Origin of the sequence: Sphaerisporangium sp. NPDC005288 (assembly GCF_040607475.1) — a bacterium.
In the GTDB taxonomy this organism is placed as follows: Bacteria; Actinomycetota; Actinomycetes; order Streptosporangiales; family Streptosporangiaceae; genus Sphaerisporangium; species Sphaerisporangium rhizosphaerae.
Window position 1 is genome coordinate 1 of sequence record NZ_JBEXGT010000009.1, and the last position, 115343, is coordinate 115343.

At 73.1% G+C, this 115343-nt stretch carries 79 protein-coding genes; 32 read left to right on the forward strand and 47 right to left on the reverse strand.

Annotated elements, in window-relative coordinates:
• Together ABZU32_RS11055 and ABZU32_RS11060 are read right to left on the reverse strand one after the other, a co-directional pair.
• On the reverse strand, positions 1 to 5120 hold a 5120-nt coding region (locus tag ABZU32_RS11055), incomplete at its 3' end, for a type I polyketide synthase (RefSeq protein ID WP_354920234.1).
• Between the two features lie 153 nt (positions 5121 to 5273).
• Positions 5274 to 6827 (reverse strand): AMP-binding protein, encoded by a 1554-nt coding sequence (locus ABZU32_RS11060; protein ID WP_354920237.1) that lies wholly within the window; start codon positions 6825 to 6827, stop codon positions 5274 to 5276.
• A 41-nt stretch (positions 6828 to 6868) separates the two neighbouring features.
• On the opposite strand from ABZU32_RS11060, the gene ABZU32_RS11065 reads away from it, so the two are divergent.
• A complete protein-coding gene (locus ABZU32_RS11065; protein ID WP_354920240.1) occupies positions 6869 to 7114 on the forward strand; it encodes an acyl carrier protein in 246 nt (81 codons plus the stop codon).
• A gap of 10 nt (positions 7115 to 7124) precedes the next feature.
• On the opposite strand, the gene ABZU32_RS11070 is transcribed toward ABZU32_RS11065, so the two are convergent.
• From ABZU32_RS11070 to ABZU32_RS11100, 7 genes are all read right to left on the reverse strand, one after another.
• The gene (locus ABZU32_RS11070; RefSeq protein WP_354920243.1) at positions 7125 to 8129 is read right to left on the reverse strand and encodes an ACP S-malonyltransferase; all 1005 of its coding nucleotides are present in this window, start codon (positions 8127 to 8129) and stop codon (positions 7125 to 7127) included.
• A gap of 118 nt (positions 8130 to 8247) precedes the next feature.
• A complete protein-coding gene (locus tag ABZU32_RS11075; RefSeq protein WP_354920246.1) occupies positions 8248 to 9498 on the reverse strand; it encodes a methylaspartate mutase in 1251 nt (416 codons plus the stop codon).
• 7 nt (positions 9499 to 9505) lie between these two features.
• A complete protein-coding gene (locus ABZU32_RS11080; RefSeq protein ID WP_354853573.1) occupies positions 9506 to 10000 on the reverse strand; it encodes a cobalamin B12-binding domain-containing protein in 495 nt (164 codons plus the stop codon).
• A 1-nt stretch (position 10001) separates the two neighbouring features.
• Positions 10002 to 10946 (reverse strand): proline iminopeptidase-family hydrolase, encoded by a 945-nt coding sequence (locus ABZU32_RS11085; protein WP_354920249.1) that lies wholly within the window; start codon positions 10944 to 10946, stop codon positions 10002 to 10004.
• A 14-nt stretch (positions 10947 to 10960) separates the two neighbouring features.
• The gene (locus ABZU32_RS11090; protein WP_354920252.1) at positions 10961 to 12274 is read right to left on the reverse strand and encodes an activator-dependent family glycosyltransferase; all 1314 of its coding nucleotides are present in this window, start codon (positions 12272 to 12274) and stop codon (positions 10961 to 10963) included.
• Positions 12274 to 13485 (reverse strand): P450-derived glycosyltransferase activator, encoded by a 1212-nt coding sequence (locus tag ABZU32_RS11095; RefSeq protein ID WP_354920254.1) that lies wholly within the window; start codon positions 13483 to 13485, stop codon positions 12274 to 12276. Before ABZU32_RS11095 ends, ABZU32_RS11090 begins: the two co-directional genes overlap by 1 nt.
• Before the next feature lie 184 nt (positions 13486 to 13669).
• Entirely contained in the window at positions 13670 to 15280 is a 1611-nt protein-coding gene (locus ABZU32_RS11100; protein ID WP_354920257.1) for an MFS transporter, read from the reverse strand.
• Positions 15281 to 15338: 58 nt separating this feature from the next.
• Between ABZU32_RS11100 and ABZU32_RS11105 the strand changes: the two genes are divergently transcribed.
• Both ABZU32_RS11105 and ABZU32_RS11110 read left to right on the forward strand, forming a co-directional pair.
• A complete protein-coding gene (locus tag ABZU32_RS11105) occupies positions 15339 to 15977 on the forward strand; it encodes a TetR/AcrR family transcriptional regulator (protein WP_354853588.1) in 639 nt (212 codons plus the stop codon).
• Between the two features lie 19 nt (positions 15978 to 15996).
• Entirely contained in the window at positions 15997 to 16326 is a 330-nt protein-coding gene (locus tag ABZU32_RS11110) for a hypothetical protein (protein ID WP_354920260.1), read from the forward strand.
• Positions 16327 to 16379: 53 nt separating this feature from the next.
• Here ABZU32_RS11110 and ABZU32_RS11115 read toward each other — a convergent pair whose 3' ends face one another.
• From ABZU32_RS11115 to ABZU32_RS11125, 3 genes are all read right to left on the reverse strand, one after another.
• Positions 16380 to 19160 carry an AAA family ATPase gene (locus ABZU32_RS11115; protein ID WP_354920263.1) on the reverse strand — a complete coding sequence of 927 codons (2781 nt, stop codon included), beginning with the start codon at positions 19158 to 19160 and terminating at the stop codon, positions 16380 to 16382.
• 2030 nt (positions 19161 to 21190) lie between these two features.
• Complete coding sequence (locus tag ABZU32_RS11120; protein ID WP_354920266.1) at positions 21191 to 22903, reverse strand: cellulose binding domain-containing protein; 1713 nt, start codon at positions 22901 to 22903, stop codon at positions 21191 to 21193.
• Positions 22904 to 23235: 332 nt separating this feature from the next.
• The gene (locus tag ABZU32_RS11125) at positions 23236 to 23505 is read right to left on the reverse strand and encodes a hypothetical protein (protein WP_354920269.1); all 270 of its coding nucleotides are present in this window, start codon (positions 23503 to 23505) and stop codon (positions 23236 to 23238) included.
• Positions 23506 to 23547: 42 nt separating this feature from the next.
• Here ABZU32_RS11125 and ABZU32_RS11130 point away from each other — a divergent pair, with 42 nt between their 5' ends.
• Genes ABZU32_RS11130 through ABZU32_RS11140 form a run of 3 tightly spaced genes read left to right on the forward strand, consistent with a single transcriptional unit; the run spans position 23548 to position 25738 of the window.
• Positions 23548 to 23940 (forward strand): GntR family transcriptional regulator, encoded by a 393-nt coding sequence (locus ABZU32_RS11130; RefSeq protein ID WP_354834060.1) that lies wholly within the window; start codon positions 23548 to 23550, stop codon positions 23938 to 23940.
• Positions 23937 to 24779, forward strand: coding sequence for an ABC transporter ATP-binding protein (locus tag ABZU32_RS11135; RefSeq protein WP_354920272.1), 843 nt, complete (start codon positions 23937 to 23939; stop codon positions 24777 to 24779). The genes ABZU32_RS11130 and ABZU32_RS11135 overlap by 4 nt, the downstream gene beginning before the upstream one ends.
• A complete protein-coding gene (locus ABZU32_RS11140) occupies positions 24776 to 25738 on the forward strand; it encodes a hypothetical protein (RefSeq protein ID WP_354920275.1) in 963 nt (320 codons plus the stop codon). The genes ABZU32_RS11135 and ABZU32_RS11140 overlap by 4 nt, the downstream gene beginning before the upstream one ends.
• Positions 25739 to 25774: 36 nt before the next feature.
• Here the strand turns inward: ABZU32_RS11140 and ABZU32_RS11145 are convergent, their stop codons facing one another.
• The 3 genes from ABZU32_RS11145 to ABZU32_RS11155 all read right to left on the reverse strand — a co-directional run bounded on the left by ABZU32_RS11145 (position 25775) and on the right by ABZU32_RS11155 (position 33383).
• Positions 25775 to 27028, reverse strand: coding sequence for an adenylate/guanylate cyclase domain-containing protein (locus ABZU32_RS11145; RefSeq protein ID WP_354920278.1), 1254 nt, complete (start codon positions 27026 to 27028; stop codon positions 25775 to 25777).
• A 168-nt stretch (positions 27029 to 27196) separates the two neighbouring features.
• The gene (locus ABZU32_RS11150; RefSeq protein ID WP_354920281.1) at positions 27197 to 30733 is read right to left on the reverse strand and encodes a S8 family serine peptidase; all 3537 of its coding nucleotides are present in this window, start codon (positions 30731 to 30733) and stop codon (positions 27197 to 27199) included.
• 7 nt (positions 30734 to 30740) lie between these two features.
• The gene (locus ABZU32_RS11155) at positions 30741 to 33383 is read right to left on the reverse strand and encodes a M4 family metallopeptidase (RefSeq protein ID WP_354920284.1); all 2643 of its coding nucleotides are present in this window, start codon (positions 33381 to 33383) and stop codon (positions 30741 to 30743) included.
• A gap of 356 nt (positions 33384 to 33739) precedes the next feature.
• Here ABZU32_RS11155 and ABZU32_RS11160 point away from each other — a divergent pair, with 356 nt between their 5' ends.
• On the forward strand, positions 33740 to 36586 hold the full coding sequence (locus ABZU32_RS11160; protein ID WP_354920287.1) for a choice-of-anchor L domain-containing protein: 2847 nt from the start codon (positions 33740 to 33742) through the stop codon (positions 36584 to 36586).
• 118 nt (positions 36587 to 36704) lie between these two features.
• Here ABZU32_RS11160 and ABZU32_RS11165 read toward each other — a convergent pair whose 3' ends face one another.
• On the reverse strand, positions 36705 to 37769 hold the full coding sequence (locus tag ABZU32_RS11165) for a polyprenyl synthetase family protein (RefSeq protein ID WP_354920290.1): 1065 nt from the start codon (positions 37767 to 37769) through the stop codon (positions 36705 to 36707).
• Between the two features lie 138 nt (positions 37770 to 37907).
• On the opposite strand from ABZU32_RS11165, the gene ABZU32_RS11170 reads away from it, so the two are divergent.
• Positions 37908 to 39245, forward strand: a complete 1338-nt coding sequence (locus tag ABZU32_RS11170) for a hypothetical protein (protein ID WP_354920293.1) — start codon at positions 37908 to 37910, stop codon at positions 39243 to 39245.
• Positions 39246 to 39360: 115 nt separating this feature from the next.
• Here the strand turns inward: ABZU32_RS11170 and ABZU32_RS11175 are convergent, their stop codons facing one another.
• From ABZU32_RS11175 to ABZU32_RS11205, 7 genes are all read right to left on the reverse strand, one after another.
• Entirely contained in the window at positions 39361 to 42030 is a 2670-nt protein-coding gene (locus ABZU32_RS11175; protein WP_354920296.1) for a fumarate reductase/succinate dehydrogenase flavoprotein subunit, read from the reverse strand.
• Complete coding sequence (locus tag ABZU32_RS11180) at positions 42031 to 42786, reverse strand: ATP-binding cassette domain-containing protein (protein WP_354920298.1); 756 nt, start codon at positions 42784 to 42786, stop codon at positions 42031 to 42033.
• Positions 42787 to 42826: 40 nt separating this feature from the next.
• Positions 42827 to 43669 carry an ABC transporter permease gene (locus ABZU32_RS11185; protein WP_354920301.1) on the reverse strand — a complete coding sequence of 281 codons (843 nt, stop codon included), beginning with the start codon at positions 43667 to 43669 and terminating at the stop codon, positions 42827 to 42829.
• Positions 43666 to 45078: an ABC transporter substrate-binding protein gene (locus ABZU32_RS11190; protein WP_354920303.1), complete on the reverse strand. Its 1413-nt coding sequence runs from the start codon at positions 45076 to 45078 to the stop codon at positions 43666 to 43668. Before ABZU32_RS11190 ends, ABZU32_RS11185 begins: the two co-directional genes overlap by 4 nt.
• 11 nt (positions 45079 to 45089) lie before the next feature.
• Entirely contained in the window at positions 45090 to 45317 is a 228-nt protein-coding gene (locus tag ABZU32_RS11195) for a 4Fe-4S dicluster domain-containing protein (RefSeq protein WP_148440852.1), read from the reverse strand.
• Complete coding sequence (locus ABZU32_RS11200; RefSeq protein WP_354920306.1) at positions 45308 to 46138, reverse strand: GntR family transcriptional regulator; 831 nt, start codon at positions 46136 to 46138, stop codon at positions 45308 to 45310. The genes ABZU32_RS11195 and ABZU32_RS11200 overlap by 10 nt, the downstream gene beginning before the upstream one ends.
• A gap of 214 nt (positions 46139 to 46352) precedes the next feature.
• A complete protein-coding gene (locus ABZU32_RS11205; RefSeq protein ID WP_354834100.1) occupies positions 46353 to 46838 on the reverse strand; it encodes a GNAT family N-acetyltransferase in 486 nt (161 codons plus the stop codon).
• A 209-nt stretch (positions 46839 to 47047) separates the two neighbouring features.
• Between ABZU32_RS11205 and ABZU32_RS11210 the strand changes: the two genes are divergently transcribed.
• Both ABZU32_RS11210 and ABZU32_RS11215 read left to right on the forward strand, forming a co-directional pair.
• Positions 47048 to 47821, forward strand: a complete 774-nt coding sequence (locus ABZU32_RS11210; RefSeq protein ID WP_354920309.1) for an SDR family oxidoreductase — start codon at positions 47048 to 47050, stop codon at positions 47819 to 47821.
• Positions 47822 to 47915: 94 nt separating this feature from the next.
• Positions 47916 to 48551, forward strand: coding sequence for a phosphotransferase (locus ABZU32_RS11215; RefSeq protein ID WP_354920312.1), 636 nt, complete (start codon positions 47916 to 47918; stop codon positions 48549 to 48551).
• Positions 48552 to 48645: 94 nt separating this feature from the next.
• Here ABZU32_RS11215 and ABZU32_RS11220 read toward each other — a convergent pair whose 3' ends face one another.
• A complete protein-coding gene (locus ABZU32_RS11220; RefSeq protein WP_354920315.1) occupies positions 48646 to 51795 on the reverse strand; it encodes an AAA family ATPase in 3150 nt (1049 codons plus the stop codon).
• A 383-nt stretch (positions 51796 to 52178) separates the two neighbouring features.
• Here ABZU32_RS11220 and ABZU32_RS11225 point away from each other — a divergent pair, with 383 nt between their 5' ends.
• Complete coding sequence (locus tag ABZU32_RS11225) at positions 52179 to 53597, forward strand: amidase family protein (protein WP_354920318.1); 1419 nt, start codon at positions 52179 to 52181, stop codon at positions 53595 to 53597.
• An 88-nt stretch (positions 53598 to 53685) separates the two neighbouring features.
• Here ABZU32_RS11225 and ABZU32_RS11230 read toward each other — a convergent pair whose 3' ends face one another.
• Both ABZU32_RS11230 and ABZU32_RS11235 read right to left on the reverse strand, forming a co-directional pair.
• Positions 53686 to 54522, reverse strand: a complete 837-nt coding sequence (locus tag ABZU32_RS11230) for an alpha/beta hydrolase (RefSeq protein WP_354835428.1) — start codon at positions 54520 to 54522, stop codon at positions 53686 to 53688.
• Positions 54523 to 54876: 354 nt separating this feature from the next.
• The gene (locus ABZU32_RS11235; RefSeq protein ID WP_354920321.1) at positions 54877 to 57873 is read right to left on the reverse strand and encodes an AAA family ATPase; all 2997 of its coding nucleotides are present in this window, start codon (positions 57871 to 57873) and stop codon (positions 54877 to 54879) included.
• Positions 57874 to 58358: 485 nt separating this feature from the next.
• Between ABZU32_RS11235 and ABZU32_RS11240 the strand changes: the two genes are divergently transcribed.
• Positions 58359 to 61946: a discoidin domain-containing protein gene (locus ABZU32_RS11240; RefSeq protein ID WP_354920324.1), complete on the forward strand. Its 3588-nt coding sequence runs from the start codon at positions 58359 to 58361 to the stop codon at positions 61944 to 61946.
• A gap of 186 nt (positions 61947 to 62132) precedes the next feature.
• Complete coding sequence (locus ABZU32_RS11245) at positions 62133 to 63284, forward strand: LLM class flavin-dependent oxidoreductase (RefSeq protein ID WP_354920327.1); 1152 nt, start codon at positions 62133 to 62135, stop codon at positions 63282 to 63284.
• Between the two features lie 218 nt (positions 63285 to 63502).
• Here the strand turns inward: ABZU32_RS11245 and ABZU32_RS11250 are convergent, their stop codons facing one another.
• The 3 genes from ABZU32_RS11250 to ABZU32_RS11260 all read right to left on the reverse strand — a co-directional run bounded on the left by ABZU32_RS11250 (position 63503) and on the right by ABZU32_RS11260 (position 68227).
• Positions 63503 to 66172 (reverse strand): exo 1,3/1,4-beta-D-glucan glucohydrolase, encoded by a 2670-nt coding sequence (locus ABZU32_RS11250; RefSeq protein WP_354920330.1) that lies wholly within the window; start codon positions 66170 to 66172, stop codon positions 63503 to 63505.
• 423 nt (positions 66173 to 66595) lie between these two features.
• Complete coding sequence (locus tag ABZU32_RS11255; RefSeq protein WP_354834127.1) at positions 66596 to 67012, reverse strand: PH domain-containing protein; 417 nt, start codon at positions 67010 to 67012, stop codon at positions 66596 to 66598.
• A 9-nt stretch (positions 67013 to 67021) separates the two neighbouring features.
• Positions 67022 to 68227 carry a YhjD/YihY/BrkB family envelope integrity protein gene (locus ABZU32_RS11260; protein WP_354920333.1) on the reverse strand — a complete coding sequence of 402 codons (1206 nt, stop codon included), beginning with the start codon at positions 68225 to 68227 and terminating at the stop codon, positions 67022 to 67024.
• Between the two features lie 167 nt (positions 68228 to 68394).
• On the opposite strand from ABZU32_RS11260, the gene ABZU32_RS11265 reads away from it, so the two are divergent.
• Positions 68395 to 69099 carry a dienelactone hydrolase family protein gene (locus ABZU32_RS11265; RefSeq protein WP_354920336.1) on the forward strand — a complete coding sequence of 235 codons (705 nt, stop codon included), beginning with the start codon at positions 68395 to 68397 and terminating at the stop codon, positions 69097 to 69099.
• Between the two features lie 19 nt (positions 69100 to 69118).
• On the opposite strand, the gene ABZU32_RS11270 is transcribed toward ABZU32_RS11265, so the two are convergent.
• Both ABZU32_RS11270 and ABZU32_RS11275 read right to left on the reverse strand, forming a co-directional pair.
• Complete coding sequence (locus ABZU32_RS11270) at positions 69119 to 70771, reverse strand: catalase (RefSeq protein ID WP_354920339.1); 1653 nt, start codon at positions 70769 to 70771, stop codon at positions 69119 to 69121.
• Between the two features lie 163 nt (positions 70772 to 70934).
• Complete coding sequence (locus ABZU32_RS11275) at positions 70935 to 71477, reverse strand: isochorismatase family cysteine hydrolase (RefSeq protein ID WP_354920342.1); 543 nt, start codon at positions 71475 to 71477, stop codon at positions 70935 to 70937.
• Between the two features lie 217 nt (positions 71478 to 71694).
• Here ABZU32_RS11275 and ABZU32_RS11280 point away from each other — a divergent pair, with 217 nt between their 5' ends.
• A complete protein-coding gene (locus ABZU32_RS11280; protein WP_354920344.1) occupies positions 71695 to 71934 on the forward strand; it encodes a helix-turn-helix transcriptional regulator in 240 nt (79 codons plus the stop codon).
• Positions 71934 to 72485: a hypothetical protein gene (locus ABZU32_RS11285; RefSeq protein WP_354920347.1), complete on the forward strand. Its 552-nt coding sequence runs from the start codon at positions 71934 to 71936 to the stop codon at positions 72483 to 72485. Before ABZU32_RS11280 ends, ABZU32_RS11285 begins: the two co-directional genes overlap by 1 nt.
• Before the next feature lie 9 nt (positions 72486 to 72494).
• Here ABZU32_RS11285 and ABZU32_RS11290 read toward each other — a convergent pair whose 3' ends face one another.
• The 3 genes from ABZU32_RS11290 to ABZU32_RS11300 all read right to left on the reverse strand — a co-directional run bounded on the left by ABZU32_RS11290 (position 72495) and on the right by ABZU32_RS11300 (position 76234).
• Complete coding sequence (locus ABZU32_RS11290) at positions 72495 to 73316, reverse strand: cytochrome c oxidase assembly protein (protein WP_354920350.1); 822 nt, start codon at positions 73314 to 73316, stop codon at positions 72495 to 72497.
• A gap of 52 nt (positions 73317 to 73368) precedes the next feature.
• Complete coding sequence (locus ABZU32_RS11295) at positions 73369 to 73923, reverse strand: DUF2243 domain-containing protein (protein WP_354920353.1); 555 nt, start codon at positions 73921 to 73923, stop codon at positions 73369 to 73371.
• A 136-nt stretch (positions 73924 to 74059) separates the two neighbouring features.
• Positions 74060 to 76234, reverse strand: a complete 2175-nt coding sequence (locus tag ABZU32_RS11300) for an AarF/UbiB family protein (protein ID WP_354920356.1) — start codon at positions 76232 to 76234, stop codon at positions 74060 to 74062.
• Positions 76235 to 76468: 234 nt separating this feature from the next.
• On the opposite strand from ABZU32_RS11300, the gene ABZU32_RS11305 reads away from it, so the two are divergent.
• On the forward strand, positions 76469 to 77527 hold the full coding sequence (locus tag ABZU32_RS11305; RefSeq protein ID WP_354920359.1) for a zinc-dependent alcohol dehydrogenase family protein: 1059 nt from the start codon (positions 76469 to 76471) through the stop codon (positions 77525 to 77527).
• 520 nt (positions 77528 to 78047) lie between these two features.
• Positions 78048 to 78650 (forward strand): STAS domain-containing protein, encoded by a 603-nt coding sequence (locus tag ABZU32_RS11310; RefSeq protein ID WP_354920362.1) that lies wholly within the window; start codon positions 78048 to 78050, stop codon positions 78648 to 78650.
• 705 nt (positions 78651 to 79355) lie between these two features.
• On the opposite strand, the gene ABZU32_RS11315 is transcribed toward ABZU32_RS11310, so the two are convergent.
• Together ABZU32_RS11315 and ABZU32_RS11320 are read right to left on the reverse strand one after the other, a co-directional pair.
• Entirely contained in the window at positions 79356 to 79766 is a 411-nt protein-coding gene (locus ABZU32_RS11315; protein ID WP_354834162.1) for a hypothetical protein, read from the reverse strand.
• A 252-nt stretch (positions 79767 to 80018) separates the two neighbouring features.
• Positions 80019 to 82463, reverse strand: coding sequence for an NB-ARC domain-containing protein (locus tag ABZU32_RS11320; RefSeq protein WP_354920365.1), 2445 nt, complete (start codon positions 82461 to 82463; stop codon positions 80019 to 80021).
• Positions 82464 to 82742: 279 nt separating this feature from the next.
• On the opposite strand from ABZU32_RS11320, the gene ABZU32_RS11325 reads away from it, so the two are divergent.
• Positions 82743 to 83105, forward strand: coding sequence for a hypothetical protein (locus ABZU32_RS11325; protein WP_354920368.1), 363 nt, complete (start codon positions 82743 to 82745; stop codon positions 83103 to 83105).
• A 165-nt stretch (positions 83106 to 83270) separates the two neighbouring features.
• On the opposite strand, the gene ABZU32_RS11330 is transcribed toward ABZU32_RS11325, so the two are convergent.
• Positions 83271 to 83561, reverse strand: coding sequence for a hypothetical protein (locus tag ABZU32_RS11330; RefSeq protein ID WP_354920371.1), 291 nt, complete (start codon positions 83559 to 83561; stop codon positions 83271 to 83273).
• A gap of 29 nt (positions 83562 to 83590) precedes the next feature.
• Between ABZU32_RS11330 and ABZU32_RS11335 the strand changes: the two genes are divergently transcribed.
• From ABZU32_RS11335 to ABZU32_RS11350, 4 genes are all read left to right on the forward strand, one after another.
• Positions 83591 to 84229 (forward strand): hypothetical protein, encoded by a 639-nt coding sequence (locus tag ABZU32_RS11335; RefSeq protein ID WP_354834167.1) that lies wholly within the window; start codon positions 83591 to 83593, stop codon positions 84227 to 84229.
• A 234-nt stretch (positions 84230 to 84463) separates the two neighbouring features.
• On the forward strand, positions 84464 to 90313 hold the full coding sequence (gene pulA, locus ABZU32_RS11340; protein ID WP_354920374.1) for a pullulanase-type alpha-1,6-glucosidase: 5850 nt from the start codon (positions 84464 to 84466) through the stop codon (positions 90311 to 90313).
• Positions 90314 to 90338: 25 nt separating this feature from the next.
• A complete protein-coding gene (locus ABZU32_RS11345; protein WP_354920377.1) occupies positions 90339 to 90866 on the forward strand; it encodes an alpha-amylase family glycosyl hydrolase in 528 nt (175 codons plus the stop codon).
• A gap of 69 nt (positions 90867 to 90935) precedes the next feature.
• A complete protein-coding gene (locus ABZU32_RS11350; RefSeq protein ID WP_354920380.1) occupies positions 90936 to 92126 on the forward strand; it encodes a carbohydrate-binding module family 20 domain-containing protein in 1191 nt (396 codons plus the stop codon).
• 90 nt (positions 92127 to 92216) lie between these two features.
• Here the strand turns inward: ABZU32_RS11350 and ABZU32_RS11355 are convergent, their stop codons facing one another.
• On the reverse strand, positions 92217 to 93035 hold the full coding sequence (locus ABZU32_RS11355; RefSeq protein ID WP_354920384.1) for an alpha/beta hydrolase: 819 nt from the start codon (positions 93033 to 93035) through the stop codon (positions 92217 to 92219).
• Between the two features lie 166 nt (positions 93036 to 93201).
• Entirely contained in the window at positions 93202 to 95631 is a 2430-nt protein-coding gene (locus tag ABZU32_RS11360) for an ATP-binding protein (RefSeq protein ID WP_354920386.1), read from the reverse strand.
• A gap of 208 nt (positions 95632 to 95839) precedes the next feature.
• Between ABZU32_RS11360 and ABZU32_RS11365 the strand changes: the two genes are divergently transcribed.
• On the forward strand, positions 95840 to 96913 hold the full coding sequence (locus ABZU32_RS11365) for a hypothetical protein (RefSeq protein WP_354920389.1): 1074 nt from the start codon (positions 95840 to 95842) through the stop codon (positions 96911 to 96913).
• An 18-nt stretch (positions 96914 to 96931) separates the two neighbouring features.
• Here ABZU32_RS11365 and ABZU32_RS11370 read toward each other — a convergent pair whose 3' ends face one another.
• The 3 genes from ABZU32_RS11370 to ABZU32_RS11380 all read right to left on the reverse strand — a co-directional run bounded on the left by ABZU32_RS11370 (position 96932) and on the right by ABZU32_RS11380 (position 99290).
• Complete coding sequence (locus ABZU32_RS11370; protein WP_354920392.1) at positions 96932 to 97813, reverse strand: GNAT family N-acetyltransferase; 882 nt, start codon at positions 97811 to 97813, stop codon at positions 96932 to 96934.
• Positions 97814 to 97920: 107 nt separating this feature from the next.
• Positions 97921 to 98691: a type 1 glutamine amidotransferase gene (locus ABZU32_RS11375; protein ID WP_354920395.1), complete on the reverse strand. Its 771-nt coding sequence runs from the start codon at positions 98689 to 98691 to the stop codon at positions 97921 to 97923.
• An 11-nt stretch (positions 98692 to 98702) separates the two neighbouring features.
• Positions 98703 to 99290, reverse strand: a complete 588-nt coding sequence (locus tag ABZU32_RS11380; protein ID WP_354920398.1) for a TetR/AcrR family transcriptional regulator — start codon at positions 99288 to 99290, stop codon at positions 98703 to 98705.
• 96 nt (positions 99291 to 99386) lie between these two features.
• Here ABZU32_RS11380 and ABZU32_RS11385 point away from each other — a divergent pair, with 96 nt between their 5' ends.
• On the forward strand, positions 99387 to 99638 hold the full coding sequence (locus ABZU32_RS11385) for an aldo/keto reductase (protein ID WP_354920401.1): 252 nt from the start codon (positions 99387 to 99389) through the stop codon (positions 99636 to 99638).
• A gap of 80 nt (positions 99639 to 99718) precedes the next feature.
• Here ABZU32_RS11385 and ABZU32_RS11390 read toward each other — a convergent pair whose 3' ends face one another.
• Both ABZU32_RS11390 and ABZU32_RS11395 read right to left on the reverse strand, forming a co-directional pair.
• Positions 99719 to 100546 carry a M55 family metallopeptidase gene (locus ABZU32_RS11390; RefSeq protein WP_354920404.1) on the reverse strand — a complete coding sequence of 276 codons (828 nt, stop codon included), beginning with the start codon at positions 100544 to 100546 and terminating at the stop codon, positions 99719 to 99721.
• A 49-nt stretch (positions 100547 to 100595) separates the two neighbouring features.
• Positions 100596 to 101543, reverse strand: coding sequence for an endonuclease/exonuclease/phosphatase family protein (locus ABZU32_RS11395; protein ID WP_354920407.1), 948 nt, complete (start codon positions 101541 to 101543; stop codon positions 100596 to 100598).
• A 260-nt stretch (positions 101544 to 101803) separates the two neighbouring features.
• Here ABZU32_RS11395 and ABZU32_RS11400 point away from each other — a divergent pair, with 260 nt between their 5' ends.
• Positions 101804 to 102091 carry a Fe-S cluster assembly protein HesB gene (locus tag ABZU32_RS11400; RefSeq protein WP_354834204.1) on the forward strand — a complete coding sequence of 96 codons (288 nt, stop codon included), beginning with the start codon at positions 101804 to 101806 and terminating at the stop codon, positions 102089 to 102091.
• 422 nt (positions 102092 to 102513) lie between these two features.
• Here ABZU32_RS11400 and ABZU32_RS11405 read toward each other — a convergent pair whose 3' ends face one another.
• The gene (locus ABZU32_RS11405; RefSeq protein ID WP_354920410.1) at positions 102514 to 105429 is read right to left on the reverse strand and encodes a discoidin domain-containing protein; all 2916 of its coding nucleotides are present in this window, start codon (positions 105427 to 105429) and stop codon (positions 102514 to 102516) included.
• Positions 105430 to 105899: 470 nt separating this feature from the next.
• On the opposite strand from ABZU32_RS11405, the gene ABZU32_RS11410 reads away from it, so the two are divergent.
• From ABZU32_RS11410 to ABZU32_RS11430, 5 genes are all read left to right on the forward strand, one after another.
• Positions 105900 to 106880, forward strand: a complete 981-nt coding sequence (locus ABZU32_RS11410; RefSeq protein ID WP_354920610.1) for a LacI family DNA-binding transcriptional regulator — start codon at positions 105900 to 105902, stop codon at positions 106878 to 106880.
• Between the two features lie 234 nt (positions 106881 to 107114).
• Positions 107115 to 108488, forward strand: a complete 1374-nt coding sequence (locus ABZU32_RS11415) for an extracellular solute-binding protein (RefSeq protein WP_354920413.1) — start codon at positions 107115 to 107117, stop codon at positions 108486 to 108488.
• A 70-nt stretch (positions 108489 to 108558) separates the two neighbouring features.
• A complete protein-coding gene (locus tag ABZU32_RS11420; protein WP_354834216.1) occupies positions 108559 to 109476 on the forward strand; it encodes a sugar ABC transporter permease in 918 nt (305 codons plus the stop codon).
• A 12-nt stretch (positions 109477 to 109488) separates the two neighbouring features.
• Positions 109489 to 110499, forward strand: a complete 1011-nt coding sequence (locus ABZU32_RS11425) for a carbohydrate ABC transporter permease (protein WP_354920416.1) — start codon at positions 109489 to 109491, stop codon at positions 110497 to 110499.
• A gap of 140 nt (positions 110500 to 110639) precedes the next feature.
• On the forward strand, positions 110640 to 112202 hold the full coding sequence (locus ABZU32_RS11430) for a glycoside hydrolase family 13 protein (RefSeq protein ID WP_354920419.1): 1563 nt from the start codon (positions 110640 to 110642) through the stop codon (positions 112200 to 112202).
• 44 nt (positions 112203 to 112246) lie between these two features.
• Here ABZU32_RS11430 and ABZU32_RS11435 read toward each other — a convergent pair whose 3' ends face one another.
• A complete protein-coding gene (locus tag ABZU32_RS11435; protein ID WP_354920422.1) occupies positions 112247 to 113404 on the reverse strand; it encodes a serine hydrolase domain-containing protein in 1158 nt (385 codons plus the stop codon).
• A 70-nt stretch (positions 113405 to 113474) separates the two neighbouring features.
• Here ABZU32_RS11435 and ABZU32_RS11440 point away from each other — a divergent pair, with 70 nt between their 5' ends.
• The gene (locus tag ABZU32_RS11440) at positions 113475 to 114062 is read left to right on the forward strand and encodes a WHG domain-containing protein (RefSeq protein ID WP_354834228.1); all 588 of its coding nucleotides are present in this window, start codon (positions 113475 to 113477) and stop codon (positions 114060 to 114062) included.
• Between the two features lie 355 nt (positions 114063 to 114417).
• Here ABZU32_RS11440 and mshB read toward each other — a convergent pair whose 3' ends face one another.
• Positions 114418 to 115269, reverse strand: coding sequence for an N-acetyl-1-D-myo-inositol-2-amino-2-deoxy-alpha-D-glucopyranoside deacetylase (gene mshB / locus ABZU32_RS11445; RefSeq protein WP_354920425.1), 852 nt, complete (start codon positions 115267 to 115269; stop codon positions 114418 to 114420).
• Between the last annotated feature and the right edge of the window lie 74 nt (positions 115270 to 115343).

A 115343-nucleotide genomic window follows, 5' to 3' on the forward strand; every position in this document is an offset into this window, starting at 1 on the left:
CGGCCGGCCAGCGCGCGCAGCACCGCGGGCGGCTCGGTGTCCCGGCCGCGCAGCGCGGCGAGATCCAGCCGGCAGGCCACTGGCGCGGGGTGCCCCGCGGCCAGCGCCGCGTCGAACAGGTCCAGCCCCTCCGCGGCGGTGAGCGGTCGCATTCCTGAGGCGGCCAGACGGGCGGTCTGACGGCCGTCCAGCCGGCCGGCCATGCCGCGTTCCGTCTCCCACGCCCCCCAGGCCACCGACATCGCCGGGAGCCCGGCGACGGCCCGCCGTACGGCGAGCGCGTCCAGCGCGGCGTTGGCCGCCGCGTAGTTGCCCTGTCCGGCGGCGTCCATCAGCCCGGTCGTCGAGGAGAACAGCACGAACGCCCGCAGGTCGCGGTCGCGGGTCAGCTCGTGCAGGTGCCATGCGCCGTCCACCTTGGGCCGCAGCACCGCCGTCACCCGCTCCTCGTCGAGCGCCGGGATGGTGCCGTCGGCCAGTACTCCGGCCGCGTGCACCACGGCGGCGAGGGGACGCTGGGGCGGGACCTCGTCCAGCAGCGCGGCGAGCGCGGCGCGGTCGGCCACGTCGCAGGCGGCCACCGTCACCTCGGCGCCCAGCCCGGTCAGCTCCTCGCGCAGCTCGGCCGCGCCAGGCGCGTCGAGGCCGCGGCGACCGGTCAGCAGCAGGTGCCGTACCCCGTGCTCGGTGACCAGATGCCGGGCCAGCAGGGCGCCCAGGCCGCCGGTCCCTCCGGTGATCAGCGTGGTGCCCTCGGCCGGCCATGCCACACCGGCGTGATCCTCGGTTCGTGCGTCGGGGCGGCCGGCGTCCGGCGCCGCTTCGCCGGCGGGGTTCCCGGCGTCGAGGCGGGTCAGCCGGGGCACCCAGAGCCGGCCGGCGCGAACGGCGGCCTCGGGCTCTCCGGCGCGCAACGCGGCCGCGGCGGCCTCGTCGATCACAGAACGGTCCGGGTCCAGCTCGGGGTCCAGGTCGACCAGGACGATCCGTCCCTGGCTCTCCTCCCTGGCGGCCCGGGCCAGCCCCCAGACCGCCGCCTGCGCCACGTCCGGCGCCGCGCCGCCGATCGCGACCGCGCCTCTGGTCGCGATCACAAGGGTGTCCTCGGCGGAGGGCTCGGCGGCCAGCCAGCGCCGCACGCGCTCCAACGTGGCCACCACGCCGTGCCGTACCCGCTCCGGCGGGGATGCGGCCGCGGTGTCATCCCCGGCCGCGGTGTCGTCCAGGGTGGCGCTGTCATCCCAGGCGGCCACGTGCACCTCGGCCGCCGCGATGGCGTCCCGCGCGGCCGGCCCCTGCGCCGCGCCGTCGTCCGGCACGGCGTCGTCCTGCGCGGCCAGCGGCCGCCACTCCACCGCGTAGAGCGGGCGCGTCGCCGCCCCGCCGCCCGGGAGGTCGGCGGCGAGCGGGCGGGACTCGAGCGAGGTCACCGTGGCCAGAGGCCGGCCCGTCGCGTCGGCCAGGTCCAGCCGTACGGCTCCCGCTCCGGCGGTGTCGTCGGGGCGCAGGCGTACCCGTGCCGCGGCGGCGCCGGTGGCGTGCAGCTCGACCCCGCGCCAGGCGAACGGAACCACCGGCCGCCCGTGCTCGTGCCCGGCCTCGTCGGCCGGTCGGCCCCCGGTCGTCTCCGCGTCCACTTCGGGCAGCAGGCCCACCCGCAGCGCGGCATCCAGCAGCGCGGGGTGCGCGCCGTATCCGGTGGAGTCCACGCCCTCCGGCAGCGCGATCTCGGCGTAGAACTCCTCGCCGCGTCGCCAGGCGGCGCGCAGCGCGCGGAACGCCGGGCCGTACTCATAGCCGCGTTCGGCCAGCCGGTCGTCGAACCCGTCGACGTCCACGGGTTTCGCGTCCGGGGGCGGCCACGCGGTGAGGCCGGCGCCGTCGGCCGTGGCGGGGGCCAGAGTGCCCTGGGCGTGCCGGATCCAGCCTTCCCCGGCCGTCGAGTGGATCTCCACGGCGCGGCGGCCCCGATCGTCCGGCGCCCCCACGGCGACCTGGACGGCCATGCCGCCCGCGTCGCCTTCCCCGGTCCCCGCGGCGGGGATGACCAGCGGGGTCGTAAGGACGAGCTCGTCGAGCCGACCGCAGTCCACCTCGTCGCCGGCGCGGATCGCCAGCTCCACGAACCCGGTCCCGGGAAAGATCACGGTGCCGTTCATCGTGTGGTCGGCCAGCCAGGGCTGGGTACGCGGGGACAGCTGCCCGGTGAGGGTGACGGCGCCGTCCGGGTGGGTCACCGCGGCGGCGAGCAGCGGGTGCTCGACAGGCGCCTGACCGGCCGCCGACACGTCCCCCGCCCGGTGCGCCTCCAGCCAGAACCGGCGCCGCTGGAACGGGTAGGTGGGCAGGGCGACGGGACGGGGCGGGGTCTCGCGGTCGGCGAACCAGGCGGCCCAGTCCACGGTCACGCCGCCGGCCCAGGCTGCGCCGAGTGCGGCGCCGAAGTGCGCCACCTCGTCGCGGTCGCGGCGCAGCAGCGGCACCGCCGGGCTCGTGTGGCCGCCGTCGGCGAGGATCTCCTCGACCATGGGGGCGAGCTGTGCGTCCGGGCCGACCTCCAGGAAGCGGGTGACCCCGCGTCGCCGCATGGCCTGCACGCCGTCGGCGAAGCGGACCGGCCGGCGGACGTGCTCGACCCAGTAGCCGGGCTCGGTGACCTCTTCGCCGGCCAGGTCACCCGACAGGTTGGACACCAGCGGCAACTCCGGGCGCCGCAGCGTCAACCCGGCCACCACCTGCTCGAATTCGGCCAGCATCGGTTCCATCAACGGCGAGTGGAAGGCGTGTGACACCCGCAACGGCCGGGTCCGGTGCCCGTTCTTGCGCGCCCACTCCACCACCTGATCCACCTGGTCGGAAGCGCCGGAGACCACCACCGAACCCGGCCCGTTGACCGCGGCCACGGCCACCTGGCCGTAATCGGCCAGGACCGGCGCGACGTCCTGTTCGCCGCAGCCGATCGCCGCCATCGCACCACCGGACGGCAACCCCTGCATCAACCGGCCACGAGCAGCCACCAACCGGCACGCATCCGCCAACCCCAGAACACCGGCCACATGCGCCGCAGAGATCTCCCCCAGCGAATGCCCGGCCACAAAATCAGCCCGGACGCCGAACGACTCCAGCAACCGGTACAACGCCGTCTCCACCGCGAACAACCCCGCCTGGGCGAACACCGTCTGGTTCAGGGCGGCGGCCGTCTCGTCGGCCTGGGAGGTGGGCGCCAGGACCTCACGCAGGCCGAGCTTGGGCGACCCGCCGGACACGCCGGCCAGCTCGGCCGTCAGGAGGTCGGCCGCCTCGTCGAAGGCCCGGGCGAAGACCCCGAAGCGCGCGTACAAGCCGCGGCCCATGCCGAGCCGTTGCGCGCCCTGTCCGGAGAACACCAGGCCCAGCCGTCCGGTACGGGCCGCCTCGACGGCCACATCTGGCGGCGGCTCGCCCGCGGCCAGGCCGCGCAGCGCGGCGAGCAGGCCGTCCCGGTCGCCGGACACCAGCGCGGCCCGATGCGCCAGCGCCGCCCGGCGGGTCAGCGCCCACGCCACGTCCGCCATCTCGGCGTCGGCGCCCTCGGCGAGGAAACCGGCCAGCCGATCGGCCTGCGCGCGCAACGCCGCCTCGGACTTGGCCGACACCACCACCGGCATCACCGGGGACTGCGCGGCAGGGGCGGCCGTGCGGTCAGGGGATGAGGACTCCGCCGGGACGGCCTCGTCCGGCGCCTCCTCCAGGATGACGTGGGCGTTGGTGCCGCTGACCCCGAACGCGGAGACACCGGCGCGGCGCGGGTGGCCGTCCCGCGTCCATGGCCGGGACTCGGTCAGCAGCTCCACGGCGCCGGCGGACCAGTCCACCTCCCCGCTCGGCGCATCCACGTGCAGCGTCTTCGGGAGCGTGCCGTGCCGCATCGCCAGCACCATCTTGATGACCCCGGCGGCGCCGGACGCCGCCTGGGCGTGGCCGATGTTCGACTTCACCGACCCCAGCCACAGCGGTGATCGGCGGTCCTGGCCATAGGAGGCCAACAGCGCCTGCGCCTCGATCGGATCGCCCAGCCCGGTGCCGGATCCGTGCCCCTCCACGACGTCGACGTCCGACCGCGACAGCCCCGCCGCGGCCAGCGCGGCGGCGATCACCCGCTCCTGGGACGGACCGTTCGGCGCGGTCAGGCCGCTGCTGGCGCCGTCCTGGTTCACGGCGGAGCCGCGGATGACGGCCAGCACGGGGTGCCCGTGCCGCTGGGCGTCGGAGAGCCGTTCCAGCAGCAGCAGGCCGACCCCTTCTCCCCAGCCGACCCCGTCCGCGGCCGCGGCGAACGACTTGCAGCGGCCGTCCGGGGAGAGCACGCCCTGCCGGCCGGAGTCGACGAACAGCTCCGTGGTGGACAGCACGGTGGCGCCGCCGGCCAGCGCCAGCTCGCACTCGCCGCCGCGCAGCGCCTGCGCCGCCAGGTGCAGCGCCACCAGCGACGACGAACACGCGGTGTCCACGGTGACCGCGGGCCCCTCGAAGCCGTACAGGTAGGAGATGCGCCCGGACGCCACGCTGCGGTGGCTGCCGTGCGCGATGAATCCCTGCACGCCGCGAGGGATCCGGTCGCTCCGCGAGCCGTAGTCGCCGTACATCACTCCGACGAACACCCCGGTACGGCTGCCGCGCAGCGCCGTCGGGTCGATCCCCGCGCGCTCCACCGCCTCCCAGGTGGTCTCCAGCAGCAGCCGCTGCTGGGGGTCCATGGCGGTGGCCTCGTTGGGGCCGATGCCGAAGAACTCCGGCTCGAAGTCGGCCACATCGCGCAGGAAGCCGCCCTCGCGGGCATAGGTCTTGCCTGGTTTGCCGCGCTCCGGGTCGTAGATCGCGTCGATGTCCCAGCCGCGGTCGGCGGGCATGGGCGTGACCGCGTCCACCTCGTCGGTGACCAACCGCCACAGGTCCTCGGGCGCGGTCACCCCTCCGGGGTACCGGCAGGCCATGCCGACGATCGCGATCGGCGCCCCGCCGTCCGGGCCGACGCCCAGATCGCGCAGGCGATCCTCGGCGACGCGCAACCGCCGCCGGGATTCCCGCAGATCCGCCGTCGCTCTTTTCAGGTAATTGACAAGCTTCTCTTCGTTGTCCATTACCAACCTAGGATTAATAGGAGCGTTGAGCTCGCCAGGCTTGATGGTTCAGGAATAGTAGAAGCGTTCGCTCGCCGGGCTTGATGGTTCCACCCATTCGGCGCCGCCACCAAACTACGAAACGTTCGGAGTCCGACTAACCCCTAGCACCCCCTAAGACCAATTGTTGTCGGCCCGTATCAGTTCCCCTGCGCGCGCGGTGAGCGCCTTTCTGTCCACCTTGCGGTTGGCGTTGAGGGGAAGTTCGTCGAGGTGGTGATATCGCTTGGGCACCATGCCGTGCGGCAGCGTGCGGCGCAGCCGGTTGGCCAGCTCGACCGGCGGACGCGCCTCGCCGGTGTAGAACACCACGAGCTCCACGCCGGCCGCGCCGTCGACCCCTACCGCGGCCGCCTCGGCCACCCCGTCTCCGGCGGCCAGCAGCGCGTGCTCGATCTCCGCCGGCTCCACCCGCCAGCCCTGCACCTGCACCTGGGCGTCCCGCCGGCCCAGGTAGCACAGCTCGTCCCCTGGGAGCCGCCGCACCCGGTCGCCGGTGCGGTACCAGAGGTGCCCCTCGTGCTCCAGGAAGCGGCCCGCGCCGTCCTGCGGATCCAGGTACCCGGGGGTGAGCTGCGGCCCGGTGACGCACAGCTCCCCCTCCGCCTCCTCGGTCGGCCGGCCGTCCTCGGTGGCGAGCAGGATGCGGTGTCCGGGGTGCACGGCGCCGATCGGCACGACGCCGTTGGCCGCGACCTTCGCGGATCGTTCCGGCGACCAGCGGTGACCTGTGATGGTCACGGTCAGCTCGGTCGGCCCGTACAGGTTCTCCACCGTGGAGAACGGCGCCGCGCGGATCCAGTCCTCGACGTCCTGGCAGCGCAGCGCCTCTCCGGCGAAGAAGCTCCACCGCAGGCCCGGCAGCGTGTCCGGCCGCAGGGCGCCGAGCCTGCGGGCCAGGCTGATGCCGCTGGGCGTGGAGAACCACACGGTCACCCGGTGACGCTCCAGGAAGGCGGGCAGGTCGGCGTGGCCGCGCGGGGGCACCGGCACCGCCGCGGCCCCCGCGCCCCAGGCGCAGAACAGGTCGAAGATGGCGCAGTCGAAGGTCAGGTCGAAGGTCTGCGAGAAGGCGTCGTCGGGGCCGAAGTCGTAGCGTCCGTCCAGCACGCCGAAGTAGTGGTGCAGGTTGCCGTGGGTGAGCACCACGCCCTTGGGCCGGCCGGTCGAGCCGGAGGTGAACAGGATGTAGGCGCGGGCCTCGGGCGGCACCGCGAGCGGTTCGGCAGGCGCGTGCGCGGCCGCCACGGGAATCCCCCCTTCGCCGCCCCCCTGGGGCAGCAACGCCGCCCCGCGGTAACCGCGTTCCCGCAGCTCGGGCAGCAGGCCGGCGCCGCGCGCATCGGCGATCACGGCGGTGACGCCGGCCGCCGCGGCCATGCGCGCCGTCCGGTCGGGCGGGAAGCCGACGTGCAGCGGCACCACCGTCGCCCCGGCGTACAGCGCCGCGAGCACCCCGGCGTACGCCGTGGTCCCCTTCTCGGCGAGTACCCCTATCGGGCCCGTGACGCCGCTGTGGAGCAGTGACCCGGCCCAGGTGAGGGCGAGCTCGTGCAACTCCTCGAAGGTGACCGTGCGGTCGCCGAGGCGAAGCGCCGCACCGCGCGGCGCGGCGGCCAGTCCGCTCAGAAATCGCCCGTGGAGGTTCCGGTGAATATCTCCGCCCATTTCTTTCCCCCAGCGCGAGTTATTGAGGCATAATTAAAGGCATGTGGGACAAACAGTTTGAGGCGCTGCTGCGGCCCCGCCTTCCCTTGCTGTCTTCCGGCGATGTGCTCACCGCGGACACCGACCTCCGGGAATTCGGTCTGGATTCCATGGGCGCGGTGGAACTGTTGAGCGCACTGGAAGCCGACTACGCCGTACAGTTCGACGAGGAGGCGCTCGTCCTGGACACCTTCACCACTCCGGGGGCCTTGTGGGCGGCGCTCAGCGCGGCCCGTCCGACCCTCTGAGTCCGCCGGGTCACCCCGCCGCCGAGCCACGCTCCACACCGGCTTCTCCGCCGCGCGACGAGCGGGGCTCGGCATCGCGAGCCCCCGCGGCGAGGAGCGGCCGCTTCGGACCGACCGGCACCACCTCGAAATTCCGTGTGGTGGCCGGCACCCGGCCGAACAGGGCGTCCGGCCCGGCCACGCAGACCGTGCGCACTCCTTGGGCGCGCAACGCCTCGACCGTCCCCGGCCAGTGCATCTGCCGGACGAAGCCGTCCAGGAGCAGGTTCCGCACCTGCTGCCCGGTGGTCAGCAACGACCCGTCGTGGTCGGAGATCACCGGCAGCCGCGGCTCGGCGAACTCCAACTCGTCCAGAACCTCCTTCTCCGCGCGTTCCCGCAGCCGGGCGAAGGACGGGGAGTGCATCGGCGGCCGCATCGTGTACAGCGACAGCCCGCCCGCGGCGCGGATCGCCTTCTCCAGCTTCGGCAGATCGTCCGCCGAGAGCGTGACCATGAAGAAGTCCCTGTCCACGCGGCAGGCCACGTCCGCGACGCGGCCCCGCGCGGTCAGCTCGCCCAGCAGTTCCTCTGCCACCGCCGGATCCACCCGGACGAACGAGTGGGTGACCAGGCTCCGGTGTTCCCGGCTGAAGTAGTCCGCCACGCACCGGGCCAGCCGGGCGGTCACCCACACCGCGTCGGCGAAGCCCAGCGAGCCCACATAGGCGGCGGCCACCTTGCCCCCGAAGCTCGGCCCGGTGCACAGCCCCGGGCGGGCGGGCAGCGCCTCACGCTCGGCCCACTCGGCCAGAGCCAGGCAGGTGACCAGGAAGGCCACCTGGGCGTACTCGGAGTAGTCGCCGTCCGCGCGGCGGAACCGGTCCAGCACCGGGTAGCCGAGCGCCTCGTCGGCCTCGGCGAACAGCCGCCACGCCAGCGGCACCTCGGTGGCGAGCCGCTCGATGTCGGCGCATCCGGTCGGCCCCATCCCTGGAAAAACCATCGCGATCTCGTGGCTCAATGCGTTATCCACCAGGGCACGCTAACCGCGGCCGCCCGGACAGACCCACCCCTAGTACCCCTCATCGTGGTCCGACCGGCCCCACCATCCGCGCCCATCCCGGCGATCGTGTGCTCCAATGCGCCGGCGCTCACTCATGGCCGTCGTGCCTGCGCTGGACGTAGTGGAGCGCGTCCAGCAGTTCGGCCGAGCCCACCGGGCGGGAGCGGCGCCGCGCCACCAGCCCATCCAGCGGCAGCGCGCCGACGTCCGCCCAGCGCAGCGCCCCGTCGCCGTCGATGTGGCTGCGCGCCGCGCCCCGGTTGTCCGGGTGCACGCAGTAGGGGATGTCCAGGTAACCCAGCTTGAATGCGCGCAACAGCGCCCGGCCCACGTCCGGGTGCAGCTCCAGCGTGGCCTCGACCAGCCGCCGCGCCTCGGCGTACACCTGCGAGTCGGTACGGCTCGGCGGCGGCACGGCGGGCCGCGCCGCGCGCGCCACCGTGCCGGCCAGCTCCAGCGCGGCCACGTTCTCCTCGATCGTGGGGATGCGCTGGGACTCCGCCTCGGTTTTGACGATGAGCCGCTCCGCTCCGGTGCGCACGGCCAGCTCGGCGGCGCCGGTCAGCAGCGACGCGGCGCCACGCGGAGTCTCGGGGTAGACCCCCATGTACGCGTAGACGACCACGTGCCGGCGCACGCCGGCGAGGAACTCCTCGGCCAGCGCGCGCAACGCGAGCACCGCCTCGATGTCCTGCTCCAGGCTGGTCTGCTGGGCGTAGCTCAGCGAGATGTCCCGCAGACCGTGGGCCTGGAAGAACAGCCCCTCCAGAACGCTGATCGCGACGAGCTGGCCGGGCGGGCAGAGCTGGCCCAGCAGGCAGCCGCCGAAGGTCTCCAGGTGCGGTTCCCGCCCCGCCGCCCGCCCACGGGTGGCCAGCAGCTCGCAGCCGCGGGCCCAGTGGTCGACCGCCTGGTTCAGCGGGATCCGGCTGTAGGGCAGGCAGTAGGAGACCGGGCCGCCCTCGGTGGCGTCCAGGCCGACGTCCAGCAACGCCTCGAAGATCCTCCCGGGGTTGGCCGAACCGTGCCGCACCTGCACCGGGAAGGTGGTGTCCCGCACCCCGCGCAGCAACTCCTGGTTGGTCGCGAGGCCATGGCTGACCAGGGGGTACCCGTTGAGCGCGGCGCCGGAGACCAGCGCCGCGGCCGCCGAGTGCAGGTCGCCCACCCGGGTGTAGCTGTCCACGGTGATCGTCCCGGCCGTGGCCGCCCGGGCGCGTTTCGTCGCGAGCAGGCCGGCGCGCATGGTCGCCACGTCGCCGAACCCCATCCGGGGCTGCACCACCAGCTCGCCACTCGCGGCGGTGTCGGCCACGAAATCGCCGAATGCCGCGGCCATCGCGCGCTCAGCCTAACTGGAGCGGCGCCCGCGCCGCGGCGTCGTCCGCCGACCAGGCCACCGCGGCGGCCAGGGCCCTGAACTCCTCGAGGTCCTCCGGACCGCGATCGAAGACCCGGTCACACCCGGCGGCGGTGAGCTCGCCCGCGAGTCCTTCCTCCCGCCGCCCGGTCACCCCGAGGCGGCCGCCGATCACGATCGGGACGTCGGCCAGCTCCGGCCGGGCGCGCAGCTTGGGCACGACCCGCAGGCCCTCCCTGTACCCGTGCCCGTTGACGGTGCTGATCACCACGAGGTCGGGGCGCTGGTCCACGCACTCGGTGACCAGCAGATCGTCCGGGACGCACGGGCCGAGGTTCACCACGTCCAGCCCCTCCTCCTCGCAGACCAGCTGCAGGTAGACCAGGTTCCAGGTGTGGGAGTCGGATGCAACTCCGGTCACCAGGGCGCGCGGGCGGCCCTTGCGCGGGCTCGGGTTCGGGTCGGGCAGTGTACGGGTCACGTCAACTCCCTGTCGCGGCGTCGCTTGCGCGGGTCCCCGGATGGGTCCCGTCAACAGTGGCGAGGTAGGCCAGCAGCACTTCCCGGAACCGGTCGGGTTCCTCCAGGTGCGGGAGGTGGCTGGAGTTCTCGAGGATCTCCCAGCGGGAGTCCGGGATGAGGTCGTCGAACGGGCGGACGCACTCCGGGGTCGCCTCGTCGTGGCGCCCGGAGATGACCAGGGTCGGCACCTCGATGGACGGCAGCAGGTCCTCGACCGACCAGTCGCGCAGCGTGCCGACGACGTGGAACTCGGTCGGCCCGTTCATCGTGTAGTAGACGGTCGGGTTGTTGTGCATCTCCATGAAGGACGCCCGGTAGTCCGGCGGCCACGGGTTCACCAGGCACACGTACCGGTCGAAGAAGACGCGCATGGCATCGAAGTAGGCGCGGCTGTCGGTGGTGCCCGCGGCCTCGTGCCGGGCCAGCGTGTCCTGCACCTCGCGAGGGAGCGTGGCGCGCAGCCGTACCATCTCCGCCCGCCAGGTGGGCATCGAGGCCGGCGAGTTCGCGATGACCAGCCCGCGCAACCCGCGCGGGCGGGTCGCGGCGTGCGTGGCTCCCAGCATGCCGCCCCAGGAGTGGCCGAAGAGCAGGTAGCCGTCGGCCACGCCGAGCCGCTCGAGCAGGTTGTCCAGCTCGTCGAGGAACAGCCGCACGGTCCAGAAGTCCGCGCCCTTGTCCGGCAGGTGCGTGGAGCCGCCGTTGCCCAGCTGGTCGTAGTGGATCACCGGCCGGCCGGCGTCGCTCAGGGCGCACAGCGGCAGCAGGTAGTCGTGCGTGCTGCCGGGCCCGCCGTGCAGCACCACCAGTGGCACGCGCCCGCCGGACAGGTCACCGCTCACCCGGTACCAGGTGCGGTACTCCCCGAACGGCACGGTGCCCTTCGCCGTCGGCCGTCGGCTCATCTCAGCCAACCCGGTCACCGCAGGGCGCACTCGGCCACGCCGAGGTCCCGTATCGCACCGGCGTCATCGCCTGACTCGCCCGCGCGATCCGTCGCGACCAGGCGTTCCAGCCGGGGGACGAGCTCGGCCGGGGTGGGCTCGGTGAGCATCTCCCGGCGCAGCCGGTCGGCGGCGGCCCGCGGGCCGGGCTCGTGCACCAGCGCCGCCACCGCGTCCCGGAAGCCGCGTGCGTCGAGCTTCGGCGGCGGGATGTAGGCCCCGGCGCCGTAGTCGGCCAGCCGCTTGGCCTTCACCGGGGTGTCCCAGGTGTTCGCGATCATCAGCTGGGGCACCCCGTTGAGCAGCGCGGCGCTCAACGTGCCGGCCCCGCCGTGGTGCACCACCGCCGCGCAGGTCGGCATCAGCAGGTTCATCGGCACGAAGTCGACGATGCGCACGTTGTCCGGCACCTGTCCGAGGCGGGCGCGCTGTTCGGCGTCGAGCGTGGCCACCACCTCCACGTCCAGCTCGGCCGCCGCCCTCACCAGCTCGGCGGGACCCAACGTCCAGTCGTGCAGGAAGTCGCCGCCGGTCCCGCCCAGGGTGAAGCAGACGCGGGGGCGGCGGGGAGGCTCGGCCAGCCAGTCCGGCATCACCGAGCGGCCGTTGTACGGCAGCGTCCGCATGCCCACCACCGGCACCCCGACCGGCAGCCGCAGGCTCTGCGGCATCGTGGTGTCGATCGTGAGCCGCCCTGTGGTCACCTCCTCGGTGAACGGGCGGCCGTACCGCGCCAGGGTCAGGGTCAGCCATTCGCCCACCGGGTCCTCCCAGTGCGCCCGCGGCTGACGGGCACGCAGGTCCAGGAAGGTGCGGCGAGCGCTGCCCAGCACGTCGAGGCCCCACAGCGCCCGGGCGTGCACCGCCCCGCTCGCCTCGGCGGCGACCGCGCCGGCCAGCGTGAACGGCTCCCAGATCACCAGGTCCGGGCGCCATCGCCGGGCGAAGTCGACCAGCTCGTCCACCATCGCCGTGTTGTTGATGGCGGCCAGCAGCAGCGGCGCGATCACCATGTCGAAGTCCAGAGCCTGCTCCCAGGTGACCGGCTCGTCGCGGTCCTCGTGCACCTGGGGCGGCCCCATGGCCGCGGCCGGCCGCTCCCGCACCTCCTCCAGCTCCGGATCGGTGCCGACGGGGACCGCGGTCAGCCCCGAGGCGGTGATCGCGTCGGTCAGCGAGGGCTGGCTGGCCACCCGGACCTCGTGTCCGGCGGCGGCCAGCGCCCAGCCGAGCGGCACCAGGCAGTTGTAGTGCGAGGCGAGGGCGAACGAGGTCAGCAGGACACGCATCAGGTCTCTCCAAGCCCGAGCACGGGCAGCTCGACGGGGCCGCGCACCACGGGGGCGCGGCGCCGGTACACCGGCGCGCCGGACGGCCGCAGGTTCGGCCGTGCCTCGGCGAGAATCCGCAGCGCCACCTCGGCCTGCGCACGCACCAGCGGGGCGACCGGGAGGTGGTGGAGACCGCCGGCGAAGGCGAGCGGCTCCGGCTCGGCCTGCCGATCAAGACGGAAGTCGTCCGGCTCCGGGTGCCGGGCCCCGTCCCGGCCCGCGGCCGCGGTGATCATCACCAGGTGACTGCCCGCCGCCAAATCTGTCCCGGCCGGTGCGACGGGGGCCGCGGCCACCCGGATCTCCACCTGCACCGGCGGGTCGTACCGCAGCGTCTCCGCCACGGCCGCCGACGCCAGGTCCGGATCCCGGCACAGTGCCTGCCACCACTCGGGCTCGGCCAGCAGCGCGTGGACCGCGTTGCCCACCAGGTGCGCGGTGGCCGGGGCGGCGGCGGTGGACAGCAGCACCCGCACGGCCCGCTCGGCCGTGTCCGTCCCGTCCGGAGCCCCGGGTGCCCCGCCGAACAGCTCGTCGAGCCCGGCCACGGCCTCCTCTGTCCGGCGGACCAGGGCCAGCGGCTGGGCGGCGAGCAGGGTGTCCGGCAGCACCGCGGCGCCCGCGCAGCACTCCGCGTACCGTGGCAGCGCGGCGGCGGGAACCCCGAGCAACGCGCCGGTGGCGGCGGTCGCCACCGGCCAGGCGTAGTCGGCCATGAGATCGCCGCCGGTGACCCGGTCGAGGCGGGCCAGGCACTCCCGCTCGACGGTCTTGCGATGGGCGGCCAGCGCCTCCGGGTCCACCAGAGGCTCCCAGTGGGCGCGCAGCCGCAGGTGCTCGTCGGCCTCGGCGCCCGGCGTGCCGTACCCGTAGAAGGGCAGCGGCTGCTCGGCGGCCGGCGAGCCGTCCGGGCCCGACATCCGCCACCGCGGGTCCGCCAGGACCTCGGTGATCACCTCCGGGTCGGCGGTCACCCAGCTTCCGGTCCCGCTGTGGTAGATCGGGCCGCGCTCACGGATCTCGGCGTAGAGAGGGTAGGGATCGTCGGCACCGCGCAGGACCATGGCGTAAGGGTCGCCCAGGCTGCCCAGCACGCGCTGCATGGCGCGGGCGTTGAGCAAGCGCAGTCCCAATTCGTAATCGGCTGCCGGGTTGGCGCCTTCGGGCATGGTGCCTCCACCTAGCCGGCGATCGGATCGACGCTCGCCACGGTAGAGGCGGACGCTCCCCCTAGATCAACCTGGCTCAACCCCTAATGGACCTCTCCCCGGCCCGATGAACCACGTGGGGAAAGGGGCCGGGGCGGCCGGCGGAGGAGCCCGCGCACCTGCACCTGAGTGCACCTCACCCGCCTCAGTGCGCCTCAGGCACCCCCGGCACCCCCGGCTCCGCGGTCTCCGCGGTCTCCGCGGTCTCCGCGGCCTCCGCGGCCTCCGCGGCCTCCGCGGGCTTGACGCCGGCGCGGCGCAGCGCGAACAGCGCGATGACGGCCAGCGCCATCATGAGCGCCGCGGACACGTAGAGCGGCACCTGCATGCCCAGGGTGAACGCGGCCCGAGCCGCCGCGGCGAGCCGGGCGCCCAGTTCGCCGGGCAGGTCGGCGGCGATCGCGAGCGCGCCCGAAAGGGTCTCGGAGGCCGCCGTGGTCTGCGCCTGCGGCACCCCCTGCGGCATCGTGTCCAGCAGGGTCCTGCTGTAGACGACGGTACTGACCAGACCCATGAGCGCGATGCCCATCGCGGTCCCGAGCTCCAGACTGGTCTCCGACAGCGCGGAGGCCCGCGCGGACCGCTCCGGCGGCACGCTGCCGAGCACGATGTCCACCGCCACCGTGGCCACGATGCCGGTGCCCGCGCCCACCAGGATCATCCCCGGCACCAGCACCGCCAGCCCGGAGTCCACCCGGACCTGCGACATGACCAGCAGGCCGACGGCCATGAGAAGGGGGCCGGCGGCGAAGATCGGACCGGGCCGGACCCGCTGCGCGAGGGAGCCGGCGACCACCGCGGCGACGATCACCCCGGCCCCGGCGGGCATCTGCCACAGCGCCGCGGGCAGCGGGCTCAGCATCAGCACCTGCTGCAAGTACGGCGAGGCGAGATAGGTGCCGCCGGTGAGAGCGAACATGACCAGCGCGTAGCCGCCCACCGCGGTCGCGAAGACCGGCCGCCGGAAGAGGCTGATGTCGATCAGCGGCTCGGCCAGCCGCCGCTGCTGGCGCACGAACGCCAGGCCGAAGCCGGCGCCCGCGACGAGTGCGACGACCGACCAGATCGACGGCCCCTCCAGGGTCAGCTGCTTCAGTCCGTAGATCAGAGGCAGCACCGCGGCCAGCGACAGCAGCGCACCGAGCAGGTCGAAGCGGCCCTTGCGGGGGTCCTGGGACTCCGGCAGCAGCATCCGCCCGGCGACCAGCAGCAGCAGCATGAACGGCACGTTGATCAGGAAGACCGAGCCCCACCAGAAGTGCTCCAGCAGGAAACCGCCCAGCGGCGGCCCCAGCACCACGCCTCCCGACGAGCCGGCGGTCCAGACGCCCACCGCCATCTTCCGTTGCCCGGGATCCTGGAACAGCGTGCGGATGAGCGCCAGCGTGGACGGCATGAGCGTGGCGGCGCCGATGCCCAGAAGCACCCGCGCGGCGATCAGCAGTTCGGGCGAGGTGGCGTACGCCGCGGCGGCCGAGCCGACGCCGAAGACCACCGCGCCGCCCAGGAGCACCCGCCGCCGGCCGATGCGGTCGCCCAATGCGCCCATCGGCATCAGCAGCCCGGCCAGCACGAACGTGTAGATGTCCATGATCCACAGCAGTTCGGCACCGCCGGGCCGGAGCCCTTCGGTGATCCAGGGGACGGCGAGGAACAGGATGGTGATCGAGTTGGACAGCAGGATCACAGGAAGAGTGAGGACAGCGAGGCCGAGCCACTCGCGAGGTCCCGCGGTGGGGGGGGTCATCTGCGCCATGCCCGGAATTATACAAGCGTCTAGGACGGACGTATGGATAGATGCTAGGATCGCAGTCATGGGACATCGAGAGCAGCTCCTTGAGGGCGCGAAGCGGTGCATCGTGGAGCGTGGTTACGCGCACACCACCGCCCGGCACATCAGCGCCGCCTCAGGGGCCAACCTCGCCTCCATCGGCTACCACTTCGGCTCCAAGGAGGCGCTGCTCCGCGAGGCCCTCATCGAGATGACCCAAGAGTGGACCGACCTGTGGCAGATCACCGTGTCCACCGACGCGGCCGACCCTTTGGAGAGCTTCGAGAAGACCTGGATACAGATCGTCGACAGCTTCAAGGAGAACCGTCCGCTGCTGGCCGCAAGCTTCGAGGCGCTCACCTGCGCCGAGCACGCGCCGGACCTGCGGGAGAAGCTCAGCCTCGCGCTCGCGTCGGCCGCCGCCCCGGAGGGGCTGGCCAAGCTGCTCGGCACGGACGTGTCGCTCGACGACGAGTCCGCACGCGCGGTGGGCCGGCTCTACCTCACCCTGCTCCAGGGGCTGATGGCGCAATGGCTGATCAGCCCCGATCTGGTGTCCGTGACCGACCTGACCGACGGGCTGCGCGTGCTCCTCCGCCAGCCCCCGATCCATCGGCGCGGGAGTCATCCGCGCCCGGTACACGAGGCACTCGGCACCGCATCTTCGGCGAACAACAGTTGAGCTGATTCGGGGGACTTCTGTGTTCCACAAGCCACTATCGTCCGTCACCGCGCCGTTCACCCTCGTCGACAACTCGGATATCCCGGACCACTGGACCGGCCGCGACCTGCTGACCTCGGTCATCCTCTGGAACGGGCTCGATCCGGTGCTGGCCGCGCAGCGCGCGGAAGAACTGCTCGGCCCCTGGGACCTGGCCGAGGCGGAGATCACTCCGGTGCGTGACTACTCCCCGGCCATGGTCAGAAAGATCACCCTGCTGGTCACCCTTCTTCCGGAACTGCGGCCGCTCGCGTTCGACACGCTGCTGAGCGACGCCGACCACTCCTCGAGGTACTGGATGAGCGCCTGATCAGCGCTCCGTTCCCCGTGTCGTCCGCCTCGGCCGGCACGCGCCGCGACGCGTCACACGGGATACGTCTGCTTCGAGGCGTCCCGTACGCCCAGCGACAGCTCGGTCGGCAGGTCCGCGCGCCGCTTCACGTTGAGCTTGCGATACACCCGGGTGAGGTGCTGCTCCACCGTGCTGACCGTGATGAACAGGCGATCGCTGATCTCCCTGTTGGTGTAGCCGTACGCGGCCAGCGCGGCGACGCGCCGCTCGGCGTCGCTGAGCGCCGCCGCCTCTCCCAGGTCTTCGCCGCTGTCCTCCTCGCGCGGCTGCATCCGCGCGGACAGCGGGCCGGCCTCGCACGCCTTGGCGATCTGCTTGGCCCGCCGGGCCATCAACCGGGCCCGGGTGATGTCGCCGAGCTCCTGGTAGGCGTCGCTGAGATCCGCGTACGCCCAGCCGAGCTCTAGCAGGTCGCCGGACCGTTGCAGCAGCGACATCGCCTCCTGCAGCCTCGCCGGCCGCTGCCGCAGCTCGGTGACCGACGCCAGCAGCCGCAACGCCCGTCCGTGCACCCGCGGGTGGGTGCCGCCGGGGATGGACAACTGCTCGGTGATCTTCTGCCGCGCCTCCTCGACCGCGCCTATCTGCAGGTACGTCCGGGCGATCGCGCAACGCCAGTCCACGAGCGCGGGAATGTCGAGATCCCACTCGCGCAGTAGCTCACCGCACTCGTGGAAGTCGCTCAACGCCGCCCGCGTGCGATTCGTGGCGAGGTAGTAGTCCCCTCTGGCCTGCAGGTAGAGCGGCCACAGCGTGGTCCGCGGCATGTCACCGGGAACCCCCTGCTTGATGATCTCCGCCGCCTCGTCCGGATCTCCCATGGCGACGGTGGCCCGCAGCAGCACCATCAGCGGCAACCCGAGGATCACCCCCCAGCCCGTCCGCGACATCCCGCTCAAAGCCTGCCGCGCGTACCGCCGGGCCTCGCCCAGCTCACCGTGCTGCACGGCCAGCCACGACCGGATCCCGGCGATGGCGGCCGTCCATCGCGGGAACCCGCGGGCCGCCCCCTCGGCGCCGAGTGACTCGCACCACCGCACCGCCTCCTGGTAACGCCCCGTGTGGGCCAGGGTGAACAGCGCGCCGAAGACCGCCTCCAGCTCCTCCTCGGCCAGGTTGCAGCTTTCCAGCAACTCCTGGGCGGCGCCGACGATGTCCTCCTCGACCTTGCCCAGCAGCAGGTTGCTCAGCGAGAATTCCCGGCCGTCCGTGCCGTCCACCACCGTCGGCCCGTCCGCCTCGCCCCCGGCGAAGATGGTGGGGAAGATCAACCGCACCCACTCCCGGGTGAAAGAGAGCCGGGAGTGCCCCCGGGACGGGGTGCCGTACGAGGGCGCCGTCCAGTCGTAGACCCCGGCCGCGCGGCGGGTCCGGCCGTGCCACAGCAGATACCTGCTGAGGGCGCGGACGTCCGCGGCGGCGAGCTGCCCGCGCCCGAACGCGTCCTCCAGCGGGGCCAGGAAGCGCAGCGCCGCGGCGGGCCGATGGCACCAGTTCACCCGGGCCAGCTCGGTCAGCATCGCGGCCCTCGTCGCCTCGTCGTCACAGATGAGCCGGGCCAGCTCCAGACAACTGATCGCCCGGTCCTGGTCGTCATGCACGAGCGCCGCCTGGGCGGCCTCGCGCAGCACCGCCACCATCCACGGCTCCCCTTCGGCCGGAGTGGCCGGACTGGAGGCCAGCAGGTGGTCGGCGATGTCCCCCGGCTCGGCGCCGAGCTGGTACATGATCCGCGCCGCCCGCATGTGCATGACGGACTGCCGGTCCGGGCTCAGATCCCGGAGGATGGCCTTGCGCATCGTCGGATGCCGGAACTGGCATCCCCGCAGCAGCCCCGCCCCGTCCAGCGCCTCCAGCGCGGGGAGCACATAGGCGGGCTTCACGCCGAGCAGTTGCGACACCGAACCGGTACTGGCCGAGCGCCCGAGCAGGGCGACGCCGCGGGCCGCGTCCAGGATCCGCGGATCCCACCGGTGCAGGCAGGACAGGACCGCCTGGTTCAGATGGCGGCCGACGCCCGGCTGGGAGCCCTCCGGCGACCAGCCGGCCTGCGTCACGTCCCAGTAGTCCTGCACCATGGCGTGCAGGAGGAGGGGGTTGCCACCGCTCAGCCGGTGGTACTCGGGGGCCAGCCGGGCGGCGGGCTCGGTGCCCAGCGTGTCCCGGAGAAGTTCCTCCACCCCCATCGGCGACAGCCCGGCGATTCGCGCTTGTACGCAATTGGGTTGCCGGGTGAGCTCGGCGCTGAACAGGGAGTCCGCCGAGCGGCGCTGCGACAGCGAGGTCACGGCCACCAGCAGCGGAGCGTTCGCCATGCGCCGCTGGATGTAGAGCAGGGCCTGCAGGCTCGGGCCGTCCGCGTTGTGCACGTCGTCGACGGACAACAGGATCGGCTGTCGTTTGGCGAGCACCGCGAGGACCCCGCACAGCCGCGCCGCGACATGCGTGAGGTTCTGCCCGAGCGCCACCGGGTGGGGTACCCCGGTGATCCCGTTGATCAGTTCCGGGACCAGCGTCTGCTCCACCTCGTCGGCGAGCTCCTGAGGCAGCTCGGCGGAGCGGAACAACTGTCCGAGAGTCCCCAAGGGGAACATTCGTTCCGCCCGCGATCCGGCGCTTTTCATCAGGAGGAACCCGGCCGCGCCGGCCTCGTTGGCGCAGGCCTGCAGTAACGCACTCTTACCCGTGGCGCCGGAACCGGTTATCAACATGGCTCCGCCGGTCCCGCCCAACGCCTTGCCTACAAGGCTGCGGAAGTTCGCCAGCGCCTCTGCACGTTCGATGAGCTGCATGGCCCATGCCTCCAGCCGGCCACCCTAGGCGTCGTCTCGATCAGTTACTTTCTCTTTCCAGCGGATTTCAGCGGTCCCCTCGGCGTCCTTCGTCCGAGAGAAGGGTCTGCGGGGCAGGGTGACACGCGGGCGGCGCGAAAGTATTCGGCCGCCCCGGTTCCGACGTCGGGCGCCCCGGTTCCGACGTCGGGCGCCCCGGTTCACACATCGGGACGCTTGTGCGCGGCATGGCCGTCGCGGAGGATGCATGGCGGGCCGTCGCGGGTTTTCCGCCGTTCCGGCGGCGACTCCGACCGGCCGCCGCGAGCTTGGTCTCGGCTATGAGGCATGCCGCCGACGCCACGGTCCCCTCGTCGGCGCGCCGCCCCCACCCGGTTGTGTCACGACGGTGTGGGGCATGCCTCGATCCCCGCCAACACGTTCCGCCCGTGCCTCGCCGAGGGTGCGACACATTGCGCGCCCAGGTCATACGCCCCGATTCCTTGCCGTCTCTTCCCCGCACGTGCGTGCCCCCGCAATCCTCATCCTCACAGCATGTCATGCTGAAGGAAAGGCATAGAGTGCGATATTCCCCGGAGTATCACAGATCCACTGTCAGCCACCCTGTCAGGAATCAGTCAGATAACATGATGCCGTCTGTCAGGGCGGAGTCAGCAGCGGAGGACGATCCTCGGGGCGACGGGGGACTCGTGACTATACGTATTGATGACATCGCCAATTGTCGACGAACCGGACAACATGACGGCAGTATATGTTGATAGATCACTTCGCGACCCCTAACGGCCCCCCTATTTCCACGGCCCCGGCATGTTGCAAATATGTCTCATAACGGGCGATTTGCGTTCAGAGGTGGAACAGAGCGGGCAAGCGGCGAGGGTCGTTGCGGCCGTGCCGTCGGGCGTGGGCCATGTCGAGGCGCCGAACGTGGCGGAGACCGGCGATCGCCAGATTTCCGCAGGTGGCGGTCTCCTGCGGCGACCGGCCGGCCCGGGCCTGACCGGTGTCCTCGCGAAAGGTGACATCGCGGAGGGGGTTCACCCCGGGGGTGTGGACACCGGCCGCCATGCGGGCGAGCAGCACCGTAGCGGGTCCCTGGTGACCGGTCGCGGAGCCGTCACTGTGCACGGCGTCCGGAAAGCCGCCGCCGGTCCCGCCGCCGGCCGGGCTCCCGCCGAGAGCCGGGGAGATCGGGCCGAAGAAGTCGGGGGGTGCACGGAGAAGCCGTTCTCTGTTCGCACCTTTTACCACATTGCGGGATAAATCACCCATAACCGTCCTCGATGGTCGCGGAACGAGGTGATTCGCGGCACCCGGCGGCGCTCGGCGCACCTTCCCGGTCGCGGTCTCGGCGACCGGCCGCACGAGCCGCCACCGGCGCCCCGCGACGCTCGGCCGAAGCGGATGGACAAGAGGTCGCGGAACTCGCGGATGTCGTGAGCGACGAGTCGCCGCCGTAGCCGGACCGCGGCGCCCGTGTCCGGGAACATACGGGGAGCGCTCTCCAAGAAGACCGGACACAAAGTGGCACACGCGCCCGCCGCCGGGAACACCTTTCAACGGCCGCGACCGGAAAACCCGGATCAGCGCCCACCGGAACCATTAAGTGCGGTCAGGAAATCCAACGGGCATTGTTAATGGCAGGCCGATACCCACCGAATTGGCTCCGGAGCCTTTTCATCCCGCGATGAAACAGACCGCCGGTCACGGTGTGATCGCGCCCAGGTCACCTGAGGCAGGCCGAACAGGGAAAACGGCTCGGTCATCGTCGACAGGTCGTTCAGCGGCCGAAGTCACCGTTGTCGATGGCGGTAGAAAGAGCGACGGGATATGGGCACGCGTCATGAGAAACGCGCCGAGCGCGAATGCACGTGCCACGAGCAGCCGTCGCATATCGAGGAGGTTCCACCCGTGCGTTCAGAAGATGAGCACGAGGTGATGCACCTTGCCGACTTGTGCGGCCCCTCCCTCGTCTGAGGGGCCGCACCCGTCCCTTCGCCGGTCGGGCGTCGGGGCATGGGTTCACCCGCCGGTCAGACCACGGTGCAGGGGACGCCGTTGAGGGTGAAGGCGGTGGGTTCGGCGGTGCTTCCGGTGTGGGTGGCCTGGAAGCCGATCTCGACGGTGGCGCCGGGGGCGAGGGTGCCGTTGAAGTCGACGTTGCGGGCGCTGACCTGGCCGCTTGTGGGCGAGTAGGTGGCGTTCCAGCCTGAGGTGATGGCCTGGCCGGAGGGCAGGGTGAAGACCAGGGTCCAGCCGTTGATCGTCGAGGCCGTGGTGTTGGTGATGCTGATGCTGGCGGTGAAGCCGTTGTTCCAGCTGTTCATGGTGTAGGCGACCCGGGGTCCGGTCCCGCCGCCGGTGGGCGTGGGGGTGGGCGTCGGGGTGGGGGTGACGGTGGGCGTGGGCGTCGGGGTGGGGGTGGGTGAGGGGCCGCCGCCGGCGATGCTGGTCACGAAGGTCGTCATGCTGCGGGCGGGAAGGGTGACGGTGAGGGAGCCGTTGGACATGCTGGTCGCCGCCTGGGAGGCGACGTTCCTGTTCGCGTCGGTCACCCAGGAGGAGACGCTGCCGGATGCGGTGGTGTTGGACAGGGTGAACTGCTGGCTCACCGCGGAGGTGTTCTTGTTGACGGCGACGATGACGACCGCGTCGCCGTTCCGGTAGGCCGAGACGTAGACGTTGGAGGCCGGGTTCGCCGTCGCGTCGATCCGCACGTATCCGGGGCGGACGAACCTGGCGAACTGCGCCATCATGGCGCCGCGCTTGCTGATCTGGCCGTCTTCGCGCATGGGGCCGTAGCTGCGCCGGATGGTCCACCAGACGTAGGTCTGGAACTCGGCGTCCACCATGGCGTGGTGGATGTGCTCCCCCACGTCCAGCGCCTGGGGCCACAGGTCCCCGGAATCGGTGCTGTTGGGGTAGTAGACCTCGGTCATCCAGAGTTCTTTGCCGGCGCCCTTCTGCTTGAACAGCGGGTAGGGGAAGTTGGAGTAGGAGGTGCCGTAGAGGTGGGCCCCGATGATGTCCACGTTGGCGAGCGCCGTGGCGTCGTTGAGGATCGGGTCCGACATGCTCTTGATGTACTGGAAGGACTCGGGCGCGATGACCCTGGTGCCGATCGAGCCGGCGTTCTCCCGCAGGAAGCGCACGATTTCGGCGCTGGTCCACCACGTCCAGTCCTGCGCGTAGTCGGGCTCGTTCTGCACCGATATGGCGTACAGGTTCACCCCGTTGTTGCGCATGTAGGTGGTGAAGTCGTTCAGGTGCTTGGCGTAGGCGGCGTACGAACCGGACTTCAGGCGCTTGGCGTTGGTCTGGCTGCCGCGGGTGAAGGTCTCGGTCATGCTGGCGGGAGGATTCCACGGCGAGGCGAAGACGGTCGCCCCGAGCTCCACCGCGCGCTTCGCCGTCGCCAGGTCACGGCTCCAGTCCGACTGGTTCTCGTTGACGGGGATCCGCAGCACGGAGAACCCCAGCTTGCCATCGCCGTTGCCGAACGCCGTGTCCCGCTGGGCGGCCGTCAGGTCACCGATCCACGCCGCGTGGGCCATGCCGCCGAAACCCCGGATCGTCTGCCGCTGCGCCGCCGGATTGATGACCGCCGTGGCGGCCGCGGCCTCCGTGGCCCCCACGACCGACGCCGTGGCCGCGATGACCGGCACGGCTCCGATCGTCGTCAGGACGCTCCTCCGGCTCAGCGCCTTCCGCTCGCCGCTCATGGGCTCGTTCTGATCCTGCGTCATGTCTTCTCCTTTGTGCTGTAGGCGCCGATCAGCGCCTTCTCGGTCCAGTTGGCCCGGTCGGCGCCGGTCTCCGGCGTCGCCACCGAGCTGGACCTTGATCGTGTTATCGATCACTTTTTCGACCGTGATCTACTTCGGTTAAATTGTTAGCGTTAACATTTATTCGCGTGGACCAGCACGCGTGTGCGACGGGGATGCGGACCGCTCAGCTGGTCGCGCGGGAGTGACACTCCAGCGGAGTGTGGTTCCGCCCTCGACGGAAGGTCAAGCAGAGGCGGGCCCGCGAGCATTCGAACTGTGTGTATGTCGCGCCGAGCCGTGAAAGTTACAGCTCAGGCGCGCCGGGTCCCGCGCCCGCCTTCCTTGGAGTACATGTCGAACCGTTCGGCCGGGTCACCTTCGGCTTCCTGGCCGTCGGCACCGACGACGGCCACGGCCGCGGCCACGGCGGCGGGCTGAGCGTCAACGGCGACCCCTTGCCGCCGTGCTGAACGTCGGAACGGCGTGACCGCGCCCTGCTGGACATGGCGTCGTGACCGAAGGCCGCCTCCGTCGAGCACGGCGTCGCCGGACAAGCATGGGTTGACGAGGAGCGGCCGCATCCACCACCCTTTCACTATTCAAATAGTGAAAGGGTGTTTCATGTGATCGAGTTCAACCTGGATCGCGGTTCGGGGGTCTCGACCTACCTGCAACTCGTTCACCAGGTCAAACAGGCGCTCCGGCTGGGTACGCTGCGGCCCGGCGACCAGTTGCCGACCGCCCGGGAGGTGGTCGAGAGCTTGGCCATCAATCCCAACACCGTGCTCAAGGCCTACCGGGAGCTGGAGCGCGAAGGGCTGGTCGAGGGGCGGCCAGGGATGGGGACGTTCGTCCGGCAGGGCATCGCGGGCGCGACCCTCGCCGAGCACACGCGGCTGCGGCGCGGTCTGCAGAAGTGGGTGCGCGACGCCCGCGCGGCCGGGCTCGACCAGGAGGACCTGCGGGCGCTGTTCGCCGTGGTCCTGGCCGACACCGCGAAGCAGGACGTGGCATGAGACCGGCGCTGGAGGTGACCGGGCTGGGGGTCCGCTACCGCCGTACGTGGGTGTTGCGCGACTGCTCGCTGTCCGTGCCCACCGGGCGCGTGGCGGCGCTGGTCGGGCCCAACGGCGCGGGCAAGACCACGCTGATGCACGCGGCCGTCGGCCTGCTGCGGCCCGCGCTGGGAAGCGTCCGCGTGGCGGGCGAGGCGGCGTTCGTGGCGCAGGACAAGCCGCTGTACGACGGCTTCACCGTCGCCGAGATGCTCGCCTTCGGCCGCCGGATGAACACCCGCTGGGACGCCGCCGCCGCCGGCCGACTCGCCGGGCTGGGCATCCCGCTGGGCCGCAGGGTGAGCGGGCTGTCGGGCGGGCAGCAGGCGCAGGTGGCGGTCACCCTGGCGCTGGCCTGCCGGCCCGACCTGCTCGTGCTGGACGAACCGCTGGCCAACCTCGACCCCCTCGCCCGCCACGACGTGATGCGCTCGATCATGGCGGAAGTGTCCGGCCGGGAGCTGACCGTGCTGCTGTCCTCCCACGTCGTCTCCGACCTGGAGGACACGTGCGACTGGCTGGTCGTGCTGAACGAGGGTCGGCTGCAGGTCAGTGGCGACATCGACGAACTGCTCGACGGGCATCTCGTACTCACCGGGCCCGACGGGGCGTCGGCGGCGGGCACGCGCGTAGTGGGCGCGAGCCGTACCGGCAGGCAGGTCAGCATGCTGGTCAGGGGCGCGCCCCCGCTCGATCCTCGCTGGCAGGCACGGCGCCCGGGGCTGGAGGAGCTCGTCATGGCCTACCTGCGCAGCCCCGAGTCGGCGGCGCTGCCGGGACTGACGGGGGCGGGCGTGTGATCTGGGTGACGTGGCGCCAGCACCGGGCACAGATCCTCGTGACGGCGGGCTTCCTGGCGCTGCTGGGGGCGCTGCTTCTGGCTTCGGCGGTGGAGGCGGGCCGGTACGTGGCCGAGCACGCCCCGCCCGGCTGCCCGGGGCCCGCCGTGGCGTGCGGAGACCTGGCGGTGGCGCTCGGGCGGCGCTACGACGCGGTCTACTCGGTGTTCGGCTGGATGCCACTGGTGCTGCCCGCGCTGATCGGGGCCTTCTGGGGCGCGCCGCTGCTCGGCCGCGAGTACGAGCGCGGCACCCACCGTCTGGCCTGGACCCAGTCCGTGCCCGTGTGGCGGTGGCTGGCGGTCAAGCTGTCGGTCCTGGGCGGGGCGGTCGTGGCGGGCGGGCTGCTGCTGTCGCTCATGGTGAGCCTGTGGCGGCCGGTGTTCAGGACGGGGGTCGACTCCACGTTCGGCAACATCGGTGTGTTCAACATGGTGGGCGTGGAGCCGGCGGCGTGGTGGCTGTACGCGTTCGCGCTCGGCACCGCGGCCGGCACCCTGTTCCGGCGTACGCTGCCCGCGATGGCGCTGGTCGTGGCCGGTGTGGCGGTGACGATGTTCACGCTGTTCCAACTGAGCGACCACTACGCCGAGCCGGCGCGTGCCGAGCTGTCCGGCACCGTGCTGCTGGAGGATCCCGACGCCCGGCTGGTGAGCGCCGCCTGGGTGCGGCCGTCCGGGAGGGAGGTCGCCGAGCCGTCCGACAGCGGCTGCCCGCGCCGGGTGGACGCGGGGCACAGCAGCAAGAACGCCGAGGCGTGGCAGGCGTGTCTGTTCGGCAAGGGCTACCGGTATGCCGTGTACTACCATCCGGCGTCCAGGTTCTGGCGCTTCCAGTGGACCGAGGGCGGGATTCTGGCGCTCGCGTCGGCGGCCCTCGGCGGCCTGGCCGTGCGCCGCGCCCTCCGCCGCCCCGGCTGACGGACCGGTTCGGTCGGAGGCGGCGTGCCCGTGCGGTCAGCCTTCGTAGCAGGTCATGCTCACCCCGGAGACGGTGTGCCGGACCGGGGTGTACGCCTTCCCCGAGGGGACGTGCTCGCCCATGGCCTCGCTCAGGTAGATGCGTCCCGGCGTGCCGAGGTCCTGGGCCATCTTGGAGGCCACGTTCACCGGGGCGCCGGCGACGTCCCAGCCACCGGAGGGGGTCTCACCGGCCAGCACCGGCCCGGTGTCCACGCCGATGCGGCAGGAGATGCCGTGGTCGGCGAGGCCCGCGCGCATGCGCTCGGCGAAGCGGACCGCGGGCGCCGGATCGTCGAAGAGGTAGATGGCCAGCGGGCCGCTGACCTTGACCTCCATGGCGCCCGGGCGGGGGATGAGGCGCAGGCCCGTCCGGCTCATCACGCTGGAGAGCGCCAGCCCGTTCAGCAGCGCCAGCTCGGGGGTCGCGGCGGAAACGGCGTCGCGCTCGACCAGCACCACCGTGCGCCGCCGCAGGTGCCGGGCGGCGAGCCGCGCGGCCAGGCCGGCGTCGTCGGGGCGGCCGTCCAGCCGCAGCAGGTCGGCGTAGAAGGCCGAGGAGTAGGGGATCGGGTAGGTGCCGGCCTCCGGCGGGCGCTCGGCGGGCGGCCGCGGACCGTCCAGCAAAAGGTGCACGGCGCCGAGGCCGTCCGCCTCGTGGCCGCGGCGCAGGACGAAACCGTGGCCGTCCGGGAGCCGGTCGGCCACCGCCTGCGTCACGGCGATCTCACCGCCCTCGACGTGGTTCTCGGCGAGGTCCTCGATGAGGTCGGCGTCGGGGCCGTACAGACCGCCGGCCAGGTCGTAGAAGTCGCCGAGGTGCACCCCGACGCCGACCCGGACGCGGCAGTGGCGCTCGATCTCGTCGCGCGCCCGCAGCAACGCCGACAGCAGGACCCGCGGATCGGTCGAGGCGGGGTGGAACATCTGGGCGTTGTCGGCGGCCCACACGCCCACCGCCCGGCCGCCGGCGGCGGCGCCGTGGCGGTGCAGGACGCGCTTGGGCCGGTCGATGAGCGCCAGCACCTCCAGCAGGCCGAGCCGCCCGCTGACCTTGGTCAGCCCGGAGGTGTCGGACACCACGCCGTAGCCGCGGACCGTGTGGCCGCTGAGCAGGCGGCGCGCGTCCGCCGCGCCGCGGCCGGTGGCGAGCCACCGCTCGACCAGCGTCAGCGGCAGCCCGCCGGCCACATCTCGCGCGAGATCGAAACCGCCCGGAGCGAGCCGGCCGGTGGGGGGTTCGGAGGTCACCCGGACACGGTAGACAACTCACAGTAATTGCCCCAACCCGCTGAGCGACTGTGGTCGGCGAGGTCCAGGTCCGGGTCCGGACCCGAGCCCGGGCCGGGGACCTCGGCCGTCCGGGGTGCCGGAGGCCCGAGGTCCCCCGGTCCGGCGGCGGCCGGGGGACCTCGGACGTCAGGGCTGCTGGGGTGCGGGGCGGATGGCGAAGGCGACGGCCGGGTCCAGCGGTCCCCTGATGAGCAGCAGGTCGGGGCCGTAGACGTTGCCGACCTGGGTGCGCCCGTCGCCGACGCGGACGCGCGGGTCGTCGGGCAGGTCGCCGTACTGGAACAGCATCCGTCCGTCGGGGTACAGCACCACCTCGAAGGTGACGCGCAGGCCGGTGCCCCTCAGCTCGACGTCGCGCCATTCGGTGACGAAGCGCTGGTCGGCGCCCTGCCCCAGCGTCGCCGTGCGCACCGAGGACCGCTCGTCGTAGTGCAGGTCATCGTTGAGCGGCGCGGCCCAGGACCACTTGGCGGACAGCGGATCGATGAACAGCAGCGTGCCGAGCGAGGCGACGCCCACGGCCGCGTAGGTCTTGCCCGAGAGCGGGAAGGCGAACGGCAGCGGCACCATGACGCTGGTGTAGTCGTCCACGCCGATCGGGTCGACGCCGGGGAGGTAGGCCTTCGTGGTGCGCGCGCACGCGAAGCCGGAGTGCTCGATCGGCATGCCGACGGTCAGGTCGGCCTGGAGGTCACCGCCCACCGTGATGCGTTTCTGGATGACGATGTCGCAGGCCTGCCGGTACACCTGGATGAACTGCGGGCCGCCCATGACGCCGGTCAGCCGGTAGGCGCCCTGCGCGTCGGTCGTCGCCGGCGGCACCCGGTAGTCCTGCACGCCGACCAGGACGCCGGCCAGCGGCGCGCCCGTGCCGTCGCGCACGTGGCCGGTGACGGTGTTGTCCATCGGGTACACGGTGATGTCGAGGCCGATCACCTGTCCCTCGGTCGTGACGGTGATCTCGCTTCTGGAGTACTCCCAGTCCGGGGTGGAGATGACGACGATGTAGGAGCCCTGCGGCACGTACAGCCGGTAGAGGCCGGAGGCGTCCGAGACCGTGTCGGTGATGACGTCGCCGCCGACCGGGTCGACCAGCTCGACGGGGACGTCGGCGAGCCTGGCGCCCTGGTGGTCCTTGACGAAGCCCTGCACCACGCCGAGCCCGTAGAAGCGGATGCCCATGCCGGGGCGCAGGATGGGCTGGTCCACCGAGTAGTCGAAGCCGAGCAGCCCGGTGCCGTTCTCCAGTCCGACGCTGGCGGAGCCGCCCCGTGGCATCAACCCGGACGACAGCGACTTGTACTGGAAGAGCACCTGGCCGTTCTCGTGCAGTTCGGCGGAGAAGGTGAGCCGCGCCGACGGCTGGGCCACCAGGGTGACGTTGCGCCATTCGACGAGGAACCGGCGGTTGGGCGCGGTGCCGAGTGTGGCGGTGAGCACGCTCGCGGAGGCGTCCACCATCAGGTCGTCCCAGAAGGCGTAGACGGCGGCGTTCGGCAGGCCCGGGCTGGGGATGGGGCCGTTCTGCGCCAGGTTGGTGTTGCGCGCGAAGTTGATGAACCCGTTGGTCGAGACCCAGGCCTTGGTGTACGGCTTGCCGTACAGCGGGAAGGTGAACGGCAGCGTGACGGCGGCGCCCGCGTCGTCGCCGGTGAGCGCGAGCGGCGTGGTCCCGTTCACCCAGGTGAGGGACGGCACCACGTCGCACTTGTTGCCGTAGGAGTCCTTGCGCAGCGGCGTGTCGATGGGCACGAACTCGTCGCCGTCGACCTGCACCGTGAGGGTGGTGGAGCCGCCGCAGCGGGCTCCCTTGACGTTGATCCGCCAGGTGCCGACCGGGACGCCGATCATGGCGAAGGTGCCGTCGGACTCGGTGGTCACCGGCGGGTAGGGGGTGTTCTCGATGGAGACCACGGCGCCGGGCAGCGGCTCCCCGCCGGTCTGGCGGACCTCGCCGTAGATGTCGTACCGGCGGACGGCGGACAGCGTGAGGTCGCGGACGGCGGTGCCGGTGGCCGGCACGGTCGCGGCGCCCGAGGCCGGGGCGAAGCCGAACGCCGTGGCGGTGACCGTGTAGGAGCCGGGCGGGAGCGACAGGGTGTAGACGCCGTCGGCGGCGCCGGTGAAGGTCCGCTTGGCGCCGGAGGCGGCGACGGTCACCGTAGGGTTCGGCACGGGGTCGCCGCCGGCGTCGCGCACGGTGCCGGTCAAGGTGCCCGCCTGGCCGCGCGGGGCGAAGACGGCCGCGGCGAAGACGTCCAGCCGGCCCTGCCCCCACACCCGGTTGTCGTCGCTCGCGCCGCCGCAGGAATAGTCCATGACGTCCACGGCGGTCTGGTCCAGCAGCCGCCGGGTCGCGGCGACGTCGCCGCGCAGCGCGGGCGCGGCCGACCACAGCAGCGCGACGGCGCCCGCCACGTGCGGCGTGGCCATGGAGGTGCCGCTGAGGACCTCGTAGCCTCCGCCGGGGATCGAGGAGCGCACGGCGACCCCGGGGGCGCTGATGTTCGGCTTGATCCCCGGCGTCTCGGCGTCGCCCCGGCTGGAGAAGTCGGCGATCTTCAGGTCCGCGCCGTACGCGCCGACGGCGTAGGAGTTGTCGTACCCGCCGGGCGAGCCGACCGTGCCGCAGGCGGGGCCCTCGTTGCCCGCGGCGAACAGCGGGAAGATGCCCGAGTCGACCCAGGCGTCGACGATGCCCTGGTAGAACGGGTCGCCCGGGGAGCCGCCCCACGAGTTGCTCACGAGGTTCGGGGCCAGGTCGGGGCGCGGGTTGGCCCCGTTGAGGTCGGTCGGGGCGAGCATCCACTGGCCGGCGGCGAGCAGGTCGTCGTCGTAGCAGGTGGAGGAGGCGCAGCCCTTGGCGCTGATCCAGGTGGCGCCGGGCGCCACGCCGATGCCGCCGTCGCCGACGATGGTGCCCATCGTGTGGGTGCCGTGGCCGTTGTTGTCGCACGGCTTCAGCGACGGGACGCCGCACACGAGCGTCGGGTCGTACCAGTTGTAGTTGTGGTCGTAGGTGCCGTCGGCCTTGCGTCCGCGGTAGCGGGCGGCCAGGGCGGGGTGGTCGAACTGGACGCCGGAGTCGATGGTCGCGACCACGACGCCCTGACCCCTCGCGCCCAGATCCGACCAGACGCGCGGGGCGCCGATCTGGTCGACGCCCCACTCGACGCCCGCCGCCGCCCGTGCGACGGCCTTGGCCGTGCGGTCGGGTTCGGGAATGGTGACCGAGCCGGCGGGGCGCACTCTGGCCACGTCGGACCGCGCCGCGAGCCGGTCGACCAGCTCGCGGCTCGCGCCGCGCACCAGCACTGCGTTGACCAGCCAGTACGGGGTGAACAGCGCCTTCTCGCCGTGCAGGAACGCGCGCAGGCCGCTCTGGCTTCGCTCGGCCGTCGCGGTGAGCGCCCGGTAGCCCTGCGCCGCCCTGGCCGCGTGGGTGCGCTGCGCACGGGCGGCGGACAGGTCGGCCTTCTCCTTGAGCATGACGAAGACGTCGGCGCGCTTGTTCCGGGCGAGCTTCTCCACGACCGCGCGGTCGAGCCGGGCGGGCGAGGCCGCCGCCGCGGGCGAGGGCTCGGCGGCTGGGGCCGCCGCCGCGGCGGGCGCGGCGGCCAGCAGCAGGACCGGGACGAGTAAGGCCGTGAGCAGGCGGCGCATGGGCTTCCTATTCGAAGATCGTGTCGAGCTGGGCGAGCACCTGGTTGGCGGTCTTGCCGACCAGGGCCTGGCTGTCCACCAAGGAGCGGTCGGCGCGCAGGACCGCGGCCAGCTCGCCCCCGTTCCCCGAGGCGATGTCGGCCTGGATGTAGGCGTCGACGAGGGCGTTGATCTCGTTGATCAGCGTCTGGGTGATGATCACCCGGTCGCCGTCGCGGGTGCCGACGGTGCGGAAGGCGGGCTCCATGGACTGCATGAGGTGGGCGGTCCGCTGCCGCAGGCCGTCGTCGGCGGTCAGCAACTCCATGGCCCGGCTGTTGGTGCGCGCGTACAGGTGGGCGTAGTGCAGGACCGAGCCCGACTCGGCGTTCTCGAACAGGTCGCGGGTGCGCAGCAGCGCGGCCACGGTGGCGTCGGTCGTCGAGCCGCCCGGGTCCATGCCCTTCAGGCCGACGCCGGTCAGCGACTCGTCGGCGAAGCACATGCACACCTGGCGGGGCGACTCGTAGACGCCGTCGATGCCCACCGCGCCGAACGCCCGCCAGGTCTCCTGGCTTTCCGGCGAGTTCTTGCCGTACAGGTCGTAGGCCGCCTGGATGGCCCCGACGCGGGTCTCGGTGAACCGGGACCGCGGGCCGAGATAGACGGTCAGGTCGCGGTAGGCGATCTCCGCGGCCTTGGTGACGCCGATGCGGGTGGCCAGGATGTACCAGGCGTGGCTCGGGATCAGGCTGTTGAAGTGCACCCAGCCGCTGTCGGCGCAGCCCAGCCAGTACTCGCTGTAGTGCGCGGGGTGCGGTATGCCGTCATAGGTGATGTTGTGCGGGTTGGCCAGGTCGCGGATGACGCCGAGCGAGCTGCCCTCTCCGGCCTTCCACGAGGTGCTGCCCGTGACCTTGGCCTCGGTGAAGGCGGCGAACACGTCGGAGAAGCTCTCGTGCAGCGAGCCGCCCTGGAAGAGCTGGAACAGGTTGGCGGTGGAGAAGGTGACGCCGTGCTGCCATTCGTGGGAGACGATGGTCAGCGTCGCCGTGCCCTGCCCGAAGGCCGTCATGCCGCTTTCGGGCATGAAGAAGGCGTTCTTCTCGGGCGTGCCGTCGGCGCTGGAGGAGTACCGCGCGCCCGCGTCCATGCGGGCGCCCTCGCCGTCCCAGCTGTCGCGGCCGAAGGTGGACATCATGTAGTCGTAGAACTTGCCGCTGTGGTCGTAGATGGCGTTGACGTCGGGCTCGGAGACGGGGCCCTGGCCCTCGACCCTGGCCGGGTCGTCGTCGGTCTCGTCGCTGTTGCGCAGGTCCCATACGCGGCGCTGCTTGAACTCAAGGCGGCCCGGCTCGAAGGTGACGACGCGGCCGGTGCTGAGCGCGTCCACGTAGTAGACCGTCGAGCGGCCGTCCGCCGCGGCGAGCCACACCCGCCAGACGAGCGTCACCGGCACCGGCCGCCCGGGGTCGGGGTCGCCGGGCAGCAGGTAGAGCACCGGCGGCTCGACGGTCCTGCCGTCCGGCATGGCGCGGGTGGCGGCGGCGACGGCGGCGTCCGCGCCGAGGGTGGGCCGGGTGGCGACCGGGGCGAGGTCGGGGATGAGGCCGTTGGTCAGCCCGCGCACCGTGGTGCCCTTGGCGTCGCGGTGCACGCCGACCCTGGCCCCGTACACCGGGACGCCGTCGATCTGCTGCTGGAACCAGTCGTGCCGCTGGCCGAGCGGGTCCTTGGCGCGGGCGGGCATCGGCCGTAGCTGCGCCACCGGGTCCTTGACGGCGAACAGGGCGGCGTTGGACCGCAGCCAGCTCGTGACGTCCTTGCCGACCGGGCTGTCCAGGCTCGCCATCGTGGGGACGCCGAGCCACGGCTCCCTGGCCATGTTGACGCTGCCGGCGGTCATGTCGCGGGACGCCTTCTGGCGCGCGGTGTCCAGGCCCACCCGGGCCAGCGCCTGGGAGACGCCGGGGCGGTAGTAGCCGACGGGGGCGGGTTCGGGGGGCGCGGCGGCGATGCCGAGCGGCAGCGCGGCGGACTGCTCGGCGGCGGGCGCGGCGGCGGCCGATCCGGACAGGGCGAGCTGGGTGGCCAGCAGGCCTGCGCCGGCCCCGGCCAGCAGCCTCACCCGGCGCGGAGCGATGAGCGCGCGCAGGGCCTGACCGGCCAGGCCGCCGGCGAGACACCAGGCGAGGCCCAGGCCGAAGGCGTACGGCGCGGGCGTGGACACCGAGGCGAGCTCGCCGGGCGCGAGGGCGGCGACGAGCGCGGCGACCGCGGTCAGGACCGCCGCGTACCCGGCGGAGGCGGCCAGCAGCCGGGCACGGCCGCGGGTGAGCACGCCCGCCAGCACGCCGGCGGCCAGCGGCCCGAGCGCCACCAGCACCAGCGGGGAACCCTGCAGCAGGAACTGGACCGGCCAGATCCGGCCGCCGGTGGACAGCGTGGCCGACCACCAGTCGACCGGGCCGCCGGTCGCGGCCGCCGCGGTGGTGGTGACGCCGTTCGCGCTCCCGGACAGGAAGCCGCCGACCAGCCCTTCGGCGCCGGTGGTGAGCAGTGCGAGCACCGCCCAGGTGACCGCGGTACTGAGAGCCGCCGCGGCGGCGCCGATCCATGACGCCCGCGCCGCGGCGCGGACCGCGGGACGTGCCTTTCTCGCCGAACGCATGACAGGCCTCCACACGTGAGCCGTGCGCCATCGACAACGGGGGTCCGCCGGCATGCGGGCGCGCGTCGGCCACGGATGGCGTGCGCGGGATCCCTATGCGGAGGCGGGCGGAGATGCGGGGGGTCGATAAGGGGGAGATAAGGAAATACCTTGATCAACCGGAGTATCAGGCCACGGATACCGGTCCGTCAATCGCGACTTTTCGGTCTTGACCGGTGATCGGTCGATGTATATGTTGAGCCCAATTTTGATCATCGGCGTCGTTCCGAAACCTCGTCGTGGCCGGCCGGGCTCGCCGCGCCCACACCCCCTCACCAGCCCGTTCCCCCGGGCCTGACTCCGCCTGGAGGCACGTGGTGCGTCGCAGGTCGTTGTTCGTCATGCTCGCCGCCGTGGTGGCGTGCACCGGTCTGGCGATCCCCGCGTTCGCCGATCCCGCTCCACCGTCGCCGCCCGCACCGGAGCGGCACACGATCTCCGTCGGCGCGCCCGCCGACGCCAAGACCACCCGAGACCGGGCGGCCAAATCCCGCAAGGCCGCCAAGCGGCGCACGGCGAAGCGGGACGGCGCCACCGCGCTGGACGTCGCGGCGGGCAGCGTCACGCCGGTCGGCACCGGCGCCGACGCCGCGGCCGCGCTGGCCGGCGCGCTCGTCGCCGACGGCAGCCTCGAAGGAGCCAGATACGTCACGACGCCGCCCACGTCCGGCACCAACGGCGTCGGCCACGGCATCGGCGGCGTGTCCGGCGAGGGCGCCCTGCTGACCACCGGCGACGCCACGCTGGCGCCCGAGCCGAACGACTTCCTGTCCTCCGGCCGCGACTCCGGAGGCGGCAAGGTGCGCGGCGAGAGCGCCTACGACGTCACCGTCCTGCAGGTCGACCTGGACGTCCCCGCGTGGGCGAGCTGCCTGACCTTCGAGATGAAGTTCTTCAGCGAGGAGTTCCCCGAGTTCGTGCGCAGCGCCTACAACGACGGGTTCGTGGCCGAGCTGGACAGGTCGACCTGGACGACCGACGACTCGACCATCCTGGCGCCGGACAACTTCGCCTTCGACCCCTCGGGCAACGTCATCTCCACCAACACGACGGGCCTGCTGGCGATGAGCGCCGCGGCGGCGTCCGGGACGACCTACGACGGCGCCACTCCCCTGATGAAGGCCGGCACCCCGGTCACCGGCGGCGCGCACAAGATCTACCTGTCGGTGTTCGACCAGCACGACGCGGTGTACGACTCGGCGGTGCTGCTGCGCGGCCTGAAGTACACCCAGGACACCGGCGCCGAGTGCGGGACGGGGGCCAAGCCGGTCACCAAGCCGGTCATCTTCGTGCCCGGCATCATGGGCACCAAGCTCGTCGACGAGTCGGGCACCGAGTGGTGGCCGGGCGGCACCAAACTGCTGAACCCGACCGACTCCCACCTCGACAACATCATGCTGAACGACGACGGCCTGACCGACGCCAAGGGCAACGGCGTGTACGGCTCCGAGGTGATCATGAAGATCCTCGGGCTGAAGTCCATCTACCAGGACACCGTCACGCTGCTGAAGGACGCCGGGTACGTGCTGGGCGACATCGAGGCGCCCCAGCCGGGCGAGAACCTGTTCCTGTCCCCCGTCGACTGGCGCAAGTCGGCCACCGTCAACAAGAACCAGCTCCTGGACCGCATCGAGCGCATCAGGGACGCCACCGGGTCGGACCGGGTGAACATCATCGCCCACTCGCAGGGCGGCCTGGTCGTCAACGCGGCGATGAGGGACACCCGGTCGACCGGCAAGGTCAACCGCATCTCCACCATCGCCACGCCCTACCTCGGCGCGGCCAAGGCCCTGGGCGTCCTGCACTACAAGACGCCCTGCGTCATCGACTTCGTCGGCGGCCGGTGCCTGCTGAACCGCAACGAGGCCGCGAAGATCACCCGCAACTTCCCCGGCTTCCTGGAACTGCTGCCCTCCGATGCCTACCACCGGGTCGTCGAGCCGCCGGTCAACCGCGTCCCCGGCGGACCGCTCACCCCCGACCAGGTGCGCAACCTGCTCAGCGACAAGAACCTGACGCTGATCGACCGCGCGCGGGCCTGGCACCAGCAGGCCGACGAATGGAAGCCCGCCGACGCGCGGGTCGGCCTGACCCGCCTGATCGGCGACGGGGTGACCACCGTCGTCAGCTTCGACGAGTTCGCCGAGGAGCACTGCGACGAGAAGTTCGGCTGGTGGCGCACGTGCGCCCCGGGCACCGGCGTGCTGGTCAACTGGAGCGACCACGGGGACGGCACCGTCCCCCTCGGGTCGGCGCGCCTGACCCCCGAACTGCGCGGCGACTCGGTCGTCCTGGAGCCGTACTCAGGCATCGGGCACGCCGACCTGCCCAACAAGTCGCAGGTCATCGCCAGCGCCGTCTACGCCATCCAGGGCGAGGGCCCGACGGCCGGGCGCCTGGCCGCGCTGCGCACCGCCGACGACGCCCAGCAGCTCGCCGGCGCCGGCGGGCTGACCGGCACGGAGGTGATGGTCAGAGGCCCGGTGAACCTGCTGCTCACCGACTCGGCGGGCCGCCGCACCGGCTTCGCCGACCCCTCGACCGAGATCGAGATGGAGGACATCCCGGGGAGCTCGTACGCCGCCGGCACCGGGCCGTACAAGCAGATCTCGGCGTTCCTCACCCAGGGCAAGGCCGCCGGCGAGATCACCACCACGGCCAACGGGTATGTGTACATCCGGCTGCGGACCTGGGTCAACGGCGTCGTCACCTCGACCATCGCCTACGAGCCCATCCTGACCGACCCCAACAACCGCATCACCTTCGCCGGCGCGGGCGTGACGGTGCCGGCCACCAGGGTCGCCGTCCTGCCCTGCGACATCTGCCCGGCGCAGAACCCGCTGCCCACCGTCACCGGCGGCGGGGCCGACGACGAGACCCCGCCCGACACCACCGTCAACCTCACCTACGACACCTTCGAGGGCAAGCGGCGGGTGCGCATCACCGCAGGCGGCACCGACGCGGGCGGGGCCGGAGTCGAGCGCATCGAGTGGGCCATCGAGTCGAGCGACCCCGGCGACCGGACCCAGTACGCCACCTACGCCCAGCCGTTCTACTGGATCAAACCGGCCGGCTCGACGGGCACCTGGACGCTGCACCTGCGCACCATCGACGCCGCCGGCAACATCGACGGCTCCTACGTCAAGACCGCCCTCGACCTGTGACCCGCACACCTGGTGGCCGTCCCGCCCAGGCGGGCGGCCGGTCACCAGGGCCGCGTGGCCGGGCCCCCAGGCCGGGGCCGCCCTCAAGCCGGACCGCTCAGGCAGGGAGGCGATCCTCCTACGCCGAGCGGCCGGTCACCAGGTCGCAGAGGGATTCGAGGACGTCGCGGGCGGCGCGTTCCGGCAGCCGCCGCGCGGCCGCCCTGGCCTCGCCCGCGTACCGCGCCACCTCGGCGCGGGCCAGTTCCAGCACGGGTGAGGCGCGCAGCAGGCGCAGCGCCTCGGCGTGCGGGCCGTCGTCCACGACGGCGCCCGCGCCGAGGATCTCCCGCAGCCGCCCGGCCGCGGCGTCCTCCCCCGCCCCGGCCGCGTCCCCGGCCGCATGGCCCGCCGCGTCACCGGAGCCGTCCCCGGCCTCGCGCAGGGCGAGCAGGACCGGGAGGGTGGGGACTCCGGCGCGCAGGTCGGCGCCCGGGGCCTTTCCCGCGCGGTCGGCCTCGGAGACGATGTCGATGATGTCGTCGGAGAGCTGGAAGGCGACGCCGAGCGCCTCGCCGTACTCCCCGAGGGCGCGCACCGCCGCCGCGTCCGCGCCCGCGCACATCCCGCCGAGCCGCACGGCCAGGGCGATCAGCGAGGCCGACTTGTCGCGGACCACCTCCAGGTGGTGCTCGACGGGGTCCTCGCCGCGCCGGGGGCCCGCCACCTCCCTGACCTGCCCCCTGACCAGCCGTTCGAAGGCGTGGGCCTGCGCCCGCCTGGCGGCCTCGCCGAGCTCCAGGCTGACGGTCGCGCCTCGGGCGAACAGGTGGTCGCCGACCAGGATGGCGATCTTGTTGTTCCATCTGATCTGCGCGCTCGGCACGCCGTGGCGCAGCGGCGCGTCGTCCATCACGTCGTCGTGGTGGAGCGAGGCCGCGTGGATGAGCTCGACGGCCACCGCGGCGTCGGACACCTCGGCGGTCTCCGGGTCGCCGAACTCGGCGCCCAGCAGCACGAGCAGGGGACGCCAGCGCTTGCCGCCCGCATCCAGCAGGTAACCGGCCGCCTGCACGATGAGCGGGTCGGGCGAGTCGGCGGCGGCGTCCCGCAGCCGGGCCTCCACCGCGGCCATGCTCTTGCGCAGCCGCCCGGCCAGTTCGCCGTCGGCCGGCGCGACCTGCTCCAGGGCCGATCCCGCCATTCCGCCCTCCAGCCGAAGAAGTTACATATTCACGACTTTGCGACTCTAGCGCTTCATGATCCCCGTGCCCCGGGTCACCATCGGAGAGGAAGACGTTCAGCGGATCGGACAGCGTGTGTCGTTCACCGGAGGGGACCGATGAACCGGTTGCTCGTCGTCATGGGCGCCGCCGCCGTGGTGGTGGCGGCCGGAGTGGTGGTCTTCCTCCTCCTCCAGCGCGACCAGGGCGGCGGCGGCGGGCCGGTCGCGGCGCGCTCGCCCGTGCCATCTCCCGCGGTGAGCTCCCCCGCGGCGGCGGCGAAGAGCGTGCTGACGGACGTCCATGGCGCGGTGATCGAGGAGCTCCCGGACGACTGCGCGGACAGCAGGTACCCCTACGTCTGCCGGTACGTGCGCGACCAGCTCCTCGCCTACGACCAGGGACTGCTCTCGCGCGGCGGCCTGACGATCAGGACCACGATCGACCAGGGGATGCAGCAGGCCGCCCAGCGGGCGATCGACGCGTACGTCGGACGGGACGACCCGCAGGTGGCCTCGCAGGCCCTCATCGTGCCGGGTGAGGGCGCCATCAGAGCGCTGGCCACCAGCAGCGCCTCGGGGGAGGTGAAGGGGCTCCTGCAGGGCACGACGGCGATGCCCTACACGCTGGCCGCCGCGCTGGCCAAGGGCATGCGCTACGACGACGGGATCCGCGCACCCGACACCTACCAGGCCACCGGGTACCCGGCGTTCAAGAACTGCAAGGGCGAGAACGTCGGCGACCCGATGCACGTCGCCCACAACCGCGAACCGGCCGGCGGGTTCACCACCCTGCGCTCGGGGACCCGAGGCCAGGTGAACACCTTCTTCCTCAGACTGCAGCAGAAGGTGGGCCTGTGCGAGACGGTCCGGATGGCCGAGCGGCTCGGACTCCGGCGCGCCGACGGCAGGCCGCTGCTGGAGGTCGAGACGTTCACGCTGGGCGTCAACGAGGTGGACCCGGTCTCGCTCGCCGGCACCTACGCGACCCTCGCCGCCCGGGGCCTGCACTGCGAGCCGACGGCGATCGCGGAGATCCGCGAGCCCTCCGGGGCCGTCCGCGCCTTCCCGCCGCGCTGCGAGCAGGCCCTGGAACCGGCGGTCGCCGACGCGGTGACCGGCCTGCTGCGAGCCGACCGCCGCACGCTGAACGGCGTCGGCCGCGACGCGGCAGTCATGCCGGGCACGACCGACGGCTACATGAGCGCCTGGTACGCCGGTTACACCCCCGGCCTGGCCTCCGCCGTCAGCCTCGGCGTCCCTGAGCAACCCTTCCTGCACCCGCTGATGGACGTCACCATCCACGGCCGCCACTACGCGCGAGTGGACGGCACGACCATCGTCGCCCCCATCTGGAAGACGACGATGACCGCGGCGGTGGACGGGACGACGGACACGGCGTTCGCGGCGCCCGACACCGGGCGTTTCGGCGGGTGCCAGGACTTCTGCGGGCGGTGAGCGGACCGGGCGGACGACGCCTGGACGACGCAGGAGCCGTGGCGGCCGGTCGCGCGGACGACGCCTGGACGAAGCAGGAGCCGTGGCGGGCGCGCCCGCAGGACGGGCCGCCGGCTCAGGTGGGGGTCGCCTCCAGCGCGCGGCGGGCGTAGGCGCGGACGTCGGCGTCCGGGTCGCCCAAGGCGGCCGAGAGCGCCGCGGCGACCTCCGGGGCACCCGCCCAGCGGGTCAGCGCGAGCACGGCCGCCTTGCGCACGTCGAGGTTGGCGTCCGAGAGGGCCTGGACCAGGGGAATCTGGGCTGTCTGGCCGCCGGCGGCGCCCAGACAGCGGGCCGCCCCGACGCGCACCTGCCAGGCGGGGTCGGCCAGCCCGCCCAGCGCCTGGTCCACCAGCGGCGCGCCGGTGGCGCCGGACGCCTCCAGCGCGGCCGCCCTGACCAGCGGGTCGGCGTCGGCCGCCAAGGCGCCGAGCGCGGCGGACGGCTTGCCGACCAGCCCGAGGCCCCTGGCCGCCCAGACCCTGACCTCCCTGGACGGGTCGTCCGCGGCCGCGGCCACCAGGTCGGCCTCGTCGAGGGAGACCAGCCCGCGGATCGCCTCGATGCGCACGCGTCGGTCCGGATCGTCCATGCCGGCGCGGAACACCTCGCGGTCGCCGAGCCGCAACGCGCGCAGCACGTCCAGCGCCGTGGCCCTGACCACGGCGTCACCCCCGGTGAGCCGCCCGGCCAGGGCCGCGCCGAAGTCGGGGGTCGCGGGGAGCACCTCGGCCAGTTCCCTGAGCCCGGTGGCGGCGGCGCGTCGCACCGCGCCGTGGTCGTCGCCGAGCGCGGCGACCAGCGCCGCACCCGCGCCGTCCGGGACGGTCTCGGTGAGCGTGGCGATGGCGGCCCGCCTGACCTTGGGGTCGGGGTCGGCGAGGTAGGGGGCGAGCCGGTCGGCGGTGGGCTGCTCCTCGGCCAGCCGGTGCAGCTCCAGGATGCGGGGCGATCGGCCGACGGCGGCCCGTCCGGCGCGCACGGACTCGACCCGCCGCACCGCCGTGGAGACGTGGGCCCCCAGCGGCACCGGCTCGCCGCCCGTGGGCGCGAACTCCGGCACCGGCACCAGGTAGGGCTCCACGGGACGCTTGAGGAACTCCATCGCCCCGTCCTGCCGCCTGCGGAGGTTGAGGTGGAACAGCCAGCGGCCGTCGTCGCGCGCCGGCAGGTCGGCGCGCTCGTGGTACAGCCCCCAGCGGCTCTCGGTGCGGGTGAGCGAGGCGCGGGCGGCCATCTCGGCGCAGTCGCGGATGAAGTCCACCTCCGCGCAGCGCATCAGCTCGTGCGGGGTGCGCGCGCCCATCGAGGCGATCTCCTCGCGCATCCGCTCGAAGGACTCCAGCGCGATCTCCAGCTTGGCGGCGGTCTTGGGCGGGGCGACGTAGTCGTTGACGAAGCGGCGCAGCTTGTACTCCACCTGCTGCTGCGGCGGCCCGCCGGGGTGGCGCAGCGGACGGTAGACCAGCTCGTGCGCGGCGGCGACCTGGTCCTGCGGGAGCGCCGCCGGGGCGCCGCCGTGGTGCGCGGCGGCGTGCGCGCCGGCGAGGTCGCCGAAGACGAACGCGCCGATCATGTAATTGTGCGGGACGCAGGCCAGGTCCCCGGCCGCGTACAGACCGGGCACGGTGGTGGCGCCGTTCTCGTCCACCCACACCCCCGACGCCGAGTGCCCGCCGCACAGGCCGATCTCGGAGATGTGCATCTCCACGTCGTGGGTGCGGTAGTCGTGGCCGCGCCCGGCGTGGAAGGTGCCGCGCGTGGGGCGCTCGGTGGAGTGCAGGATGGTCTCCAGCGCGCCGATGGTCTCGTCGGGCAGGTGGGTCAGTTTCAGGTAGATGGGCCCGCGCGCCGAGGAGATCTCGGCGGCGACCTCGGACATCATCTGGCCCGACCAGTAGTCGGAGTCGACGAAGCGCTCCCCCCGGCTGTTGACCTGGTAGCCGCCGAAGGGGTTGGCCACGTACGCGCACGCGGGTCCGTTGTAGTCCTTGATCAGCGGGTTGATCTGGAAGCACTCGATGCCGCTGAGCTCCGCGCCCGCGTGGTAGGCCATGGCGTACCCGTCGCCGGCGTTGGTCGGGTTCTCGTAGGTGCCGTAGAGGTAGCCGCTCGCCGGCAGGCCGAGGCGGCCGCAGGCGCCGGTGGCCAGGATGACCGCCCCGGCCGCGACGGTGACGAAGCGGCCCGACCTGGTGTCGAACCCGGCGACGCCCACGGCCCTGCCGCCTTCGGTGAGCACCCTGACCGGCATGACGCGGTTCTCGATGCGCACCCTCTCGCGGATGTCGCGGCGGCGCAGCACCCGGTACAGCACCTTCTTGACGTCCTTGCCCTCGGGCATCGGCAGCACGTAGCTCCCCGAGCGGTGCACCCTGCGCACGGCGTAGTCACCGTATTCGTCCTTCTCGAACTTCACGCCGTACCGCTCCAGCCGCCGGACCATCTCGTAGCCGCGGGTGGCGGTCTGGTAGACGGTCTTCTGCGCGACGACGCCGTCGTTGGCGCGGGTGATCTCGGCGACGTAGTCCTCGGGGGTGGCCTTGCCGGGGATGACGGCGTTGTTGACCCCGTCCATGCCCATGGCGAGCGCGCCGCTGTGCCGCACGTGCGCCTTCTCCAGCAGCAGCACGCGGGCTCCCTGCTCGGCCGCGGTGATCGCGGCCATCGTCCCGGCCGTGCCGCCGCCGACGACCAGCACGTCGCAGTCCAGGCTCAGGCGGTCCTCGATCGAGGGGATGTCCATCTACAGTTCCTCCAGGATCCTCGCGCGCGTCTCGCTCCGGTCGGCGGCGGGGTCGCGCGGTCCGTGCATCTCGATCACCGAGCGGACGCCGTGGCGGCCGAGCACCACCACCCGGTCGGCGAGCAGCAGCGCCTCGTCCACGTCGTGGGTGACGAACACCACCGTCGCCCGGGTGTCGGCCAGCACCTCCAGCAGCAGTCGCTGCATCTGGGCGCGGGTCTGGGCGTCCAGCGCGCCGAACGGCTCGTCCATGAGCACGGCGCGGGGCGCGCCGACCAGGGCGCGGGCGAGCTGCACCCGCTGCCGCATGCCGCCGGACAGCTCGCGCGGCAGCCGGTCCTCCGCGCCGGCAAGGCCGACCCGGGCGATCCACGCGCCGGCGGCCGCGGCGCGCCCGCGCCGGGGCGTCCCGCGGATGCGCAGCGGCAGCTCGACGTTCGCCCGGACGGTGCGCCACGGCAGCAGGCCGTCATCCTGGAAGACCATGGCCCGGTCGGCGGAGGTGGCCGCGACCGGCACCCCGTCGGCGAGGATCCGGCCGCCGTGCGGCGCGAGCAGCCCGGCCATCGCGCGCAGCAGCGTGGACTTGCCCGAACCCGAGGCCCCGACGACGACCAGGACCTCGCCGGGGACGATTTCCAGGCCGACCTCGTGCAGCACCGGGCCGCGGCCGTAGCCGAGCGACAGCCCTTCCAGCGTGAACCCGAGCCCGGGCCGCGCCTCGCCGGTGCGCGCCGGTCGTGCGAGCGTCGTCACGTGGTGCTCCTCTCAGGGCGGGCCCGCCGTCGGCGCGCCGTCACGACTCCCGCCCCTCGGCGCGGGGCAGCCAGCGGGTCGCCCTGCGCCCGGCGAGCTCGACGGCGGCCGAGGTGGACCAGCCGAGCAGGCCGATGGTGGCCATCCCGACGATGACCGCCGGGTAGTCGACCAGCGTGTACGACTGCCAGGTGCGGTACCCGACGCCGAACTCGCCGGAGATCATCTCGGCGGAGATGACGCAGATCCACGCCACCCCCATGCCGACCGACAGCCCGCCGAACACGCCGGGCAGGATGCCCGGCAGCACGACGTTCCACAGAACGTGCCGCCGTCCGCCGCCGAGGGTCCGGACGGCGTCCTCCCACAGGGTGGGCAACGCCCGCACGGCGTGCCGGGTGCTCACCATGACCGGGAAGAAGGCGGCGACGAAGGTGATGAACACGATGCCCTGCTCGTCGGTGGGGAACAGCAGGATGGCGACCGGGACCAGCGCGATCGCCGGGATCGGGCGCACCGCCTCCAGCAGCGGCAGCAGCACGTGGCGGGTGCGTCGCGAGCGGGCGACGGCGACGCCGACGGCCACGCCCGCGACCGAGGCCAGCCCGAACCCGGTGAGGATGCGCAGCAGGCTCTGCAGCAGGTCCAGGTAGTAGACCGGGTCCGCCAGGCGGCGGGCGGCCTCGGCGGCGATGTCGCCGAGCGTCGGCAGCCGGTCGAACCGCAGCCACAGGCGCGCGTCGGTGACCGTGAGCGCCTGCCACACCCCGGCGGCGGCCGGCAGCGAGGCCGCCTTGGCGGCCCAGCCCCACCGGGCCCCGCGCGGCGAGGGCGTGGGAGCGGCGGCCGCCCGCGGTGGGGAGGTCCGGGCCGGCGCGATCACCGCGCCTCGCCGCCCGCCTTGACCGCCCGCAGCGCCTCCTCGTAGGAGAGCGGCCGCGTCTTCGGGTGCTGCCGACGGTAGGCGTCGGCGCCGTCCTGCGTGGTGAAGGGCAGGAACCTGGCGTCGGGCGCCGCCGCGGGGTCGCGCAGCCAGACCGAGCCGTCGGCGAACCACCGGGTGCCGGTGACGGTGTCGGGGACGTAGGCGGCGCGCACGGGCGCGCCGGCGGCGGCGATCTGACGCAGCAGGCAGGTGGGCGTGGCGGCCGGCCGCGTCGTCGTCGCGCCGGCGAGCCACAGCTCCGAGGCGGTCGCCGGGTCGCCGGCCGCCTTGCCGCACACCGGGTCGGGCCCGGTGATCCGCGCGGGGTTGGCCGTCGAGGCCAGGTCGGCGTCGTAGGAGGGGCCGTAGGCCTTGCGCAGGTAGGAGTCGTCGACGAACGCGCGGACGTCGACTCCGGGGAAGCCGTCGCCGATGCGCTTGAGGAACGGCACGTCGTGCTCGTGGGCGGCCTGGAGCGGCGGCTTGAGCGTGGGGTCGAAGGTCGCGATGCCGCCGGGGCCGTTGTAGAGGTAGACGACCTCGGCGGGCAGCCCGGTGGCCGTGGCGACGGACTCGGCGGCCTCCAGCGGGTGCTCGTGCAGGTAGCGGGTGGCGTCGATCTGGGCCTTGAGGAAGGCGTCCACGACGCCGGGGTGCTCCTTGGCGTACGCCTCGCGCAGCACCACGCCGTGGAAGGTCGGCACGTCCAGCGCCGAGCCGTCGTACAGCAGCCGGGCCTTGTGCTGGAAGACCAGCAGGCCGGGCCAGGCGACGAACTGCGCGTACGCCTGCACTCCCCCGGACTCCAGCTGCGAGGCGCCCACCGCGGGCTGGTGGTTGACGACGCGCACGTCGCGGGCCGGGTCGAGGCCGGCCTTCTCCAGCGCCTGGACGAGCGTGCCGTGCCCGGCGGAGCCGGCGCTGGCGGAGATGGTGGCGCCCTTGAGGTCGGCGAGCGTCCTGGCCGTGGAGCCGGGCGGGACGACGACCATGTTGAGCCCGCCGCGCAGGTTGTACCCGGTGATGGACACCAGCCGCGTGCGGGCCGCCGGGATGCCCTGGGTGCGGGCGGCGTTGATCAGCAGCGGGTAGTCGCCCATGGACCCGATGTCGATCTTCCCGGCGACCATCTTCGCCGTGATGGGCGCGCCGGTGTCGTAGTCCTGCCACTCGACCGTGTACTCCGGGCCGAGCCGCTTCTCCAGGTAGCCGAGGGACCGCAGCAGGGTTCCGGCGGTCACCGTGTTGATGGTCTTGGACTGGTAGCCGACGACCAGCGTCGTCTTCTCCCCGCCGCCCGCCGCGCCGGCGACCGAGCAGCCGGTCGCGGCGAGCAGGACGGCGATCGACGCCAGGGCTGCGCGCATGGCGGCCTCCTTCATCGCAGCAGGTAGGGGATGTTGATGGTGACGGCGTCGACCGGGCACCTGGCGGCGCACGGGCCGCAGTACCAGCACTCGTCGACGTGCATGTACGCCTTGCCGGTCTCGTCGCTGATGGCGAGGGAGTCGAGCGGGCACGCCTCGACGCACAGCGTGCAGCCGTCGATGCACAGCGACTCGTCGATGGTCACGGGCACCTCGACCCGCTGTTCGATCAGGGCCATGGTCGTTCCTCCGTGGTGGCGTCGTGGGCGCGGCGCGCGGGCGGCGCTGTGCCGGCCGGGCCGCCGCCGGGGGCGGGGGGTGTGCGGTCGAGATGGCCGCGCATGGTCAGCCGGTCGCCTCTGAAGCGGATGAACTCCAGGTCGACCGGCCGGCCGTCGGCCAGGTGGGTGAGCCGCTCGACCATGAGCAGCGCGGCGCCGCGCGGCGCGTCCAGGGCGGCGGCGGTGTGGGCGTCGGCGTTGACCGCCTCCAGGGTGAGCTCGGCCATGCCGAGAGGCTGGCCCGCGATGCGTTCGAGCAGCACGAAGATGTCGTTGTGCTCCAGGTCGGCGTCGAACAGCGGCTCGCCGACCTCGCGGACGAGGTAGGTCAGGTCGAGCGAGAGGGGCACGCCGTTGAGCCGGCGGAGCCGTTCGAGGTAGATGACCCGCTCGCCCGGCGGCACGCCGAGGCGGTGGCCGACCATGGCCGGCGGCTCGATCAGGGTCATGGTCCTGACCTGGTTGGTCACCTCGCCGTGCTCGTGCAGGGTCTCCGCCAGGCCGAGCAGCCGGTGCAGGCCGTGGGGGTACTTCTCCCCCGCCACCGTGGTGCCCACTCCCGGGCACCGCTCGACCAGCCCTTCCTCGCGCAGCAGGTGCAGCGCCTCGCGCACGGTGTTGCGCGAGGCGCCGAACTCGCGCGCCAGCGCGGCCTCCAGGGGGAGCTGCCCCGCCGGGAAGTGGCCGTGCACGATCTGCCTGCGCAGCAGGTCGGCGACCTGCCGGGCCCGATCGGCCCGGCGGCGCCGCGCGGTGGGCTCCGCCGTCACCCGTTCCACATCCGCCTCCCCGGCTGTTCGCCAGCTCCGACGGGATCAACCTAGCAATCCGGTAGGGAAATGGGGATAACGGGGAGATTGCGCCACTCAGCCGAGTCCGCGCACCACCGCCGAGCAGCCGACCGGCCGCCGGACCGGCGAGATCCGCCACCGGACGGCCGCGTCGTCAGGGGCGGCCGTGTCGTCGGCGGGCGGCCGTGTCGTCAGCGGGCGTTCAGGGCGCGAGCGCCTTCTCGAAGCAGAACGAGTAGTCGAGCGACTCGTAGGGCGGGAAGATCGGCACGCGGGTGTAGCCCTCGCGCTCGTACACCCGCACCGCGTCGGGCTGGCGGTCGCCGGTCTGCAGGATGATCCGCCGGGCCCCGAGGGCGCGGGCGGCCTCCTCCGCCGCCGCCAGCAGGGCCCGCGCCACCCCCGAGCCGCGATGGGACGGCGCGACGTACATGCGCTTGAGCTCGACCTCCTCGCCCAGGCGCCGAAGGGTGACATGGCCCACGGGCACACCCCCGTCGAAGGCGACCCCGGTGTACAGGACCGTCTCGGCCCGCACCTTCATGTCCGGGGGCAGGTGGCCGGGGTCGGCGAGCCGGTCGGCGTACCGCAGCCCCATCTCGGCCTCCATCGCCGTGCGCAGCTCCTCGGCGCCGGGATCGTCGTAAGGCACGGCCCGGACGGCGAACGTGGCCTGGTCGGTCGTCATCTGTCTCCTCACCGGATTCGCGGACGGGCTGGCGCGCCCTGGGCTGCGGGCAGCCCAACGGTACCCGCGACGGCGCGAGGCGCAGGCGGCCGGGATGCGAAGACCTACTGGTTCAGGTGGTTGTGCCGCCCCGTGCGACCGTCGCGCCCGGCGGGCCGCACGCGAGCGGTGCGCTTTTGGGTAGTTTGTGATCAGTCGAGGGGGTGGTCATGGGGCTTTCGTACGTGGTGACCGGCGGCGGTCAGGGCATCGGCCGGGCGATCGCCGAGCGGCTGCTCGAACGGGACGGCCGGGTCGTCGTCATCGAGCGCGACCCCGCGGCGGTGGCGTGGACGCACGGGCATCCGGCCGGGCCGCGGGTGGCCGCCGTGACCGGCGACGCCGCCGACGAGTCCGTCACCGAGCGGGCCGCCGACCTGGCGCAGGCCGCCGGCACGCTCGCCGGCTGGGTCAACAACGCCGCGGTGTTCCGCGACGCCTCCCTGCACGAGGTCCCGGCGCACGAGATCGTCGGCCTCGTCGACCTGAACCTCGGCCCCGCCGTCGCGGGCAGCGCCACGGCGGTCCGCCGCTTCCTCGCGGCCGGACGCGGCGGCGCGATCGTCAACGTGTCCTCGCACCAGGCGCAGCGGGCCGTCCGGGGCGCCCTGCCGTACGCCACCGCCAAGGCCGCCGTCGAAGGGCTCACCCGCGCGCTGGCCGTCGACTACGGCCCCTCGGGAGTGCGCGTCAACGCGGTCGCCCTCGGCTCGATCACCACCGCGCGGTACGAGGAGCTCCTGCGCGACCGGGAGCCGGAGGCCGCCGGACGCGTCGAGGACCAGATGCGCCGGCTCCACCCGCTGGGCCGGGTCGGACGACCCGAGGAGGTCGCCGCGGCGGTCGCCTACCTGCTGTCGGACGACGCGAGCTTCGTCAACGGCGCGATCGTCCCCATCGACGGCGGCCGCTCCGCCCTCGGCCTGGACCCCGAGGAGACCTGAGCGAACGCGCGCCTCGCCGTAGGCCGTGACCTCGGGCGCGCCGGGGCCGAAAACGGGTGGCCGGCGGCCCGGGGAGCGGATCTACGATGTGGCCGTGCTGACCCCTCCCCGCGACCTGCCGGACGGCGTTCTGGCATCGGCGCTGGCCCGCGAGTGGGGCCTTGCCGCCGTCTCGCTCACCTACCGGCCCGTCGGCTTCGCCATCCCCCACCGCGACGAACTCGAAGCGGCCCTGCGCGGCGCCCCCGGCCCGGGCGCCTCTCCCGGCGAGGATCTCGGGCCGTACGCGCGTCCGGCCGCGGCGCTGCCGGCCGAGCACGCGGCGCCGTTGCGGCGGCTGCTCGAGCTGTACGACGACCTGGTGGCCGCCGGCCGGGGCGACCCGTCCCGCATGGTGCTCACCCACGGCGAGACGCACTCCGGCAACACCATGCTGGCCGCCTCCGGCGGCTGGATGCTCATCGACTGGGAGACCTCGCTCGTCGCACCGCCCGAACGCGACCTGTGGAACCTCGACCCGGGCGACGGCTCCATCCTCGCCGCCTACACCGCCGCGACGGGGATCGCGCCGCTGCCGACCATGCTGCGCCTCTACCACATCCGCTGGGACCTCGCCGACATCGCCCTGGAGACCACCCGCTTCCGGCGGCCGCACCGAGGCGGCCCCGACGACGACAAAGGCTGGCGGATCCTGCACGACCAGGTCACCGGCGTCTCCGCCCTCGCCTGATCCCACCGGCCCGACGGCGCCCGCGACCCGGGACGATCGCGGCCCGCCGGAGGGCGCGCCCGCGTGGAGCACGGGCGGGAGGGCCAGGCCGCGTTCACGGGGCCGGGTGACGGCGGGGGGTGAGGAGGTGGGCGATCAGCTCGGTGCGGGTGGTCAGGCCGAGCTTGGCGAGGATGTTGCGCACGTGGCTCTCGACGGTGCGCTCGCTCACGGTCAGCCGTTCGGCGATCCGCCGGTTCGACAGCGCCTGCGCGACCAGGTCCGCCACCTCACGCTCCCGGGCGGTGAGCGGGTCGCCCGCACGGCGCCGGGCCGCCGCCTCGGCGAGCAGCCGGTCGGCGCGGGTGAGCGGACCGGGAAGGTCCAGCCGCCGCGCCTCGGCCGCGGCCCGCGCGGCCAGAGTCGCCGCCTCGTCGTGATCCCCGGGAGCCCCTCGGCGCAGCAGCACCTGCGCAAGGGCGAGCCAGGAATGGACGAGCCAGGGCCGGGCGCCCAGCCGCACGTTGACCTCGGCCGCCATGCGAAGGGCCCGCTCGGCGTCGTCCAGCCGGCCCATGACGGCCGCCATGCGCCCGGCGGCCCGCGCGGACGCCCCGCCGCAGAAGCTGTCGGCTCCCCCGGGCACGCCCGCGGCCCGCGACCACGGCAGCCAGTGCTCGTACGCCCACCGCGCCGCCTCGGCGTCGTCGAACACCTCGACCAGCTCGGTCACATGCTGGAGCACGCCCATCCCATGAACCCCCGGCAGGGGGCCGCGCAGCAGCAGCCGCAGCCGCTCGTACCCGGCGAGCGCCTCCTCGCGCGCCCCGGTCAGGTGCAGACGCAGCGCGTGGGCGGCCTCGACCACCGGGATCGGCGCCGCGAACGCCTCGGGGTCGCCTTCCGGCACCTCGCTCGGGTCGCCCCGTACGAGCGCCACCAACGCGGCGAAGACGTCGGTCACCACGCACGCCAGCGAGTCACCCGTCCGGACCGCCACCGCCCCCGCCTCCGAGGACCGGGCGCGCGCCTCGTCCCAGCGCCCGGCCAGTGCGGCGCGGGCCGCCGCCACCCGCAGGTGGTACCAGCGGGCCACCGGCAGCCGCGTCGCCGCCGCCAGTTCGCCGAGCCGCGCGATGCCGTCGTCCACCGCGGCGAGGTCTCCGCTCTGGTAGTCGGCGTCCAGCCGCCAGATGTACCCGCGGACCGCCGGCATCGGCCGGCCCACGCGCAGGCCCACGCCGACGGACAGCTCACCGAGCCGCCGGCGTTCGGCGGCGTCGCCGGGCCGGTCGAGGATCCCGGCCCTGGCACGCGCCGCGTCGAGCAGGGCCGCGGGGTCGCCGCACCCCTCGGCGAGGCGCAACGCCTCGGCCGAGGTCCGCGCGGCCTCCTCCCACCGGTCGGCCTCCACCTCCCACGACGCCTTACGCGCCATCAGCCGCGACCGCGTGACGGCCTCACCCACCCCAGCCCCGACAAGGCCCTCGCTCCCTCGTTCCCCCGCGACGCCTCCACCCTCCAGGTCCGCTGTGGCGGCTTCGCCCTGCCGCTCCCCCATGGCCGCCAGGGCGCGGTCGCAGAGGGCGGCCATGGCGACCACGACGCTCCGGTCCCCGGCCCCGCCGAGGACGAGGGCGGCGGACGCGAGCAGGTCCGGGCGTCCCGCGGCGCCGGCGGCCTCGGCGGCCTCGCGGCAGTGTTCCGCGCTCTGGCGGACGAACCCGGCGCAGCACTCGGCGGTGGCCGATTCGATGAGGATCTCCGCCCGCCGCGAGTGATCGACATCCAGGCGATCGAGCAGGCCGAGGGCCTGACGGCTGAGCCGGGTCGCGTCCTGCGGCGCGGAGGAGCGCAGCGCGTGCGCGGCGGCGGCGCGCGTCCACCGCAACGCCGCGTGCAGGGTCTCGGGGTCGTCGCCCGCGCGCTGCCAGTGGGCGGCGACGCGCGCGGCCTGCGCGGGATCGTCGCCCGCCCGGCGGGCCAGCGCGGCGGCCGCACGCCGGTGCAGCCCGGCCGCCTCCCGGGCCGCCGCGGCGGCCACGCCGTCCCGCACCAGGGCGTGGGCGAACCGGTACGCGGGCGGCCACGTGGCGGACGTCGGCGTACCGCCGGTCGTGAGCACGCCGGCGGTAGCGAGCGCGTCGAGGTGGGCGGACACCACGGCGTGCGGCAGATCGCGGACCTCCGCCAGCAGACGCGCGTCGATGTCCTGCCCGAGGACCGCCGCGGCCCGCGCCGTCTCCCGCGCCTCCGGGCCGAGGCCGTCGAGCATCCCCAGAACGAGCTGCCGCAGATCCGCGGGCGGCACCAGCCCGTCAGCGCTCATATCGCCCTTGTGCGGGGCCCCGCCGGCGGGGTGAGGTGTGCGTCCGAGGGCCGCCGCCATCGCGGCGACCAATAAGGGGAGGCCCCCGGTGCGCTCGTGCACCGCCGGCGCGTGCGCGGCGCCCCCGGGGACGTCCGCGAGCACCCGCGCCACATCCCCCACGGTCAGCGGGGCCAGGGCGAGGGCGCGCACGGCCCGGCCGCGGGCGATGCCAGCAAGGGTGGCGGCCAGGGCGCCGTCGCGTCCCGGAGCCGGATCGCGGTGCGTCGCCAGGACGAGCAGCCGCGACCCCGGGGTCTCCGAAGCGACGTGGCGCAGCAGGGCCAGGGACGCCTCGTCGGCGTCGTGGACGTCCTCCAGGACGACGACGAGGCCCTTGGCGTCCTCGGCCGCCGCGAGCAGCGCGTCGGCGAGCGAGACGAGCCGCCGGAACCGCGCGGCGCCCGCCTCCGCGACATCCCCACCGGCCCGGATCGCATCAAGATCCACTTCGGCGGCGTTCCCACCGGCCTCCACCGCATCGCCACCCGCCCCGACGGCGCCGGGGGCGCCTTTGGCTGTATCGAGGTCGGCCTCAGCGGCATCGGCACTCGACCCGACGGGATCGGCGCCCGCCTCGGCGGGGCCGGCGTCCGCTCGTGCCGCTGGTGAGCGGGTCGCGGGGCGGGGGGACGGATGAGGGGCGAGGCGGTGCAGCAGGCGCGTCCACGGCCACAGTGGGGGGACGCCCGGCTCGTCCGGACAGCGCGCCCAGACGACACCGGGTTCGCCGGCCAGGGCCTCCTCCACCAGGCGGGACTTGCCCATGCCTGGCGGACCCGAGACGAGGATCACCCCTCCACCGCCCTCCCGGGCGGCGGCGGCGGCCTCGCGCAGCACGGCGACCTCACGATCGCGCCCGGCGAAGGGACGCGAGGCGCTCGGTCCGGCATCCACCGGACCAGTCTGACAGCCACGGCCCCGATCCCATGGACGCCCGTCTCCGACGGCCTCCTGGACGGTCCACATTGACCTCGCGGGGGTCTGCGGGCCCGGGGTGGGTGGGGGTCGGCCGGCGTCCCGGCAGGACTCGGCGGTCCGCAGCGTGTGGGCGCGGATGCGTGGGGGCTCGGGATGTGTGGGGGCTCGGGATGTGTGGCGGGGCGGCCGGCGTCCCGGCAGGACTCGGCGGCCGCGGCGTGTGGGCCGGGTGCGTGGGGGCTCAGTGCCGTGGGTCAGTGGTAGCCCTCATGACCGGGGCGCAGCGACGGTTCACGCTGGTCACGACGCCGGAGCAGAGATGACCGGACGCAGCGGAACGGTGCGACGAGGGGGACGAAGTGGAGCTTCGCGAGTACGCGGGATACGACGCCGTCGGGTTGCGCGGGCTGATCGCGGCGGGTGAGATCTCCGCCGGCGAGGTGGAGGAGGTCGCGCGGCGGGCCCTGGAGGCGGCGGACGCCGAGTTGAACGGGCTGGCGCTGCCGCCGTTCACCCCGGCGCTGGACCACGACTCCGGCGGGGCGCTCGCCGGGGTGCCGTTCCTGATCAAGGACAACGGCCCGATGGCCGAGGGGACGCCGTTCTTCTGCGGCAGCCGGGCCGTCCGGGCCGTGGCCGGGCACGACACCGACCTGATGCGGCGCCTGCGCTCGGCGGGCCTGGTCACGCTGGGCCTGACGACGGTGCCGGAGATGATGATCAGCTTCTCCACCGAGTCGGTGCTGTACGGGCCGACGCGCAACCCGTGGGACCTCGCCCGGGGCGTCGGCGGGTCCAGCGGGGGCTCGGCCGCCCTGGTGGCGGCCGGAGCCGTGCCCCTCGCCCATGGGAGCGACGGCGCCGGTTCCATCCGCATCCCCGCCTCCTGCTGCGGGCTGGTCGGGCTGAAGCCGAGCCGGGGACGGGTGCCGTGCGGGCCGGACGTGGGCGAGCCGCTGTTCGGCATCTCCATAGAGTCGGGGCTGAGCCGCACGGTGCGCGACACCGCCCACTACCTGGACGCGATCCAGGGCCCGGCGCCGGGCGACAAGTACACCGCCCCGCCGCCCGCTCGCCCCTACGCCGAGGAGGTCGGGGCGGACCCGGGCCGGTTGCGGGTGGCGGTGTCGACGCGGGGGTGGCCGGACGTGGCGGCGGACCCGGAGGTGGCGGCGGCGGCCGTCCAGACGGGTCTGGCGCTGGAGAAGCTCGGCCACGTGGTCGGCGAGGCCGGCCCGGAGGTCGGCGCGGAGACCATGATGAGCGCCATGGTGCCGTTCGCGATCGTCGCCGTCGCCGCGCCCCTGCTCACCGCGCTCAGGGCGCCGGACCCCGCCAAGGTGGAGGCGGTGACGCGGCGGGCGTTCGCCGAGGCGGGGGAACTGAGCGCCTACCGGCTGCTGGGCGCGTTCGACGCGCAGAACCGGGCGGGCAGGACGGTCGGGGCCTTCTTCGGCGAGTACGACCTGCTCGTCACGCCCACGCTGGCGCGTCCGCCCGCGCCGCACGGGACGCTGCGGTACGACGACCCCGGGCACACGGTGGCCACGTGGCTGGAGTCGCTGTTCGACTACGGCCCGTTCACGGCGCTGTTCAACCTCACCGGGGAGCCGGCGATCAGCCTGCCGCTGGGGTGGAGCGACGACGGGCTGCCCATCGGAGTGCAGATCGTCGCCCCGTTCGGCCGGGAGGACCTGCTGGTCCGCGTCGCGTCGCAGTTGGAGGAGGCCATGCCGTGGGCCGGCCGTACGCCCGCGGTCCATGTCGGCGACCGGTGAGCGCCCATGCCGATGGCGGCCGCGCCGGCGGCCGCCATCGGTGCGGGTGCGGCGCGCCGTCCCGCGGGACGGGCGCCGGGACCCGCGGCTAGGTGAGCGGACAGGTGTCGCGGTACTCCGAGATCGCGATGCTGCGCGGCGCCGGGCAGAGGAACTGGTCATAGCGGGTGTCGTCGTCGATGAAGCGCTTCATCCACGAGATCATGTACTTGGCCATCGTGGTGTTGGACGTCTGCGGGAAGAAGTGCGAGGCCCCGGTGAGCTCCATGTACGCCTTCTCGGTCGAGGAGGGAATGCTGGTGTAGAACGGCTGGGAGTGCGTGGCCACCGGGGCGATGGCGTCCGCCTGGCCGCCGATGATCATGGTGGGGACGCGCACGCCCGACCAGCTCTTGTCGAGGTTCCACGGGGCGATGGGGATGGCGGCCTGCAGCGACGGGCGCGCGTTCGCGGCCTCCAGGGTGCCGCCGCCGCCCATGGAGTGCCCGGCCACGGCCAGGCGCGTGGTGTCGATGCGGGCCCGCACCGTGCTGCTGCTGTTGCTGACCAGGTAGTCCAGCGCGGCGAGCAGCTGCCTGCCCCGGCTGTCGGGCTGGTCGTACAGGGTGTTGGTCTCGATGCCGAACACGACGAACCCCTGCGAGGCGAGCCGGGGTCCGAGCCAGCTCAGGCTCGACCAGGTGGCGGTGTACCCCGGGGAGATGGCGATGGCGCCGAAGGTCCCCTGGCTGGTGTCGGTCGGATAGTAGATGGTGCCGCCGCCGAACCCGCTGACGCTCAGCGAGGACACCGAGGTCTGGGCGGTCGCGAACGGCCCGCGGGCCGCCTCGATGCTCGCGTTGGTGGGCGCCGGGCCGCGCTCGTAGGGGCCTGCCGCCGCGTGCGCGCCGGGGGCCGCGGCGAGGGCGCCGCCGGTCAGGGCCAGGGCCAGGCACACCTTGGTGATGAGCCGCGTCCCGAACCGCCGCCGGGGGACGGCGGCCCGGTCTCGCAGGGGGGTGGCGGCGGGCAGGGGGGTGAGGGAGAGGATCTCGCGTGGCTGCACGTTCGTGTGCTCCCTGTCGGTGGGGGGACCAGCGGGCGAGGCGCCCGGCGACCCGGCGGCGGCCCGAAGCAGGCGGCCGGGGGGCCGGCCGGCACGGTTCGGACGGGGGACACCGCAGGTCAGCGGGACGCTTCTGCTGACTACTGACTGCCGCAATTGTGAGATCCCGAAGTCAGCCGCGCATCGGCGAAATCACCGGCCTTGACCGGGAGGCGCTCACCCGCCTCCTCGCCGTCAGGACAGGAGGCGGGCCAGGTCCACGCGGGAGCGGATGCCGAGTTGGGCGAAGATGTTCCGCAGGTGGTGGTCGACGGTGCGGGGGCTGATGACCAGCCGTGCCGCCACCTCGCGGTTGGTGGCGCCCTCCGCGACCATCCGCGCGATCTGCTCCTGCTGCGCCGTGAGCCGGGCGATCTGGGCCTGGCGGTCCGCCTGGCGCTCGCCCTCCGGCAGATGAGAGAACGGCCTGGCCGCCGGCGTGGACGGGGGCGGGACGGCCTGCCCGGCGGCGCGCAGTTCGGCGCGGGCCTGGGCCGCCCACAGCCGGGCGCCGAACCGTTCGAAGGCGTCGAGCGCGCTGTGGAGGTGCTCCCGCGCCGCGCCGGGACGCCGGTCGCGGCGCAGCGCGCCGCCGAACAACAGCTCCGTCCTGGCCGTCTCGAACTCGCACGACCCGCGGTGGTGCAGGTCGAGAGCGTGGCGGAACAGCTCTTCCGACGCGCCCGGCTCGGCGAGCAACGCGTGGCATCGCGCCGCGAGCGCGAGCCGGTCGGGGTTGCGCGTGCTGCCCGCCCAGCGGTCGAGCACGTCCAGCGCGGCCATGGCGTCCTGCCGTTCGCCGGTGCGCGCCGCGGCCTCGATGAAGGTGGGGGTGGCCATCACCCGGACGACCACGTGGCCGTTCCGGAGCTCGGCGCGCAGCCGGCCGGCGGCGTCGGCGGCCCGGCCGCGGGACAGGTCGAGGTGGGCGAGGGCCCAGTTGCCGAGCGCCGCCGCCACGCCGAGCCCGTGGGCGTCGGCGACCTCCAGGGCGGCCGCGGCCCGGGTGCGGCAGGTCTCCTTGTCGCCCTGGACGGCCGCGGCCAGCGCGAGCCACGCAAGATGCTGGCCCGCGGTGTTGTGCTGGCCGGTCTCCTGGGCGAGCCGCAGCCCTTCGATGGCGTGGCGGGTGACCGATCCGTACCGGCCGAGCCAGAGTTCGGCGTTGATGACGGCCGACAGCAGTTGCGGCAGCGCCGAGGCGCCTCCCCGTCCGCGCGCGCTCTCGACGGCCCGGGTGGCCAGGGCGAGCGCGTTGGCGTCGTCGCCGAGCAGCAGGCCGGCCGATCCGGCCCATACCAGCATGGCCGTGCTGTGGACATGGGGCGCCAGGAGCAGGACGCGGCGCAGGACGGCGGCGCGCCGGGCGATGGCGAGGAAGCGCTGATGGTCGCCGGCGAAGTAGCCGGCCTCGGCGGCGCGGACCAGGGCGCGGACGCCGAGGGATCGGTCGCGGTCGAGCAGCCACCCGGCGGCGGCCAGGAACCTGTCGTGCGCGCTGCCGGTCTCGCCGCCGAGCAGCTCCAGGTTGCCGCGCAGCAGCTCGGCCTGGCCGCGCATCTCCGCGGGGACGGTGAGCGGCGACAGCCGGGCGAGCAGCGCCCTGGCCCGTTGCGGGTGGCCCGAGATGGACGCGTGGTGGGCGGCCGCCGCGAGCCGGGCGGCCTTGACCTCGCCGCGCTCGGTCAGCTCCGCGGCACGTTCGAGGGCGAGATAGGGCTCGGGATGACCGGCGTGCGGGCCGGCGGCCTGCGCCGCCTCGGCGAGCTCGGCGGCCAGCTCGTCCACCGAGCCGTCGAGGGCGGCGGCGCGGTGCCAGGCCCGCCGCAGGCGCTGGTGGTCGTGGTGCAGCACGCCGGCGAGCAGGCGGTGCGCCGCGCGCCGGGCGGCCGGGGAGGCGGCGGCGTAGACGACCGGACCCATCACGGGCTCGGCGAAGGCGTACCGGTCGCCCTCGGCGGTGAGGACGCCGGCGACCTCGGCCGGTTCGAGCAGGTCCAGCACGTGCCCGGGCGAGACGCCCCCGCCGTGACCTCGTCCGGCGTCGGGCGGGACCCCGCCGCCGTACCGTTCTCCGGCTTCGGACGGTGCGGCGTCGCCGTGGCGTGGTCGGGCATCGTCGGGCCGGGCGGCGTCGCCGTGGCGTGGTGCGGCGGCGCGGACCAGGGTCGGGATGTCGAGGTCGGGGTCGGCGGCGACCAGCAGGAGCAGCGCCCGGGTGGCCTCGGGCAACGCAGCGAGCCGGCGGGTGTGGGCGCGCCAGAGCCGGCCGCCCGGCGGGACGGAGACGGGAGGCGCGTGCGTGCCGGCGAGCCGGCCCGGCGTGAGCGATCCGGTCAGTTCGGCCAGGGCGAGGGGGACGCCGTGGGCGAGCCGTTCGAGCGACGCGCGCAGGTCCTCGCCGAGCCCGGCCGGGGCGAGGTCGTCGAGCATCTGCCTGGCGGCGGCCGGGTCGAGCGGGCCCAGCACCCGCACGGGCACCTCGTCGTCCAGCGCCGCCCCGTGTCCCGGCGGCCGGTCGGCGGTGAACAGGAAGGCGACCGGCTCGGCGGCCAGGCGGCGGGCGGCGAACAGCAGCAGGTCGTGGCTGGCCGCGTCGAGGTGGTGCAGGTCGTCGACGCAGACCAGGACGGGCCCGCGGGCGGCCAGGGACGCCAGCCACTCCAGCACCGCCACCGCCGGCCCGAGCGCGTCCCCCGCCTCCTGCGTGGGGGCCACCGGGCGGAACGGGGCGGCGGCGGTCCGGGCCCGCCGGCGTGCCGCCGAAGGCCGGCCCCCTGCCGCTGCCGCCGGGGTGGGCCCGTCCGAGGCTGTGGTGCCTGGAGCACGCGGACCCGTGGCCGAGAGGGGCCGGGAGGCCGGCGGGAGGTGAAGGGTGGCGCGCAGGAGGGCGGCCTGCGGTTCGGGCAGGTGGGGGCCGGGGTCTCCGAGGGGGCGCAGGAGGCGGTGGAGGGCGGCGTGGGGCAGGCCGTGCTCGCTCTCGGCGCCGCGGGTGCGCAGGACCAGGAAGCCGCGCGCCTGCCCGGCGGCGTGGTCGAGCAGGGCCGTCTTGCCCATGCCGGGCCCGCCGGCGAAGAGCATGGCGCCGCCCGAGCCGGTGCGGGCTCGGTCCAGCAGCCGCCGGACCGCATCCTGTTCGGCGTCTCTGCCGCGCAGGACGGCCACCCGGGCGGGGAGCGACGCGGGAGACACGTCTTCCAGTGTTACGCCGAGTTCTCACCCATCGGAAGGGACATGTCCGGTCTGTTGCTTACAGCCCGTTGACTCGGCTGTAGCACGTATGTAACCTTTGGCCAACGCACTGCAAGAATCTTGCAAATCACTGCTCGCTTTCGTTCTATAGCCTGCAACTTCCGGCTGGACCGCAACGCGTCCGTGCGTCCGCCCGGCTCCCATAAGGGAGGCCCCCGGTGATGTCGGTCTCGGCATCGCGCTGCCGGTCACCGCCGGCGTTACCAGCGCGGCCCCAATCCCCGATCCAGCGCAGCCCCTGTCCCCTCCCGCGCTCCGAGCGCGGCGTCATCCTCCCTGCCGGCGACCCCCGGCGCGGAGCCCGCGCGGGCCCTTCCGCGCCCCCCGCCTCTGCCTCTGGCTCGAGATCACCACCCCCCGGCGACCACTGCCGGCGCCACGGCGCCGCCGCGATCCGTCGTCCCAGACGAGAGATAGAGAACGCGATGAGAAAGAAGCACCCCCCGGTATTACGGCTGGTCGCGGCGCTGCTCGCGGCCGGCCTGCTCGTCCTGGCGGGCCCGGTCCTGCCGGCGTCCGCGGTGGCCGGGCCGAACCTCGCCACGGGCAAGACCGTCACCGCGAGCAGCTTCACCGACGTCTACACGGCCGGCAACGTCAACGACGGCAACCAGGGCACTTACTGGGAGAGCGCCAACAACGCCTTCCCGCAGTGGATCCAGGTGGACCTCGGATCCAGCAGGAGCGTCAACGGCGTCGTCCTGAAGCTCCCCACCTCGGGCTGGGGCGCGCGCACCCAGACCCTGACCGTCCAGGGCAGCACGACCGGGTCGAGCTTCTCCACCATCGTGGGCTCGGCCGGCTACACCTTCACCGGCGCCAACACGGTGACCATCGACTTCGCCACGACCACCACCCGGTACGTGCGGCTGACCATCACCGGCAACACCGGGTGGCCGGCGGGCCAGCTGTCGGAGTTCGAGGTGTACGGGCCGGTCACCGGTGACACCCAGGCGCCGAGCGCCCCGTCCAACCTGGCCTACACCCAGCCGGCCTCCGGGCAGATCAAGCTGACCTGGAACGCCTCCACCGACGACGTGGGCGTCACCGGCTACACCATCTACGCCAACAACGCCGTGCGCGGCACGGTGGCGGGCGGCGTGCTGACCTACACCGACTCCCAGCCCGACACCGCGACCGTGTCCTACCAGGTCACCGCCAAGGACGCCGCGGGCCATGAGTCGGCGGTCAGCAACACCGTCACGCGCGCGGGCAGCGGCGGCGGCGGATCCAACCTGGCGAGCGGCAAGCCGATCACCGCGTCGTCGTTCGTGCACACCTTCGTGGCCACCAACGCCAACGACGGCGACCTCACGACGTATTGGGAGGGCGCGGGGGGCAGCTACCCCAACACGCTGACCGTGCAGCTCGGCGCGAACGCGAGCGTCAACCAGGTCGTGCTGAAGCTGAACCCCGACAGCGCGTGGGGCACCCGCACACAGACCATCCAGGTGCTCGGCCGCGACCAGAACTCCACGACCTTCGCCGGCCTGGCAGCGGCCGCGACGTACACCTTCAACCCGGCGTCGGGCAACACGGTGACGATCCCGGTGTCCGCCACGGTGGCCGACGTCCAGCTCCGGTTCACCGCCAACTCCGGCGCGCCGGCCGGACAGGTGGCCGAGTTCCAGGTCATCGGCACGGCCGCCCCGAACCCCGACCTGACCGTCACCGGCATCACCTCCTCCCCCGCCTCGCCGGTGGAGACCGACGCCGTCACGCTGTCGGCGACCGTGCGCAACGGCGGCACGGCGGCCTCGGGCGCCACGAACGTCAACCTCTACCTGGGGAGCACCAAGGTCGGCACCGCGTCGGTCGGCGCACTGGCCGCCGGGGCCTCCACCACCGTCTCGGCCAACATCGGGCCGCGCGACGCGGGCACCTACCCCATCACCGCCAAGGTGGACGAGTCCAACGGCGTCGTGGAGCTGAACGAGGCCAACAACTCCTACACCAGCCCCACCTCGCTCACGGTCCGGCCGGTCGACAGCTCCGACCTGGTGCCCGTGGCAAGCTGGACGCCGAGCAATCCGGCGGCGGGCAACACCGTCACCTTCACCGTGGCGATCAAGAACCAGGGCACCGTGGCCTCCGCGTCCGGCGCGCACGGCATCACGCTGACCGTCACCAACGACGGCGGGACGGTCGTGCGGACGCTGACCGGCTCCTACAGCGGCGCGATCGCGGCCGGCGCCACCACGGCGCCGATCAACCTGGGCACCTGGACGGCGGCCAACGGCAAGTACACCGTCAGGACGGTGCTGGCCGCCGACGCCAACGAACTGCCGGTCAAGCAGGCCAACAACACCACCAGCCAGTCGTTCTTCGTCGGCCGGGGCGCCAACATGCCCTACGACATGTACGAGGCCGAGGACGCGGTGGCCGGCGGCGGCGCGCAGGTCGTCGGGCCGAGCAGGGACATCGGCACCGTCGCGGGCGAGGCGTCCGGCCGCAGGGCCGTGACGCTGAACGGCAACGGCAGCTACGTCGAGTTCACCACCAAGGCGAGCACCAACACCCTGGTCACCCGCTTCTCCATCCCCGACTCCTCCGGCGGCGGCGGCATCGACTCGACGCTGAACATCTACGTCAACGGCGCCTTCCTCAAGCCGATCAACCTGACCTCGCGGTACACCTGGGTGTACGGCGCCGAAGCCAGCCCGTCGAACTCGCCGGGCGCGGGCCCGCCGCGGCACATCTACGACGAGGCCAGCGTCATGCTCGGGCAGACCGTCCCGGCCGGCAGCAAGATCAGGCTGCAGAAGGACCCGGCGAACGGCACGACGTACGCGATCGACTTCATCAACTTGGAGCAGGTGTCGCCGATCGCCAACCCCGACCCCGCCAGGTACGCGGTGCCGGCGGGCTTCACCCACCAGGACGTGCAGAACGCCCTGGACAAGGCGCGGATGGACACCACGGGCACGCTGGTGGGCGTCTACCTGCCGCCGGGCACCTACGACACCGCCTCGAAGTTCAACGTGTACGGCAAGGCGATCAAGGTGGTCGGCGCCGGGCCCTGGTACACCCAGTTCCGCGCGCCGCAGAACCAGGAGAACACCGACGTCGGCTTCGACGCCTCCTCCTCGGCGAACGGCTCCTCCTTCTCCGGGTTCGCCTACTTCGGCAACTACACCAACCGCATCGACGGCCCGGGCAAGGTGTTCAACTGGGCCAACGTCGCCGACATGACGATCGACAACGTGTGGAACGAGCACACGGTCTGCCTGTACTGGGGCCAGAACACCGACCGGATCACGATCAAGAACTCGCGGATCCGCGACCTGTGGGCCGACGGCGTCAACATGACCAACGGCAGCACCGACAACCACGTCACCAACATCGAGGCCCGCACGACCGGTGACGACAGCTTCGCGCTGTTCTCGGCCATCGACGCCGGCGGGGCCGACGAGAAGAACAACCTCTACGAGAACCTGACCGCCCTGACGCCATGGCGCGCCGCCGGCGTGGCCGTCTACGGCGGGTACGCCAACACCTTCCGCAACATCTACATCGCCGACACGCTGGTGTACTCGGGCATCACGATCAGCTCGCTGGACTTCGGGTACGCGATGAACGGGTTCGGCGCCGACCCGCCCACCCAGTTCCAGAACATCTCGATCGTCCGCGCGGGCGGCCACTTCTGGGGCCAGCAGACCTTCCCGGCCATCTGGCTCTTCTCGGCCTCGAAGGTGTTCCAGGGCATCCGCATCAGCGACGTGGACATCGTGGACCCGACCTACAGCGGGATCATGTTCCAGACGCAGTACATCGGCGGCCAGCCGGTGAACCCGATCAAGGACACCATCCTGACCAACGTCACGATCTCCGGCGCCCGTAAGAGCGGCGACGCGTTCGACGCCAAGTCCGGGTTCGGCGTCTGGGCGAACGAGCTGCCCGAACCGGGCCAGGGCCCGGCGGTCGGCTCGGCGACGTTCAACAACCTGGTGCTGAGGGACAACGCCGTGGACATCAGGAACACCACCTCGACCTTCACCATCGTCCGCAACTGACCTGAGAACGACCCGCGACCGAACCGCGCGGCCGGCCCACGACCGAACCGAGACCGACCCGCGGCCGACCCGCGAATGCTCCCGGGGCACCATCGCCCCGGGAGCATTCGTGTCTTCCACGACCGGTATTGCCTACCTGCAATAAGGGGATTACGGTTGACCTTGCCATATCGAGGGGAAGACGCGATGACCTTGACGTTCCACTGGTTCCTGCCCACCTACGGCGACAGCCGGGACGTGGTGGGCGGCGGTCACGGCCTGCCCGCCGGCTCGGCCGGCGGCGCCCGGCCCGCCACGCTGGCCTACCTCCGGCAGATCGTGCAGGCGGCCGAGCAGCTCGGCTTCGTCGGGGCGCTCACGCCCACCGGCGCCTGGTGCGAGGACGCGTGGCTGACCACGGCCATGCTGGCCGTCACCACCGAGCGCCTGAAGTTCCTGGTCGCCTTCCGGCCCGGCTTCGTCTCCCCCACCCTGGCCGCGCAGATGACCGCCACCTTCCAGCGGCACTCCCAGGGACGGCTGCTGCTCAACGTGGTGACCGGCGGCGAGAGCCACGAGCAGCGCGCGTACGGCGACTTCCTGGACAAGGACGCCCGCTACGCGCGGACCGACGAGTTCCTGCACATCGTCAGGTCGCTGTGGCGGGGCGAGAGCGTCGACTTCACCGGCGACCACCTGCGCGTGGAGGGCGCGCGCCTGGACCGGCTGCCCGACCCGGTGCCCGAGGTCTACTTCGGCGGCTCCTCCCCCGCCGCGGGGCGGGTGGCGGCCCGGCACGTGGACGCCTACCTCACCTGGGGCGAGCCGCCGGCGGCCGTCGCCGAGAAGATCGCCTGGGTGAACGGCCTGGCCGCGGCCGAGGGGCGCGTGCTCAAGCACGGCATCCGGCTGCACGTCATCACCCGGGACACCGGCGAGCAGGCCTGGGCGCAGGCCCGCAGGCTGCTGGACGGCATCGACCCTGCCACCGTCGAGAAGGTGCAGGCGGGCCTGGCGCGCAGCGAGTCCGAGGGGCAGAAGCGCATGCTCGCCCTGCACGGCGGCAGGCGGGACGAGCTGGAGATCTATCCGAACCTGTGGGCGGGCGTCGGCCTGGTTCGCGGCGGCGCGGGAACGGCCCTGGTCGGCAGCCACACCGAGGTGGCCGACCGCATCGAGGAGTACCACCGCCTGGGCATCACCGAGTTCGTCATGTCCGGCCACCCGCACGTCGAGGAGGCCTACTGGTTCGGCGAAGGCGTCCTGCCGATCCTGCGCGAGCGCGGCCTGTGGCGCCACCCCGCCGCCACCGACGAGACCGCCACCGCCATCCCCTTCGCCGCCACCGGTTCGAGCTGACACCGGTTCGAGCTGATGCCTGACCCCGGACGAGTCCCGGCCTGCCGCTGACGCCCGATCCGGCCGCCTCTGGACGCGCGGCGCGTGAAGGCCGCGGGAGAAATCCTCCCGCGGCCTTCACCGTCGATTCAGCAGCCGGTGCCGGCCCCGGCCGGCCGGTTCACATCAGGTGGGGCCGGGTCAGGCCGGATCGGTCAGGTCGGATCGTGTCGGATCGGTCACGCCGGATCGGTCAGGTCAGAGCATTTACGGGCGTCGGGGTCCTTGGCGGCGCCGGGCACCCAGCGGACGTTGGCGAAGGACGCCGAGAAGGCGGCCTCGGTGTAGACCAGGAACGGGGTGTTGACGGTCTCGAAGTCCAGGTTCGGCGAGAAGCACGACACCGGGATCTTGACGGTGGCCTTGCTCCCCACGGGCAGGTTCTGGAACAGCGAGGTCGCCACCACCTCGGCCAGGCACGGGTACACGCAGTGCGAGCTGATCACCGTCCGGCCGGCCGGCGGCTGGTGGACGATGGTGTCGAACTCCAGGGCGGCGTCGGCGTTGAGGTAGCCGCGCAGGTCGGTGCCGCCGGCCGGGTCCTGCATGTAGAGCTGCGCGGGACCGCCGGTCCAGGTCGCCTTGAGGCCGTCCTGCTGGACGTTCACGTCGGAGGGCACGACGTTGATCTCGGTGTGGGCGGCCTCGCCGTCCGGGCCGATCTCGGTGCCGCCCCAGTTCTCCGCCGAGCCGATGTAGCTCTTGTACGGGGCGACGTCGGTGCGGTTGAACACCTCCAGGTCCTCGGTTGCGGTGCCTCCGCCGCCGGTCGCACCGCACCTGCCGGTCTGCGCGGTCTCGTCGAGGGTCCCCACCGCGCCGGTCTGCCCGTAGCGCAGGCCGTAGCCGATCGGGAAGAGTGGGTCGTAGTCCTGGTCGCCGGCGTTGAGCGGGGACTGGCAGGCGCCCTTGGGCCAGGAGTAGGACAGCTTGCCGGTGTAGCCCTGGCCCGTGCGCGGGCCGCGTACCAGCAGGTCGGCGACGCCGCCGCCCTCGGTGCCGGGCAGCCAGGCCGCGACGAACGCCTCGGAGCGGTTGAGCTCCTTGTTGACCTGCAGCGGGCGGCCGGAGAGGTACACGGTGACGACCGGGGCGCCCTTGCCGTGGACCTTGTCCAAGAGGGCCAGGTCGCCGGGGTAGAGCGCGGCGGCCTGCAGCGAGCGGCGCCCGAGGTCGCCGACGCCCTCGGCGTACGGGGTCTCGCCGATCACCGCGACGACCGCGTCGTACTGCGAGGGGTCGACGCCGTCGGCCGTCTCGCTGAAGGTGACGTTGGCGGCGCCGAGCGCCTCGCGCAGGCCGGCGAGGATGCTCGTGCCGTTGGGGAAGTCGGCGTTGGTGTTGCCGGTGCCCTGCCAGCTGAGGCTCCAGCCGCCGGTCTGGTTCTGCAGGCTGTCGGCGCTCTTGCCGACGACCAGCACCTTGGACCTGGGTGACAGCGGCAGCACCCTGCCGTTGTTCTTGAGCAGCACCTGCGACTCGCGGACGGCCTTGCGCGCCAGCGCCTTGGCCTGGAGGGCGTCGGCCGAGCCGGCGAAGGCGCGCGCCGAGGGCTTGGGCGCGGTGAACACCCCGGCGCGCAGCTTCACGCGCAGGATGCGGGTGACCGCGTCATCGATGCGCGCCATCGGGATCTCGCCGCTCTGCACCTGGGCGATGGTGTTGGCGATGAACGCCTTCCAGTCGTTGGGCACCATGATGACGTCGACGCCGGCGTTGATCGCCCGCGCACAACTGGAGTTGGTGCAGCCCGTGACCTGGCCGTGGGCGTTCCAGTCGCCGACGACCAGGCCGTCGAAGCCCATCTTGCCCTTGAGGATGTCGGTGAGCGCGCGCTTGCTGCCGTGCATCTTGCCCTCGTCGATGCCGAGGTCGGCGTTGGTCCAGCTGTTGAAGGACGCCATGACGGTCTGCGCCCCGGCCGCGAGCGCGCCGTAGTAGCCCTGGCCGTGGAGGTTGATCATCTCGGCCTCGGAGGAGGGGTTCACCCCCTGGTCGGTGCCCTTGATCGTGCCGCCGTCGCCGATGTAGTGCTTGGCGGTGGCGATGACCCCGGTGTCGCCGACGCCGCGGGGGTGCATGCCCTGCAGGCCGCGGACCGCCTCGTAGCCGTAGGCGCGGGTGATGCGCGGGTCTTCGGAGAAGCCCTCGTAGGTGCGGCCCCACCGGTCGTCGCGCACGACCGCGAGCGTCGGGGCGAACGCCCAGTCCTGGCCGGTGGCGCGGACCTGCTTCGCCGTCGCCGCGCCGATGTCACGGACCAGGCACGGGTCGTGCGCGGCGCCGAGCGCGATGTTGTGCGGGAAGAGCGTCGCGCCGTACACATTGCTGTTGCCGTGCACGGCGTCGATGCCCCAGATGACGGGGATCTTGGTCCTGGTGGCGAGGGACGCCTGCCAGAACGCGTCGGCGACGTCGAGCCACGCCTTCTGCGGCGCGTGCTTGTCGCGGCCGGGCCAGGAGCCGCCGCCGTTGAGGATCGTGCCGATGGAGTACTGCGTGACCTCGGCCGGCGTGATCGCGTTGATCTCCGGCTGGGTCATCTGGCCGACCTTCTCGGCGACGGTCATACCCGCGACGATCTTGGCGATGCGCCGCTCGTCGGCCGGGTTCTTCTTGACCCGGCTGTCGACCTTGGGCCAGTCGGACAGCTTGGGCAGGCTCTTCTCGATGCGGGCGCAGCCGTGCTCGTCCATGGCGGGCTTGCCGACCACCGGTTGCCTGTGGCCCTTCGCGCTGTCGGCGCCCGCGGTGGGCGTGCCCACGGCGCCGCCCGCGAGGAGCGCGAGGCCCGCCACCAGCGCCGTGGCGCCCCGGCGGGCTCTTGATCGGACAGGAGGTCTGGTCATGGAGCATCCGTTCTCGTTTGGACTGCGCGGATCGTCCGCGGCTCCCCCCGCAGCCGCACTGTTCGGATACTGACCATGTGACAGCGCCGAGTCAAGCGATGATAGAGCGCTCTCCGAGCCACATGGGGCGCCCGGTACGGCCCTGCGGGCGGCCCGCCACCCGGCGAACATTGGGCTGAGCAGGCGTTCGCGTACCGCGTCGGCGGACCGGGACGACGCGGGCCAGAGAGCGCTTTCACCCCCCGCCCGCGACCCGGCGGGCGGCCGAGGATGAAAGATGCCGCCGAGCACGCCGGCGCGGCAGGGTCGCTCGGTGGGGTCGGGCCGGTCGATGCGGTCCCGGTCGATGCGGTCCCGGTCGATGCGGTCAGCCGGTGCGGTCAGCCGGTCGATGCGGTCGGCCGGTGCGGTCGGCCGGTGCGGTCAGGCCGGTCGCAGCCGGAACAGCTCTTCGGCCGCCTCGACGCAGGAGGTGCCGAGCTCGTGCGCGGAGAAAAGGTGCAGCCCGTCGGCGGTCTCGATCTCCAGCATGTCCCAGCGCAGTCCGTACCGGGCGTTGGCGGCCACCCGGATGTGCTCGACCAGCGGCCAGGGCACCCGCTCGCGCCGCGCCATCCCGGTCACCACGGTGAGGCCCCCCTCGTCGGCGGCCAGCCGCACCGGGGCCAGCACGTCGCGCAGGGCGAACCCGGCCAGCAGCACGGCGGCGGCCGCGCACAGCAGCATGCCGCGCGTGTCCCCCGACACGGCGAAGGCGATGACGGCGAAGGCGGCCGCGGCGGCTCCCTTGAGGAGGGTGTACTCGCGCCGGACCCGCCACTGCCGGGAGAGGGCGGTCATACCCGAACGCTACCGTCCGCCCCGCGCGGCCCGGCCGTCTCCCGCCGTCCCGCCGTCCGCCGCCGTCCCGCCGTCCGCCGCCGTCTCGCCGTCCGCGGCCGTCTCGCCGTCCGCTTCGGGCCGTCCGCCCTCCGGCCGGCGTTCGCCCTGCCCCGGGCCCTGGCTCTCGGCCTCGCTCCCGGGCCGGGCCTCCCGGGGCTCGGCGCCGATCTCCCCCGGCATTCCGGCCTGCTCCTCGGCGTCCATCTTCCTGGTGTCGCGTGGCTCCACGTACGGCTCCCGGTCGGCGGGGTGGCCGGAGGCGATGGCGCGTCCCCGGGCCAGCTCGGCGTCGAACTCCACCCCCAGCAGCACGGCGATGTTCGTGATCCACAGCCAGACCAGGAAGACGATGACCCCGGCCAGCGCCGCGTAGGTCTTGCTGTAGGAGGAGAAGTTCGCCACGTAGAACCCGAAGACGAGCGAGGCGAGGATCCACAGGACCACGGCCAGCACGCTGCCGGGCGTCACCCAGCGGAAACCGGGCTGCTCGACGTTGGGCGCCGCCCAGTACAGCAGGGCCAGGACACCCATCACCGCCACGACCAGCACCGGCCACTTGGCGATGCTCCACACGGCGAGCCCGGTGTCGCCGACGCCGAGCAGCTTGCCGGCCTGGTCGGCGAGCCCGCCGGTGAACACCACCGCCACGGCGCCGGCGGCCATGAGCACGACGAGGACCGCGGTGATGCCCACCCGCAGCGGCAGCGTCTTCCAGATGGGCCGCCCCTCGGGCATCTCGTACATCACGTTCGCCGCCCGCATGAACGCCCCGACGTACCCCGAGGCCGACCACAGCGCGACCGCGATGCCGATGGCGGTGGTGATGCCGGCGGCGCGCGGGCTGCCCTGGAGCGCGGTCAGCACCTGGCCGAGGACGTCGCGGGCGGGCCCGGGGGCGACGGCGCCGAGGTTGTCGACCAGCGGCTGGATCGCGGGCCTGCCGAACAGCCCGAGCAGCGACACCGCGGCCAGCAGCGCGGGGAACAGCGACAGCACGGCGTAGTAGGTGAGCGCGGCGGCCCAGTCGGTGACCTTGTCCTGCTGGAACTCCTTGACGGTGCGCTTGAGCACCCCCCACCACGACCGTCCCGACAGTTGCAGGGGGCCCTCGGGCGCCGTCTCCGCGTCCCCGGACCGCTGGAGGTCTCGACGCTGGATGTCGTGGTAGGTCATCTCCCGCACCATCTCCACACCGGCGCGTCCTGCGCGCCTTCTTCCCGCCCTGCCTGTGCTCCGGCGGCTGCCCAGGTGCCCGCGCGGCAAACCCGCACAGGCCGGACGCCCCAGGGCCGGGGTCACTAAGGTCGGGGAGGAGATCTCCACCAGTGCCGGGAGGAAGCATGCGCGAGCGCCGCGAGACCGTCACCGTCGCCGACGGCGGGTTCGACATGGACGTCTGGGTGCCGGAGGCGGGCCGCGGGCCCGGCCTGCTGCTGATCCAGGAGATCTTCGGCGTCGGCTCCTACATCCGCAAGGTCGCCGAGGACCTGGCCGGGCGTGGGTACGTGGTGGGCGCGCCCGACCTGTTCTGGCGGCTGCAGCGCAACTGGGAAGCCGAGCACGACCAGGAGGGGCTGGCCGGCTCGCTGCAGCTCGTCGGCCGGTTCGACTTCGAGACCGGCGTGGACGACGCCGAGGCGGCGCTCGGCGTGCTGTCCGGCCTGCCGGAGGTCGCCGGCGGCGCCGGGCTCCTCGGTTTCTGTCTCGGCGGGTCGCTGGCGTACACGCTGGCGGCGCGCACCCGTCCCGCGGCCGTCGTGTCGTTCTACGGATCCTCGGTCCACGACACCCTGCACCTGATCGACCGCATCGAGGCCCCCGTCCAGTTCCACTACGGCGGCAAGGACCCCTACATCCCACGGGACAAGGTGGCCGAGGTCGAGCGGGCGGCGGCGGGGCGCGACCACCTGGAGGTGCACGTGCAGGAGGACGCGGGCCACGCCTTCCACAACTTCGAGGCGCCGATGTTCCACCACCCCGAGGCGGCGGAGGCGAGCTGGCGGCTGGCCATGGACTTCCTGGCCCGCCACCTGCCCGTCCGCTGACCCCGCGCCGGGGCGCCGGCTAGGGGATGAACCGCTCGTCGGGGACGCAGTGGGTCATCTTCAGGCCGGTGACGTCCCGGGGGCCGTTCTTGCCCAGGTTGGACAGCCGCTCGCGGTCCTCGTCGGTGAGGTCCTGGCTGGCCAGCGGTTCCAGGTGCGCGACGTCCTCGGGCCCGATGCCGAGGCCGGAGCCGACGCGCAGGCCGAGGTCGTCCTCGACCAGGAGCAGGTGCCAGACCATCCGCTCCTGGACGGCCCGGTCGCACTGGGCCAGCATGGTGGTGAGGTTCAGCACCAGGTCGTCGCGCTCCCACTGCTCCAGGAGCAGGTAGCGCTGCCCCGCCTGCGTGTAGTCGTTGGTCCGCGGGATGCGCTTGCGGGTCACCCGTCCGCTGATGACCGGGCCCTGCTCGTCGTGCGAGGGGTACTCCGCCTCCCGGAGCCCGCCGGTGATCGAGGGCTCGTAGTTGACGTGCGGGTTCTCGCCCTGGCCGTCGACGTGGTAGGTCATCAGGCCGTCGCGCTGGTTGGTGCGCACCTGGGCGTTCTTCGCCTGGTTCACCGGGAGCTGCAGGTAGTTCGGACCCACCCTGTACCGCTGGGTGTCGCTGTAGGAGAAGGTCCGGCCGATCAGCATCTTGTCGTCGGAGAAGTCCAGCCCGTCGATCAGCACTCCGGTGCCGAAGGAGATCTGCTCGTTCTCGGCGAAGAAGTTGGCGACGTTGCTGTTGAGCACCATCCGCCCGACCGGCAGCGCGGGGAACCGGTCCTCCGGCCACACCTTGGTGTCGTCCAGCGGGTCGAAGTCCAGCTCGGGGTGCTCGTCGTCGCTCATGATCTGCACCAGCAGCTCCCACTCGGGGTGGTCGCCGCGGTCGATGGCGTCCTGCAGGTCCTTGGTGGCGTGGCCGAGGTCGCGGCTCTGGACGACCGCCGCGTCCGCCGCCGTCATGCTCCTGACGCCCTGCTTGGGCATCCAGTGGTACTTGACCAGGTGGGTCTCGCCGCGGGCGTTCACCCACTTGTAGGTGTTCACGCCGAATCCCTGCATGTGCCGGTAGTCGGCGGGGATGCCGCGCGGGCTGAACAGGTTGACCAGCATGTGCATGCACTCGGGCGTCTGCGACATGAAGTCGAAGATGCGCCTGGGCTCCTGCCGGAACGTCACCGGGTCCGGCTTGAGGGCGTGGATCACGTCGGGGAACTTGATCGCGTCTCTGATGAAGAAGACGGCCAGGTTGTTGCCCACCAGATCCCAGTTGCCGTGCTCTGTGTAGAACTTCACCGCGAAGCCGCGCGGGTCGCGGGCCGACTCCGAGGAGTCCCGGCCGCCGATCACGGTGGAGAACCGCACGGCGACGTCCGTGCGCTTGCCCGGCTCGCTGAACGGGACGGCGCGGGTGTACCGGCTGATGGGCTCCTCTCCCAGGTAGCCGGTGGCCTCGAAGTAGCCGTAGGTCGTGATGCCGCGCGCGTGGACGACGCGCTCGGGGATGCGTTCCCGGTCGAAGTGGCTGATCTTCTCCAGGAACTGGTAGTTCTCCAGCGTGGCCGGTCCGCGCGCGCCCACCGTCCGCTGGTTCTGGTTGTCGTAGACCGGGTGGCCTTGCCGGTTGGTCAGCACCGGGCGCTCGTCACCCGGCTGGGGACCCTTGCTCGACACGTCCGTCATGACGACGGCTCCCTCCGTTGGCGGTCGGTCGTCCACCCCTATCCGCGTCACGGCAAACTAAGCCCCTTGCCGGGTCAAATGTCCGCCGTGCGAAGATCCGCGGGTCGAACGGCTTCCGGCGGGGCGGGCGGGTTTTCCCGACGACGCGCTGCGACGAGTGCGCTCACCCGCCCAGACAGGCGCCGGCGCCGGTGATCTCGGCCCGCATGTTGCGCTCCATCATCCGCACGGCCGCGTCGGCGAGATCGCCGTGGATGTCGGCGACGCAGTCGCGGGGGATCTCGATCGCGTAGTGGCGCACGTAGGCGTCCAGCGCGGTGTACAGAATGCACTGCTCGGTGACCTGCCCGGTCAGGATGACCTTCTCCACGCCCTGGTGCTGGAGCAGGTACTCCAGGGACGTGCCGAAGAAGGCGCTGTGCCGCACCTTGGGGAGGAACGCGCAGTCGTGCGGAGGCAGCAGCGGCTCGACCAGGTCGGGCCGCCTGCCCTTGCGGGCGCGGTCCTCGATCTCCTCCCGGGAGGCGGTGAAGTCCCCGTGGTTGTCGTTGACGTAGACCAGTTCGACGTCCTCGCGCCCATGGGCCCGCCGCACCAGCCCGGCCAGCGGCGGCACCACCCGCTCGGCGCTGGCCTCCAGCAGTTCGACGTCCTCGTGCGCGTACGGGCTGAGCATGTCGATCACAAGGAGCGCGGTAGTCGCCATGTCTCCCTGCATGCCCAGCCAACCCACCAGAACACCCGCGACGCCGTGCATAGATGACGTAGATCCTCAACGATCGATCACACTGTCTAGACGATATGTAGTAGATGTACTACATTCCATGCCATGAGTACTGCAGTCGTGGACCCACGCGAAACGGGTCGTCCACGCGGGCTCCAGGCGCCGTCCCGCAAGGCCGCAGCGCGAGGAGAGCGCCGCGATGTCCGGTGAAGACGTCTACAACCGCATCTCCATGCTGCGCGTGGAGCGCGGGGTCTCGCGCAAAGATCTGGCCGCCGCGCTCGGCGTCCACTACCAGACCATCGGCTACCTGGAGCGAGGCGAGTACAGCCCCAGCCTTCACCTGGCGCTGCGCATCGCGGAGTACTTCGACGTACCGGTGGAGATCGTCTTCTCGCTCACGCCGTTCCCCCGGCTGGGCAGTGAGGTGGTGAAGTGATGAAGCGAACCGAAGAAGAGCGCTTCGAGGCCGCCCGGCGCGGCGTGCCGCTCTTCTGGTACGGCACCCGCAGGAGCAGGCGGCTCACCGTCATGCTCGGCGCCGCCGCGCTCGGGCTGCTGTACGTCAGCGCGGTCGTCTGCTGGTTCCTCGGGCCGGGCGACCCGGCGATGTGGACGACGTTCGCCCTCGCGGCCCTGTGCCTGGTGATCGGCGCGTGGGTGTTCTGCGTTCTGTACGTCGCCTCCGGGGGCGCGATCGGCGTGGCGCGGCACAAGCTGGACGAACGCCAGCTCACCGAACGGCGGCTCGCCCACGCGGCCGCCCATCGCGTCACGGCCTTCCTGCTGGCGATGACCGCGTTCCTGGCCCTCCAGCTGGACGGCGACGCCGACCATTTCCTCCGCCTGCCGGCTCCGACGGTGTTCCTGTGGCTGTACGCGCTGTTCTGCACCCACGTGCTGCTGCCCCAGCTGACGGCCGGCTGGCGGCTGCCCGACCCGCTGACCGAGGAGGACGAGGCCGGGGCGGGGGCGGGGGCCCTGGCCTGACCGGTGGCCTCAGTGTGAGGCCGGGGCGTAGGCGGGGGCCGCGCGGGGGCGGCGGGATGGACGCCAGGTGGTCAACATCGCCAGGGCGAGCAGCAGTTCGGCGATGTCGCCGCCGTAGTACATGATCTCGGCCGCGCCCTGCCGCTCGGCGGCGGGCGCGTCCAGGCCGGGCAGCAGCCCGGCGTACATGAGCTGCGAGAGGGCGGCGTGCGCGGCGATCGCCACGCCGAGAACGACCAGCCGACGCGGCACCGGCGGACGGCGCGGAGCCGGGTCCGGCCCGGCGATCACCCAGGCGAACAGGCAGCCGGCCGCCACCACGTGCGCGTGCACCAGCACGTGCAGCGCGGGGCTGCCGCTCGCCGCCCGGTACAGCGGCGTGGCGTACAGGGCGGCCAGGCCGCCCAGGTTGATCGCCGCCGCCGTCCACGGGCCGGCCACCGCGTGCAGGTACCGGCTCCTCAGCACGGCGGCCACCGCCCGCCGGCCACGGGGCCCCGCCGAGCGCAGGACGAGCGTCACCGGGGCGCCGAGGACCAGCCCGAGCGGCGCCAGCATGCCGGCGAGAAGGTGCTGGATCATGTGCCCGCGCAGGTCGTGCGCGGCGAGCGTGGCCACCGGCGGCAGGAACGCGGCGGCCAGCAGGACGGTCCCGGCGAGGAAGGCGGCCGTCCGGCGATGGCTCCAGCCCCGGGCTTCCCGGCGCCGCCGCGCGGCGGCCAGGGCGTAGCACCCGGCCGCCAGGACGGCCACCATCACCGGCAGCAGCGCCACCACACCCCCGTGCGCCCCGGCGCCGTGACCGTGCATGTCGTGCGGGGACACCCTCACGCCCCCGCGTCCGGGCCCGCCGGCCCACGGCGGATCCGGAGCCGGACGGGGCTCATGCCCTCTCCTCCTGGCCGGCCGGTTCCCGGCACAGGTCCACCGTGGTCGCGCCGCGGGCGAGAAGCCACCCCCCTGCCATCAGGACGGCGCCGAGGGCGAGGAAGCACAGGTCCCACCAGGTCTGGTACGGGCCGGCGCGCACGTGGTGGATGCCGAGGATGTGGTGGTCGACGATGCCCTCGACCAGGTTGAACAGTCCCCACCCGACCAGTCCCCAGCCCCACAGCTCGCGCGACCTCCACACCCTGCCGCGCGAGCGGGTGACCCGCGAGTACAGCAACCCGAGCCCCGCGAGCACGGCGACCCAGGTGAACACGTGGAACAGTCCGTCCCACAGCGTGTTCATCCGCAGTCCGGGGACGGTCTGCGGCGAGTAGTACCGGATCCCGATGTTGTCGGTGTCGGTGCTGCTGAGCATGTGGTGCCACTGGAGGACCTGGTGCAGCAGGATGCCGTCGACGAAGCCGCCCAGACCCACGCCCAGCACCACGCCCGGCAGGGCGAGGCGCCGCCTGCCGCCGGCCGCGCGGGCCGGCCCGCTCGTCGTCATGGCTCCCCTGTCCGTCGGCCGCCGGAGACCTCAGGGGCCGGCCTCGCCGGACCCTCCACCGGGCTCCCTGCCCCGAGGCGGTCCGGGTAAGCCGGACTTGATCATGTGCTTGCCCGGGCGCATCCCCCGGCGCCGGTCACAGGTCGCGGCGGAAGATGACGACCAGCACGCGCAGCGCCAGGATCGAGGCGACCACCAGCAGGTTGTAGGCGAACAACTGGTAGAGGCCCACCTGGGCGGTCACCTTGGGCCCGCCGTCGACGCCGAGCAGGAGCACCGCCATGATCCCGGCGGTGGCGGCCAGCACGGTCAGCAGCACCTGGTGCAGCATGCCCGTGACGTGCCTGCGGTCGCGTTCGTCGGCGAACAGCCGCACGTTCACCGACAGGCGGCCGTTCTCCGCCGCGCCGGCGATGCGCTCGAGGCGGCGCGGCAGGCGGCGCAGCATGGGCAGCAGGGCGGTGGCCTCGTCGGTGACGGCCCGGCGGATGGTCGCCGGGTCGCGCGACTCGGCGAAGTGGCGGGCGCCGAACGCGCGCGCCTCGGCCACCAGGTCGAAGCCGGGCGCGAGCGCGGTGAGCGTCCCCTCGACGGTGGCGAGGGTACGGAACACCGCCGCCACCTCGGGCGGGACGGACAGGCCGTGCCCGGAGACGATGCCGAACAGGTCGGTGAACATCCGGGCGCCGGCCGTGGCGCCCGCGCCGTTCATGTGGCGGGCCATGAACCGGCCGAGCTCGCGCTCCAGCCGGGCCTCGTCGATCTCGTCGGGCCGCGGCACGACCTCCAGCAGCGCGTCGGCCACCCCGAGCGGGTCGCCGCGGTCCATCGCCAGCAGCAGCCGCTGGAGCGAGGCGCGCAGCGAGCCGTCCAGCCGCCCCACCGAGCCGAAGTCCAGCAGGCCGAGGCGCCCGTCGGCGAGCAGCAGGATGTTGCCGGGGTGCGGATCGGCGTGGAAGACCCCGTCCACCATGATCTGCCGCAGCAGGGTCCCGAGCAGCGTGCGCGCCAGCGCGCCCGCGTCCGGCGCCCCGCCCGCGTGACCGTCCCCCGCCTCCCGCACGCCGCCCGCGTGACCGCCCCCGGTCTCCCCCGCCCGGCCCGCGTGACCGTCCCCGGCCTCCCCCGCTCCGCCCGTGTGACCGTCCATGGCGTCCCGCGCCGTGCCGGTGGCCGCACCGTCGTGCCCCGCGTCACCTGCGGCCTCAGCGCCCGCCGTCCCCCAGGCGTCAGCGTCAGCGGCGTCGCCGGGCCGCGACGCCGGGGCGGCGGTGTCGAGCGGCGTGCCGTCCAGGCGCTCCATCACCAGGACCCGCCGGCCGGACAGCGGCAGGTGGGGGGCCGGGACGTGCACCTCCGCGTCGCGGGAGGTCGCGGCGACGGCGGCCATGTTGGCGGCCTCCACGCGAAAGTCCAGCTCCTCGCGCAGCGCCTCGGCAAACCCCCGCGCGAGGTCGCGGACGCCGATCGCGCGCCCCCACCGCGTGCGCGCGGAAAGGGTGAGGGCCAGCCGCGCGACGATGTCCAGGTCGCGTTCGACCACCTCGGTGATGCCGGGGCGCCGCACCTTCACCACTACCCTGTCACCCGAGCGCAGCCGCGCCGCGTACACCTGGGCGATGGACGCCGAGGCGAGGGGCCGCCGCTCGAACTCGGCGAACACCTCCTCCACCGGGCCGGGCAGCTCCTCGGCCAGCACGCGCTCGACCTGCTCCCACGGCGCGGGCGCCGCCCGGTCGCGCAGCAGCGCCAGCTCGTCGATGAACTCGGCGGGCAGCAGGTCGGGGCGGGTGGACATGATCTGGCCGAGCTTGACGAACGTGACGCCGGCCTCGTCCAGAGCCAGGCGCAGGGACCGCGCCACCCGCGCCCGCCCTCCGGCCCCGTCGTCGGGGCGGCGTCCGCGCAGGTACGGACCGAGCCCGTGGCGGGCCAGGATGCGGACGATGGCGAAGTACCGGCGCGATCTGGCGGCTCTGCCGCGCAGCGACCGCGCCAGCTCGACCGGACCGGGCAGCGACCCCGCGGGCACGAGAGCCTCGGCCACCGCGAGGAAGACCATCGCCGCGAGCAGCGCGCACGCCACGGCCAGGATCAGGAACCACAGCGGGGTGAGGCTGGAGTCCTGCGGGGAGACCGACCCCGCCAGCGCCTGCATGATCGGGCCGGCCAGCAGGAACGCCAGCGCGCCGGCGAGCAGGCCGCGGACCACTCCGAACCGCAGGTTCAGCAGCCGCCGCGCCGCCACGGCGAACGCGCCGATCATCACCAGCACGGTGACGGCGATGACGATCGTGATCCCCACGTCCACAGGCGGCCTCCGCGCGGTCTGTCCACCGGCCCGTGGCGACGCCCACGACGGCCGGGCCGACACTATCGCGGGCTTAGGCGGCATTTCCTCGGATATACGCGGAAGATCCACCCGACCGGCAGACGGTCCCGGCCCGGCCTGCAGGGCACAATCGGTCATGCCCGGGATGTCGGCCGTGGAGTGTCCCGACCGGATTTCGGAGTCGCCCGGGCGGTGAGCGAAGGAGGCCGGCCGGTGCGCGCGGTGCAATATGACGGGTTCGGCGAGCGGCCCGAGGTGCGGGAGGTGGCCGATCCGGCGCCGGGGCCCGCGGGGGCGGTGATCCGGGTCGAGGCGACCGGACTGTGCCGCAGCGACTGGCACGGGTGGATGGGTCACGACCCCGATATCCAGAAATTTCCGCATGTGCCGGGGCACGAGCTGGCCGGGGTGGTCGAGGCGGTCGGCCACGACGTACGGGCGTGGCGTCCCGGCGACCGGGTCACCACCCCGTTCGTCTGCGCGTGCGGGCGCTGCCCCGCCTGCGCGGCCGGAGACCACCAGGTCTGCGAGAACCAGACGCAGCCCGGGTTCACCCACTGGGGGTCCTTCGCCGGCTACGTCGCCATCGGCGACGCCGACGTCAACCTCGTCCGCCTGCCCGACTCCATGTCCTATCCGACCGCCGCGAGCCTCGGCTGCCGCTTCGCCACCGCCTTCCGCGCCGTCGTCGCGCAGGGGCGGGCCGCGCCGGGCGAGTCGGTGGCGGTGTACGGGTGCGGGGGCGTCGGGCTGTCGGCCGTGATGATCGCCGCCGCGGCCGGGGCCCGCGTCGTCGCCGTCGACGTCTCTCCCGCCGCCCTGGAACTGGCCACCCGCTTCGGCGCCGCGCACACCGTCCTCGTCCCGCCCACGCCCGCCGAGGGGCAGGATGGGTCCGCCCAGGTACGCGAGATCACCGGTGGCGGCGCGCACCTGACGATCGACGCCCTGGGCAGCTCCGCGACCCTCGCCGCGGCCGTGGAGAGTCTGCGGCGCCGGGGAAGGCACGTCCAGGTCGGCCTGCTCCCGCGGGCCGCCGGGCACCCGGCCGTCCCGATGGACCGCGTGATCGGGCTTGAGTTGTCGATCCTCGGCAGCCACGGCATGGCCGCGCACGCCTACCCGCCCATGCTGGCGATGATCGCCGACGGCCGGCTCAGCCCCGACGCGCTCGTCACCCGCACGATCCCCCTGGAGGAGACCCCCGAGGCCCTGGCCACCATGGCCACCGGCCCGGCCGGAATCACCATGATCGTCCCCGCCCGCCCATGACCCCAGCACGGCCGTCCCTGCCCGCACACGACCCCGGCGCAGCCGTCCCCGCCCGTACATGACCCCGGCGCAGCCGTCCCTGCCGCACACGACCCCCGGCACTGCCGTCCCTGCCGCACACGACCCCCGGCACGGCCATCCCTGCCGCACACGACCCCGGCACGGCCATCCCTGCCGCACACGACCCCGGCACTGCCGTCCCTGGCCGTGCATGACCCCGGCGCGGCCGTCCGGCGCTTCCCCGGACGCCGGTGACCGCCCTTGGGACGACAGCGCCCCTCGCGCGGCGCGGGGGGCCGCGCGGGCGTGCGGGCGGGTGGCGGGCGGAATCGGCGGCGCTCTATTTCCCGTCTTCGGCCTCGCGGATCGAGGACGCGCAGCCCCTGCTCCACCCCACGTGTAGGCCGAACCGGGCCTCTGGGCGTCCACATCCGTGCGGTCGCGTGGCGGTGGCGGTCGTCCGAACCTGGTAGGAAGGTATCCACGCCTGCCCTGAAACCTGCAGGCCGAGGGAGTGATCATGCAGTTTGGTGCCGATCCGCAAGCAGGATTGGTCGTGTTCTCCAGGGGCGGCAAGAGCGCGATCGTCGTCGAGGCGCAAGGTGAGCTCGACTACCGTTCCGCGGTCATCCTGCGCGACGAACTCGGCCGTGCCTGGAGCATGCCTGGAGTGACGGCCGTCATCCTCGATGTCGCCGAGGTCACGTTCTGTGACTCGGTGGGGTTGAGCGAGCTCATCGCCGCTCTGCACCACAGCCAGGCGGCCGGGCAGGGCTTCATGCTCAGCGGTGTCCAGGGCACGCTGCTCCGGGTGCTGACCATCACCGGACTGCGCGCGGCGTTCGACACCTACGAGAGCGTTGACGACGCCATGCTCCGCGTCTCCCCCTCCGGGAGCGGAGCGACGGAGACCCTTGATCCCCTCGGCCTGGCGGGCGCCACCGGCCCGCACCTCGGCGGCGCGGCCCCCATGGACACCATCGGCCCAGGTCAGGCGGACGACGTCCTCACGAGCGTGAGCGGAGCAGGTCAGGGGGACGACGCGTCCACGGTCGCGGGCGTGCTCCAGCAGGCCGACGACCTGCCGCCTCCCGACTCGGCCTCCCCCATCCCCCCTCCCTGAACCTGACCAGCCGCCTCCCACCCGGCCTCCAGCGATACACCAAGCCGCAGGGCGCACCCCGTGTCCAGACAGAACCCAGGACACCCCCCAGCCCGAGCGCGTCGCCCTTCAGCCCTGGGTGGACCTTCCCCCGGACGGCACGCCGCCAGCCTGGAAAAGGCCACCTTCCCCAGCCAGGAGCGTCACACCCCCGCCAGAAAAGACCCTCCCCCGCAGGGCACGCAGTCGACCCCTCCTCCGCAGGGCACGCCGTCGACCGGAGGAGCCCACCTTCTCCGGCCGGGTCCGTCACACGCCCCGCCGGGGAAGACCTCCCCCCGCAGGGCACGCCGTCAGATGGAAGAGCCCACTTTGGCCGGCCGGGTGCGTCACCCTTCCCGCTTGGGTGGATCTTCCCCCGGCGCCGGGGCGGCGGGATGGTGGGCGGTGGATCCGGCGCCGTCGCACGGCGGGCGACCGGTGCACCTCCGCAATCGCCCTGGAGCGGAAAGCCCACCTTCTCCAGCCAGGAGAGTCGCACTACCCGCCAGAGAAGACCCTCCCCCGCAGGGCACGCCGTCAGATGGAAGAGCCCACTTTGGCCGGCCGGGTGCGTCGCTCTTTCCGCTTGGGTGGATCTTCCCCTCGGCGCCGGGGCGGCGGGATGGTGGACGGTGGATCCGCCGCCGTCGTACGGCGGGCGACCGGTGCGCCTCCGCGGTCGCCCTAGAGGCGCACCTCGTACTCGGGGGAGCGGCGCCGGCCGGGCTGGCCGGCGGTGACGGTGGGCTCGATCTTGCGGATGTAGCCGGCCGCCTCCAGCAGGTCCAGAGCGGGCACCATGGCGGCGACGCGCTTGAACCGGCGGGCGAGGCGGCGGAAGATGTCGCGCCGCCGGAACCGCTGGGCGCCGGTCCTGCGGATGCATTCGAGCACCGCGCGCGCGTCGTCCGGCAGGGCGTCATCGGATCGGGCGGGCGGGGTGACCGAGATGATCTGCATCCGGGAGGCGCTCTCGTTGCGGATGCGCGAGATCTCCAGGATCAGATCGTCCAGGTCCACCAGCATCCGGGTGGCGGCGCGGAAGCGCTCGAAGTCATCCTGGATCAGCAGCAGCCGCTCGGCTTCGTCACGCATGGCTGAATAATGTCATTTGTGGCATTAATGTCAACACATTCGCGAAGCCCTACTTAACCGGATTTTCGCGGCCCTCCTCAAGGTTGTCCAGCATGCGGCGAAGCACGCCCGTAAGCTGCCGCGACTCCTTTTCGGAGAACCCGTCCAGCAGCCGCGTGACCGCCTGCCCGAAGATTGGGAGCGAGCCGCGGCGCGAGCCCCCTCCCCGGGGCGGTCACCTCGATCACGATCAAGGGACGGTTCCGGACGCGGTCAGGTGCGGGTGCCGGTGGAGGCGTCGGCGAGCGCGTAGGCCAGGGCGCTGTCCAGGTCCAGCTCGCGGCCATGGGCGAACGCCGTGTCGAAGTCGCGGTCGCCGAGAACGGCCCTGGCCCGCGACTCCGCCTGCTCACGCAGGCCGTCGGCGCGCGGCAGGCACAGCCGCAGCCCGTAGCTGCGCTCGACCAGTTCGCCGCTGCCGAGCAGTCGCGCCGCGCGGTCCATGTCGCCGAGGCCGGCGGCCGTGCGGGCCAGGCTCGCCAGCACCATCGCCATGCCGTGGCTGTCGTGGACCAGCCATTTGTGGCGCAGCGACGCGCGCGCGTACCGGTCGGCCGCCGCGTAGTCACCGCGGTCGGCCTCGATGAGACCGCGGACCCACTCCCCCGACGAACGCACCCAGATGTCGCCCCGGGAATCGCACAAGGACGCCTGCAGGCGCAGGCAGCCGAGGGCCCGGTCCGACCTGCCGAGCCGCATGAGCGCGTACGCCTGCCCGGTGAGCGCCATCGCCAGGCCGGCCCCGCGGTCGCCGCCCTGCTCGTGGGTCCCACGCGCTCGCTCGTACATCGACAGTGCCTCTGTGACGTACCCCCAGCGCAGGCCGGTGTTGGCGCAGCAGAGGATGCCCCAGCCCGCCGCGGCCAGGTCGTCATGGGAGAACGCCTGCGCCATGCACTCGGTGGCCAGGTCGTTGGCCTCGTCCAGGTCGCCCTGCAGGTCGGCGAGCCACGCGCACGCCCACAGCGCACGCGACAGCGCCCGCCCCGAGGGCTGGACCAGCTCCAGCGCCCGCCGCAGGTGGCCGCGGCCCTCCTCGACCAAGCCGCAGGCCAGCCACAGGTAGGTCAGCCGTCCCGCGAGGTCGAGGCCGGCGGTGTGCTCGGCGGGCTCGGCCAGGCAGAAGCCGAGCGCCTCCCGCAGATTGGGCAGCTCGTGGCGCATCCGGGTGTACCAGGACACCTGCTCGGCGCCGAACCACTCGGCGTCGAACCGCCGGGCCAGGTCGAGGTAGTGGTCGCGGTGGCGGCGCCGGACCCCGGCCGTCTGCCCCAGCTCGCGCAGCCACACGGCGCCGTACTCGCGGATGGTGTCGAGCATGCGGAAGCGGACGGCCGCGCCGGCGTCGACGCGCGACACCACCGACGCGTCCACCAGGGCGAGCAGCACGTCCTCGACGTGCTCGCGGCCCAGTCCGGCGCCGACCTCGTCCTCCGCGTCCGCGCACACCTCCTGCGCGGCCGCGAGGTCGAAGTCGGCCGGGAACACCGACAGCCGGGCCCACAGCAGGCGCTCCAGCGGCTCGCACAGTTCGTGGCTCCAGCCGATCGCCGTCCGCAGCGTCCGGTGACGCGCCGGGCCGGGACGGCGGGTGTCGGACAGCAGGGCGAAACGGTCGCCCGCACCGGCCGCGACCTGCTCGAACGACAGTGACCGCAGCCGCACGGCGGCCAGCTCGATCGCCAGCGGGATGCCGTCCAGCCGCCGGCACAGCCGCGCCACCTCCGGGGTGGCCGCGAACCCGGGCACCAGCGAGGCGGCCCGGTCGGTGAACAACGCCACCGCCCCCCTCGGCCCGCCCCCGGACGACGCCGCGCCCCCGCTCGACCCGCTCCCGGACGAACCCACGCCCCCGCTCGACCCGCTCCCGGACGACGCCGCGGCCCCACTCGGGTCGCCCTCGCCGTCCGCGTCCGTGGCCACGGCGTCCGCGCCGTCGGACGGACCGCCGCCCCGCCCCGCGTCCCCGTCCTGACCGGACCCGCCGTCTCGCACGCCGCCGGCCCCGGTCGGACCCGACGCGTCGTATCGCACGCCGCCGGCCCCGGTCGGACCGGACGCGCCGTCTCGCACGCCGCCGGACGCGGTCAGGCCGGACGCTCCGTCTCGCGCGTCGCCGGCCCGTAACGGGCCGGGCCGGCCGTCCGGTGCGCCGCCGGACGGCGCCGTGTCTTCGCCGTCCTCGCCCGGGCCTGGCTCGCCCTCCACCGGCAGCGGTTCGACCTCGAAACGGGCCTCGCCGAGGACGCCGAGCACGCGCCGGCTGGTGGCAAGGACCCGGACTCCGGGCGCGGCGGCCAGAATCGCGCGCACGGTCGCGGCGCAGGCGTCCGTCAGGTGCTCGCAGGTGTCCAGGACGAGCAGCGTGCGCCGCCCCGCCAAGAACTCGCCGAGAACGGCGACCGCCGTGTCGCCGGGCCGGGCGCCCACGCGCAGCGCCGCGCGGATCGCGTCGCCGACCATCTCGGGGGCCCGCAGCGAGGACAGCTCCACGAACCACGCGCCGCCGGGGAAGCGGCCCGCCACCTCGCGCGCGACCCGCGTCGCCAGCCGCGTCTTGCCGACCCCGCCCACGCCTGTGAGCGTGACCAGCCGCGACTCCCCCAGCATGCGCGCGATCGCGGCCACCTCACGACGCCGCCCCACGAAAGTGGTCATATCGACCGGTACGTTGCTCGTGTATGCCCCGGCGGGCACATCCATGGCCAGCCCCACGTCGCCTCGGCTCCAGATGCCCCGCAATCGTAAATCAGTCCGCCCCGAATGCACAGATCGACTTTCTCGGTTCACTGCGCCGGAGGCGAAATACTTCACCCGGCGGCCGTCCCACGAACCTCGGGTTCAGGTCGTTTCTCCCGCCCCTATACGCGGGCCTATCCGAGAGGTGAGAATCACCGGATGAGGCGTTCGCGGGCTCGGAAATTCACCCGGCTGGCAGTGATCGCGACCGGTCTGGTCATGGTGGCGCTCGGAGTGGCGCTCCCCATGGCCGGTCTGGACGACGCCGACAAGTACGCCAGCGTGCTCGGCGCGTTCACCGGAGTCGCTGGGCTCGCCCTGTCGGCCTACGGAGTCGTCCTCGCCCGGCGTGCCCCCGCGGAGGCCCCCGCCCAGGAAGGGCCGTCACCGCCCCCGGAGCCGGACTCCGGCGCGGGCCGGGTGCGCAACAGCGTCAGCGGCACGGTGCACGGCCCCGTCCTGCAGGCCGACACCTTCACCGGCCCCATCACCATCGGCACTCCGCGGCCCTGCCCGCCCAGCGACGAGGCGGCCGGCGAGCGGGAGGGCCCTGCCCGGTAGGCGGCCCCGGTCTTTGGACGGATCGGTGCTTCGCTCGCCATGGAATACCATCCGCCCGCGCTTTCCGGTCGCGGGTTTCTCATGAATGCGGTCCGGCCGTCCCGCGCAATTCCCGGATCTCCGCGAGCCGTCCCTTGTACGGACGCGCATGCCGCGGTCGCCGAATCAGGGAAACCGCCGTCCGGTGATCTTTCGGAACTCCTCGCGCGTGCGCCCGGAGAACCGGGCCGTGGCCGACCGGAGGCCGGCGACCGTCCAGGGGCGAGGGTCGGGCGCCGGGACGGAACCCCCGAGCGGCGGGGCGGCGGCGGACGCCTCGGCGAGGCGGCTGCGGAGGCGGTCGCGGATCTCTTCGGGGGTGTAGGCGCGGCGGCGGCGCTCGGCGCGGACGATGACGGCTCCGGAGGCGGCGACGCCCGCGAAGGCGGCCAGGCCCAGTATCTTCCACCAACGCATGTCCTCAGGCTACTGGGAAGAGGAGTGGAATGTCCGGCGTGAGCATCGGCCTCGACGAGGCGCTCGACCTGACCCGCACCGGCGACGTCTGGCTGTTCCGCGGCCGGTCGGCGCCCGACCGGGCCATCCAGGTGACGACCAACAGCCCGGTGAACCACGTCGGCATGTCCGTGGTCATCGATGATCTGCCGCCGCTGATGTGGCACGCCGAGCTCGGGCGGTCGCTGCCCGACCTGTGGTCGGGCACGAACCAGCGCGGCGTCCAGCTCCACGACCTGCGCGACGCCGTCACGGTGTGGGCGACGAGGTACGGGCAGCGCGCGTGGCTGCGCCAGCTCGACCGCCCGGTCACGCGGGACATGGAGGACGCCCTGCTGCGCACCATCGCGCGCCTGGACGGCACGCCGTTCCCTTCGACGGCGCGGCTGGCGGGCCGCTGGCTGCGCGGGCGGCTGCCGGCCGTCCGTCGCGTCCGGGAGGCCGCGCTGGAGACCGCCTACTGCGCGGAGGTGGTCGCGGCGACGTACCAGGACATGGGTCTGCTCCCGGCCGGTCGCCGCCTCAACTGGTACGACCCGGGACGTTTCTGGAGCGGCGACGATCTCGAGCTGGCCTCCGGCGCCCGGCTGGGCGGCGAGATCCCGGTCCGCGTCCCGCCCGCCGCCTGACCAGGACGGCCTGGGAACGCCACCTCGGGACACCTCCTGTCATCGCCGAGTCCTCCCATGCCCGGCGAGTTAGCAATTTTCAGGAAATTTCTGAAAGGCATTGCATAGATCTGAGCGACTGAGTAACTTCCGGGCAACAACCCTGAAATATGACACGCGGAGGCCCTTGTGGTCCGGCCACTCCCCCCACGGCCCGCGAGAAGGTCGCCCGTCCGCGGGCCGGCCCGCTTACCGGTGGCCGCGGTCCTCACAGCGCTCCTCTGCACGGCGCCCCTGGCCGCCGTCCCCCCGGCCTCCGCGAACTCCGCCGCCGCCGCGGCCTCCACCGCCGCCGTGGCGTCCGCGGGTTCGCCCGGCGTTCCGGCCGCCGCGAAGGCGCTGGTGTCGCCGCTCAGCCGGACGGCGGAGCCCTCCGACAAGGACCTCGCGCGCGACGCGCCGCGCACCCGGCTGACGCGCGAGCGGTTCTACTTCGTGATGACCGACCGGTTCGCCAACGGCGACCCGGGCAACGACAGGGGCGGCCTGACCGGCGACCGGCTCGCCACCGGGTTCGACCCGGCCGACAAGGGCTTCTACCAGGGCGGGGACCTGGCCGGGCTGCTCGGCAAGCTCGACTACATCAAGGGCCTGGGCAGCACCGCGATCTGGCTGACCCCCGCGTTCAAGAACCGCCCCGTGCAGGGCACGGGCGCCGACGCCTCGGCCGGGTACCACGGCTACTGGATCACCGACTTCACCTCGATCGACCCGCACCTGGGCACCAACGCCCAGATGAAGCGGCTCGTCCGCGAGGCCCACGAACGCGGCATGAAGGTGTTCTTCGACATCATCACCAACCACACGGCCGATGTCGTCGACCACAAGGAGAAGACCTCCACCTACCGCTCCAAGGCCGCCTATCCCTACGTCGACACCTCCGGCCGGCCCTTCGACGACCGCGACTACGCGGGCGGGACCACCTTCCCCAAGGTCGGCGCCGGCTCCTTCCCCTACACGCCGGTCGCGGCCAAGGGCGTGAAGACCCCGGCCTGGCTGAACGACCCGACGATGTACCACAACCGGGGCGACTCGACGTTCAGCGGCGGCGAGACCGACGAGTACGGCGACTTCTCCGGCCTGGACGACCTGTGGACCGAGCGTCCCGAGGTCGTCAAGGGCATGACCGACATCTACCGGACGTGGGTCCGCGAGACCGGCATCGACGGCTTCCGCATCGACACCGCCAAGCACGTCAACATGGAGTTCTGGCAGCGGTTCTCCCCCGCCCTGCACGAGTACGCCGCGAAGCGCGGCCAGGACCGCTTCTTCATGTTCGGCGAGGTGTACTCCGGCGACCCGGCGGTGACCAGCCGTTACTCGACGCAGGGCGGCATGGACGCGACGCTGGACTTCCCGTTCCAGGAGGCCGCGCGGTCCTACGGCGGCGGCACGGCGGACGCCTCCCGGCTGGCCCGCCTCTACGCGGGCGACGACTACCACACGGCCGCCGACCGCGACGCCGCCTCGCTGCCGACCTTCCTCGGCAACCACGACATGGGACGCATCGGCCGGTTCGTCGCCCAGGACGCCCCGGGCGCGACCGACGGCGAGCTGCTGCGGCGCTACCTGCTCGCCCACGAGCTGATGTACCTGACGCGGGGCCAGCCGGTGGTGTACTACGGCGACGAGCAGGGCTTCACCGGCAAGGGCGGCGACAAGGACGCACGGCAGTCCATGTTCGCCTCGCAGACGCCGAGCTACCTGACCGACGACCTGATCGGCACGACCGCGACGCACGCGCAGGACAACTTCGTCCCCGCCCATCCGCTGTACCAGGGGATCGCGGCGCTGGCGAAGCTGCGCGACGCCCACCCCGCGCTGGCCGACGGCGCGCAGGTCGAGCGCCTTGCCACCGGCGGCCTGTACGCCTTCAGCCGCATCGGCGCCAAGGAGCAGGTCGAGTACGTCGTCGCGGTGAACAACGCCGAAACGCCCGCCTCGGCCGCCGTGCCGACCTACTCGGCGGGCATGGGCTTCACCCGCGTGTACGGCGAGGGCCCCGCGACGGCGGCCACCGGCGCCGACCGCGCGCTCCGGGTCACCGTCCCCGCCCTTTCCGCGGTGGTCTACCGCGCCTCCGGCGGGCTCGCCGCCCCGGCCACCGGACCCGCGGTGTCGATCACGCTGCCGGGCTCCGAGATCGGCGGCACGGCGGCCGACGGGCGCGTCCCGGTGACGGCGACCGTGCCGGGCGACGGGTTCGACCAGGTGACCTTCGCCGCCCGGGCCGGCGCGGGCCCCTGGAAGGTGCTCGGCACCGACGACGCCCCCACCGTGTCCGGCGCGGGCCGCACGTTCCGCGTGTTCCACGACCTCACCGGGCTGGCCGCGGGCACGAAGGTCGCCTACAAGGCGGTGGTGAAGGACTCGGCCGGCCGGTTCGCCGCCGCCTCCGCGACCGCCACCGTGGCGGCGCCGCCCACCCCGGAGGAGCCCGGGACGCTCACCCGCGACTGGCTCATCGTCCACTACCGGCGCGCGAACTACGACGGCTGGGGACTGCACGTGTGGGGCGATGTGGAACAGCCCACCGGATGGGGGACGCCGCTGGCGCTGACCGGCGAGGACTCCTTCGGCCGCTTCGCCTGGATCAGGCTGAAGCCCGGCGCGGCGAGCGTCGGCCTCATCACCCACAAGGGCGATGAGAAGGACGGCGGCGACCGTGCCGTCGACCCGCGCAAGACGGGCGAGGTGTGGCTGACCGAGGGCAGGCCGGAGGTCTCCTCCTCCCGTGCCGCCGCCCAGGGGTACGCGACCGTGCACTACCACCGCCCCGACGGACGGTACGACGGCTGGGGGCTGCACCTGTGGGGCGACGCGGTCGCCGACGGGGCGGGCACCGACTGGGCGAGCCCCCGCGCGCCGGACGGCGCCGACTCCTACGGCCCGTACTGGAAGGTCCCGCTGAAGGACCCGTCGGCCCCGTTGAACTACATCGTGCACAACGGCGACGCCAAGGACCCCGGCCCCGACCAGTCGTTCGTCCCGGCGCTGCGGCCCGAGGCGTACGTGAACTCCGGCGAGGCCACCCTCCACCCGACGCGCGCCGCCGCGGAGAACGTGGCGATCCTGCATTACCGGCGCGCGGACGGGAACTACGACGGCTGGGGACTCCATGTGTGGAACGGGGCCGCCCAGCCGACGGAGTGGGCGGCCCCGCTCCCGCCGGCGGGCGAGGACGACTTCGGCGTGTACTACCGCGTGCCGCTGGCCGAGGGGGCGACGAGCCTGAGCTACATCATCCACAAGGGCGACGACAAGGACCTGCCGTCCGACCAGTCGCTCGACCTGAGCGCCGCCGGCCACGAGGTGTGGCGGCTGGCCGCCGTCGAGGGCCACCTGCTGCCGCAGCCGCCGGCCCGGGGCGCGGACGCCGACCTGTCCAAGGCCGCGGCGCACTGGATCGACCGCGACACCATCGCCTGGAACCTCACGCCGTCCACCGCCTCGCACTACTCACTGGCGTTCTCCGCCGAGGGCGACATCGCCTACGACAAGGGCGACCTGACCGGCGACCTGCGGCTGATCCGCCTGTCCGGCGGGGGCGCACTCACCGACGCGCAGAAGGCGAAGTGGCCGCACCTGGCCTCCTACGCGGCGCTGAAGGTCGACCCCCGCGACGCCCACCTGGTCGGGCAGGCGCTGCGCGGGCAGGTCGTCGCCGTCGAACGCGACGCGGCCGGGGTGCTGCGCACGGCGACCGGCGTGCAGATCCCCGGCGTGCTGGACGACCTGTACGCCGCGGCGGCGTCCGCCGAGCTCGGGCCGGTGTGGCCCGCCTCGGCATCCTCGGCGTCGTCGGCGTCCCAGCTGAACGCGGCCTCGGCCTCGCCGTCGGTGTCGGTGTGGGCGCCCACCGCGCGCAAGGTCGAGCTGGCGCTCTACCAGGGCCCCTCCGGCGGCGGGCGCACCGTCCACCCGATGCGCCGCGACGACGCCACCGGGGTCTGGTCGGTGCGCGGCCTGCCCACCTGGAAGGGGCTCTACTACACCTTCCTGGTCACCGTGTACGCCCCGGCGGCCGGCACGGTGGTCACCAACGAGGTGACCGACCCCTACAGCGTGTCGCTCGCGGCCGACTCGGCGCGCAGCCAGCTCGTCGACCTGTCCGACCGCGCGCTGCGGCCCGGCGGCTGGACGACGCTGCGCAAGCCGAAGGCCGTGCCCCAGGAGAGGGCGTCCATCTACGAGCTGCACGTGCGCGACTTCTCCGCCTCCGACGCCACCGTCCCGGCGCCGGAGAGGGGGACCTTCGCCGCGTTCGCCCGCGACTCGGCGGGCATGAAGGAGTTGCGCGCGCTCGCCGCGGACGGGCTCACGCACGTGCACCTGCTGCCCGCGTTCGACCTCGGCAGCGTCCCCGAACGCCGGGCCGACCGCACCGAGCCCGAGTGCGACCTGGCCGCGATGCCCGCCGACTCCGAAGGGCAGCAGGAGTGCGTGGCGAAGACCGCCGCCACCGACTCCTTCAACTGGGGATACGACCCGGTCCACTACACGGTGCCCGAAGGCTCCTACTCGACCGACCCGGACGGGCCGCGCCGTGTCGAGGAGTTCCGTTCCATGGTCGCCGGGCTGAACGGGGCCGGGCTGCGGGTCGTCATGGACGTCGTCTACAACCACACCTTCGCCGCCGGGCAGGACCCGAGGTCGGTGCTGGACCGCGTCGTGCCCGGCTACTACCACCGGCTGCTCCCGGACGGCACGGTGGCCACCTCCACCTGCTGCGCGAACACCGCGCCCGAGCACGCCATGATGGGCAAGCTCGTCGTGGACTCCGTCGTCACCTGGGCCAGGCAGTACAAGGTCGACGGCTTCCGGTTCGACCTGATGGGCCACCACCCGAAGGCGAACATCCTGGCCGTGCGGGCGGCGCTGGACAGGCTGACGCTCGCCCGCGACGGCGTGGACGGCAGGTCGGTCATCCTGTACGGCGAGGGATGGAACTTCGGGGAGGTCGCCAACGACGCGCGGTTCGTCCAGGCCACCCAGGCGAACATGGCCGGCACGGGCGTCGGCACGTTCAACGACCGGCTGCGCGACGCCGTGCGCGGCGGCGGTCCGTTCGACGCCGACCCGCGCGTCCAGGGCTTCGGCTCCGGGCTGGCCGGAGCGCCGAACGGGTCGCCGGCCAACGGCGACGCCGGGCAGCAGCGGGCCCGCCTCCTGCACTACCAGGACCTGATCAAGGTCGGGCTGTCGGGCAACCTGCGCGACTACCGGTTCACCGCCTCCACCGGGGCGCAGGTCACCGGCGCCCAGGTCGACTACAACGGCTCGCCCGCCGGGTACACCGCCGCGCCCGGCGAGGCGGTGAGCTACGTCGACGCCCATGACAACGAGACGCTGTTCGACGCGCTCGCCTACAAGCTCCCGCAGTCGACCTCGATGGACGACCGGGTGCGCATGCAGGCGGTGGCGCTCGCCTCGGCGGTGCTGTCGCAGGGCACGGCCTTCGTGCACGCCGGCAGCGAGCGGCTGCGCTCCAAGTCGCTCGACCGCAACTCCTACGACTCCGGCGACTGGTTCAACCGGCTGCTGTGGGACTGCTCGGCGGGCAACGGCTTCGGCGCCGGCCTGCCGCCGAAGGCCGACAACGAGTCCAAGTGGCCCTACGCCCGGCCGCTGCTGGCCGACCCGGCGCTGCGGCCCGGCTGCGCGGCGATCGGCGCGGCGCGGGCGCGGTTCGGCGAGCTGCTGAAGATCCGCTCCTCCTCCCCCGCGTTCTCGCTCGGCTCGCTCGCCGAGGTGCAGCGGCGGCTGTCCTTCCCGGTGAGCGGCGCCGGCGAGACGCCGGGCGTGGTCACCATGCACCTGGACTCCTCCGGCGCCGACCCGCGCTGGAAGTCGGTCACGGTGGTGTTCAACGCGACGCCGGACACCCAGGCGCAGACCGTCCCCGCGCTGAAGGGCGCGCGGGTCGCCCTGCACCCCGTCCAGGCCGCCTCGGACGACCCCGTCGTCAGGCGGTCGGCCTTCGACCCCTCGACCGGCACCCTGACCGTCCCGGCCCGCACGGTCGCGGTCTTCGTCCGGTCGTGAACCCCTCCCACCCTGGAGGCCCCACGTGAGATCGTGCGATCCCCCCGCCCCCGCCCGCTCCGTCCGCGCTCCTCGCCCCCGCCGCGCCGGGCTCGGTTCCCTCGCCCTGTCCGCCGTCCTGACCCTGCTGACGGCGTCGGCCGTCGTCCCGCTGGCCGGCGGCCCCGCGCAGGCGGCCCCCTCCGGCACCAAGGACGTCACCGCCAACCTGTTCGCCTGGAACTGGCCCTCGGTCTCCGCCGAGTGCACCAACATGCTCGGCCCGGCCGGGTACGGAGCGGTGCAGGTGTCGCCGCCGCAGGACTCCCTCAAGCGGGCGGGCGCCCACTCGTGGTGGGAGCTGTACCAGCCGGCCGCCTACGACCTGACCGGCAGGCTCGGCAGCCGCGCCCAGTTCTCGGCGATGGTGCAGGCCTGCCACGCGGCCGGGGTCAAGGTCTACGCTGACGCCGTCATCAACCACATGACCGGCCAGGGCTCGGCCTCCTACGGCGGGAGGACCTTCTCCAAGTACAACTACCCGGGCACCTACTCCTCGGCCGACTTCCACTAATACCCGGGCGCCTGCGGCAACTCCGACGGCACCATCCACGACGGCGACTACGCCGGCAGCGCGCGCAACGTGCAGCAGTGCGAGCTGTCCGGCCTCGCCGACCTGGACACCGGCGCCGGCTACGTGCGCTCCCGCATCGCCGCCTACCTCAACGACCTGGTCGGCCTCGGCGTGGACGGCTTCCGCGTGGACGCGGTCAAGCACATGAGCCCCACCGACCTGGACGCCATCTACGGGCAGGTCACCGGCTCGCCGTACATCGTCCAGGAGGTCATCTACGGCGCCGGCGAGGCCGTCCAGCCCGGCCAGTACACCGGCCTCGGCGACGTGCTGGACTTCCAGTACGGGCGCTACCTCAAGCAGAAGTTCGAGGGGAACATCTCCGAACTGCAGACCTTCGGCGCCACGTGGGGCGGCATGCAGCCCGGCGACAAGGCCGTCACCTTCGTCGCCAACCACGACACCGAGCGCAACGGCTCCACCCTCACCTACAAGAGCGGAGCCGCCTACACCCTGGCCACCATCTTCCAGCTCGCCTGGACGCACGGCGCGCCGCAGATCTACGACGGGTTCACCTTCAGCGACAACGACGCCTCCCCGCCCTCGGACGGCAACGGCTACGTGACCACGGCGAACTGCTCCAGCGGGTGGACGTGCCTGCACCGCGACGGCGCCGTCAACGGCATGGTCGGGTTCCGCAACGCCGTCCGGGGCACCTCGGTGGCCAACTGGAGCGCCCCGTCCGCCAACGTGATCGCCTTCAGCCGCGGCGCCAAGGGCTGGGTCGCGATCAACAACGGTTCCTCGTCCTACTCGGGCGCCTTCGCCACCGGCCTGCCCGCCGGCGCCTACGCCAACCTGACCGGCGGCGGCTCGGTGACCGTCGGCTCCGGCGGCACGGCCGCCGTCACCGTCCCCGCCAAGAGCGCGGTCGCCATCCGGACCGGGGCCACCACCACGCCGCCGGCGACCGTCGCGACGTCGTTCAACGCGAACGTGACCACCACCTGGGGGCAGAACGTCTTCGTGGTGGGCGACCTCGCCGAGCTGGGCGCGTGGAACCCCGCCGGCGCGGTGGCGCTGTCGTCGGCGTCCTACCCGGTGTGGCGCGCCACGGTGGCCCTGCCGGCGGGCACGGCCGTCCAGTACAAGTACATCAAGAAGAACCCCGACGGCTCGGTCACCTGGGAGAGCGATCCGAACCGCTCCTTCACCACCCCTGCGAGCGGCACCGCCACCCGCGACGACACCTGGCGCTGACCCCGCCCGGGGCGCGCGGCCGGATCAGGCGGGCGGACGCACCAGGAACCCGGCCGGTCGCGCCAGGCGGCCCAGATGCGCGCGGCCGGGTCAGGCGGGCGGACGCACGAGGGACCCGGCCGGTCGCGCCAGGATCGCGGCCAGCTCGGCCGGCCGGGCCAGGTGCGGGAAGTGGCCGCCGCCCGGCAGGACGGTGACGGCGGCGCCCGGCAGCGCCGCCTCCAGCCAGCGCCGGTACGCCTCACCGGGTTCGCCGCCGCTCACATGGTGATAGGCGACGCCGCGCGCGCGAATGGCGTCCAGGTCGCGCGCGCGGCGGTCACCGAGGTCGCCGGCCGGCGTGACCAGGATCTCCTCCCAGTACCCGAGGAGCAGGTCCTGCCGGGGGGTGGTGGCCGTCCGCAGCAGCTCCCGCGCGGACGGCGGCAGCAGGTCGATCCTCATCCCGGCGAGCAGCGACTCCCACACCTGCCCGTACCCGGGGCCGCGCAGTACGGGCTCGGCCTCGCGCAGCACCGCGGCGAACCCGTCGACGAGCAGCGGCTGGTCGACGTTGACCACGCCCCTGGTGGGATACGCGGCGGCGTAGACGGTCGCGAGCGCGCCACCCAGCGAATGCCCGGCCACCACCGGGTCCTCGATCCCGGCCTCGGTCACCGCTGCGTGCACCACGGCGGCCACCTCGTCCAGGCGGTAGGAGGCGCGCTGGGGCGACTCGCCGTGTCCGGGCAGGTCGAAGGCCACCACGTGCCGATCGGGGTCGCGGAGCGCGAGTTCACGCAGGACCGGCCCCCACTGGCGCCGATCATAGGTGAGGCCGTGCAGCAGGACCAGCGGCGGCCGGTCGCCGGCCCTTCCCCGGCTGCCCGCGGCCAGCGCGCCGAAGTACCGTGGTCGCATATGTGACATGTCGTTCTCCCGCCCTGAGGGTGCTTTCACCTGGCAGGCGTGACTCCGGCGCGAACGATTCGTTCGTCCGCGACGAACACGCCCCGGCACACCGGTGCGGCCTCCTGGCTCGGACGCCCCGCCGGGCCGACCGGCAGGCGGTGGCGGCGAGGCGATCCCTCTTCGGTCAGACCCTCCAGCGTGCGGGGCCGCCGGGGGCGGGCTGGTAGCGGAACAGGCGGCCGGTGCGCAGGGACGCCCGCAGGTGGGCGCCGGCCAGCGGCGCGGCCGACTCCACCCGCTCGACGGCGGCCCACAGCGTCCGGGTCGCGTTGACGCGGGCGCGTTCGGCCTCGCCCGCCTGGGCCCGCGGCCGGCCGCCCAGGCCGGTGGCCCGGCGCAACTCGCCCACCAGGGCCGTCCGCTCCTGCTGGAGGGCCGCCGCCCGTTCGGAGTCGCCCACCCGGTCGGCCTCGTCGAGCCGCCGGTCGAGCGTCTCCAGCCGCCGCCGGTAGGCCGCACGGGCGGCGTCGTCGAGCACCGGGTCACCGCCGGGCGCGCGCAGGCCGGCGCCTCCCGAGACGAGGTCCAGCGCGGGGATCTCCCGCCCGGGCGCGGCCAGCAGCGCCCGCAGGTAATGCATGCCGCGACCGTCGCGCAGCCGGGCCGTCTCGGCGCCCGCCTCCAGGCTCCAGCCGTCGCCGTCCCGGCGCAGCCGCCACTCGTCGGCCGGGGGCTCCAGCGTGGCGAGCACCCCGTTCATGCCGAGACGCCCGGCGATCGAGCGGGCGCGGGCCAGGTCGTCCGCCGCCCGGTCGTGGTCGCCTTCGCCGCCGCGCGCGGTCATGGCCTGCGCGCGGGCGACCAGTGTGCGGGCCAGCCAGGGCAGCGCTCCGACGCGCCGCCCCAACGCGGCGGCGGCGTCCAGGTGGCCGACCGCCCGGTCCGGCCGGCCGAGCCGGGCGGCGAGCCGGCCCAGGTAGTCGTCCACCGGCCCGGTGATGGTGTTGGCGCCTCCCCAGACGACCAGCCGTCCCTGGTAGGGCAGCAGCGCCTCGTACAGCGCCTCGGCGGGCGCGGGCTCCCCGGCCAGCGACGCCACCACGGCGAGGTCGGCCGCGACGCCCAGCCAGCGCGGCCCCGATCCGGCGAGCACGGCGGGCAGCAGCCGCTCCAGCTCCAGCTCCGCCTCGACGCCGCGGCCGGACTCGGCCAGGGTGCGGGCGGCGGCGGCCTCGAAGAAGTGCCCGGGCAGCCGCCGGGCGAGCGCCTGCCATGGTTCCACGAGGTCGGCGGCCTGCCCGCGCAACGCGGCGAGGCTCGCGCGCAGCGATCCGGCCAGGCGGCCGGTGTCGTTCAGCCCCGCCCGGCCGCCGCGGACGACCACCTCCCGCGCCAGATCCTCCGCCGCGTCGAACCGGCCGCGGATCGTGGCCAGCATCGACTGGCGGGCGAGCACCACCACCGCCGCCTCGGCGTCCCCGGCCAGCTCGCCGGCCCTGGCGTACGCCGTGAGCGCCGCCTCGGCGGACGCGAGGTCCCCCAGCTCGCACAGGGCGGTGAACCGCCAGAACAGCCCGCGTCCCTCGACCGCCGCGTCACCCGCCCGCCGCGCCCGCTCGATGATCTCCGAGGCGGCGGCCAGGCGCTCATCGGCGGCGGCCGGGTCCCACAGGGCGTGCAACCGGCAGTCGAGGACCTCGGCGAGCGTGCCGGGGTCGCCGGCCGTCCTGGCCAGCGCCACCGCCTCGCCGATCAGCTCCCGCCGGCGGGCCGCGGCCGAGGCGTCGCCCAGCAGTTCGCGGGCGAGCCGCGCCAGCACCCGGGCCCGGGTCGCGGGCGGGAGCGCACGCTCCGCCGCGTCCTCCAGGACGCGGATCAGGCCGACGTCCAGGTCGAGGAACGACGCCCCCGACAGCGCGGCCAGTGCCACCTGGGCCACCGCGTCGCCGGCGGCCGGCGAGCCCGCGAGTCCGGCGGCGAGGGCGAGGGCGGGACCGGGGAGGCCGCCCGAGGCCAGCCACACCGCGTGGACCGCCTCGGCGGGCAGGTCCGCCACCAGTTCGGCGAGCTCCGGTTCCGCGAGGCCGCCCAGGCGCAGCTCCGGCGTCAGCCCGAGAGGGTCTCGCGCGGTCACGACCAGCGCGGTCGCGCCGGCCCCGAGCCGGGCGGCGAGCAGGTTCAGCAACGCCATGGACGGCGCGCCGTCCCGGTCGGCGTCCTCCACCAGGACCAGGCGCGGTCCGCCGCGAGCGATCAGCCGCGCCACCTGGTCGAGTTCCGCGAGCCCATCCCCCGGCGACGTCCCGCCCCCGTCCGGACCTCCCCCGTCCGGACCGTCCCCGTCCGGACCATCCCCGGAGCCGGGAGCGTCGTGCGTGCCGAGGTCGTCCAGCAGACGGGTCCAGAAAGGCGGGGCGGAGGCCGGGCCCGTCGCCGCGGCCCGGATGACCGGGATGCCGCGGGCGCGGGCCAGGCGCGCGGCGGCGCCGGCCAGCGCCGTCTTGCCCGAGCCGGGCGGCCCGCTGACGACCAGGTGCCCGCCGGTGCCGGCCGCGGCCCGGTCGAGCAGCCGCTCCACCGCGGCCAGCTCTCCGCGGCGTCCGATCAGGGTCACCTCCGCAGCGTACCGACCGTCCCCGGCCCGATGACCTGCGCTTCCCCTCCGCGCCGATGCCGAGGGCCCCATGGCGCACGACGGCGGGCCATGGCCGGGATGAGCGATCAACCATCAGAGGACCGGGACGGTCGGACCGGCGAGCGCCTGGTGAAGAAATACGCGAAAGGGAGTGATGTGGCGAAGTGCCGCAAGTAGCATCGCGGGCGTGCGAATGAGCCATGTCAGCCACGTTGCTGTCAGCGTCGTCATGGCCGGAGCGGTTCTGGCCGTCCCGGGAAGCGCCCAGGGGGCCGCCGGGCCGGGCAACCCCGCGGGCCGGGCCGTGGTGCCCGCGGACGGGAAGGCGATCGACACCTCGCGTCCCGACCGGGTGGTGGGAAACGGGACGCCCGCGAGTTGCACGTCGGCCGCGGTGGTGGCGGCGGTGGCCAAGGGAGGGCTGATCCGGTTCGCCTGCGGGCCGAAGGCCGTCACCATCGTGATGCGGGCCACGGCGAAGGTGCGCAACACCAGCAGGCGCGTGGTGCTGGACGGCGGCGGAAAGGTGACGCTGAGCGGTGTCGGAACGCGGCGGATCCTGTACATGAACACCTGCGACAAGGCGCAGGTGTGGACGACGCCGCACTGCGACGACCAGCAGTGGCCGCAGCTCACCGTGCAGAACATCCGGTTCGCCGACGGGAACGCCACCGGGGAGCGGGCCGAGGGCGGCGGCGGAGGCGCCGTGTTCGTGCGGGGCGGCCGGTTCAAGGCCGTGAACTCCACCTTCGTGCGCAACCGCTGCGATCCCACCGGGCCGGACGTCGGCGGCGCCGCGATCCGGGCGCTGGACCAGTGGCGCGACCTGCCGGTGTACATCGTGAACAGCACCTTCGGCGGGGCCGCCGGGCAGGGCGGCGTGTGCTCCAACGGCGGGGCGTTGAGCGGCATCGGGGTGTCGTGGGAGGTGCTGAACAGCGTGTTCACCCACAACCAGGCGATCGGGCGGGGCGCCAACCCGGCGCGGGGCGGCACCCCGGGCGGCGGCAGCGGCGGTGCGATCTACGCCGACGGCAACCGGTTCACCGTGCGCGTCGCGGGCTCGATCGTCAGCGACAACACCGCGCGGGAGGGCGGCGGGGCCGTCTTCTTCGTCAGCAACGACCGGACCGGGACGCTGCGCATCGAGCGGTCGATCTTCCGCCGCAACCGCAGCGCCGGCTTCGAGACCAAGGGCTTCCCGGGCATCTTCTTCCTCGGCGCGGGCCGTCCGCGGGTCGTCTCCTCCACGCTGAGATGAGACCTACGGCCCGGCCGGTCAGAGGTCGAGCTGGTATTTGACGGTGCGGTGGGTGGGCGCGTACCCGAGGGCGTCGTTGACGGCCCTCATGGGGGCGTTGCCGTCGGCGGTGTCGGTGAGCAGGCCGGCGAGGCCGGGGTGGCGCTCGCGCGCGCCGCGGATCGCCTCGGTCTTCATCCAGCGGGCCAGCCCGCGGCCCCGGTGCTCGGGCAGCACCCCGGTGCCGTAGTGCTGGGCGTCCCCCTTGCCGTCCCCGGGGACCACCAGCTCGGTGAACCCGACGACGGAGCCGTCGGACTCCCGCACGGCGGCGACGGTGTGCAGCAGTTCGCCGCGCTCCTCGATGGCCCGCGCCGCGGACAGCACCCGGTCGGCGTCCCAGACGTCCACCCCGAAGTCGGCCTCACCCATCGGCATGTCGGCCATCGCCCGGCGCGAGGCGGTGAAGGTCTCCAGCAGCTCGCCGGGGACGGCGCCGTCCCAGGACACCAGGCGGTAGCCGGGGTGCGGCTTGTCGACCGCCGCGGCCAGGGCCGCCGGGTCGACCCGCTCCAGCGGCAGCCGCGCGAACGTGAGCGTGAGGACGGGGCGGAAGCCGTGCGCGGCCAGGAAGCCCTCGCCGGGCGCACCCTCGGGGACGTCGGCGCTGACCCGGCGGCGCAGGTTCTCCCGGGCCGCGCCGACGGCCGCCTCCAGCAGCAGGCGGCCGACGCCGGCCCGCCGCTCGGCGGGGTGGACGTTGATCTCCAGCTCGGTGAGGTGCCGCACCTCCGGCCGGGCGAACAGCCGCAGGAAGGCCGAACCCACCGGGTTCTGGGCGTCATCGGAGGCGAGCCAGACCAGGCGGCGGCCGGAGGGGCCACGTTCGGGGTCGGCCAGCGGGGTGATGCGAATCGACACGGGGTCTCCGTCGTGGGAAGGGCGTACGAGAGGGGTTCAGGTCGGCCCATGAGTGATCATGCGCGGTTCGCAGAACGTATCCGGGCCCTCCCACCGCCGCAAAGCATTTACCCGTGGTCTTCTCCCCGCGGTGCGACGGCGGACGCCCGGGGCCGGACGGTACCCCGATGCCGGTCGCGCACGATGGAGGCGAAGCGCCGCGCCACCGCGTGCCAGGCCGCGGCGGAGGCCGGCTCGTCGGCGACGGCCGCCGCGTACAGCTCCTCCCGGTCGAACCCCTGGTCTCGCAGCTCCTCGCCGTTCCACTGGCGGATGCGCCGGGGGGTGACCTCGGGGTGGAACTGCACGCCCCAGGCGCGCGGGCCCACCCGGAACGCCTGGTAGGGGCATCTGGCGGTCTCGGCCAGCCATACGGCGCCCGGCGGCAGGCCGGTGATCGCGTCGACGTGGTGCTCGATCGCGGGGACGACATCGGGCAGGCCGTGGAACAGCGGGTCGTCCGCGGCCTCGGGCCTGATGGTGACGGCGGTGCTGCCGTGCTCGGGCGCCCCCGCGTCGGCCTGGACCTTGCCCCCGGCCACCGCGGCGAGCATCTGGCCGCCGAGGCAGACGCCGAACATCGGCACCGACCCGCGCAGGGCCTGCTCGACCAGGGAGCGGGTGGCGGGCAGCCAGGGCGCCTTCTCGTCGTCGTCGGGCATGTAGCCGCCGCCGAGCACGATCAGCCCGTCGTGGGCGAGCCGCCCGGGGACGGCGGAGCCGTCGAACGCGGTGACGACCTGCACCGCGACGCCGGCCTCCGCCAGCCACTCACCGAAGCGGCCGGGGCCGCCGTTCTCACCGTGCTGCACGACCAGCACATTTGGCACCTGCGACATGGGCACCGATGCTACCGCCGCCTCCCCACCCCACCGGCCGCGGCGGAGCGGACGCCGTCGAGGATCATCTCGACGGCGCGACCGCGTTGGGCGTCGTCGCGGTACACCCCCGCGGTGACGGCGAAGACGACGCGCAGCACGTCGTCCGCGTCGACGTCCGCGCGCACGCTGCCCGCGCGCTGGGCGCGCTGGAACAGCGGCTCGGCGAAGGCGTAGAGCGCCTTCCTGCTCGACAGGTACACCACCGACTCCAGCGGGAGGACGGTGCCGAGCACCTGCTTGGTGGCCAGGTCTTCGACGAACCGGCGCAGCCAGACGACCAGCGCGGCCCAGGGGTCGGGTTCGTCGATCGACTCGCCGAAGCGCACCAGCTCGTCGACCAGCCTGAGGTAGACGCACTCCATGAGGTCGACCCGGGTGGGGAAGTTCCGGTAGAGCGTCGCGACGCCGACGCCGGCCCGCCGGGCGATCTCCTCCATCGGGACGTCCGGACCGTCCTGTGTGTACGCCGCCGAGGCGGCGGCCAGCAGCGCGTCGAAGTTGCGGCGTGCGTCCGCGCGCCGTGGCCGGCGCCGCTCGAGCAGCTCCGCCAGGTCCACGTTGAGGCTCCTCTTGAAGTGATAATCAGCTTCCGGTAATTTGATAGTTGACCTATCAGTAACCTTAGCGGCGCGGTCTTCTCGCCCTGGCACCCGATGCAGTTCGACCAGGGAGACGACCCGGAGCACGTGCGCGCGGTGCTGGAGTCGATCGCCCGCCGGCACGACGCCACCCCGAAGCAGATCGCGCTGGCCTGGCACCTGCACCGTTCGCCGGTCACCCTGCCGATCCCCGGCACGACCACCCCGGCCCACCTCGACCAGAATCTGGCCGCGGCCCGGATCGAACTGTCCGCCGACGACGTGACCGCCATCACCGCACTGGCCCAAGGAGCATCAGGAACATGACCAAGCCGACCCACTTGGTCCACGTGTCCGACGATGCCACCGCCACCGCGACCGGCCTACGGTCTGCGCGGGCGGGCGGTCTAGGCGGGCTTGATGGTGGCGAGCTGCACGAGCAGCAGGACCAGCCGGTAGGCGCCGGCGAAGTCCGCGGCGGTGAAGGTCACCGTACGGCCGCCCTCTGCGCGGGAGACGCCCGGCACGAGCGTCGCCAGGTCGACCGTGATCGGGCTGTAGAGGTCGACCTCGACGTCGATCGGTCCGGCGATGCTCAGGGGCGCGACCCGCGCACGCCCGGTGATCGCCTCGGCGGCGGCCCGGCGCAGCCGCTCCCGGGCCTCCCCGGGGTGCAGGGCGATGGCGGCGGCCTGACCGAGAGCCTGTTTGACCGCGACGGTGACGGCCGAGGGGACCAGCTCGCCGAGCTCGGCGCAGGCGGTGTCGTCGCCGCTGAGCATCACGACGGGCACGCCGAGATGCCCGGCCATGGCGGCGTTGAGCCCGATCTCCCCCATGGAGCGCCCGTTCACGCGCACGTCGAGGATGTCGCCGCTCATGGTGTGCGCCAGCACGGCCGGGCCACCACCGGCGCGGGCGTGGTAGCCGATGAACAGGGCGGCGTCGGTGTGGTCGTCGAGCGCGCCGAGCATGCCCTGCGGACGCGGCTTGCCGCGGACCAGGCGGGCCCGCCGGTCGAGTTTCTCAGGAAGGATGTTGCGGAACGGCCCGTGGGCGTCGGCGACCCACACCACGGCGTCCGGTTCGGCGTCCAGGACTCCGGCGATCACGGCGTTCGCCTCGGAGGTCATCAGGGCCCTGCCGCGCTCGTAGTCGTAGCGGTCGGGGTTGGTCTCGGCGGGATGCACGACCCCCGAGATGCCCTCCATGTCGACGGAGATCAGCACCTTCATGAACCACGGAGCCTACAGCGACACCGTGGCCACCGCCGCGGCCCGCCGATCAGAGGTCGAAGTGGGCGACGATGGGGGCGTGGTCGGAGTCGGCGGCGTCGCGGCGCGGGGTGGGGTCCTCGGTGACCGAGGGCAGGCCGTGGCCGACCACGGAGCGGATCTCGGCGACCCGTTCGATGAGGGCCCGGCTGGCCAGGATGTGGTCGATGAGCTCTCCGCGGCCGTTGTGGACGCGGGAGAAGCGCTCGGCCTCGGGGATCAGCGTCGCGAGGTTCCACAGCCGCCAGGCGTCGCCCTTGTCCGGGCGCAGCGCCCCGGCCGTGCCGAGCTCGGACCCGGGCGGGCCGAGGACGATCTGCGTGGTGGCCGCCTGCGGCTCGTCGTTGAAGTCGCCCAGGACGACCACCGGCCGGTCCTGCCCGTGGCCGCCGACGAGCCGGTCGGCCAGGCCGCGCAGGGTGGTGGCCTCGGCGGCCCGCCGGTACAGGGCGTAGGCGCCGTACCGGGCGCGCTCGCCCTCGTCGCGGGCCGCGAACCGGCCGCCGGGGAAGCTCAGCAGCTTGGACTTCAGGTGGCAGACCGCGACGGCGAGCGTCGTCCCCGGGCCGGGCTCGACCCGCACGGCGAGCATGCCGCGGCTGGTCTGGGCGGTCGCGGGCCCGGTGTCGGCGCTCTGCACGGCGGCCAGCGGCGAGGTGAAGGCGGCGACGTCCTCCACGACGGTGAGCGGGAGGCGGCTGAGCACGCCGACGCGGATGCCGCGGACGTCCGGGTGCTGGGACAGGACGGTGTGCCACTCGCCGCCGAGCGCCTCCGCCAGGTCGGCCAGCGCCGCGGGGTCGCCGACCTCCTGGACGCCGAGCACGTCGGGGGCGATGCCGCCGAGGGTGGCGGCCAGCGCCGCGATCTTCGCCTTGTACGCGGCCTCGTCGCGGGGGCCGAACTCCCCGCCTGGCCGGTAGAGGTTCTCCAGGTTCCACGTGCCGACGACGACCATGACCGCTCCCGTTGTGAACGCGGACGGGAGCGTTCCCGTGGCGCGCTCACCCCCGTGGCGCAGGCGGGAACCGGACCCCTCCCCCAGTGATCGCGGGCTCCGGCGACCGCCGCCCGCCGCTCCACTATGACCGCTGTCGCACCGCTTGGCCATCGGTTCGCGTGACAAGGATTCGACCCAAGGAATCCGGCCATACGGTTCATATCACGCAAATCGGGCATGGGGCGGGTAACCCAACTCGGCCCTCTCGAGGAGGCCTAATGCTCACGCTGACAGAGACCGCCGCCAAGGTGATCCGTGACCTCAACACCCAGTCGGGCGAGGCGACCGACAAGGGTATCCGCATCTCCTCGCAGGGCGAGGACGCCGGCTCGCTGATGCTGTCGGTCGCCGACGGGCCCGAGAGCTCCGACAAGGTCGTCGAGAGCGAAGGGGCGAAGGTCTACCTCGACCCGGTGGCCGCCACCGTGCTCGACGACAAGGCGCTGGACGCCAACATCGACGACCAGGGCGGCATCTCCTTCCACGTCGAGGACCAGCCCGCCTGATCGTTCGGCGCGCTGGCCGACCCGAAACTTTCAAGTGCGGGCCGGACGGTCACGTGCGGGGTCCGGACCTGCCACCCTTTCCGACCTGTGCGTTCGCATGAACGGTCGAATTGTGTCGTATCGGCTCCAGTCCGCTCCCCGAACCATGGGCTTGTCCCTTTCGGTGATGCTCCGTAACTTTCGATAGGAGTCGCGTCCCCGTCCGGGCGGAGCACGGTCACCGGGCCCGCCGGGCGGCCGGCGATCGTCCCGGCCCTCTGACGGGCCGGGCGCCGAGAGAAGACCTCCGGCTGATCATCGGGAGCCGTCGCCGGATGGTGGGGGCCTCGGTGGCAGGTGCGTCCCCCTGCCACCGAGGCCCCCGGTCTCGGGCCGGCGCGGGGGGCGTCGCTCGGGGGCGCCCCCCGTACCGGGTTCGGCTCCTAGGAGGAGTAGACCTCGAACTCCGACAGTTGCCCGGCCGGCCAGCCGGTGTTCCCGGTGAAGGTCAGCCGCAGGTGGCGCCGGCCGGCGGCCGGGAAGGTGATCGTCACGGTGTTGCCGGTGGCCGGGTTGAAGGTGTAGGCGGCCGGGCCGGCGAGGGTGCCGTACGTGGACCCGTCGGTGGAGCCGAGCACCGCCACGGTCTGGCTGCGGGTCGCCCAGGACGCCGACGGGGGCAGCTTCAGCACGACCCTGCCGACGCTGTAGGCGGCGCCGAGGTCGACGGTCACCGACTGCGGCCAGGCGTTGTTCACGCTCTCCCAGTAGGTGCCGGTGTTGCCGTCCACCACGTTGGCCGAGCCGTACACGTCCGCGTGCCCGCTCTCGCTGGTGGCCTTCCCCCGGGCGAGGTTGCCCGCTGGCGGGGTCGGGGTGGGAGTGGGCGTCGGAGTCGGGGTCGGCGTGGCGGCGGGCCCGCCGTACACCTCGAAGGAGGACAGCTGGGCCGCCGGCCAGCCGGTGTTGCCGGTGAAGGTCAGCCGGAGGTACCGGAGGTTCGCCGGGGTGAAGGACACCGTCGCCGTGTTGCCCGACGCCGGGTCGAACGCGCGGCCCGCCGCCGCCGACAGGGTGGTGAAGGCGCCGCCGTCCGTCGAGCCCTGCACCGCGACCGTCTGTGTGCGGGCGGCCCAGGCCGCCGCCGGGGGCAGCTTGAGCGTCACGCGGTTGACCGAGGCGACAGCGCACAGGTCGACGGTGATGGACTGCGGCCAGGCGTTGCCCGGGCTCTCCCAGTAGGTGTCGGCGTTGCCGTCGACGGTGTTGGCGGGGGCGTAGTTCTGCACCTGCCCGGTGGCGGTGACCGCCTTGCCCCGCGCCAGGTCGCCGGTGCCGGGCGCGCACGGGGTGGGCGTCGGCGTCGGGGTGGGCGTCGGGGTCGGGGTCGGGGTGGGAGTGGGCGTCGGGGTCGGGGTCGGGGTGGGAGTGGGCGTCGGGGTGGGGCCGGTCGGGGTCGGGCTGGGCGTGGTGTTGCCACCGCCGCCCGGGTAGATGTAGTTCGGGGCCGGCCAGCCGCCGCAGAACGTCGAGGTGGGGCTCCACCCGGTGTTGCCGCCGCCCTGGGTGATGGAGAAGCCGCTGCCGACGCAGTTGTGGACGCTGACCCCGGCCCCGATGTGCGCGGCGCTGACGTTGGTGAACGTCGTCCTGGCCGCCGCCTGCGCCTGGATCATGTAGGTGCCCGTGCCGTCCACCCGGACGCCCGAGAAGTTGACGGTCTGCGTGCTGCCCTCGATGAAGTGGATCGCCGCGTACGAGCTGTCGAGGATGTCGGTGTCGGTGACGTTGATCGTCGCGTTGACCGGTTCGTTGAGCGCGTCGAACCAGATGGCGCCGACGCCGAAGTTCCAGTTGTAGTCGGAGTTGCCCGCCCGCAGCAGGGTGTTGCGCGCCACGGTGTGCGTGCCCGCCACCGCCGTGCCCGACCCGGAGTTGACCCCCGGGTAGCGGTTGGCGACGTGGATGCCGCCGCCGTTGGTCACGGTGTCGGTCACCACGTTGTCTGTGATCTTGATGTCCCGCCCGCCGTAGGTGACGATGTTGTTGGCGAGCACCGGCGCGACCACGGTGTTGTGGGTGAAGCTGTCGTTCACGTTGGCCACCCGGTCCGGCCACATCGCGAGCCCGTCGTCGCCGGTGTTGCGGACGAAGGTGTTGGTCACCGTCGAGTTCGTGACCCCGGTGTGGAAGTTCACCCCGTCGGCGGTCTGGTCGAGGATGCGGCTGTTCCTGATGGTGAAGCCGTCCATCGGGCCGTCCATCCAGGCGCCGACCTTGGTGTGCTGCATCCACACGTTGTCCACGACCGAGTTGGTCATGGCGCCTCCGAGGGCGTTGACCTGGTCGTCGTCGACGCGTTCGGTGATCTCGCCGATGATGGCGAAGTCCCGCAGCGTGACGTCGCGGCTGGGCCCGCCGGCCTCGTGCGCGCGCACCGGGCCGGTGTACCCCCCTCCGGCGACGTACTTGCCGTAGACGCCCACCGCGCGGTTGCGCTGGGTGGGATGCCTGCCGGTCAGCACGCTGTACCAGGGCCCGGCCCCGGCCAGGGTGACGCCGTCGACGACCACGTGGTCCCACAGGGTGTAGGTCCCCTCGGGAATGTAGACCACCTTGCCCTGGGCCTTGCCCGCGTCCACGGCGGCCTGGAAGGCGGCGGTGGAGTCGGTCGCCGAGTTGCGCGCGGCGCCGAAGTCGTCCACCGACAGCGACCCCGACGGGCGGCCGATGGCCGCCGGGACGGCCTCGAAGTCGGCCAGGTCCACGGTGATCGGGATGCCGCCGGTGTGCTGGACGCGCACCTTGGTCCCGGCGGCCAGCGTCGAGCCGAACCTGGTGCGGGCCTCGTCGTAGAAGTGGTGCGGGTTGCCCGCGCCGGGGTTGTTGCCGAAGGGGTAGCCGCCGTAGTACCAGCCGTACCGGGAGGTGAGCGGCAGGTCCTTCAGATGGGCGCCGTTGACCCGCACGTCGGCCGTGGTGTCCTGCCCGGTCCCGGCCGCGTTGTCCGGGACGCTGTAGCGCACCACCATCGCGTTGGCGGGCTTGGTGAGGGTGAACTCCACGTACTCGCCGGAGGCGTCGAGGGTCACGGCGCGGCGGCCCGACGCCTCGGACGGCAGGTGGGTGTAGACCCGGTCGGGCCCGATCACCTGGCCGTTGGTGGCGGCGTGCGCGGAGTCCTCGGCCTCGAACTCGGTGAAAGGAACGGTGGCGCCGCGCCCGGCGAAGTCCCAGGGGGTGTCCACCGCCGTGGCGGCCACGGCACCGGGTGACAACAGCGGGACCGACAACGTCCCCGCCGCCAGTGCCACAGTGGTGGCGATCGTCCAGGCGCGCAGCCTGCCCGTTTTCTTCATCGGCGGACCCTTCTGCGGAAGCGAAGAGCCGGGACGTTTCGCGGTCAGGGACGCGCGGACCGTCGCTTGCCCGGCGGAACTGCCCACACCATAAGATGACAGACAGATAACCGCAATGTTCTGACTAAAGCCTGCAATGTTACGACTGTGTCACGGCATTCACCGGGAGAGTCGGCCCCAGGAAGGACACCCGGGACCCTCCGGGACGCTCTTCCCCCACCCGCCGCAAACCGTTTGCAGACGACTGCCGTATATTTGCGACCGTGACAAGCGACAATGCGGCATCCCGTCCGAAGGGCGGCCTCGCCGCCCGCCCCACCGACGGGGGAAAGCCCGTCCCGCTCGACGGCGCCGCCGCTCGGCCGGGCGGCGCCGCGGCGGCGCGGCGGTCCGACGGCGCGGGGTCGCGCTCGGCCGACGGCGCGGGCTCCCGCGCGACGACGCGCCGCCTCGCCGAGGTCGCCCGCAAGGTGGGGGTGAGCGAGGCGACGGTGAGCCGCGTGCTCAACGGCAAGCCCGGCGTCTCCGACACCACCCGGGCCGCGGTGCTGACCGCGCTCGACGTGCTCGGGTACGAGCGGCCGACGCAGTTGCGCGGTGAGCGGGCCCGCTTGGTGGGGCTGGTGCTGCCCGAGCTGGGCAACCCGATCTTTCCCGCGCTGGCCGAGGTGGTCGGCGGCGCGCTCGCCCAGCGCGGCTTCACGCCCGTGCTGTGCACCCGGACGGCGGGCGGGCTGTCGGAGGCCGACTACGTCGAGATGCTGCTGGAGCAGCAGGTCTCGGGCATGGTCTTCGCCGGCGGGCACTACATGGAGGCCGACGCGCCCCACGAGCACTACCTGCGCCTGCTCGACCGCCGCCTGCCGGCCGTACTGGTCAACGCGGCGATCGGCGAGCTGAGCTTCCCGTGCCTGGCGACCGACGACGTGGTCGCGGTGGAGCAGGCTTTCGGCCACCTGACCTCGCTCGGGCACACGCGCATCGGCATGGTCCTCGGGCCGCGCGACCACGTCCCCTCGCGCAGAAAGCTCGCCGCGTTCCAGGCCGAGGCGCGCCGGGCCGGGCTGGAGGCGGGCCGCGACACCATAGAGCACAGCCTGTTCTCCCTGGAGGGCGGCCAGGCCGTGGCGACCCGGCTGGTCAAGAACGGCATCACCGGCATCATCTGCGCCAGCGACGTGCTCGCGCTCGGCGTGCTGCGCGCGGTGCGCCGGCTCGGCATGTCCGTGCCCGAGGACGTCTCGGTGGTCGGCTACGACGACTCGGCCTTCATGAACTGCACCAACCCGCCGCTGACCACCGTGCGCCAGCCCATCGAGGCCATCGGCAGGACGGCGGTCACGCTGCTGGTCAACCAGATCGACGGCGGCTCGGTGACCGCCGAGGAGCTGCTGTTCGAGCCCGAGCTGGTCGTGCGCGGCTCCACCGGCCCCGCCAAGACGCGCAACTGACCCCGCCGACCCGGCGCGCCCGTCCTCGGCGTCCACGTCCACGTCCACGCACCGAACGCGTGTGACGTCAAGGTGACAAGAGCGTTGCCGCAGACGGCACTGTCACTTTTTTGCATCGGGCTCGTATGACTCTTGCTGGGATATGTCCGCCTCTATATGTTGCTCCCAACCGGTTCACGAAGCTGTACCAGAACTTGGGCCTCGTAGTCGGGGGCAGTCCAGGAGGGAACATCCATGAAACCCCGCAACCTCGCGATCCTGCTGAGCGCAGGGATCGCGCTCGCCGCCGCCGGATGCGGCAGCGACGCCGGCACAACCCCTGACGCGAAGTCGTCGCAGGGCTCAGCGGCCGCCAACGCCCCCGTGACGATCACGGTCGGCTGCAAGCCCCCGAAGAACAACCCGAAGGAAGCGGCCCAGTGGGACGCGGACGTCGCGGCGTTCCAGAAGCTGCACCCGAACATCACGGTGGAGGGCAAGGACGCCTTCCCGTGCATCGTCCCCGAGACCTTCCAGGCCAAGCTGGCCGGCGGGGAGATGGAGGACCTCTTCTACGTCTACTACACCGACGTCCAGAAGATCATCGCCGCCGGTCAGGCCGCGGACATCACGCCCTACCTCGACAGCGTCCCCGCGCTGAAGAACATCCGCCCCGACGTCATCAGCGTCTTCAAGAGCGGCGAGAAGATCTTCGGCCTCCCGAGGGTCAACTACTCGACGGGCCTGGTCTACAACCGCAAGCTGTTCACCCAGGCCGGGCTGGACCCCGACCAGCCGCCCAAGACCTGGACCGACGTGCAGGCCGCGGCCAAGAAGATCGCGGCGCTCGGGCCCGGCTACGTCGGGTACGGCGAGTACAGCGCGGGCAACACCGGCGGCTGGCACTTCACCTCCTCCATCTACGGCCGCGGCGGCGACGTCGTCACCCCCGACGGCAAGAAGGCCGCCTTCAACAGCCCGCAGGGAAAGGCGGTGCTGGAGAACCTCAAGCAGATGCGCTGGACCGACGACAGCATGGGCACCAAGCAGCTGCTGCGCTGGGAGGACCTCATGCGCATGATGGGCAGCGGCAAGCTGGGCATGATGATCGGCGCCCCGGACGTGGTCAAGGAGGTCAACAACACCTTCAAGGGCAAGTTCGACGACTACGGCGTGGCGGGCATGCCGGAGGCCACCACCTCCCTCAGCGGCGGCGACGGCTACATGTTCAACCCCAAGGCCACCCCCGACCAGATCAAGGCCGGTCTCCAGTGGCTGGAGTACAAGTTCCTGACCCCCGGCCAGGGCCAGTTCAACTTCGAGCGCGCCAAGGCCGACGGGCTTCCGGTCGGACTCCCCGACATCGACCTGTTCGGCGACACCGAGCCCGGCAAGAAGATCCTGGAGCTGCGCAAGCAGTTCGCGACGATCCCCGTCGAGCACTTCCAGCCCTACATCGACGCCAACTCCGCGGTCCAGTTCAAGCTGGAGCCGCCGAAGGCCCAGGAGATCTACGCGGTGCTGGACACGGCGATGTCGGCGGTGCTGACCAGGCAGGACGCCAACGTCGACCAGCTTCTGTCCGACGCGGAGAAGAAGGTCAACAACATCCTGGCCAAGTCGAGCTGACCTTGGCCCGCCGGGGCGCCGGCCCACCGGCCGGCGCCCCGCCCACGCACTATCGCGATCGGGAGTACAGATGACCACGACGGCCGTGGCAGGATCACGGCGCCGCCCCCCGGGGGCGGTGCGGCGAGGCGTCCGCCGCAACCTGACGGCGTACGGGTTCCTCTGCGGGGCGCTGATCTGCTTCGCGTTCTTCTCCTGGTACCCGATGGTGCGGGAGATCCTGCTCAGCTTCCAGAAGACGAACTTCGTCGGGCCGCCCGACTGGGTCGGCCTGGACAACTTCCGCACCGTGACCGAGGACTCGGCGTTCGTGCCGGCCTGGCTCAACACGGCCGCCTTCACCGGGCTCGCGCTGGTCGTCGGGTACGCCGTGCCGTTCGTGGCGGCGATCGTCCTGAACGAGCTGCGGCACGCCAAGGCCTACCTCAGGTTCGTGGTCTACCTGCCGGTGATGCTCCCGCCGGCCGTCGCGGTGCTGCTGTTCAAGTGGTTCTACGACCCGGGCCCCGGCCTGTTCAACCAGATCCTGGCCCTGGCGCACCTGCCCGGGCTGAGCTGGCTGGACTCCACCAGCACCGCGCTGCTCTCGCTGGTGCTCGTCTCGACGTGGATGAACCTCGGCACCGGCACGCTGATCTACCTGGCGGCGCTGCAGAGCATCCCGGGCGAGCTGTACGAGGCGGCCGAGCTGGACGGCGCGGGCCTGTTCAAGCGGGTGTGGCACGTCACCATCCCGCAGACCAAGCTGATCCTGCTGGTGATGCTGCTGCTGCAGATCGTCGCCACCATGCAGGTGTTCATCGAGCCGTACCTGCTGACCGGCGGCGGCCCGGAGAACGCGACGGTCACGATCGCCTACCTGATGTACCAGTACGCCTTCAGCTTCGGCAACTTCGGCGGCGGCGGCGCGCTGGGACTCATGCTCATGATCGTGCTGATGGTGTTCTCGGCCATCTACCTGCGCGTCTCGCGGGACAACCAGATCTAGGAGGTGGCGACGATGCCGAGCAGCACAGTGCGTTCGGGCGGCGAGGTGCGCCCGCCGCGCCCCGTCCCGCCACCCGCGCCGGGCGGCGGCGGCGCCGTCACGGCGTCCCCGCCGTCGCGCGGGCGCAGGAAGAAGAAGGAGGCCGCCCGCCAGTTCCGGGGCCTGGTGTCCCCCCAGACCCTCAGCACGACCCACGGGAAGATCATCTACTGGATCGTGCTGGTCACGGTGGTCGTCGCCTTCACCGCGATCTTCGTGTTCCCGTTGTACTGGATGGTCACCGGGGCGCTGAAGTCGCCCGACGAGCTCGCCCAGATCCCGCCGTCGTTCTTCCCGCACTCCCTGGACTTCGGCGTGTACGCCGAAGCGTGGGACCAGCTCGACCTCGGGACGTTCCTGCGCAACACGGTGATCTACGCGGCGGGGGCCTGGCTGTTCACCCTGGCGATCGACGTCACCGCCGCCTACGCCCTGTCCAAGCTGCGGCCCGTGCTCGGCAAACTCGTGCTGGCCGGGATGCTCGCCACGCTGATGATCCCGCCGATGGTGATCCTGCTGCCGGCCTACCTGACGGTGAAGGACCTGCCGATCCTCGGCCTCAACCTGCTGAACACCCCGTGGGCGATCTGGCTGCCCGCGGCCGCCAACGGCTTCTTCATCTTCCTGCTCAAACGCTTCTTCGACTCCATCCCGCGGGAGCTGCTCGAGGCCGCCGAGATCGACGGCGCGGGCCCGGCCCGCATCCTGTGGTCGATCGTGCTGCCGGTGTCGCGGCCGATCATCGGCGTGGTGTCGATCCTGTCGGTGGTCAGCGTCTGGAAGGACTTCGTCTGGCCGCTGCTCGTGCTGCCCGACAGCGACAAGATGTCGATCAGCGTGGGCATCTCCTCGCTGTCGGCGCAGATGCCGCAGAACGTGCTCATGGCGGCCCTGGTCATCGCCAGCATCCCGGCCATCGTGATCTTCTTCGTCTTCCAGCGCAGCATCATGGCCGGACTCACCGCCGGAAGCCTCAAGGGATGACCCGGCGCGCGCCCCACCCGGCCGCGCCCCCTGCCGCGCCCAGAGCACCCACCGCCCGGGCCGTACCCGCCGCGACCGGCGCCCTCCGTCACCGCGGACCGCGCCGGCCGCACACCGAATCTGTAAGGAGAGACTCCAGCATGTCCGAAACGTGGTGGCGGGGAGCCGCGATCTACCAGGTCTACCTGCGAAGCTTCGCCGACGGCAACGGCGACGGCGTCGGGGACCTGGCCGGCCTGCGGTCCCGCCTTCCCTACCTCGCGGAGCTCGGTGTCGACGCGATCTGGCTCAACCCCTGGTACCCCTCCCCCATGGCCGACGGCGGCTACGACGTGGCGGACTACCGCGACATCGACCCCTCGTTCGGCACCCTGCCGGAGGCGGAGAAGTTCATCCAGGAGGCGCACGCGCTGGGCATCAGGACGATCATCGACATCGTGCCCAACCACGGCTCCGACCAGCAGGAGTGGTTCCGTCAGGCGCTCGCCGCCGGGCCGGGGTCCCCCGAGCGGGCGCGCTTCTGGTTCGCCGAGGGCCGGGGCGATCTGCCCCCGAACGACTGGCGGTCGATCTTCGGCGGTCCCGCGTGGACCCGGGTGCCGGACGGGCAGTGGTACCTCCATCTGTTCGCCCCCGAGCAGCCCGACTTCAACTGGACCAACCCCGAGGTGGTGGAGGAGTTCCACGACATCCTGCGGTTCTGGTTCGACCGCGGGGTGGACGGCATCCGCATCGACTCGGCCGCCGTGCTGTTCAAGGACTTCGACAGCGTCGAGGAGTCCTACACCGACCACGACGCCGTGCACGAGGTGTACCGGGGCTGGCGCAGGATCGCCGACGAGTACGGCGAGCGCATCCTGATCGGCGAGGTGTGGCTGCCCGACCAGGAGCGGTTCGCCCTCTACCTGCGTCCCGACGAGATGCACACCGCCTTCAACTTCGACTTCATGGCCCGCTCGTGGGAGGCGGCGGAGCTGCGCGCGTCGATCGACCTGACGCTGGCCACGCACGCGACGATCGGCGCCCCGCCGACCTGGGTGCTGTCCAACCACGACGTGCCCCGGCCGGTGACCAAGTACGGCAGGGCGATCACCTCCTTCAGCCACGCCGACCGCAGGGACGGCATGGCCTCGGACCTGGCGCTCGGCGAGCGCAGGGCCAGGGCCGCGGCGCTGCTCGCCATGGCGCTGCCCGGCGGCGTGTACGTCTACCAGGGCGAGGAGCTGGGCCTGCCGGAGGTGGAGGACATCCCCGCCGAGCTCCGCCAGGACCCGATGTGGACCCGCTCCAAGAACACCGTCCCCGGCCGGGACGGCTGCCGGGTGCCGTTGCCGTGGTCGGGCGCCACGCCCCCGTTCGGCTACAGCACCGGCGAGCCGTGGCTGCCGCAGCCGGCCACGTGGAAGGACCTGACGGCCGAGGCGCAGAACACCGACCCCGACTCCATGCTGTGCCTGTACCGCACGGCCCTGCACATCCGGCGGGCCGAACTCGGCGACGGCGCGCTGCGCTGGCTGGAGGCGCCGGAGGGCGTGCTGGCCTTCGCCCGGGAGTCCGGGCTGGCCTGCGTCGTCAACCTGAACGCCGGGCCGGTGCCGCTGCCCGCGCACGAGAGCGTCCTGCTGGCCAGCGGCCCGCTGGACGGCGAGGTGCTGCCCTCCGACACCGCCGTCTGGCTGCGGCTGGCCGAGACCGCCGGGTAGGCCCTGGCCGGCGGGTAGGTCCTGGCCGGCGGCGGGCCCCGGGCTCAGCCGCCGGCCAGGCAGTCGCGCAGCGCGGAGACGAGCCCGCGCGCCCGCGCGTCGCCGTGGCCGATCATCCGGTTGGCGACGTAGGCGAACCCGACCCCGTACTCGTCGTCCCCGAAGGAGAACTGGCCGCCCGCGCCGTCGTTGCCGAAGCTGCGCGGCCCCAGCATGGGGCGAAACCGCGGCGCGTCGAGCAGGAATCCCGACCCCCACCGGGCTCCGACGTCGGGGAACCCCGACCAGGAGGCTCCGGCCGCCTGCTCGCGCAGGGCGCCGGTGAGGGTGTCGCGCGTGAGCAGCCGGGGCGAGCCGTCCAGGCCGGTCGCGGCGGCGGCGTACACGCCGGCCAGGCCGCTCGCCGACGCGACGGCCCCGGCCCCGGGGATCTCGGCGGCCAGCAGCGCGGGATCGTTCCACCCGTGCGGCTGCTCGAGGCCGGGGAAGGGGATCGCCCCGTTCATCGTCACGATGCGCACCGGCAGCGACTCCTGGCCGGGCATCGCCGGCCTGCCCTCGGCCTCGACGAGCCGGGCGATCGTGGGCAGTTCCTCCCGGGGCAGGCCGATCCACGCCCGCAGGCCGAGTTCGTCGCCGACGGCCTTGCGGAAGTACGCGCCGGGGGTGAGCCCGGTGATCCGCCGGATCAGCTCGCCGATCAGGAACCCGAAGACGTGGCCGTGGTACTCGTGCGCGGTGCCCGGCTCCCACAGCGGCCGCTGCTCCTCGATGGCGTGGACCACCGGCGTCCAGGCGAGGATCTCCTCGAAGCTCAGCACGCGATCGAGGACGGGCAGCCCGGCGCGGTGCCCGAGCACCATGCGAGGCGTGATGGACTCCTTGCCGCCGCGGGCGAACTCCGGCCAGTGCCGGCTCACCGGGGCGTCGAGGTCCAGCCGCCCCTCCTGCGCCAGCAGATGGGCGCAGAGTGCGACGACGCCCTTGGTGCAGGAGAACACCGGGACGATCGTCTCCCGTTCCCAGGGCCGGCCGTCGCGCTGGTCGGCGACGCCGCCCCACAGCTCGACGACCTTGCGCCCTCCGGCGAAGACGGTGACCGCCGCGCCGAGTTCGCCGTGGCCGGCGAAGTTGCGGAAGAAGGCGTCGGCGACCGCTCCGAACCGTTCGTCGGCCGCTCCGCCATGCTTCATGGTTGTCATGGCGGGGAACGCTACATTCCCTTGGTAGATTAGGCAACCACCTAGAGGGTCTAGGAGAGTGAGGTGGCGGATGGCGCGTGCCGGACTGACGGCAGAGCGCGTGACGCGGGCGGCGGCCGACCTGGCGGACGCCGTCGGCTTCGACAACATGTCGGTCTCCGCGCTCGCGCGGAGCTTCGGCGTCAAGGACGCGAGCCTGTATTCGCACGTCAAGAACCTCAAGGACCTGCGGGAGCGGGTCGCGCTGCTGGCCGCGGGCGAGATGGTCGACCGCATCGCCGCGGCGGTCGCGGGGCGGGCCGGGCAGGACGCCCTGGCCGCCTTCGCCAACGCCTACCGTCAGTACGCTCTGGCCCATCCCGGACGCTACGCCGCGACACAGGTCTCCATCGACCCCGCCGTCCTGGCCGGTTCGGCGGCCTTCGCCCGCAACGTGGAGCTGACCTACGCCATCCTGCGCGCGTACCGGCTGTCAGAGCCGGACCTGACCGACGCGGGCCGCCTGCTGCGCAGCACCTTCCACGGGTACATCACCCTGGAGGCCAACGGCGGGTTCACCCACGTGCGCGACGTCAACGCCTCCTGGGACCGGGCCATCACCGCCCTGCACTTCCTCCTCCAGAACTGGCCCGCCACCCACCCCCACACCGAACCCTGACCCACCGGCCACCCGCCTCCCCAAGAAAGGCCCGCCGCGCACCCACACCGAATGCTGACGCGCCGGCCACTTGCCTCCCCAACAACCGGCGCGCCGCACCCCACACCGCATTCTGACGCGCCGGCCACTTGCCTCCCCAACAACCGGCGCGCCGCACCCCACACCGAATTCTGACGCGCCGGTCTCCCGCCTCCCCAACAACCGGCCCTTCGGGCTGACGGCCCGGCTTCGCCGGGTGCGATGGCTCTTCCCGCCCCACTGGACCTTTGTCCGGCGCCGAGTCGGCGGGAAGGGGGACGGCGAATCCGGCGCCGTGGTGCGGCGGGAAAACCGGTCAACGCCCCCGGTCAGGGGGTCAGGCGAACAGGCCGGTCTCGTGGCCGTCGTCTCCGGTGGGGCCCGGCTCGCCGGCGAGGCGGGTGTAGTGCTCCACGGCCGACACCGGCTGCCCGACGCCGTTGGACAGCGCGAAGTAGCCGCCGTCCACGCTGATCTGCGTGCGGTGGGCGCGCAGCGCCGCGGTCTTGGCCGGGAGGTGGGCGACCGCGTCCACCCGCGTGGTCACCTGCTCGTCGGGCACGCCGAACCCGAAGTCCTCCACCGCCTTCAGCCGTTCGAACGGCCCGGCGTCCACCGCCTGCTCCAGCACCGACAGCGGCGTCGCCGTGGCGTAGAACCGCGAGGGGGTCCACGGCTCGCCCTCGCCGAAGCAGGGGTCGGCGGCCTTCTCGAAGGCCCGCCACGCCACCCGGTGGGCCTGGATGTGGTCGGGGTGGCCGTAGAAGCCGTCGGCGTCGTAGGTCACGATCACCTGCGGCCGCACCTCGCGGACGATGCCGACCAGCTCGGCCGCGGCCAGGTCCACGTCGGCCTGCCAGAAGCAGGCCGGGTCGTCGTTGGTGGGCGCGCCCATCATGCCCGAGTCGCGCCAGCGGCCCGCGCCGCCGAGGAAGCGGTGGTCGCGCACTCCCAGCGCCGCGCAGGCCCGGGCGAGCTCGCCCACCCGGTGCTCGCCGAGACGGTCGTCGCGGTCGGCGGCGAGGTGGCGCAGCTCGGCCGGGATCACCTCGCCCTCCTCGCCGAGCGTGCAGGTGACCAGGCAGACGTGGGCGCCCTCGGCCGCGTACTTGGCCATCGTGGCGCCGGTGCCGATCGACTCGTCGTCGGGATGGGCGTGGACGAACAGAATCCGACGATCGGGCGACATGACCGACCTGCCTTTCCTTCCGTGGCTCCCAGCCGGGTCCGCCGAGGGTTCCCGCGTGCTCCGGGGTGGCGCCT

Excerpts from the sequence above, each read along its gene's own strand:
- ABZU32_RS11155 (WP_354920284.1), bottom strand. The coding sequence starts at position 33,383 with ATGCGTTCGGCGAGAAAGGCACGTCCCGCGGTCCGCGCCGCGGCGCGG.
- ABZU32_RS11250 (WP_354920330.1), bottom strand. The coding sequence starts at position 66,172 with ATGACCAGACCTCCTGTCCGATCAAGAGCCCGCCGGGGCGCCACGGCG.
- ABZU32_RS11425 (WP_354920416.1), top strand. The coding sequence starts at position 109,489 with ATGCCGAGCAGCACAGTGCGTTCGGGCGGCGAGGTGCGCCCGCCGCGC.
- ABZU32_RS11075 (WP_354920246.1), bottom strand. The coding sequence starts at position 9,498 with ATGGCCGCGGCATTCGGCGATTTCGTGGCCGACACCGCCGCGAGTGGC.
- ABZU32_RS11165 (WP_354920290.1), bottom strand. The coding sequence starts at position 37,769 with ATGGCGGGATCGGCCCTGGAGCAGGTCGCGCCGGCCGACGGCGAACTG.
- ABZU32_RS11435 (WP_354920422.1), bottom strand. The coding sequence starts at position 113,404 with ATGACAACCATGAAGCATGGCGGAGCGGCCGACGAACGGTTCGGAGCG.
- ABZU32_RS11150 (WP_354920281.1), bottom strand. The coding sequence starts at position 30,733 with ATGCGCCGCCTGCTCACGGCCTTACTCGTCCCGGTCCTGCTGCTGGCC.
- ABZU32_RS11275 (WP_354920342.1), bottom strand. The coding sequence starts at position 71,477 with ATGGCGACTACCGCGCTCCTTGTGATCGACATGCTCAGCCCGTACGCG.
- ABZU32_RS11295 (WP_354920353.1), bottom strand. The coding sequence starts at position 73,923 with ATGACGACGAGCGGGCCGGCCCGCGCGGCCGGCGGCAGGCGGCGCCTC.
- ABZU32_RS11335 (WP_354834167.1), top strand. The coding sequence starts at position 83,591 with ATGTCCGGCGTGAGCATCGGCCTCGACGAGGCGCTCGACCTGACCCGC.
- ABZU32_RS11085 (WP_354920249.1), bottom strand. The coding sequence starts at position 10,946 with ATGAGCCGACGGCCGACGGCGAAGGGCACCGTGCCGTTCGGGGAGTAC.
- ABZU32_RS11245 (WP_354920327.1), top strand. The coding sequence starts at position 62,133 with ATGACCTTGACGTTCCACTGGTTCCTGCCCACCTACGGCGACAGCCGG.
- ABZU32_RS11120 (WP_354920266.1), bottom strand. The coding sequence starts at position 22,903 with ATGACGCAGGATCAGAACGAGCCCATGAGCGGCGAGCGGAAGGCGCTG.
- ABZU32_RS11400 (WP_354834204.1), top strand. The coding sequence starts at position 101,804 with ATGCTCACGCTGACAGAGACCGCCGCCAAGGTGATCCGTGACCTCAAC.
- ABZU32_RS11090 (WP_354920252.1), bottom strand. The coding sequence starts at position 12,274 with ATGCGTGTCCTGCTGACCTCGTTCGCCCTCGCCTCGCACTACAACTGC.
- ABZU32_RS11195 (WP_148440852.1), bottom strand. The coding sequence starts at position 45,317 with ATGGCCCTGATCGAACAGCGGGTCGAGGTGCCCGTGACCATCGACGAG.
- ABZU32_RS11060 (WP_354920237.1), bottom strand. The coding sequence starts at position 6,827 with ATGGGCGGAGATATTCACCGGAACCTCCACGGGCGATTTCTGAGCGGA.
- ABZU32_RS11440 (WP_354834228.1), top strand. The coding sequence starts at position 113,475 with ATGGCGCGTGCCGGACTGACGGCAGAGCGCGTGACGCGGGCGGCGGCC.
- ABZU32_RS11175 (WP_354920296.1), bottom strand. The coding sequence starts at position 42,030 with ATGGACATCCCCTCGATCGAGGACCGCCTGAGCCTGGACTGCGACGTG.
- ABZU32_RS11280 (WP_354920344.1), top strand. The coding sequence starts at position 71,695 with ATGTCCGGTGAAGACGTCTACAACCGCATCTCCATGCTGCGCGTGGAG.
- ABZU32_RS11095 (WP_354920254.1), bottom strand. The coding sequence starts at position 13,485 with ATGCCCGAAGGCGCCAACCCGGCAGCCGATTACGAATTGGGACTGCGC.
- ABZU32_RS11355 (WP_354920384.1), bottom strand. The coding sequence starts at position 93,035 with ATGTCACATATGCGACCACGGTACTTCGGCGCGCTGGCCGCGGGCAGC.
- ABZU32_RS11240 (WP_354920324.1), top strand. The coding sequence starts at position 58,359 with ATGAGAAAGAAGCACCCCCCGGTATTACGGCTGGTCGCGGCGCTGCTC.
- ABZU32_RS11255 (WP_354834127.1), bottom strand. The coding sequence starts at position 67,012 with ATGACCGCCCTCTCCCGGCAGTGGCGGGTCCGGCGCGAGTACACCCTC.
- ABZU32_RS11385 (WP_354920401.1), top strand. The coding sequence starts at position 99,387 with ATGCAGTTCGACCAGGGAGACGACCCGGAGCACGTGCGCGCGGTGCTG.
- ABZU32_RS11260 (WP_354920333.1), bottom strand. The coding sequence starts at position 68,227 with ATGACCTACCACGACATCCAGCGTCGAGACCTCCAGCGGTCCGGGGAC.
- ABZU32_RS11430 (WP_354920419.1), top strand. The coding sequence starts at position 110,640 with ATGTCCGAAACGTGGTGGCGGGGAGCCGCGATCTACCAGGTCTACCTG.
- ABZU32_RS11310 (WP_354920362.1), top strand. The coding sequence starts at position 78,048 with ATGCAGTTTGGTGCCGATCCGCAAGCAGGATTGGTCGTGTTCTCCAGG.
- ABZU32_RS11270 (WP_354920339.1), bottom strand. The coding sequence starts at position 70,771 with ATGACGGACGTGTCGAGCAAGGGTCCCCAGCCGGGTGACGAGCGCCCG.
- ABZU32_RS11330 (WP_354920371.1), bottom strand. The coding sequence starts at position 83,561 with ATGCGTTGGTGGAAGATACTGGGCCTGGCCGCCTTCGCGGGCGTCGCC.
- ABZU32_RS11285 (WP_354920347.1), top strand. The coding sequence starts at position 71,934 with ATGAAGCGAACCGAAGAAGAGCGCTTCGAGGCCGCCCGGCGCGGCGTG.
- ABZU32_RS11210 (WP_354920309.1), top strand. The coding sequence starts at position 47,048 with ATGGGGCTTTCGTACGTGGTGACCGGCGGCGGTCAGGGCATCGGCCGG.
- ABZU32_RS11390 (WP_354920404.1), bottom strand. The coding sequence starts at position 100,546 with ATGAAGGTGCTGATCTCCGTCGACATGGAGGGCATCTCGGGGGTCGTG.
- ABZU32_RS11125 (WP_354920269.1), bottom strand. The coding sequence starts at position 23,505 with ATGCGGCCGCTCCTCGTCAACCCATGCTTGTCCGGCGACGCCGTGCTC.
- ABZU32_RS11115 (WP_354920263.1), bottom strand. The coding sequence starts at position 19,160 with ATGCAGCTCATCGAACGTGCAGAGGCGCTGGCGAACTTCCGCAGCCTT.
- ABZU32_RS11105 (WP_354853588.1), top strand. The coding sequence starts at position 15,339 with ATGGGACATCGAGAGCAGCTCCTTGAGGGCGCGAAGCGGTGCATCGTG.
- ABZU32_RS11405 (WP_354920410.1), bottom strand. The coding sequence starts at position 105,429 with ATGAAGAAAACGGGCAGGCTGCGCGCCTGGACGATCGCCACCACTGTG.
- ABZU32_RS11170 (WP_354920293.1), top strand. The coding sequence starts at position 37,908 with ATGAACCGGTTGCTCGTCGTCATGGGCGCCGCCGCCGTGGTGGTGGCG.
- ABZU32_RS11100 (WP_354920257.1), bottom strand. The coding sequence starts at position 15,280 with ATGGCGCAGATGACCCCCCCCACCGCGGGACCTCGCGAGTGGCTCGGC.
- ABZU32_RS11420 (WP_354834216.1), top strand. The coding sequence starts at position 108,559 with ATGACCACGACGGCCGTGGCAGGATCACGGCGCCGCCCCCCGGGGGCG.
- ABZU32_RS11265 (WP_354920336.1), top strand. The coding sequence starts at position 68,395 with ATGCGCGAGCGCCGCGAGACCGTCACCGTCGCCGACGGCGGGTTCGAC.
- ABZU32_RS11065 (WP_354920240.1), top strand. The coding sequence starts at position 6,869 with ATGTGGGACAAACAGTTTGAGGCGCTGCTGCGGCCCCGCCTTCCCTTG.
- ABZU32_RS11395 (WP_354920407.1), bottom strand. The coding sequence starts at position 101,543 with ATGGTCGTCGTCGGCACGTGGAACCTGGAGAACCTCTACCGGCCAGGC.
- mshB (WP_354920425.1), bottom strand. The coding sequence starts at position 115,269 with ATGTCGCCCGATCGTCGGATTCTGTTCGTCCACGCCCATCCCGACGAC.
- ABZU32_RS11205 (WP_354834100.1), bottom strand. The coding sequence starts at position 46,838 with ATGACGACCGACCAGGCCACGTTCGCCGTCCGGGCCGTGCCTTACGAC.
- ABZU32_RS11415 (WP_354920413.1), top strand. The coding sequence starts at position 107,115 with ATGAAACCCCGCAACCTCGCGATCCTGCTGAGCGCAGGGATCGCGCTC.
- ABZU32_RS11315 (WP_354834162.1), bottom strand. The coding sequence starts at position 79,766 with ATGCGTGACGAAGCCGAGCGGCTGCTGCTGATCCAGGATGACTTCGAG.
- ABZU32_RS11320 (WP_354920365.1), bottom strand. The coding sequence starts at position 82,463 with ATGACCACTTTCGTGGGGCGGCGTCGTGAGGTGGCCGCGATCGCGCGC.
- ABZU32_RS11375 (WP_354920395.1), bottom strand. The coding sequence starts at position 98,691 with ATGTCGCAGGTGCCAAATGTGCTGGTCGTGCAGCACGGTGAGAACGGC.
- ABZU32_RS11190 (WP_354920303.1), bottom strand. The coding sequence starts at position 45,078 with ATGCGCGCAGCCCTGGCGTCGATCGCCGTCCTGCTCGCCGCGACCGGC.
- ABZU32_RS11135 (WP_354920272.1), top strand. The coding sequence starts at position 23,937 with ATGAGACCGGCGCTGGAGGTGACCGGGCTGGGGGTCCGCTACCGCCGT.